115 protein-coding genes (2 of these 115 running past the window's edge) are annotated in these 109,847 nt (G+C 72.6%); 46 read left to right on the forward strand and 69 right to left on the reverse strand.

Annotated features, from left to right (window positions below; translation table 11 throughout):
• The 21 genes from K3N28_RS09045 to K3N28_RS09145 form a co-directional block, all read right to left on the reverse strand.
• Positions 1–86 carry the 5' portion of an acyl-CoA dehydrogenase family protein gene (locus K3N28_RS09045; protein ID WP_228092168.1) on the reverse strand. It extends 1,159 nt beyond the left edge of the window, so only the first 86 of its 1,245 coding nucleotides appear in the window; its start codon is at positions 84–86; the stop codon falls past the left edge of the window.
• Positions 62–1,117: a phosphotransferase family protein gene (locus K3N28_RS09050; protein WP_228092169.1), complete on the reverse strand. Its 1,056-nt coding sequence runs from the start codon at positions 1,115–1,117 to the stop codon at positions 62–64. Before K3N28_RS09050 ends, K3N28_RS09045 begins: the two co-directional genes overlap by 25 nt.
• Positions 1,118–1,174: 57 nt before the next feature.
• Positions 1,175–2,431, reverse strand: a complete 1,257-nt coding sequence (locus K3N28_RS09055) for an ABC transporter substrate-binding protein (protein ID WP_228092170.1) — start codon at positions 2,429–2,431, stop codon at positions 1,175–1,177.
• An 8-nt stretch (positions 2,432–2,439) separates the two neighbouring features.
• The gene (locus K3N28_RS09060; RefSeq protein WP_228092171.1) at positions 2,440–3,453 is read right to left on the reverse strand and encodes a branched-chain amino acid ABC transporter permease; all 1,014 of its coding nucleotides are present in this window, start codon (positions 3,451–3,453) and stop codon (positions 2,440–2,442) included.
• Positions 3,450–4,328: a branched-chain amino acid ABC transporter permease gene (locus K3N28_RS09065; protein ID WP_228092172.1), complete on the reverse strand. Its 879-nt coding sequence runs from the start codon at positions 4,326–4,328 to the stop codon at positions 3,450–3,452. The genes K3N28_RS09060 and K3N28_RS09065 overlap by 4 nt, the downstream gene beginning before the upstream one ends.
• A 130-nt stretch (positions 4,329–4,458) precedes the next feature.
• Positions 4,459–5,175, reverse strand: a complete 717-nt coding sequence (locus K3N28_RS09070; RefSeq protein WP_228092173.1) for an ABC transporter ATP-binding protein — start codon at positions 5,173–5,175, stop codon at positions 4,459–4,461.
• Complete coding sequence (locus K3N28_RS09075) at positions 5,172–5,936, reverse strand: ABC transporter ATP-binding protein (RefSeq protein WP_228092174.1); 765 nt, start codon at positions 5,934–5,936, stop codon at positions 5,172–5,174. The genes K3N28_RS09070 and K3N28_RS09075 overlap by 4 nt, the downstream gene beginning before the upstream one ends.
• Before the next feature lie 119 nt (positions 5,937–6,055).
• On the reverse strand, positions 6,056–6,790 hold the full coding sequence (locus tag K3N28_RS09080; RefSeq protein ID WP_228092175.1) for a glucose 1-dehydrogenase: 735 nt from the start codon (positions 6,788–6,790) through the stop codon (positions 6,056–6,058).
• Positions 6,787–7,767 carry an NADPH:quinone oxidoreductase family protein gene (locus K3N28_RS09085; protein ID WP_228092176.1) on the reverse strand — a complete coding sequence of 327 codons (981 nt, stop codon included), beginning with the start codon at positions 7,765–7,767 and terminating at the stop codon, positions 6,787–6,789. The genes K3N28_RS09080 and K3N28_RS09085 overlap by 4 nt, the downstream gene beginning before the upstream one ends.
• Before the next feature lie 35 nt (positions 7,768–7,802).
• The gene (locus tag K3N28_RS09090) at positions 7,803–8,387 is read right to left on the reverse strand and encodes a TetR/AcrR family transcriptional regulator (RefSeq protein ID WP_228092177.1); all 585 of its coding nucleotides are present in this window, start codon (positions 8,385–8,387) and stop codon (positions 7,803–7,805) included.
• Positions 8,388–8,399: 12 nt separating this feature from the next.
• Positions 8,400–9,140, reverse strand: a complete 741-nt coding sequence (locus K3N28_RS09095; protein WP_228092178.1) for an SDR family oxidoreductase — start codon at positions 9,138–9,140, stop codon at positions 8,400–8,402.
• Positions 9,141–9,318: 178 nt separating this feature from the next.
• Entirely contained in the window at positions 9,319–10,509 is a 1,191-nt protein-coding gene (locus tag K3N28_RS09100) for a hypothetical protein (protein WP_228092179.1), read from the reverse strand.
• Positions 10,510–10,621: 112 nt separating this feature from the next.
• A complete protein-coding gene (locus K3N28_RS09105; RefSeq protein ID WP_228092180.1) occupies positions 10,622–11,752 on the reverse strand; it encodes a type III PLP-dependent enzyme in 1,131 nt (376 codons plus the stop codon).
• Positions 11,749–13,296 carry an IucA/IucC family protein gene (locus K3N28_RS09110; protein WP_228092181.1) on the reverse strand — a complete coding sequence of 516 codons (1,548 nt, stop codon included), beginning with the start codon at positions 13,294–13,296 and terminating at the stop codon, positions 11,749–11,751. The genes K3N28_RS09105 and K3N28_RS09110 overlap by 4 nt, the downstream gene beginning before the upstream one ends.
• Positions 13,293–14,654 (reverse strand): IucA/IucC family protein, encoded by a 1,362-nt coding sequence (locus K3N28_RS09115; protein WP_228092182.1) that lies wholly within the window; start codon positions 14,652–14,654, stop codon positions 13,293–13,295. Before K3N28_RS09115 ends, K3N28_RS09110 begins: the two co-directional genes overlap by 4 nt.
• 85 nt (positions 14,655–14,739) lie before the next feature.
• Positions 14,740–16,002, reverse strand: coding sequence for a DnaJ domain-containing protein (locus K3N28_RS09120; RefSeq protein WP_228092183.1), 1,263 nt, complete (start codon positions 16,000–16,002; stop codon positions 14,740–14,742).
• A 165-nt stretch (positions 16,003–16,167) separates the two neighbouring features.
• Entirely contained in the window at positions 16,168–17,673 is a 1,506-nt protein-coding gene (locus K3N28_RS09125) for a molybdopterin-dependent oxidoreductase (protein WP_228092184.1), read from the reverse strand.
• Between the two features lie 285 nt (positions 17,674–17,958).
• On the reverse strand, positions 17,959–18,462 hold the full coding sequence (locus K3N28_RS09130) for a hypothetical protein (RefSeq protein ID WP_228092185.1): 504 nt from the start codon (positions 18,460–18,462) through the stop codon (positions 17,959–17,961).
• Positions 18,462–20,378 carry a dynamin family protein gene (locus K3N28_RS09135; RefSeq protein ID WP_228092186.1) on the reverse strand — a complete coding sequence of 639 codons (1,917 nt, stop codon included), beginning with the start codon at positions 20,376–20,378 and terminating at the stop codon, positions 18,462–18,464. Before K3N28_RS09135 ends, K3N28_RS09130 begins: the two co-directional genes overlap by 1 nt.
• Positions 20,375–20,950: a nucleotide exchange factor GrpE gene (locus K3N28_RS09140; RefSeq protein WP_228092187.1), complete on the reverse strand. Its 576-nt coding sequence runs from the start codon at positions 20,948–20,950 to the stop codon at positions 20,375–20,377. The genes K3N28_RS09135 and K3N28_RS09140 overlap by 4 nt, the downstream gene beginning before the upstream one ends.
• A 16-nt stretch (positions 20,951–20,966) precedes the next feature.
• A complete protein-coding gene (locus K3N28_RS09145; RefSeq protein ID WP_228092188.1) occupies positions 20,967–22,457 on the reverse strand; it encodes a dynamin family protein in 1,491 nt (496 codons plus the stop codon).
• 179 nt (positions 22,458–22,636) lie between these two features.
• On the opposite strand from K3N28_RS09145, the gene K3N28_RS09150 reads away from it, so the two are divergent.
• From K3N28_RS09150 to K3N28_RS09160, 3 genes are all read left to right on the forward strand, one after another.
• A complete protein-coding gene (locus K3N28_RS09150; RefSeq protein ID WP_228092189.1) occupies positions 22,637–25,078 on the forward strand; it encodes a LuxR C-terminal-related transcriptional regulator in 2,442 nt (813 codons plus the stop codon).
• Positions 25,078–25,590 (forward strand): LuxR family transcriptional regulator, encoded by a 513-nt coding sequence (locus K3N28_RS09155; protein ID WP_228092449.1) that lies wholly within the window; start codon positions 25,078–25,080, stop codon positions 25,588–25,590. Before K3N28_RS09150 ends, K3N28_RS09155 begins: the two co-directional genes overlap by 1 nt.
• A gap of 109 nt (positions 25,591–25,699) precedes the next feature.
• Positions 25,700–25,906, forward strand: coding sequence for a hypothetical protein (locus K3N28_RS09160; protein WP_228092190.1), 207 nt, complete (start codon positions 25,700–25,702; stop codon positions 25,904–25,906).
• A gap of 133 nt (positions 25,907–26,039) precedes the next feature.
• Here K3N28_RS09160 and K3N28_RS09165 read toward each other — a convergent pair whose 3' ends face one another.
• Positions 26,040–26,729, reverse strand: a complete 690-nt coding sequence (locus K3N28_RS09165) for a hypothetical protein (protein ID WP_228092191.1) — start codon at positions 26,727–26,729, stop codon at positions 26,040–26,042.
• Between the two features lie 252 nt (positions 26,730–26,981).
• On the opposite strand from K3N28_RS09165, the gene K3N28_RS09170 reads away from it, so the two are divergent.
• The gene (locus K3N28_RS09170) at positions 26,982–28,124 is read left to right on the forward strand and encodes a glycosyltransferase (protein WP_228092192.1); all 1,143 of its coding nucleotides are present in this window, start codon (positions 26,982–26,984) and stop codon (positions 28,122–28,124) included.
• Here K3N28_RS09170 and K3N28_RS09175 read toward each other — a convergent pair.
• Positions 28,051–28,569 (reverse strand): hypothetical protein, encoded by a 519-nt coding sequence (locus K3N28_RS09175; RefSeq protein WP_228092193.1) that lies wholly within the window; start codon positions 28,567–28,569, stop codon positions 28,051–28,053. The two genes, K3N28_RS09170 and K3N28_RS09175, sit on opposite strands and share 74 nt — an antisense overlap.
• 194 nt (positions 28,570–28,763) lie before the next feature.
• Between K3N28_RS09175 and K3N28_RS09180 the strand changes: the two genes are divergently transcribed.
• The 5 genes from K3N28_RS09180 to K3N28_RS09200 all read left to right on the forward strand — a co-directional run bounded on the left by K3N28_RS09180 (position 28,764) and on the right by K3N28_RS09200 (position 31,894).
• Entirely contained in the window at positions 28,764–29,606 is an 843-nt protein-coding gene (locus tag K3N28_RS09180; protein WP_228092194.1) for an arylamine N-acetyltransferase, read from the forward strand.
• 148 nt (positions 29,607–29,754) lie between these two features.
• Positions 29,755–30,411: a hemolysin III family protein gene (locus K3N28_RS09185; protein ID WP_228092195.1), complete on the forward strand. Its 657-nt coding sequence runs from the start codon at positions 29,755–29,757 to the stop codon at positions 30,409–30,411.
• Between the two features lie 120 nt (positions 30,412–30,531).
• Positions 30,532–30,918 carry a DUF1992 domain-containing protein gene (locus K3N28_RS09190; RefSeq protein ID WP_228092196.1) on the forward strand — a complete coding sequence of 129 codons (387 nt, stop codon included), beginning with the start codon at positions 30,532–30,534 and terminating at the stop codon, positions 30,916–30,918.
• Positions 30,919–30,987: 69 nt separating this feature from the next.
• Positions 30,988–31,458 (forward strand): DoxX family protein, encoded by a 471-nt coding sequence (locus tag K3N28_RS09195; RefSeq protein ID WP_228092197.1) that lies wholly within the window; start codon positions 30,988–30,990, stop codon positions 31,456–31,458.
• Positions 31,459–31,525: 67 nt separating this feature from the next.
• The gene (locus K3N28_RS09200) at positions 31,526–31,894 is read left to right on the forward strand and encodes a DUF4180 domain-containing protein (RefSeq protein WP_228092198.1); all 369 of its coding nucleotides are present in this window, start codon (positions 31,526–31,528) and stop codon (positions 31,892–31,894) included.
• 51 nt (positions 31,895–31,945) lie between these two features.
• On the opposite strand, the gene K3N28_RS09205 is transcribed toward K3N28_RS09200, so the two are convergent.
• Positions 31,946–32,698 carry a cyclopropane-fatty-acyl-phospholipid synthase family protein gene (locus K3N28_RS09205; protein WP_228092199.1) on the reverse strand — a complete coding sequence of 251 codons (753 nt, stop codon included), beginning with the start codon at positions 32,696–32,698 and terminating at the stop codon, positions 31,946–31,948.
• Between the two features lie 62 nt (positions 32,699–32,760).
• Here K3N28_RS09205 and K3N28_RS09210 point away from each other — a divergent pair, with 62 nt between their 5' ends.
• The gene (locus K3N28_RS09210) at positions 32,761–33,060 is read left to right on the forward strand and encodes a putative quinol monooxygenase (RefSeq protein WP_228092200.1); all 300 of its coding nucleotides are present in this window, start codon (positions 32,761–32,763) and stop codon (positions 33,058–33,060) included.
• Between the two features lie 29 nt (positions 33,061–33,089).
• Positions 33,090–33,674, forward strand: a complete 585-nt coding sequence (locus tag K3N28_RS09215; RefSeq protein WP_228092201.1) for a DinB family protein — start codon at positions 33,090–33,092, stop codon at positions 33,672–33,674.
• A 103-nt stretch (positions 33,675–33,777) separates the two neighbouring features.
• Here the strand turns inward: K3N28_RS09215 and K3N28_RS09220 are convergent, their stop codons facing one another.
• The gene (locus K3N28_RS09220; protein ID WP_228092202.1) at positions 33,778–34,875 is read right to left on the reverse strand and encodes a hypothetical protein; all 1,098 of its coding nucleotides are present in this window, start codon (positions 34,873–34,875) and stop codon (positions 33,778–33,780) included.
• A gap of 399 nt (positions 34,876–35,274) precedes the next feature.
• Here K3N28_RS09220 and K3N28_RS09225 point away from each other — a divergent pair, with 399 nt between their 5' ends.
• Positions 35,275–35,679, forward strand: a complete 405-nt coding sequence (locus tag K3N28_RS09225) for a VOC family protein (RefSeq protein ID WP_228092203.1) — start codon at positions 35,275–35,277, stop codon at positions 35,677–35,679.
• A 144-nt stretch (positions 35,680–35,823) separates the two neighbouring features.
• On the opposite strand, the gene K3N28_RS09230 is transcribed toward K3N28_RS09225, so the two are convergent.
• Entirely contained in the window at positions 35,824–36,027 is a 204-nt protein-coding gene (locus tag K3N28_RS09230) for a hypothetical protein (RefSeq protein WP_228092204.1), read from the reverse strand.
• Complete coding sequence (locus K3N28_RS09235; protein ID WP_228092205.1) at positions 36,024–36,620, reverse strand: rhomboid family intramembrane serine protease; 597 nt, start codon at positions 36,618–36,620, stop codon at positions 36,024–36,026. The genes K3N28_RS09230 and K3N28_RS09235 overlap by 4 nt, the downstream gene beginning before the upstream one ends.
• 103 nt (positions 36,621–36,723) lie before the next feature.
• On the opposite strand from K3N28_RS09235, the gene K3N28_RS09240 reads away from it, so the two are divergent.
• On the forward strand, positions 36,724–37,272 hold the full coding sequence (locus K3N28_RS09240) for an FKBP-type peptidyl-prolyl cis-trans isomerase (RefSeq protein ID WP_228092206.1): 549 nt from the start codon (positions 36,724–36,726) through the stop codon (positions 37,270–37,272).
• Positions 37,273–37,327: 55 nt separating this feature from the next.
• On the opposite strand, the gene K3N28_RS09245 is transcribed toward K3N28_RS09240, so the two are convergent.
• The 3 genes from K3N28_RS09245 to K3N28_RS09255 form a co-directional block, all read right to left on the reverse strand.
• Positions 37,328–37,615, reverse strand: coding sequence for a MoaD/ThiS family protein (locus tag K3N28_RS09245; protein WP_228092207.1), 288 nt, complete (start codon positions 37,613–37,615; stop codon positions 37,328–37,330).
• The gene (locus K3N28_RS09250; protein WP_228092208.1) at positions 37,615–38,760 is read right to left on the reverse strand and encodes a sialidase family protein; all 1,146 of its coding nucleotides are present in this window, start codon (positions 38,758–38,760) and stop codon (positions 37,615–37,617) included. The genes K3N28_RS09245 and K3N28_RS09250 overlap by 1 nt, the downstream gene beginning before the upstream one ends.
• A 64-nt stretch (positions 38,761–38,824) precedes the next feature.
• On the reverse strand, positions 38,825–39,361 hold the full coding sequence (locus tag K3N28_RS09255) for an AAA family ATPase (protein WP_228092209.1): 537 nt from the start codon (positions 39,359–39,361) through the stop codon (positions 38,825–38,827).
• A gap of 117 nt (positions 39,362–39,478) precedes the next feature.
• On the opposite strand from K3N28_RS09255, the gene K3N28_RS09260 reads away from it, so the two are divergent.
• Positions 39,479–40,180, forward strand: a complete 702-nt coding sequence (locus K3N28_RS09260) for an HNH endonuclease family protein (protein ID WP_228092210.1) — start codon at positions 39,479–39,481, stop codon at positions 40,178–40,180.
• A gap of 13 nt (positions 40,181–40,193) precedes the next feature.
• Here K3N28_RS09260 and K3N28_RS09265 read toward each other — a convergent pair whose 3' ends face one another.
• A complete protein-coding gene (locus tag K3N28_RS09265; protein ID WP_228092211.1) occupies positions 40,194–40,868 on the reverse strand; it encodes a maleylpyruvate isomerase N-terminal domain-containing protein in 675 nt (224 codons plus the stop codon).
• A gap of 37 nt (positions 40,869–40,905) precedes the next feature.
• On the opposite strand from K3N28_RS09265, the gene K3N28_RS09270 reads away from it, so the two are divergent.
• Together K3N28_RS09270 and K3N28_RS09275 are read left to right on the forward strand one after the other, a co-directional pair.
• Entirely contained in the window at positions 40,906–41,187 is a 282-nt protein-coding gene (locus K3N28_RS09270) for a hypothetical protein (protein WP_228092212.1), read from the forward strand.
• Positions 41,188–41,209: 22 nt separating this feature from the next.
• On the forward strand, positions 41,210–41,710 hold the full coding sequence (locus tag K3N28_RS09275; RefSeq protein WP_228092213.1) for a tetratricopeptide repeat protein: 501 nt from the start codon (positions 41,210–41,212) through the stop codon (positions 41,708–41,710).
• Positions 41,711–41,910: 200 nt separating this feature from the next.
• Here K3N28_RS09275 and K3N28_RS09280 read toward each other — a convergent pair whose 3' ends face one another.
• A complete protein-coding gene (locus tag K3N28_RS09280; protein WP_228092214.1) occupies positions 41,911–42,291 on the reverse strand; it encodes a MerR family transcriptional regulator in 381 nt (126 codons plus the stop codon).
• Positions 42,292–42,394: 103 nt separating this feature from the next.
• Between K3N28_RS09280 and K3N28_RS09285 the strand changes: the two genes are divergently transcribed.
• Complete coding sequence (locus K3N28_RS09285) at positions 42,395–43,360, forward strand: aldo/keto reductase (RefSeq protein WP_228092215.1); 966 nt, start codon at positions 42,395–42,397, stop codon at positions 43,358–43,360.
• A 27-nt stretch (positions 43,361–43,387) separates the two neighbouring features.
• Here the strand turns inward: K3N28_RS09285 and K3N28_RS09290 are convergent, their stop codons facing one another.
• Positions 43,388–43,807 carry a secondary thiamine-phosphate synthase enzyme YjbQ gene (locus tag K3N28_RS09290; RefSeq protein WP_228092216.1) on the reverse strand — a complete coding sequence of 140 codons (420 nt, stop codon included), beginning with the start codon at positions 43,805–43,807 and terminating at the stop codon, positions 43,388–43,390.
• Positions 43,808–43,911: 104 nt separating this feature from the next.
• Between K3N28_RS09290 and K3N28_RS09295 the strand changes: the two genes are divergently transcribed.
• Genes K3N28_RS09295 through K3N28_RS09305 form a run of 3 tightly spaced genes read left to right on the forward strand, consistent with a single transcriptional unit; the run spans position 43,912 to position 46,944 of the window.
• Positions 43,912–44,895 carry a tyrosine-type recombinase/integrase gene (locus tag K3N28_RS09295; RefSeq protein ID WP_228092217.1) on the forward strand — a complete coding sequence of 328 codons (984 nt, stop codon included), beginning with the start codon at positions 43,912–43,914 and terminating at the stop codon, positions 44,893–44,895.
• 49 nt (positions 44,896–44,944) lie between these two features.
• Complete coding sequence (locus K3N28_RS09300; protein WP_228092218.1) at positions 44,945–46,453, forward strand: DNA-3-methyladenine glycosylase 2 family protein; 1,509 nt, start codon at positions 44,945–44,947, stop codon at positions 46,451–46,453.
• Positions 46,453–46,944: a methylated-DNA--[protein]-cysteine S-methyltransferase gene (locus tag K3N28_RS09305; protein WP_228092219.1), complete on the forward strand. Its 492-nt coding sequence runs from the start codon at positions 46,453–46,455 to the stop codon at positions 46,942–46,944. The genes K3N28_RS09300 and K3N28_RS09305 overlap by 1 nt, the downstream gene beginning before the upstream one ends.
• Here the strand turns inward: K3N28_RS09305 and K3N28_RS09310 are convergent.
• From K3N28_RS09310 to K3N28_RS09330, 5 genes are read right to left on the reverse strand one after another with little or no spacing between them, the layout of a single operon-like run.
• Positions 46,941–47,384 (reverse strand): hypothetical protein, encoded by a 444-nt coding sequence (locus K3N28_RS09310; RefSeq protein ID WP_228092220.1) that lies wholly within the window; start codon positions 47,382–47,384, stop codon positions 46,941–46,943. The two genes, K3N28_RS09305 and K3N28_RS09310, sit on opposite strands and share 4 nt — an antisense overlap.
• A gap of 56 nt (positions 47,385–47,440) precedes the next feature.
• A complete protein-coding gene (locus K3N28_RS09315; protein ID WP_228092221.1) occupies positions 47,441–48,073 on the reverse strand; it encodes a maleylpyruvate isomerase N-terminal domain-containing protein in 633 nt (210 codons plus the stop codon).
• A gap of 12 nt (positions 48,074–48,085) precedes the next feature.
• Complete coding sequence (locus tag K3N28_RS09320) at positions 48,086–49,051, reverse strand: hypothetical protein (RefSeq protein WP_228092222.1); 966 nt, start codon at positions 49,049–49,051, stop codon at positions 48,086–48,088.
• Between the two features lie 57 nt (positions 49,052–49,108).
• Positions 49,109–49,888, reverse strand: coding sequence for an exodeoxyribonuclease III (locus K3N28_RS09325; RefSeq protein ID WP_228092223.1), 780 nt, complete (start codon positions 49,886–49,888; stop codon positions 49,109–49,111).
• Positions 49,889–49,943: 55 nt separating this feature from the next.
• Positions 49,944–52,214 (reverse strand): hypothetical protein, encoded by a 2,271-nt coding sequence (locus K3N28_RS09330; protein ID WP_228092224.1) that lies wholly within the window; start codon positions 52,212–52,214, stop codon positions 49,944–49,946.
• 113 nt (positions 52,215–52,327) lie between these two features.
• On the opposite strand from K3N28_RS09330, the gene K3N28_RS09335 reads away from it, so the two are divergent.
• From K3N28_RS09335 to arfB, 5 genes are read left to right on the forward strand one after another with little or no spacing between them, the layout of a single operon-like run.
• Complete coding sequence (locus tag K3N28_RS09335; RefSeq protein ID WP_228092225.1) at positions 52,328–53,128, forward strand: exodeoxyribonuclease III; 801 nt, start codon at positions 52,328–52,330, stop codon at positions 53,126–53,128.
• Between the two features lie 55 nt (positions 53,129–53,183).
• Positions 53,184–55,679 (forward strand): DEAD/DEAH box helicase, encoded by a 2,496-nt coding sequence (locus K3N28_RS09340; protein ID WP_374209728.1) that lies wholly within the window; start codon positions 53,184–53,186, stop codon positions 55,677–55,679.
• 43 nt (positions 55,680–55,722) lie between these two features.
• Positions 55,723–56,841: a hypothetical protein gene (locus K3N28_RS09345; protein WP_228092227.1), complete on the forward strand. Its 1,119-nt coding sequence runs from the start codon at positions 55,723–55,725 to the stop codon at positions 56,839–56,841.
• A 39-nt stretch (positions 56,842–56,880) separates the two neighbouring features.
• A complete protein-coding gene (locus K3N28_RS09350; RefSeq protein WP_228092228.1) occupies positions 56,881–57,927 on the forward strand; it encodes a hypothetical protein in 1,047 nt (348 codons plus the stop codon).
• A gap of 9 nt (positions 57,928–57,936) precedes the next feature.
• The gene (gene arfB / locus K3N28_RS09355) at positions 57,937–58,356 is read left to right on the forward strand and encodes an alternative ribosome rescue aminoacyl-tRNA hydrolase ArfB (RefSeq protein ID WP_374209729.1); all 420 of its coding nucleotides are present in this window, start codon (positions 57,937–57,939) and stop codon (positions 58,354–58,356) included.
• Here the strand turns inward: arfB and K3N28_RS09360 are convergent.
• From K3N28_RS09360 to K3N28_RS09375, 4 genes are read right to left on the reverse strand one after another with little or no spacing between them, the layout of a single operon-like run.
• Positions 58,353–59,321 carry a family 43 glycosylhydrolase gene (locus K3N28_RS09360; protein WP_228092229.1) on the reverse strand — a complete coding sequence of 323 codons (969 nt, stop codon included), beginning with the start codon at positions 59,319–59,321 and terminating at the stop codon, positions 58,353–58,355. The genes arfB and K3N28_RS09360 overlap by 4 nt on opposite strands.
• A gap of 31 nt (positions 59,322–59,352) precedes the next feature.
• Complete coding sequence (locus K3N28_RS09365; protein ID WP_228092230.1) at positions 59,353–59,964, reverse strand: YigZ family protein; 612 nt, start codon at positions 59,962–59,964, stop codon at positions 59,353–59,355.
• A 6-nt stretch (positions 59,965–59,970) separates the two neighbouring features.
• A complete protein-coding gene (locus K3N28_RS09370) occupies positions 59,971–60,618 on the reverse strand; it encodes a response regulator transcription factor (protein WP_228092231.1) in 648 nt (215 codons plus the stop codon).
• Between the two features lie 26 nt (positions 60,619–60,644).
• Complete coding sequence (locus tag K3N28_RS09375; RefSeq protein ID WP_228092452.1) at positions 60,645–61,037, reverse strand: hypothetical protein; 393 nt, start codon at positions 61,035–61,037, stop codon at positions 60,645–60,647.
• Positions 61,038–61,086: 49 nt separating this feature from the next.
• On the opposite strand from K3N28_RS09375, the gene K3N28_RS09380 reads away from it, so the two are divergent.
• The 7 genes from K3N28_RS09380 to K3N28_RS09410 all read left to right on the forward strand — a co-directional run bounded on the left by K3N28_RS09380 (position 61,087) and on the right by K3N28_RS09410 (position 67,268).
• A complete protein-coding gene (locus tag K3N28_RS09380) occupies positions 61,087–61,338 on the forward strand; it encodes a hypothetical protein (RefSeq protein ID WP_228092232.1) in 252 nt (83 codons plus the stop codon).
• A gap of 178 nt (positions 61,339–61,516) precedes the next feature.
• A complete protein-coding gene (locus tag K3N28_RS09385) occupies positions 61,517–62,461 on the forward strand; it encodes a LysR family transcriptional regulator (RefSeq protein ID WP_228092233.1) in 945 nt (314 codons plus the stop codon).
• Between the two features lie 79 nt (positions 62,462–62,540).
• A complete protein-coding gene (locus K3N28_RS09390) occupies positions 62,541–63,884 on the forward strand; it encodes a UDP-N-acetylglucosamine 1-carboxyvinyltransferase (protein WP_228092234.1) in 1,344 nt (447 codons plus the stop codon).
• A 48-nt stretch (positions 63,885–63,932) separates the two neighbouring features.
• Complete coding sequence (locus tag K3N28_RS09395) at positions 63,933–64,496, forward strand: hypothetical protein (RefSeq protein WP_228092235.1); 564 nt, start codon at positions 63,933–63,935, stop codon at positions 64,494–64,496.
• 191 nt (positions 64,497–64,687) lie between these two features.
• Positions 64,688–65,239, forward strand: a complete 552-nt coding sequence (locus K3N28_RS09400; RefSeq protein ID WP_228092236.1) for a PadR family transcriptional regulator — start codon at positions 64,688–64,690, stop codon at positions 65,237–65,239.
• Between the two features lie 97 nt (positions 65,240–65,336).
• Entirely contained in the window at positions 65,337–66,041 is a 705-nt protein-coding gene (locus K3N28_RS09405) for an RraA family protein (RefSeq protein ID WP_228092237.1), read from the forward strand.
• 105 nt (positions 66,042–66,146) lie between these two features.
• On the forward strand, positions 66,147–67,268 hold the full coding sequence (locus tag K3N28_RS09410) for a sorbosone dehydrogenase family protein (RefSeq protein ID WP_228092238.1): 1,122 nt from the start codon (positions 66,147–66,149) through the stop codon (positions 67,266–67,268).
• Between the two features lie 78 nt (positions 67,269–67,346).
• On the opposite strand, the gene K3N28_RS09415 is transcribed toward K3N28_RS09410, so the two are convergent.
• Positions 67,347–68,297, reverse strand: a complete 951-nt coding sequence (locus K3N28_RS09415) for a YafY family protein (RefSeq protein WP_228092239.1) — start codon at positions 68,295–68,297, stop codon at positions 67,347–67,349.
• 85 nt (positions 68,298–68,382) lie between these two features.
• Here K3N28_RS09415 and K3N28_RS09420 point away from each other — a divergent pair, with 85 nt between their 5' ends.
• The 4 genes from K3N28_RS09420 (at position 68,383) to K3N28_RS09435 (ending at position 71,425) form a co-directional block, all read left to right on the forward strand.
• Positions 68,383–68,790 carry a VOC family protein gene (locus K3N28_RS09420; protein WP_228092240.1) on the forward strand — a complete coding sequence of 136 codons (408 nt, stop codon included), beginning with the start codon at positions 68,383–68,385 and terminating at the stop codon, positions 68,788–68,790.
• Positions 68,787–69,161 carry a YdeI family protein gene (locus tag K3N28_RS09425; protein WP_228092241.1) on the forward strand — a complete coding sequence of 125 codons (375 nt, stop codon included), beginning with the start codon at positions 68,787–68,789 and terminating at the stop codon, positions 69,159–69,161. The genes K3N28_RS09420 and K3N28_RS09425 overlap by 4 nt, the downstream gene beginning before the upstream one ends.
• Positions 69,162–69,186: 25 nt before the next feature.
• The gene (locus K3N28_RS09430; protein ID WP_228092242.1) at positions 69,187–70,341 is read left to right on the forward strand and encodes a pyridoxal phosphate-dependent aminotransferase; all 1,155 of its coding nucleotides are present in this window, start codon (positions 69,187–69,189) and stop codon (positions 70,339–70,341) included.
• Between the two features lie 148 nt (positions 70,342–70,489).
• Complete coding sequence (locus K3N28_RS09435) at positions 70,490–71,425, forward strand: DMT family transporter (protein WP_228092243.1); 936 nt, start codon at positions 70,490–70,492, stop codon at positions 71,423–71,425.
• A gap of 126 nt (positions 71,426–71,551) precedes the next feature.
• On the opposite strand, the gene K3N28_RS09440 is transcribed toward K3N28_RS09435, so the two are convergent.
• Positions 71,552–72,220 carry a DUF998 domain-containing protein gene (locus K3N28_RS09440; protein WP_228092244.1) on the reverse strand — a complete coding sequence of 223 codons (669 nt, stop codon included), beginning with the start codon at positions 72,218–72,220 and terminating at the stop codon, positions 71,552–71,554.
• 204 nt (positions 72,221–72,424) lie between these two features.
• On the opposite strand from K3N28_RS09440, the gene K3N28_RS09445 reads away from it, so the two are divergent.
• Positions 72,425–73,297: a glycoside hydrolase family 43 protein gene (locus tag K3N28_RS09445; protein ID WP_228092245.1), complete on the forward strand. Its 873-nt coding sequence runs from the start codon at positions 72,425–72,427 to the stop codon at positions 73,295–73,297.
• A gap of 53 nt (positions 73,298–73,350) precedes the next feature.
• Here K3N28_RS09445 and K3N28_RS09450 read toward each other — a convergent pair whose 3' ends face one another.
• On the reverse strand, positions 73,351–75,009 hold the full coding sequence (locus tag K3N28_RS09450) for a hypothetical protein (RefSeq protein ID WP_228092246.1): 1,659 nt from the start codon (positions 75,007–75,009) through the stop codon (positions 73,351–73,353).
• Positions 75,010–75,064: 55 nt separating this feature from the next.
• A complete protein-coding gene (locus K3N28_RS09455) occupies positions 75,065–76,369 on the reverse strand; it encodes an ABC transporter substrate-binding protein (protein WP_228092247.1) in 1,305 nt (434 codons plus the stop codon).
• Positions 76,370–76,720: 351 nt separating this feature from the next.
• On the opposite strand from K3N28_RS09455, the gene K3N28_RS09460 reads away from it, so the two are divergent.
• Complete coding sequence (locus K3N28_RS09460) at positions 76,721–77,662, forward strand: carbohydrate ABC transporter permease (RefSeq protein ID WP_228092248.1); 942 nt, start codon at positions 76,721–76,723, stop codon at positions 77,660–77,662.
• Entirely contained in the window at positions 77,652–78,548 is an 897-nt protein-coding gene (locus tag K3N28_RS09465) for a carbohydrate ABC transporter permease (protein ID WP_228092249.1), read from the forward strand. The genes K3N28_RS09460 and K3N28_RS09465 overlap by 11 nt, the downstream gene beginning before the upstream one ends.
• A gap of 45 nt (positions 78,549–78,593) precedes the next feature.
• Here K3N28_RS09465 and K3N28_RS09470 read toward each other — a convergent pair whose 3' ends face one another.
• The 7 genes from K3N28_RS09470 to K3N28_RS09500 all read right to left on the reverse strand — a co-directional run bounded on the left by K3N28_RS09470 (position 78,594) and on the right by K3N28_RS09500 (position 87,042).
• Complete coding sequence (locus tag K3N28_RS09470; protein ID WP_228092250.1) at positions 78,594–79,451, reverse strand: ATP-grasp domain-containing protein; 858 nt, start codon at positions 79,449–79,451, stop codon at positions 78,594–78,596.
• A gap of 65 nt (positions 79,452–79,516) precedes the next feature.
• The gene (locus tag K3N28_RS09475; RefSeq protein ID WP_228092450.1) at positions 79,517–80,350 is read right to left on the reverse strand and encodes an undecaprenyl-diphosphate phosphatase; all 834 of its coding nucleotides are present in this window, start codon (positions 80,348–80,350) and stop codon (positions 79,517–79,519) included.
• A 301-nt stretch (positions 80,351–80,651) separates the two neighbouring features.
• The gene (locus K3N28_RS09480; RefSeq protein WP_228092251.1) at positions 80,652–81,938 is read right to left on the reverse strand and encodes a glycoside hydrolase family 16 protein; all 1,287 of its coding nucleotides are present in this window, start codon (positions 81,936–81,938) and stop codon (positions 80,652–80,654) included.
• 171 nt (positions 81,939–82,109) lie between these two features.
• Complete coding sequence (locus K3N28_RS09485) at positions 82,110–82,997, reverse strand: carbohydrate ABC transporter permease (RefSeq protein ID WP_228092252.1); 888 nt, start codon at positions 82,995–82,997, stop codon at positions 82,110–82,112.
• Positions 82,994–83,965, reverse strand: a complete 972-nt coding sequence (locus tag K3N28_RS09490) for a carbohydrate ABC transporter permease (protein ID WP_228092253.1) — start codon at positions 83,963–83,965, stop codon at positions 82,994–82,996. Before K3N28_RS09490 ends, K3N28_RS09485 begins: the two co-directional genes overlap by 4 nt.
• 12 nt (positions 83,966–83,977) lie before the next feature.
• Positions 83,978–85,330 (reverse strand): ABC transporter substrate-binding protein, encoded by a 1,353-nt coding sequence (locus K3N28_RS09495; protein WP_228092254.1) that lies wholly within the window; start codon positions 85,328–85,330, stop codon positions 83,978–83,980.
• Positions 85,331–85,374: 44 nt separating this feature from the next.
• Positions 85,375–87,042 (reverse strand): glycoside hydrolase family 13 protein, encoded by a 1,668-nt coding sequence (locus tag K3N28_RS09500; RefSeq protein WP_228092255.1) that lies wholly within the window; start codon positions 87,040–87,042, stop codon positions 85,375–85,377.
• 202 nt (positions 87,043–87,244) lie between these two features.
• Between K3N28_RS09500 and K3N28_RS09505 the strand changes: the two genes are divergently transcribed.
• Positions 87,245–88,270, forward strand: a complete 1,026-nt coding sequence (locus tag K3N28_RS09505; protein ID WP_228092256.1) for a LacI family DNA-binding transcriptional regulator — start codon at positions 87,245–87,247, stop codon at positions 88,268–88,270.
• Positions 88,271–88,378: 108 nt separating this feature from the next.
• Here the strand turns inward: K3N28_RS09505 and K3N28_RS09510 are convergent, their stop codons facing one another.
• The 6 genes from K3N28_RS09510 to K3N28_RS09535 form a co-directional block, all read right to left on the reverse strand.
• Complete coding sequence (locus K3N28_RS09510) at positions 88,379–88,657, reverse strand: hypothetical protein (protein WP_228092257.1); 279 nt, start codon at positions 88,655–88,657, stop codon at positions 88,379–88,381.
• A gap of 155 nt (positions 88,658–88,812) precedes the next feature.
• Positions 88,813–89,220, reverse strand: coding sequence for a VOC family protein (locus tag K3N28_RS09515; RefSeq protein WP_228092258.1), 408 nt, complete (start codon positions 89,218–89,220; stop codon positions 88,813–88,815).
• 98 nt (positions 89,221–89,318) lie between these two features.
• Positions 89,319–90,677, reverse strand: a complete 1,359-nt coding sequence (locus K3N28_RS09520) for a GH1 family beta-glucosidase (protein ID WP_228092259.1) — start codon at positions 90,675–90,677, stop codon at positions 89,319–89,321.
• A gap of 80 nt (positions 90,678–90,757) precedes the next feature.
• Positions 90,758–91,825 carry a carbohydrate ABC transporter permease gene (locus tag K3N28_RS09525; protein WP_228092260.1) on the reverse strand — a complete coding sequence of 356 codons (1,068 nt, stop codon included), beginning with the start codon at positions 91,823–91,825 and terminating at the stop codon, positions 90,758–90,760.
• Complete coding sequence (locus tag K3N28_RS09530; RefSeq protein ID WP_228092261.1) at positions 91,825–92,802, reverse strand: carbohydrate ABC transporter permease; 978 nt, start codon at positions 92,800–92,802, stop codon at positions 91,825–91,827. Before K3N28_RS09530 ends, K3N28_RS09525 begins: the two co-directional genes overlap by 1 nt.
• A 140-nt stretch (positions 92,803–92,942) precedes the next feature.
• Complete coding sequence (locus tag K3N28_RS09535; RefSeq protein WP_228092262.1) at positions 92,943–94,352, reverse strand: ABC transporter substrate-binding protein; 1,410 nt, start codon at positions 94,350–94,352, stop codon at positions 92,943–92,945.
• 269 nt (positions 94,353–94,621) lie between these two features.
• On the opposite strand from K3N28_RS09535, the gene K3N28_RS09540 reads away from it, so the two are divergent.
• Complete coding sequence (locus K3N28_RS09540) at positions 94,622–95,830, forward strand: ROK family transcriptional regulator (protein ID WP_228092263.1); 1,209 nt, start codon at positions 94,622–94,624, stop codon at positions 95,828–95,830.
• A 95-nt stretch (positions 95,831–95,925) separates the two neighbouring features.
• Entirely contained in the window at positions 95,926–96,489 is a 564-nt protein-coding gene (locus K3N28_RS09545; RefSeq protein WP_228092264.1) for a hypothetical protein, read from the forward strand.
• A gap of 69 nt (positions 96,490–96,558) precedes the next feature.
• Here the strand turns inward: K3N28_RS09545 and K3N28_RS09550 are convergent, their stop codons facing one another.
• On the reverse strand, positions 96,559–99,009 hold the full coding sequence (locus K3N28_RS09550) for a polysaccharide lyase 8 family protein (RefSeq protein WP_374209730.1): 2,451 nt from the start codon (positions 99,007–99,009) through the stop codon (positions 96,559–96,561).
• Positions 99,010–99,467: 458 nt separating this feature from the next.
• On the opposite strand from K3N28_RS09550, the gene K3N28_RS09555 reads away from it, so the two are divergent.
• Positions 99,468–99,902 (forward strand): CBS domain-containing protein, encoded by a 435-nt coding sequence (locus K3N28_RS09555; protein WP_228092266.1) that lies wholly within the window; start codon positions 99,468–99,470, stop codon positions 99,900–99,902.
• A 179-nt stretch (positions 99,903–100,081) separates the two neighbouring features.
• Positions 100,082–100,810 (forward strand): HAD family hydrolase, encoded by a 729-nt coding sequence (locus tag K3N28_RS09560; RefSeq protein WP_228092267.1) that lies wholly within the window; start codon positions 100,082–100,084, stop codon positions 100,808–100,810.
• A 12-nt stretch (positions 100,811–100,822) separates the two neighbouring features.
• Here the strand turns inward: K3N28_RS09560 and K3N28_RS09565 are convergent, their stop codons facing one another.
• A complete protein-coding gene (locus K3N28_RS09565) occupies positions 100,823–101,407 on the reverse strand; it encodes a helix-turn-helix domain-containing protein (protein ID WP_228092268.1) in 585 nt (194 codons plus the stop codon).
• Between the two features lie 79 nt (positions 101,408–101,486).
• On the opposite strand from K3N28_RS09565, the gene K3N28_RS09570 reads away from it, so the two are divergent.
• Positions 101,487–102,443: an NAD(P)/FAD-dependent oxidoreductase gene (locus K3N28_RS09570; protein ID WP_228092269.1), complete on the forward strand. Its 957-nt coding sequence runs from the start codon at positions 101,487–101,489 to the stop codon at positions 102,441–102,443.
• A gap of 109 nt (positions 102,444–102,552) precedes the next feature.
• Here K3N28_RS09570 and K3N28_RS09575 read toward each other — a convergent pair whose 3' ends face one another.
• From K3N28_RS09575 to K3N28_RS09605, 7 genes are all read right to left on the reverse strand, one after another.
• Positions 102,553–103,251: a hypothetical protein gene (locus tag K3N28_RS09575; protein ID WP_228092270.1), complete on the reverse strand. Its 699-nt coding sequence runs from the start codon at positions 103,249–103,251 to the stop codon at positions 102,553–102,555.
• Between the two features lie 178 nt (positions 103,252–103,429).
• Positions 103,430–104,074 carry a DUF4241 domain-containing protein gene (locus K3N28_RS09580; protein WP_228092271.1) on the reverse strand — a complete coding sequence of 215 codons (645 nt, stop codon included), beginning with the start codon at positions 104,072–104,074 and terminating at the stop codon, positions 103,430–103,432.
• 52 nt (positions 104,075–104,126) lie between these two features.
• Entirely contained in the window at positions 104,127–104,348 is a 222-nt protein-coding gene (locus tag K3N28_RS09585) for a hypothetical protein (protein WP_228092272.1), read from the reverse strand.
• A gap of 29 nt (positions 104,349–104,377) precedes the next feature.
• Positions 104,378–105,430 (reverse strand): phosphotransferase enzyme family protein, encoded by a 1,053-nt coding sequence (locus K3N28_RS09590; protein ID WP_228092273.1) that lies wholly within the window; start codon positions 105,428–105,430, stop codon positions 104,378–104,380.
• 87 nt (positions 105,431–105,517) lie between these two features.
• Entirely contained in the window at positions 105,518–106,228 is a 711-nt protein-coding gene (locus K3N28_RS09595) for a CE1759 family FMN reductase (RefSeq protein WP_228092274.1), read from the reverse strand.
• Positions 106,225–106,695, reverse strand: coding sequence for a MarR family winged helix-turn-helix transcriptional regulator (locus K3N28_RS09600; RefSeq protein ID WP_228092275.1), 471 nt, complete (start codon positions 106,693–106,695; stop codon positions 106,225–106,227). Before K3N28_RS09600 ends, K3N28_RS09595 begins: the two co-directional genes overlap by 4 nt.
• A gap of 12 nt (positions 106,696–106,707) precedes the next feature.
• Complete coding sequence (locus K3N28_RS09605) at positions 106,708–107,889, reverse strand: LLM class flavin-dependent oxidoreductase (RefSeq protein ID WP_228092276.1); 1,182 nt, start codon at positions 107,887–107,889, stop codon at positions 106,708–106,710.
• 249 nt (positions 107,890–108,138) lie between these two features.
• Between K3N28_RS09605 and K3N28_RS09610 the strand changes: the two genes are divergently transcribed.
• The gene (locus K3N28_RS09610; protein ID WP_228092277.1) at positions 108,139–109,308 is read left to right on the forward strand and encodes a hypothetical protein; all 1,170 of its coding nucleotides are present in this window, start codon (positions 108,139–108,141) and stop codon (positions 109,306–109,308) included.
• A gap of 214 nt (positions 109,309–109,522) precedes the next feature.
• On the opposite strand, the gene K3N28_RS09615 is transcribed toward K3N28_RS09610, so the two are convergent.
• A protein-coding gene (locus K3N28_RS09615) for a hypothetical protein (RefSeq protein ID WP_228092278.1) crosses the window boundary here: on the reverse strand, positions 109,523–109,847 show its 3' portion. 338 nt of this gene lie beyond the right edge of the window; 325 of the gene's 663 nt are visible here — the last part of the coding sequence; its start codon lies beyond the right edge, outside the window; it ends in the stop codon at positions 109,523–109,525.

Below are 109,847 nucleotides of genomic sequence, written 5' to 3' on the forward strand. Positions count from 1 at the left end.
GGTTCGGCCGGTAGCACGTACTGGTCGATGAAGGACCGGGCCTCGTCGGTGAAGGCGCAGGTCATCTCGTCGGGTCGGAAATCCACAGGCCCTCCTCGGCCAAGGGCGCGACGAGCGCGCCGATGCGGTCGAAACCTTCGCCGACGGTCTGCCCGCCGACGAAGCGGTAGTGCACGCCCTCGAGGATCACCGCGAGCTTGTAGCACGCGAAGGCGCGATACCAGCCCAGTTCGGGGACGGCGATCCCGGCGCGGGCGGCGTAGGCGTCCACGACCTCGTCGAAGTCGGGGTAGCCCGCGCCGGGGACGATCGCCCCGGCCGCGCTCTCGCCCCCGGCGAGAGTCCTGATGTGCCAGTACATGCCGAGCATCCCCAGGTCCACGAGGGGATCGCCGAGGGTGGCCATCTCCCAGTCGAGGACCGCGGCGACGCGCGGGGCGTCGGCGGGACCGGCGACGAGCATGTTGTCGAGCCGGTAGTCCCCGTGCACGATCCCCGCCCGCATCCGTCCTTCGGGGACGGTGGCGGCCAGGCGCTCCTGCAGGGCGTCCAGGGCCGGCTGCTCGCGCGAGCGCGAGGCCTCGTACTGGCGCCGCCACGTGCGCATCTGCCGCTCCAGATACCCGTCGGGGCGGCCGAAGTCGCCCAGGCCCGCCGACTCGGGGTCGACGCCGTGGAGGTCCGCGAGGATCTCCGCGACGCCGATCCCGAGCCGGTGCAGGCCCTGGGGGGTCCAGGCGGCGTTGCGCGCCGGGTCGTCGAGGACGGTGCCCTCGACCAGTTCCATGACGAAGAAGACCGTGCCCGTGACCTCCCCGGCCGCGGTGTCGTCCACGACGTCCACCGTGGGCGGCACCGGGACGAGGCCGCGCAGGGCCGAGATGACCCGGTGCTCGCGGCGCATGTCGTGCGCCGTGGGCAGCGCGTGGCCCAGCGGGGGCCGGCGCAGCACCAGCGGCGTCTTCGCGCCCTCCACCCGGTAGGTGAGGTTCGAGCGCCCGCCGTCGATCAGGGCGGCGCGCAGCGGTCCCTCGCCGGCGAGCCCGGGGTGCTCCCGGGCCAGCCAGCGGCCGAGTCCGGCCACGTCCAGGCCCGGTAGGCCGTTCGCCTCGGTCATCGGTCTCCTTGCTCCATCAGGGTCGGTGCTTCACGGCGTCGCGGTTCCCCGCGACGGTCACTGCGGGATGCCCTCGTTCTCCAGCGGGACGGGGCTCGGCTCGACGGGGGTCACGCTGCCGGAGGCCACCTCGTAGGCGGTGCCCACGTAGTCCTGGACGCCCTCGTTCACGATCGTGATGCCCACGCCCCGGTACGCGGCGTGGTCGTCGGCGCTGTAGGACAGCGGCAGGATGCCGTTGCCGAGGATCTCGCCCGACTCGAGCGCGGCCACCAGGGACTCGCGGGTCGGGTCCTCGCCCGCGGCGGCGAGGGCCTCGGCGAACAGGTAGCCGACGCTCATGCCGAAGACGGTGTTGCCGGTGAACGGCGCGCCGTCGTTGTACTCCTCGTTGATCCGCTCGAACAGCGCGACCCACTCCCCGTCGGGGCTGAACGGCAGGTAGTTGACGCTCACCATGCCCTGCAGCAGCGTCGGGGCGAGGTCCTCGCCGAGGTACCCGACGAGGGTCGGGTAGTCGGCGCCCGAGGAGGAGACGTACCACTGCGGGAACCACTCCATCTGCGCGGCCGTGCCGACCGCCATCGCGGTGAACCCGTTGATGGTGCCCAGCACGTTGATCTCGCACTCGGCGGCCATCATCGCGCCGATCTGCGCGGTGAGGTCCTCCGCGGAGGTCGTGTAGGTCTGGACCTCCGTGACGGCGTTGGAGCCGATGACGGCCTCGACGCCCTCGATGATGCCCTGCCCGTAGTCGTCGTCCTGGCCGAGCACGCAGATCTTCGCCCCCGGGGACTGCTCGACCGCGTACTGAGTCAGGGCCGCGGCCTCGGTGACGTAGTCGGCGTTGAACGCGAACGTGTTCTCGTAGACCTCCGGCTGGTTCCACGTCAGGGACCCGGAGGAGACGAACAGGTCCGGGACGCCCTGCTGGTCGAGGTAGTCCAGGACCGAGGAGTGCGTGGGCGTGCCCAGGCCGTTGACGACCGCGAAGACCCCGTCCTCGGTGACGAGCTCGCGCACGACGGTCTGGGTCGCGGCGGGGTCGTACGCGTCGTCCTTGACGATGTACTCGATCTCGCGGCCGTGGATGCCGCCGTTGTCGTTGACGTAGGCGAAGTAGGCCGCGGTGGCGGCCGAGATGGTGGAGTACCCGGCGGCGGCGGGCCCGGTGAGGGGCTGGTGGGTCCCGATGGTCACCGTGTCGTCGGTGACGCCGGGGACCGACTCGTCGTCGCCTCCCGGGGTGCTGCACGCGGTCAAGGCGAGTGCTGCCGCGGCTGCCGCCGCGCTCGTGATGGTTCTGGGTCGCATGGATCCGATCACCTCTCTGTGGTCGTCGTAGGGGTTGCGAGGCGTGAGGGCCGGGCGGCGCGGAGCCGGTCGAGCAGGCGGGCGGCGCCGCCCGGCCAGGCGAGGGTCATCGCGATGAGACCCGCGCCGAAGAGCAGCACGGCGAGGTTGCCGTCCAGGCGCTGCCCGAGGTCGGAGGGAACGGCGGCGACGAGTTCGTCGACGATCCACGGCAGGAAGACGATCAGGACCGAGCCGATCGCGGCCCCGCCGATGCTGCCCAGGCCGCCGACGACGGCCGCGACGACGAGCAGCAGGGAGAACGCCAGGCCGTAGCCGCCGGGCGTGACCTGCTGGGTCGCGATGGCCAGGATCGCCCCGCCGAGCCCGGCCGGCACCGCGCTGGCGACGAAGGCCCCGGCTTTGACGAGCCCGGGGTCCACACCGGAGAGCCGGGCGGCGGTCTCGTCGTCCAGGACCGCCCGCATCCGCAGCCCGGCCCGGCCCGAGCGGAGCATCACCAGCGGGGTGACGGCGACGGCGGCGATGACGATCGCCAGCCAGGCGTGCCACTGCTCCAGCGCGATGAGGGCCGCGAGGGCCTCGGGCACGGCGAAGAACGGGGCGCGGGCGCCCTGGTCGGCCCCCAGCGGCAGCGTGCTCGCGGCCGAGGGCAGAGCGATCACGAGCGCGAGTGTGAGCCCCGCGAGGTAGGGGCCGCGCAGTCGCGCGGCGGCCATGCCCAGCAGCAGCCCCAGGAGGCCCGCGACCGCGACGGCGGCGACGAGGCCGACCAGGAGCGCCAGCGGCCACGGTCCTTCGACGGCGGAGGCGGCGAACGCGAAGCCGTACCCGCCGGCGGCCATGAGGACCGCGTGCCCGAGCGAGAGCTGCCCGGTGAGGCCGACCAGGACGGTGAGTCCGGCGACGGCGGCGAAGCAGGCCGCCACGGTGGCGAGTTGGTAGTTGCGGAAGGGATCGAGACCGAAGGTCGCGCCGATCCCCAGGACGGTGAGCAGCAGGGCGCGCAGAGGGATCTTCATGCGGTCCGGGCCTCCTTCGCGCTGAAGACGCCGCCGGGTCGCACCAGCAGGACGAGGGTGAGCAGCGCCAGCACCGCGAGCGGCGCGGCGGACGCCGAGGCGTAGCCGGTGACGAGGCTGACGAGCAGGCCCACGCCGACCCCGGCCAGGAGCGCCCCGATGGGGGAGTCGAGGCCGCCGATGACGGCGACGGCGAACGCGTTGACGAACAAGAGGTCCACCGCGTGCGGGTTGAGCCCGAGTTCGGTGGGCACCAGCAGCATCGCGGCGAGTGCGGCGGTGGCGACCGCCAGCGCCCAGCCGAGGGTCACCATGCGCGGCACCCGCACGCCCAGGAGCCGGGAGGTCTCGGGGGCGAAGGCCGCGGCCCGCAGCTGCAGTCCGAGGGAGGTCCGTCCGAACAGGAGCGCGAGGGCGCCCATGACCGCCGCGGCGGCGATCAGCGTGAACAGGTCGTACGGGGAGAGCACCGGTACGCCGCCGATGAGGAAGGGCCGTTCGGAGAACGGCGGGTGCATGGGCCGGTGCTCGGGTCCGAAGGCGATGGCCAGGCCCGCTTGGAGCATCATGACCAGGCCGATGGCGACGATGATGCCCGGCAGCGGCGCGTGCGCGGGGAGGCGTCGCATGAGGCCGCGTTCGACGGCCGCGCCCAGGAGCGCCCCGGCGGCGAGGCCGGTGAGCAGGCCCGCCCAGTATGAGCCGGTCGCGGCGGTCACCGCGAAGGCCGCGTACACGGCGGTGACGGCCATGGCCGCCTGCGCGAAGTTCACGACTCGGGCGGCGCGCCAGACGATCACGAGCGAGAGGGCGAACAGCGCCAGGACCGCGCCGCGCGCGAGTCCGGCCGAGATCAGGAAGACGAACCGGTCCATCAGCGCTCCTCGGTTCCGTGCCGCAGCGGCGCCGGAGCGGCGAAGACCGGCGGCGCTGCCAGGCGCGGGAGGGCGGATCCGCGTCGGCCGGCGGCCGCGTCGCGGACGGGAAGGCGTTGGTGTGGTGCCATCAGAACCCCAGGTAGGCGTGACGGAGGGCGGGGTCGGCGGCGAGCTCGGCGGCCGGCCGGTCGGCGACGACCGCGCCCAGGGAGAGGACGACGCCGCGCTGGGCCACCGACAGCGCGCCGGTGACGTTCTGCTCGGCGAGGAGCACGGTGAGGCCGGTCCGCGCGGCGGTGTCGCGCAGGACGCCGAGGAGCTGCGCGGTCGCCTGCGGTGCGAGGCCGAGCGAGGGCTCGTCCAGCAGCAGGACCTCGGGGCGGGCAAGGAGCGCGCGGGCGAGGGCGAGCATCTGGCGTTCGCCGCCCGAGAGGGTGTGTCCGGCGGCGTCCCGGCGCCGCTCCAGCGGCGGGAACAGCGCGTACATCTCCTCGACGGCGGCTCTGCGGGCGCGGGGGCGGTGGCGCCAGAGCCCGCCGAGGCGGAGGTTCTCCTCCACCGTCAGCTCGACCACGACGCCGCGTCCTTCGGGGACGAGCGCGAGGCCGCGGCGGACGCGGTCCTCAGGGGACAGGGCGGTGAGGTCGCGCCCGCCCAGGAGGATGCGCCCGGAGCGGGCGGGTTCGAGTCCGGCGAGGGCCCGCAGGAGCGTGGTCTTGCCGGCGCCGTTGGCGCCCAGGAGCGCGACGACCGCGCCCGCGGCCACGTCGATCCCGAGCCCCTCGATGACGGGCGCGCCGTCGCCGTAGCCGACGGTGAGGTCCTCGACGGCGAAGGCGCTCATGCGGTCCCGCCTTCCTGCTCGGTCGCCGCGCCGACGGCCTCCAGCCCGAGGTAGGCGGCCTCGACCGCGGGGTCGCGCTGCACCGCTTCGGGGGCGCCCGAGGCGATGACCTGGCCGAAGTCGAGCACCACGATCCGGTCGGCGACGTCCATGACGAAGTCGACGTGGTGCTCGACGAGCAGGACGGCGCAGCCGGTGTCGGCGACGCGGCGGACCGTGGCGGCGAGCGCGTCGATGTCGGCGGCCCCGAGGCCTCCGGCGGGCTCGTCCAGCAGGAGCAGCGCCGGGTCGGCGACGAGGGCGCGGGCGAGGGCCACGCGCTTGCGCTCGGGGTAGGGGAGGGTCCCGGCGGGCCGGTCGGCCAGGTGCAGCAGGTCGAGTTCGTCCAGGCGGGCCCGGGCGCGGGCGGTCGGGTCGTCGACGGGGAGGCGGCACAGCGGCACGAGCACGTTCTCCAGCACGGTCATGTGCTCGAAGAGCCCGAGGCCCTGGAGGGTGCGGGCGACGCCGGCGGCGAGGAGCCCGGTGGTCCTGGCCGGGGCGGGCCGTCCGCCGATGCGCACGGCGCCCTTGCGGGGCTTCACGAGGCCGCACACGGCGTTGAACACGGTGGTCTTGCCGGCGCCGTTGGGGCCGATGAGGGCCACGGTCTCGCCGTCGTGGACGGCGAAGTCGACGCCGCTGAGGGCGGTGAGGCCGCCGAAGGCCACTTCGAGGCCGTCCACTTCGAGCCGGGGGGTCGCGGGGGGAGGGGTCGTCATCGTCGTACTCGCACCTCTTCGTGTCGGAGTAGGGTCACCATATCGCGAATACCGACCGGACGGTATGTGCTGAGGACAGTGAATCCATATCGATATCTTCACGGCTCGGGAGCCGGGTGCTAGGTGTGCGGGATGCCGGCGGTCATGCCGCCGTCGACGACGATCTCGGCGCCCGTGAGGTAGGCCGAGGCGTCGCTCGCGAGGAACACGACCGTGCCCGCCAGGTCCGCCGGCGCGCCCGGGCGCCGCAGCGGGATGACGAGCCGATCGGGGTCGATCCGAGTGGTCATGTCGGTGGCGATGAACCCCGGGTGGACCGAGTTGACGCGGATGCCGTCGGGCCCCAGCTCCACGGCGAGCGACTTGGAGAGGCCGCGCACCGCGAACTTCGAGGCGGTGTACCCGTGGAGGCGGACGCTGCCGCGCAGCCCTTCCACCGAGGACACGTTGACGATGGAGCCGCGCCCGGCGGCCTTCATCGCCGGGACCACGGCCCGGCAGCCGAGGAACGTCCCGGTGAGGTTCACACTGATGACCGCGTTCCACTTCTCGAGCGTGAAGTGCTCGATCGGCGCGGCGTTGGCGATCCCGGCGTTGTTCACCAGCACGTCCACCGCGCCGAACGCGTCGACGGTGGCCGCGACCGCGCGGTCCCAGGCGTGCTCGTCGGTCACGTCGAGCTCGATGAAGCGGGCCGCGTCGCCCACCTCGTCGGCCAGGGCCTTCCCCTGGTCGGCGAGTATGTCGGCCACGACCACGCGCGCCCCGGCGTCGGCGAGCGCGCGCACGTAGGTCGCGCCGATGCCGCGCGCGCCCCCGGTCACGATCGCCACGCGCCCGTCCAGGCCGCTCATGCGTCCACCTGCACCACGAGCCTGCCGGTGGTCGCGCCGCCCGCGAGCCGCTGCACGGCCGAGGCCGCGTCGGCGAAGTCCACGACCTCGCCGACGACGGGCCGCACGGCGCCCTCGTCCGCGAGGCGGACGAGCTCGGCGTGGGCGTCGGCGACCAGGTCGGGGCGGCGCTTCTGGTACAGGGCCCAATGCAGGCCCAGGACGCTGTAGTTCTTGACCAGGGCCAGGTCGGCGCGCACGGGCGGGATCGCGCCGGAGGCGAAGCCGACGACCACGATGCGGCCCTCGAACGCGACGCAGCGGGTCGAGCCTTCGAAGGCGTTGCCCCCCACGGGGTCGAACACGACCTGAGCGCCGCCGAGGCCCTTGACCGCGTCCACCCACGCGTCTTCGCGCAGCAGGACCTCGGTGGCCCCGGCGTCCTCGGCGACCGGGACCTTCGCGGCCGAGCCGACCACGCCGACCACGGTGGCCCCGGCCGCGGCCCCGAGCTGGCAGGCCGCGGTGCCGACGCCCCCGGCGGCGGCGTGGACCAGGAGCGTCTCGCCGCGCTGCAGGCCCGCGCGGCGGTGGAGGCCGAACCACGCGGTCTGGTAGGCGATGAGGAGCGCGGCGGCGGACGCGTCGTCGAGCGCCTCGGGCGCGGGATGCACCGACCAGGCCGGGACGGCCGCGTACTCGGCCATGACGCCGATCTTGGAGGCGACGACGCGCTCGCCGACCGCGATGCCGGTGACGCCCTCGCCGAGGGCGACGACGTCGCCGCACAGTTCGATGCCGGGGACGAACGGCAGCGCGGGGCGTTCCTGGTAGTGGCCGCGGGCGAGCAGCACGTCGGGGAAGTTCACGGCCACGGCGCGGGTGCGCAGGAGGACCTCGCCGGGGCCGGCCTGGGGCCGGTCGACCTCGTGGAGGCCCATGACCTGCTCGGGTTCGCCGTGGGCGGTGACGCGCCAGGCGCGCATGGTGTCAGCCATCGGTGCTCCTCTGGTCGGGGGTGCGGGGTGCGGGGTCAGGCATCGGTGTCCCTGATGCCGCGCAGGAACAGCTCGGTGAGTTCGGCGGCCACTTCGTGCCGGTCCTCGGGGCCTTCGGCGGAGAACCAGTGCGGCAGGTAGTGCACGTCCGAGAAGAAGTGGGCGATGAGCACGGCGGTCGACACGTCCCGGCGGAAGCGGCCTTCGGCCTTGCCGCGGTCGATGAGCTCGGCGAACTTGTCGTGGTATTGGCGGCGCCGCTGCTTGACCTCCTTCTGCCGCTCGGGGGTCAGCATGTGCTGGCTGCGGAAGAAGATCGTGCCCTCGGGCAGGAAGTCGATGGAGGTGAGGATGACGTCCTCGCAGACGGCCCGCAGGACGTCCTCGGTCTCGCCGCCGGCGGCGGTGATCTCGTCCAGCCGTCGCTTCTGGAGGGAGAGCATCCGCTCGTAGATGGCGAAGAGGAGGTCGTCCTTGGAGGTGAAGTAGTGGTACATGGCGCCTTTGGTGACGCCCGCGGCCTCCACGATCTGCTGCACGGAGGTGTTGGCGTAGCCCTGTTCGGCGAACAGGTTGAGGGCGGCGCGGAGGACTTCGTCGGCGACGTTCTTGGTCTTCATGGCTCCCATCCTTCACCCCGCCTGGCGGATGCTCGCGCCGCCGTCGACGAGGAGGGTCTGGCCGGTGACCCACGCGGCGTCCTCGGAGAGGAGGAACGCGGCGGGCCCGGCGACGTCGTCGGGCTCGCCCAGGCGCGCCATCGGGTAGGCGCGGACGACCCGGTCCTCGCGGCCCTCGTAGAGGGCTTTGGAGAGCCGGGTCTTGACGACCGCGGGGGCGAGGGCGTTGACGCGCACGGCCGGGGCGAGCTCGTCGGCGAGCTGCATGGTCAGGTTGACCAAGGCGGCCTTGGAGATCCCGTAGAAGGCGATGTTCGGGCTCGCGGAGGTGCCCGCGATCGAGGCCATGTTGACGACCGAGCGCAGGCGGCCCGCGGCGGCGGCGGCCTTCGTCCACTCCAGAGCGGCGACCACGTTGACCTCGAAGATCTTGCGGGCCGCCTCCAGGTCCATGTCGATCAGCGGTCCCCAGACGGGGTTGACGCCGGCGTTGTTGACGAGGTGGTCGATCCCGCCGAAGCGCTCCACGGCATGGCCGATCGCGGCGGCGCGGTGCTCGGCGTCGTCGGCCTTCCCGGCGACGCCGCTCGCGCGCTCCTCGCCGAGCGAGGCGACGGCGGCCCGCAGGGCGTCCTCGTCGCGGCCGGTGATGACGACGGACGCGCCCTCGGCCACGAGCCGCCGGGCGACGGCCAGGCCGATGCCCCTGCTCGCGCCGGTGATCACGGCGACGCGGTCGGCGAATCTCAGCATGCACAGCTCCAAACCGTCTGGTCGGTATGTGGTCCACACTACCATGCGCCCCCCGCTTCGGAAACCCTCCGGCGACCCAGTGCACGGCCGCATGAGGGCGGTGGCGGCGAACGGAGTCCGCGGTGGCACAGGCCGGTTTGCTCCTCGGCCGGGCCGCGAAGCCGCGGTGCGCAGGCGCTCAGCGGGGCGGGCGGTCGCGGAAGGCCTCGACGAATCTGAGGGCGGCGATGAAGCGCTGCTCGTGCCTGGCGGCGGCGTGGCGGGTCTGGAGGCGTTCGCACAGTTCGGCGAGGGCGGTGGCGAGGTCGTGCATGATCGGGCCCTGCTTCCCCGTCCCGGCCAGCGCCATGAGCATCGCGAGCCAGGCCGGGCCGTGGTCGCGGAAGTTCAAGTGCAGGTTCCGCTCGCCCTGCCGGTCGGCCGCGATGAGCAGATAGTGGACCTCGGTCGCGATGCGCCACGCGAGGTTCGGGTGCGTGGCGGCCAAGGCGTCGACGGCCGGTTCGGCGGCGTGCAACGCGACGGCGGCGAACCCGAGGTCGCAGCGGGCGCTCACCGTCGGCGGGGCGGCCCGCCCGGCCGGATCGGGGCAGAGCCGCTCGATCAGGCCCGTGTCCAGGAACGCCCCCATGCGCGCGGCCGTCTCCAACGCGCCGCGCAGCGTCAGCGGCGCGGGCGCGGTCACCGGTCCGGCCCCGGGGCAGTGCTTCGCGAGCAGGTCGCTCGCGCCGCGCGCCAGCCTGGTGCGCCCGGCGGCGGCATGGAGCGCGGCGGCCAGCCGCAGGCTGTCGCGCAGCAGCTCGACGGTGCCGTTCGGCGTCGCACCGGCGGGGACCGGCCCTGCGGCGATGAGCATCCGGGCGGCCTGGTCGGCCGCCCCGACGGCCAGATCCGGGTCCGCCGCCCGGTAGAAGACGCGCGCGGCCCGCGCGATCGCGTCGGCCAGCGTCAGGAAACCGGGACTCCCCGGATGGCCCGCGTCCACGTCGTCGAGCAGGCTCAACGCCGCGTCCGCCTCGGTCGCGGCCGTCAGATACCGCCCGGCGCGCACGGCGGCCTCGGCCAGGTCCAGGCGCACGGCGGCCCGCTCCACCGACCCGACCTCCAGGCCCGTGGCGATCGCGACCCGCTCCCGCTGCGCCGCATACGCTTCGACCAGTTCGCCCACCGCCGTGTGCGACGCGGCGAGGTCGGCCAGCAGTTCGGCGAAATCGCTCCTGGTCGCCCGGTCCTCGGGGTGCACGGCCAGGCAGCCGCGGAACTCGCCCTCGGCATGGGCGTACACCGCCAGGGCGCCTTGATGGTTGCCGGCGGCCGCGAGTTTCGCGGCGTCACGGTGGGTCCGCCGGGCATGACGCCGATTGGGCATTCGGACTCCTCAATGAGGGATCGAGGCGGTCGGGCGCGCCGTCTGCCGGGAACGGACGCGCCTGCGTCGGCCCTTCATCGTAGACGCAGGCGAACGCCCGCACCCCCGCCGACTAGCCCAACACGACCAGTTCGGGCCCGGGATGCCCCAGGAACCGGTCATGGGAGATCTCCCAGCCGTACGCGCCGGCATTCGCGAACACCAGACGATCCCCGACGGCGATCGACGGCACGCGCCCACCTCCGTTGAGCACATCCCTGGGCGTGCACAGCTCACCGCACACGCGCACGTCCACATCGGTCCACACCCGGTCCTCGCGCGGGCCGGGGACGACGCGGAACGGATGCGAATACCCCCACGCGGCCGGGAGCCGGAAGTGGTGGGTGCCGCCGCGGACGATCGCGAAGGCCCGGCCCTGCACGGTCTTGACGTCGACGACCTCGGCGACGTACCAGCCCGCGGCGGCCGCGAGGTAGCGGCCGGGCTCGAAGACCAGCTCGGCCCCGCCGGTGTCGAGCCCGCGCAGGCCCGCCGCCAGCGCGCCCACGTCGATCACGTCGCCGCGCGGGTCGGCGCCGAGGCCGCCGCCGACGTTGACGTACCGCAGCGGGAAGCGGCCCTCGGCCGCCCCGTGCGCCCAGGCGACCGAGTCGCGCACATGCGCGACGTAGGCTGCGGCGTCCAGGCAGTTCGAGACGGCGTGCAGGTGAAAGCCGACGACGTGCAGGCCCAAGGACAGGGCGAGGTCGGCCGCGTCGGCCGCCGCGGCCGCGTCGATGCCGAACGGGGTCGGCGCCCCGGTCATCTGGTGCGTGCCCGGCAGCGCCCGGCCCCGGTTGACCCGCAAGGCGACCGGACCGGCGAAACCGGCGGCGGCGAGACCGGCGAGCTCGCGCTCGCTCTCGGCGTGGACGAGGAGCGGCACATCGCTCGCCGCGGCGGCCGCGAGGTCACCGGGGGTCTTGGCGGGCCCGGAGAACGCCAGGCGCGCCGCGCCGGCGGCGGTCGCCGCGGCGAGTTCGCCGCCGGAGGCGCATTCGATCCCGTCGGCGCGGCGCGCGGCGGCGGCGAGGACCGCCGGGTTCGCGCAGGCCTTCATCGCGTACAGGATCGTGTGGCCCGCCAGCGCCTCCCGCAAGGACGCGAGGCGGTCGACGAGCGCGGACGGGTCGTAGATCCAGGCGCTCGAAGGCGACGGCAGGGCCCGCACCGCCGCCTCGATGCGTTCGTCGAAGCCGGTCATCGTCGGCCTTTCGCGAGCGGGTTGTCCACGAGGGTCGCGATCTCGCGGCCGGGGTGCAGACGCATGGTCAGCAGGGCCTTCGTCGGCACCCGCGGCGCGAGGTAGGCGTCGCGGTCGGCCGCGGGCAGCGGCAGGGCGGCGATGTGGTCGGCCAGGTCCGACCAGAACCCGGCCGCGTCGAGGCCGCAGTCGCGTTCGAGCGCCGCCGCCAGGGGCGCGAAGTGGTTCTGGAACAGCGTGTACGCCACTTTGGACCGGACCTGGTCCATGCTCGCGGCGTTCACCGGGCTGTCGGCGGGCAGCTCCAGGGGGAACGGCGCGCTCGGGGCGTGGATCCGGGCCCCGCCCAGGTCGCGGGTGACCGGGGTGATCGGCTGCGGGCCCCGGAAGCCCACGAGGCTGTTCTGCAGGTGCGTCTCCAGGCCGATGCCCAGGCGCGCCTTCTCGAGGATCGGCCCCGTCCACAGTCGCGCGTAATCGCGCATCCACCGCCCGGCGTCGCCGGACCAGTCGGCGTACTCGGCCGCCAGGCTCACCCCGGTCACCGGGGAGATCGCCGCCAGCGCGGTCGCCGGGACGCACACGAGCCCGGGGGCGAGGCTCTCGTGCAGCGGGGCGCGGGCGATCGCGGTCAGGTCGCGCGCGCCCGGCAGCCACGCTCCGGCGACGTCCGCGACCAGCGCGTGCCGGTGCTCCTCGCCGGTGGCCGGGTCCATGGAGCGGAGTTTCGCACTGAGCACCGGGGCGAGGAACGCGGTGTTGGGGGAGATGTCGCGGCGGGTGGAGGTGACGTGGATGCCCAGCGCCAGCTTGAGGAATCCGGGGGCGCCGTGCCCGGCGAGGGTGCGGATCGCGGCGGTCGGCCACGCGGGCACGGTCGCCTCCAGCACCGCCAGCCGCCCGGCGGCGAACAGGTCCGCGTACTTCGGGAGGATCCGGTGCTCGAGCTGCCAGGGGTGGACCGGCAGCACGGGGCCGGGCAGGTCGAGTCCGGCGAGCATCGGGTGCTCGCGCAGGTCCGTGCCGGAGCGTGCGAGGACGCCGCCGCGGTCGGCGACGAGACGCACCCGGATCGGCCGGGCGGTCTCCAGGTCGTAGCGTGCGAGGTCGGCCGGTTCCCAGCCCAGGCGGGTGCGCGCGCACGGGTGCAGCTGGTGGCCTTCGGTGGCGAGGGTTTCGAGCAGGCGCGTGGTGGTGTGGGGGTCGCCGGTGCAGGCGGCGACGAGTTCGGCGAGGCTGCCGGCGCCGGCGCGGGCCGCCAGCGCGGCGAAGTGCCGGTTGCGGTTCGCCGCGCGAACCCGGGCGAGGGCCAGGCCTTCGCGCGCGGACCGCAATTCCGCGCGCAGGTGCTCGGGGACGGGCGCGCCGAGGATCGCTTCGAGCGTCGCCACCGGGTCCTCGTCGGCGCCGCCGGGCAGGTCGAGCTGGTTGAACGCGCCGTCGCGGGCGCCTTCGGGCGCGGGGCGTTCGCGGCGGCCGTTGAGGTTCTCGCGCCAGGCGGCGGCGGTGATCTGCGCGGCGAGGTGGCGGTCGTGTCGGTTCACGCCGCGGCCAGCGGGTTGTCGACTGCCGCCCAGAGGTCGTCGGTCGGGCGGTCGGCCAGGCGCATCGCGGTCGTGGCCTTGATCGGCCACGGATCCCGCAGCACCGCCGCGCCGAGCTCCGGTTCGAGGGCGAGGTCGCGGACGGCGTCGGCGACGGTGCGCCACCACCGGCCCGGGTCGGTCCCGGTCCAGGCCGCGAGGGCGTCGACGATCGCGGTGAGCGTGGTCGGGAAGAGCGCGGCGAGGAGCTTCGTCGACCGGGCCCGGGGGTCGGCTTCGGGGAGGTCGCCGATGAGCCCGGGCCACTCGTCGGGCGGGACGCGGACGCCGCCGAAGTCGCGGTAGACCAGCGCGGTGGGTCGGTCGCCGCTGCAGGAGACGAGCGTGTTCTGCCCGTGGGCCTCCAGCGCGACGCCGGTGGCCGCGAGCAGCCGCAGCGGCGCGAGCGCGACGGGGACGAACGCCGCCCACCACGCGTCGAGGTCGTCCCCGGCGAGGCGGGCGGCGACGGGTCGGCCGGTGGCCGGGTCGGGTTCGGCCAGCGCCGCGAGCGGCACGGCCCGCGGGTGGCCGCGCCGGTGCGGTGCGGGGCGGATGATCGCCGCCAAGTGCGGCTGCGGTTCCCCGTCCGGGCCTTCGGCGATCGCCGCCCGCTCGGGCAGCAGCGTGATGCCGTGCGCCGCCGCGGCCGCGTCGAGCCGCCGGGACAGGATCGGGCCGTTGTGGACCGCGGCCTCGGAGACGTGGCGGACCGCCGAGGTCAACTGCAGGTCCACGGCGGTCTTGATCTGGAGGTCGCCCACCGAGACCGTGCGCAGGCTCATCAACGGCGCGGCGCCCTCGCAGACGCGCTGCGGTCCGGTGAGCCCGTACCGCGCGGCCTGCCAGGGATGGACCGGCAGGCGCCCGGAACGGCCGCAGCAGGTCGGCCACTGCGGCGGCTCCCGCAGCGACGCGACCTCGTAGCACCCCAGGTCGAGCCGGGCCCCGTGCTCGGGCGCGTACGCGCGGATCTCCTCGTCGGTGAGCTCGCCGCGGCTGCGCGCCAGCGGATGCGTCGGGTGCCCCAGCAGCACCGCCTGCTCGAACCACACGCTCGGATCCGGATGCGCCGCCGCAGCCGCCGCCCACAGATCCGCCGGGTGCGGCCGCGCCGCCTCCAACGCCAGCGCGGTCCCGCGCACCGCCGCAGCGATCTCCTCAGCGAACCGCGCGGCGTGCGGCGACCCCGCGGCCACGTTGGCGGCCACCTCGACCGCGGTGCGCCCGGTCGCCTCGCCCGGCAGCGGCTCGATCGCGGCGGCGGCGCGCAGACGTGCGGCGACGATCGCGTCGGCGCGGGCGGTGGCGGCGTTCATGGCCTGCACTGTACTGGCGGCTCACGCCGCTGTGGAGGGTGCCGTTGCTCACCGAACGCACGCTCACGCCGCGGCACGGGCGCTCTCAGGCCCGGACCACCGGGGCCCGGTCGCCGGAGGGCTGGGGCGGCACCGTCGCCAGGCGCATCCGCAGCGCCTGGAGCACCGGCAGGTCGTAGACCGCGCCGCCCGCGGCCAGCCACAGGCCGATGTCGGCGGCGGCCTGGCTCACGGCCACGTCGTGCACCGCGGCGGTCTCGCCCGCGCGGGCGGTCTCGGGCAGGGTCGGCCACAGCACCCAGCCCTGCACGGTCGCGTCCGGCAGCGCCTCGTCGAGGGCCCTGACCGCCTCGGGCAGGTTCACCGAGTCCACGTCGGCGTTGTCGCGCCCGACCGGCGCGCACAGCAGCGCGATCCGGTCGCCGCAGACGATCGCGTGCGGCACGCGCGTGTCCGGCTCGGCCGGGAGCGCCACGAACAGCCGGGCCGCGGGCAGGTTCGACAGGACCTCCCGCAGGAGCTTCCCGGTGGCCCGGTCGGCCTTCGGGCGCGTCCCGGCGGGCCCGAACGCGTTGAACTGCCGCAGCGCCCCGCCCACGGAGCGGCGCAGCGCCAGCGTGTACCGCAGCCGCTTGACCGTCCACGCCAGGGCCGCGCCGGTGAGCACGTACACCCCCAGCGCCCAGCCCCACGGCGTGCTGAGCCCGGCGAGCCACACCACGGCGGCGGCGACCAGGAACGCCAGGACCAGCCGCCCGGTGGGCGCGTTCGGGGAGGTCTCGGGGCGCCGGCGGAAGGCCCGGCTGGTCTGGACGAACACGATCATGGCGATCGCGAGCGTGACCGGGATGGCCAGGGCCAGGAACAGCCAGCTGTCGGAGGCCAGCGCCTGCCCGAGGTAGCCCAGGCCGCAGAAGACCCAGACGGCGGCCAGGATCGCGCTGGCGGCGCCGGCGATCCAGCTGGAGGGCCGGTAGACGGGCCTGGCGAGGCGCAGTCGGGCGTGCCAGGGGACGGCGACGAGGGCGCCTTCGGCGGGGAAGCCCTGGGCGGCGGGCGGCGGCGTGGGGGCGACGTTCCAGCCGCGGACTTTGCGGTGGGCGGGTTTGGCGGCGGCCTTGCCGTAGCGGCGGGCGGCGCGGCGCCCGAAGCGCAGCAGATCGTATTCGCGGCGCCGCCCGGGGTGGGAGAGGGTCTCCCAGGCGCCTTGGACGAGGTGGAACTCGGCCTCGTCGCCGCCCTTGTCGGGATGGGTCTCGCGCAGCCGGCGGCGGTAGGCGGCTTGGATCTCGGCTTTCGGGGCCTGCGGGCTCACCCCGAGGACGCGGTAGTGGTCTGGTTCGTTCACCACGCGGCTCCCGGTCGGTCGTGCGGGGACGGGCCGGCGCTCGGCGAGGGGGATCGGGCGCAGGGCCGACGGTAATGCAGCCAATCTACCGCCGCTTCGCCGGTTCGGGTGTCGCCAGGTCCGACATTTTCGCTTCGGGGTGATTCGCCCGGCCGCTGCTCGGGGTCATTCGACGGCGACGGTGACACTGTGGAGGCCGGTGGCGCCGTCGGGGGCGACACCCTGCACTTCGCTGGTCTGCACGTTCCCGTCGCCGTCGGTGGCGCGGACGGTGAGTCGGTGTTCGCCTGGCGCGGCGTCCCATTCGAAGCGCCATTGCCGCCATGTGTCGGTGGTGGCGACATCGGACAGTGCGCACAACTGCCATTCGCGATTGTCTATTTGTAGTTCGACGGCGGCGATGCCGCGGTGCTGGGCCCAGGCGACGCCGGCGACGACGACGGTTCCGGCGGTGGATCGCGAACGGGGCGTGTCGATCCGGGAGGCGGTCTTGACGGGCCGCGGGGTGGACCAGCCGCGGGTGATCCAGTAGGCGTCGTAGGCGTCGAAGGTGGTCAGTTCGAGTTCGGTGAGCCATTTGGTGGCCGAGACGTACCCGTAGAGGCCGGGGACGACCAGGCGGGCGGGCCAGCCGTGGTCGACCGGGAGGGGGCGGCCGTTCATGCCGAGGGCGATCATGGCGTCGCGGCCGTCGAAGACGAGGTCGGCGGGGGACCCGGCGGTCCAGCCGTCGTCGGATCGGGAGACGAGCTGGTCGGCGGCGGGGTCGGGGCCGGCTTCGGCGAGGAGGTCGGCGAGGGAGACGCCGAGCCAGCGGGCGTTGCCGACGAGGTCGCCGCCGACCCGGTTGGAGACGCAGCACAGGGTGATGTCGCGTTCGATGAGTTCGCGGCCCAGCAGGTCGTCGAAGGTGAAGGTCAGTTCGCGGTCGACCATGCCGTGGACGCGCAGGCGCCAGGCGTCCACGTCGATGCGGGGGACGGTGATGGCGGTGTCGATGCGGTAGAAGTCGCGGTTGGGCGTCCGGTAGGGCGCGAGGCCCTGGACGTCGAAGTCGGCGACCGGTCCCGGTTCGACGGCGGGGACGTCGGGGGCGGGCAGGTCGAGGGATTCGCGGTCGGCCTCGATCGCGGCCGGGCCCACGCGCGCGGCCCACCACGAGGCGCCGACGGCGGCGGCCGCGACGGCGGCGGCGCCCCAGAGGAAGCCGCGCCGCCCGGTGACGGTGGCGGCGCGGCCCCGGCGGTCCCACCAGACCAGCCCCAGTGCCGCGAGGGCGGCGGCGAGGATCGAGGGGACGGCGGCGGCCGCGCCGAGGCCGGGCCGGGTGACCGCGGCGGCGGTCCCGATGGCGGCGCAGGCCGCGAACACGCCGACGCCCCGACCGGGGTGCCGGCGCCAGGCGAGGCCGGCGAGCGCGCCGACCGCGGCCAGCCCGATGGCGAGGCCGGCGACCAGGAGCGGTTTGTCGGCGGTGCCGAACGTGTCGATGGCCCAGCGGGTGAACCCGGCGGGAGAGCGGGCGACGACGAGGTCGCTCAGGGCCGAGAGGGGCGCGGACCGCGGTTCGGTCGCGGCCGCGGCGAGGTGGCCCAGTGCCAGGCCGGCGAGGGCCGCGACGGTGCCGGCGGCAGCCCAGGCGCGCGGGCTCGCGGGGTGCGCAGTGTTCACCCCTCCATGATCGCGCGCACGAGGCCGCGCGCCGCGGATCGGTGCTTACGTTCTGCTGAACAAGCGGCCGCGGCGACCTCGGGAAGGGGTCTCGTCGCGCCGCCGCCTCCGGCGAACGGCCCCGTGCACTCGAAGCCCGCGGTGTTCCCGGTCGCCGGCCGCCGCCGGAGCGCCGAACGAGCCCGCGCCGCGATCACCGCGAAGCGAACGGCCCCGCGCCGATGTCGCGGGGCCGTTCGCTGTCTGGCTGCGGTCGGCGGCTGCCGGGCCCACCGACGCCGCGGTCTAGCCCTGCCAGAACCGCGACAGGGCCTGCGCGGCGGGGTCGTCGATGTCGGCGAGGGCGTACTCGGAGGCCTCGACGGAGTTCACCCACGGCTCGGCCTCGGCGTGGCCCAGCACGTCGAGGTCCACCCACGGGTAGCCGTCGACCGGCTCGGGCACGTCCAGGTCCAGTTCGGGCGGGAACCCGGGCGGGTTGTCGGCCTCGTCGAGGACGAGGTCCTCGTAGGTCGCGGCGTACGCCGTCTCGTCCCCGCCCGGCTCGGTTTCGGCCTCGTCCTCGAAACCGTCGGCGTCGTCGTATTCGGCGTCGACGGTGAAGTCCTCGTCGAGCTCGCCGCCCTCGAAGCCGTCGACCTCGCCGTCGGCGAACGCGAACGAGTCGAGGTCGTCGCCGTCCTCCTCGTCGTCGAAGTCGTCCAGGTCCGGGGCCTCGGGGTCGTCGTCGAGGTCGTCGGCGTCGAAGTCGGCGTTCGATTCGGGATCGAACGGTTCGAACTCATCCATCACGCTTCCTCCTCGCCTGGGACGAGGGTGCGCGCCTTGGCCAGCACCTCGTCGAGCTGTTTGACCTTCTGGGCCATGGAGTCGCGGCGCTGCTTGAGCGCGGCCTGCTTCTTGGCCCGGGCGGCCTGGTCGGCCTTGGCGGCGTTCTCGGCGGCCGAGATGCGCGCGTCGAACTCGGCGGCGCGCCGCTCCAGGGCGTCGTCCAGGGTCGAGTTGAAGACGAACTCCACTTCGGTGAACCGGAAGCTGATCTCCTCGTTGAGGTTCGCCCGCGCTTCGGCGATGATCCGCTGGATCCACTGTTTCGCGGCCTGCCGGTTGCCTTGGATCTTGCGGCGGTACAGCAGGAACGCGGCGGCGGCGAGGCCGACGCCGACGCCCGAGGCCGACAGGGCGACCGCGCCGATGCCGGTGAGCGCCCCGAGGCCGACCGCGCCGGCGCCCATGGTCACCACGCGCCCGGCCATCATCGCCACACCCGCGGAGGACGCCACGAGCAGCGCCCCGTCGGTGTTGGCGTCGCGGCGGGCCCGCCCGGAGGCGGCGGTGCGCAGTCCCGCGGAGATCGAGTTGGTGGCCTGGCGCAGTTCGTCGTCGTTGAACACCTGCCGCAGGACGCGTTCGGCCAGGAGCACGAACCGCTGGTGCAGCTCGCCCGACAGGCGCGCGGCGATGCCCTGCAGGGCGATGTCGACGCGCTGCGGCAGCGATTCGAGCGCGGCCTTGTTGGCCTTCTCGACCTCGTCGAGCAGGGCCTCTTCGAGTTCCTGCAGGTGCGTGCGCAGGCGGCCCTGGACTTCGATCTTGGCGCGCTGGGTCTCCACGCGCAGGGCGAGGTTCGCCTTCTTCGTCTCGGTGCGGCGCAGCGCCAGGGCCTGCTTCTTCTCCTCCTTGAGCCGGTTGGCGGCCTCGGGGTCGGGGTCGTAGGCCTTCATGTCCTCGGCCGCGGAGACGGCCAGGCGCTGGAACTCGGTGCGCACGGCCCGGACGACGTTGGCGGCGACCAGGGCCTTCCCGGCGGTGGCGACCTTGACCAGGGCCCGCTGCATCCGGCCGATCCCCGACTCCTTCGCCAGGGCCTGGCGGGTGGGGCCGGTGGAGGCGAGCGCGTGCTCGGCGAGCATCGCCGAGACCGGGTAGTGCGGTGCGTGGCGGAAGCGCGGGGCGTGCGCCTCGATCAGGGACCGGTTCTCCTCCATGATCGTGCGCCACCCGGGGTAGGTGTCGGTCTTGGTGAGGGCGAAGACGACGAAGTTGACGCGCTTGGACGCCTCGGAGAGGAAGTCCAGTTCGGTCTTGGCCATGGGGCTGGAGGCGTCGGTGACCATGATGAGGCAGGTGGCGCGGCCGACCGCCTCGAGCGCGATCTGCGCGTGGTCGGGGTCGAGGCCGCCGGTGCCGGGGGTGTCGACCACGGACATGTGCTTGAGCAGCGCCGACGGGTGCCCCACCAGCATGCGCCGCGGCGGCACCATCCCGGGCGGCATGGTGCCCAGGCGGGTCGCCCAGTTGCGCAGGTCGCCCACGCCCAGGAGCATCGGGTCGGCGGCGCCGGGCTGCCAGGCGCGCACCGAGGCCTGCTCGGCGTACGCGAACTCCAGGTAGGCGGTGGTCGCGACCTGCGCGTCCACCGGCGACAGGCCCGGCATGCCCAGCAGAGCGTTGACGAGGGAGGACTTGCCGCGCTTGGTCTCGCCGACGACGACGGCGACGGGCTTCTCGGGCTGCCAGCGGGCGACTTCGTCGACTTCGGCGGCGGCCTTGGCGTCGACGGTCCGCAGCGAGGCGTTGCCGGCCTTGGCGGCCTTGACGCACAGCTTGTGGATCTGCGCGGCCGGGTTCGGCTTCGGGGCGGCCTTCTTCGCGGGCGCCGGCTTCGCGGCGGGCGGGGACGCGGGAGCGGTGGTGTCGGTCATGCCCGCACCTGCCCGCGGTAGACGGTGACGATCGGGTGGCGCAGGAGGCGGCCGCGGTCGGTGTACCCGGGGGTCTCGGTGCGGGCGATGATGCCGTCCTCGGCGGGGGATCCGGCGGCGATGACCGACCCCGCCTCGTGCACGGACGGGTCGAACCGCTGCCCCGTGGCGTCCACTTGGGACACGCCGACGCGGGCGAACGCGCCGTCCAGGTGCTGCGCCAGCGCCGGGGAGGTGGCGCGGTCGCGCATCCAGATGCACGCGTCGACCAGGACGGTCCGGTCGGCCATGACCTGCGCGGCGCGGGCCGGCTCGGTCAGCTGCCCCACCGGGATCGGCCCCGTGCCGGGCCCGGGGGCAGGCGTGAGCGGGGGGACCGCCGGCGACCGGGGCGCCTGCGGTGCGATCGACCGTCCGGTCAGGACGGCGACGACGGCGGTTATGACGACCGACCCGGCCGCGACGGCCAGGGTCACCGGATCGAACCCGCCGGTGAGGAACACCGCGCCAAGGGCGGCGGCGGCGAGGCCCACCAAGGCCCCCACCAGCGGTCCGCCGAGTCGAATCGTCACAATGCTCTCCTCATGTCTAGCCGAGTCTCTGGGCGAGTAGATGGAAACCACGATGCACCACGTTCGCCACCCGGGCCTGGGCCGGTGTGGCCCCGCCGTTGGCGAAGGCCCGCCAGCGCGCGGCCGCCTCGATGGCGGCGCGGCGCAGCTGCGGCCGGGGGGCGTCGGGCATGCCGAGGACGACGCCGGCGTCGTCGGTCAGGGCCAGGCGGGCCACTTCGGCCTCCATGGCCTCGGGCAGGGCGACCTGCCCGGTCGTGACCTGGGCGGCGGCCTCCAGCAGCGGCAGGCGGTGGTATTCGGGGCGGGCCACGATCGACTCGACCGCGCCGCGCAGCAGGTCCCGGTCGGCGGCGGGCCCGGAGGCGGCGGCCGCGTCGAGCCGCGCCAGCGCCCACCCGGCCTTGATGACGTCCGCGCGGACCCCGAAGATCTGGTGCAGCGTCGTGCGCAGCCGCGGGAACCCCGAGGCCGCGAACAGCAACCGCACCAGCTCGCCCGTCGCCAGGTGCGGGTTGGCGCTCAGATGGGCGATGGCGAAGTGGATGCCGTACAGGTCCAGCCGCTCCAGCAGCCGCTGCCGCTGCTGCCGGTCGACCGGGCCCTCGGTGTTCAAGAACAGGCCCGCGGAGGCGAGCATGAGCGCCCGCTTGTCCTCGTCCAGGCCCGCGAGCGTGCGCAGCGCCTCGCAGTCGGCGGCGGTCAGGAGCCCGGCCTCGGCGGTCTCGGCCAGCAGCCCCACGACCGGCACGACGTCGCAGACGGTGCGGCGCAGGATCGCGCCCTGGTCGGCCGCGATCGGCCCGGCCACCGGCCACGGGTCCTGACCGGGCCCGGGCGCGAGCTTGTCGGCCTTGTTGTACAGCCCCAACGCGTTCATCGGCGACGACGACAGCTGCTGCGACGCCTTCGCGAACGCCTCCAACGCCTCCACGTCGTCGGCGCGGACCTGCTGGGTGAACACGTAGATGATCGCCTCGGCCGATTCGACCGCGGCGCGCGAGTCGTCGTCGACGTCCTCGGCGATCGGCGCGGCGAACAGCATCTCGCGGGCCGCATCGGAGATCTCGGTGTTCACCGACTGCAGACCCGGCGTGTCGACCACGATCAGATCCCGCAGCCGGTCCGAGGACAGCTGCACGTCGATCATCGCGGCCTCGTCGGCCGGGATCGGCAGCATCGTCGGGATCATCCCGGCCGCGTCGAGCGGGACGGCGTGCTTGGTCCCGTTGCGGGCGATGACGTCGATGCGGTCGGCCGGGCCGTACCGGAACTGCGTCACCACACGGGTGCACTCCCCGGCCGCGGTAGGGGCGACACGCCGGCCGATGAGGGCGTTGACCAGGGTGGACTTGCCGGCCTTGAGCCGGCCGGCGACCGCGACGCGCAGCGGCTGCCCGAGCCGGGACGCCACCTCCTCGACCACGGGACGAGACGCAGGACTGACCTTCGCGGCCAGTTCCTCGCACATGCTCGCCACGCTCGTGGTGAGTTGCCCTGCCACCATAACTGCTGCGTCCGCCCTCTCCGTCGGTTCCTTCGGCGCCGCCGCCGACGACGCCGGTCTGCGGCATCGAAGGTTCCGCAATATCATGAGAGGCGTCGGCGATCCGTCGACAACACGACGATACAAACCGCAGCCGCCTGGCCGCCTCCCCCATTCGTGCCACAGCGTTAGGAGCCCCCTTGGCCGCCCCGCCGCCCAGCCCCGGTCTGGCACCCCGTGCCGCCGCGGCGCCCACCGCCGGCGCCGTCCACGACCGCGACGACGCCCTGCGCGCCATGGCGGGATCGCTGGCGGGCCCGGGCCTGGTGGTCGTCACCGGCCCGCCCGGGAGCGGTCGCACCCGCCTCCTGGAACGCCTCGCGCGCGCCTCCAAGCGCCCCGTCCACCTCGGCGGCGGCCTCGCGACGCTCTCGAGCGCCCCGGCCCTCGCCTTGGAACGCGCCACGCGCGCCCGCATGCCCGCCGACGACCTGCCGCTGCTGGCCGAGGCCGTCTACTCCCGCACCCGCGGGGGCCTGCTCATCATCGACGACCTGCAATGGTGCGACGCCGCCACGCTCGCGGTGCTCCCGGTCCTGGCCGAGCGCCTCCCGGTCGCCGCCGCCCTGCGCACCCCCAACCGCATCGGCGACGACGCCCTGGTCCGCCTCCTCGCCGACGCCACCGTCGTCCCCGTCCCGGACCTGACCGACGCCGAAGCGGCCCGGCTCGTCGCCGACGTCGCCCCCGCGCTCCCGCCGGCCCGGGCCGCCGCGCTCGCCGTCCGCGCCGGCGGCAACCCGCTCGCGCTCACCGCCCTGGCCAAACGCGCCGCCCACACCGAACCCGGCAGCGCCGACCTCGACCTCACCACCCCCGGGGACCCGGCCGCGGCCGCGGCGGCGGCCATCAGCGACCTGCCCCGCGCCGGCCGCACCGCGCTGGCCGCGCTCGGCCTGCTCGGCCGGCCCGCCCACCCCAGCCTCCTCGGGGACGGGGCCGCCGTCCTGGCCGAAGCCGGACTCGCGATCGCCGAAGGCCCCTACCTGCGGGCCGCCAGCCCGTGGATGGCCGAGGTCGCCGCCGGCATCCTCGACCCCGAGGCGCGCCGGCAGATGCACGAACGCCTCGCCGAAGCCACAGTCGGCGTCGAATCGGCCCGCCACGCCCGCGCCGCCGGACTCGACGACCTGGCCCTGCGAGCCGCGCTCGACGCCGCAGCCGCCGCCGACGCCGCCCCCCAGGCCCGCGCCGAAGCGCTCCTGCTCGCCGCCGACCTCGACCCGGTCCACGCCGTCCCCGCCGCCCGCGCGGCGCTCGCGGCCGGCCGCACCCGCGCCGCCCTCGCCGTCCTCGACCACGCCCCCGACACCGACCCCGAGGCCGCCCTCGCGCGCGCCTGGGCGCTCCTGGCCCTCGGCGAGACCGCCCAGGCCCGCACCGCCCTCCACACCGCCCCCGCCGGGCCCGAGACCGACCAGCTGCGGCTGCTGTGCGCCCCGCCCGCCGAACGCGCCGCCCTCGCCGCGGCCCTCCTCACCGCCTACCCCGACCTCGACCACCCCGGGCTCGCCGCGGCCCTGGCCGGCGACGACCCGGACGCGCTCGCGCACGCCGAGGCCCTCGCCCGCGACGCCGGGGACACCACGACCGCCGCCTGGTGCGCGTGGTCGCGGGTCATCGCGCTCGCGGACGCGGCCCGCCTGGTCGAGGCCGAAGCGGTCGCCCACGAGGCGGCCGACCGGGCCGGGGCCGAAGGCGCCTACTCGTGGCAGACGCGGTTCCTCGCCGCCGCCGCGTGGTGCCTGGTGCTGTCGGGCACCGGGCTCGACAACGTCATCGCCGCCGCCCAGTCCCTCGCCGACCACGCGCTCCCGGCGGTCGCGGACACGCTCATCGACGCCGCGATCGCCCTCGCCGAAGCCGACACCGGCGCGCTCGGCGCCGCCCGCGCCCGCTTGGCGCGGCTGCGCGACGCCCCCGCGGCGCTCGAAGGGCTCGTCGCCTGGCTGGAGCACGAGACCGCCTGGCTCGACGGCCAGCCCGGCCCCGAGGCCCCCGAGTCCCGCCCCGGCCTGGTCGGCGGGCTCGCGCACATCACCGGCCGGTGGATCGCCTACGACACCGGCACCGAACCGGTCGCGGCCGACCCGACCCCGTGGCCGGCGCCGGTGGCCTCGACGCTCGCGGCCTGGGACAAGGCCGCGCCGGGCCCGTTCGCGCAGGCCGCGTCCGCCTGGGACGGGCTGGCCGCCCGCGAGCAGGTCCGCTGCCTGCTGGCCCTGGCCGCCCACTCCGGGGACCCGCAGGCCGCCGTCGCCGCCCTCGAGGCGGCCGAGCGGATCGCCGACGAGCACGGCCTCATCGTCCTCGCCGGGCGCGCCCGCCGCGGCCTGCGCAAGCACGACGTGCGCCGCGACCGCCGCTCGGCGCGCGGCGGCGGGGGACTGACCGACCGCGAGAGCGAAGTCCTGCGGCACGTCGCCGCCGGGCATCCCTCACGGCGGATCGCCGAGATCCTCGGGATCACCGCCGAGACCGTGGAGACCCACATCCGCTCCGGCATGCGCAAACTCGGCGCCAAGACCCGCACCGAAGCGGCCGTGCTCCTGACGGCGTCCCTCGAAGGCGGTGAGGCGTGATGGGCGAGCAGGTGCCGCTGCACGTCGTCGCCGCCGCAGGCGACGCGGACGCGATCGTGCGCCGCTGCGCCGCGGCCGGATGGGCCGCCCACCGCGGCTTCGCGCTCCTGGAGCCGGCGTGGGACCTGGCCGAGCGGCGCCTGGTGTGCCACGGGCAGGTCACCGACGACCACACCGCCTCCCAGGCGGTGCACGCGGCCGCCCGCGGGGCGGGCATCGTGGCGGTGGCGACCGGGGCGCTCGCCCTGACGCTGGCGGCGGACCTGCGCCGCGTCGGCCCCCTCGGGCTGACCCCGGGCAAGGCCGAAGCGGCCGACGGCCTCGACCTGGACGCCGAGCAGCGGGCCCTGCTGGGGCGCTTGGCGGCGGGGTCGACGATCGCGGCGGCCGCGGAGGCCGAATTCGTGTCCCTGCGCACGGCCAACCGCCGCATCGCCGCGGCCCGGCAATCCCTCGGCGTCAAGACCACCCGCGAAGCGGTCATGATCTACATCAAGCACGCCCGCGACTAGCGACGCCCGGCAAGGCGCCCGCTGCGAACACCGCGCTCCGGCTGACACGGGGCGGCCTTCGGGTGACAATGGCGCGAGAACCTGGGAACAACGAGCCCTGGAGGGCAGCATGAGCTGGGCACCGGTACTGGTCAGGGGCGACCGTCGCGTGTACGTCGGCCCCGGCGGCGACGTCGTCGAACTCCCGCAGGAGGCCGAGCGGTTCACCACCCGGGAAGACGCCCTCCAGCGCGCCATCGAAGCGCGAGACGAGGAGCAGGCCCGAGGCGGGCACGGCGAGGCGGCGGTCGACGTGGAGGCCGAGGAAGTCGAGTGACCGGGCGGCCTCCGCGAGCCCGGCCCCACCGCCGGGCCACGACGCGCCCGCTCGCGGACACAGCCGGGCCCGGCACGCCTGCGACCAGTCCCTGGCCGGGCGTCCGGGCCCGTCGGCTCCGCTCCTGCGGCGGTTACTTCAGTTCGGCGAGGCGCGCTTCGGCCTCTTCGAGCTGGCGGCGCAGCCGCGAGGCCTCCTCGGCGGCCTCGGAGCGGATCTTCTCGACCACTTCGGACACGACCTCGGCGACCTCGTCGGAACCCGACGCCTGGCACATCGCCAGCGCCGCCGAGTGCGCGACCTTGGCGCCCTTGACGACCGTGCGGGCCCCGCGCGCGGCGGCCACGGTCCACTCGCCGTCCTCATAGCTCAAGGTCACCTGGAGCTCGGGGTGCTTGGCGGCGGCGCGGGGCCGGGCGGCCTTCTTCTTCGGGGCCGGTGCGGGCTCGGCCGCGGGCGGAGTCGCCTCGGGTGCGGTCACGGGTTTCCTTTCGCTGGCAGCGGGTGCGGTCTTGGGCGCGGGTTTCGGCTCGGGGTCCTCGGGCAGCAGCCCGGGCCCGGCGGGCGCGTTCGAGCGCTGCCGGGGCGCGCGCCGCGTCCCCTCGCCGGGGGCGGGCAGGCGCAGTTCGGCGGCCGAGAACGGCAGCTCGTCGGATCCGAAGGCGACGGTCACGAAGTCGTCCACGCCGCGCGGGTCGAGGGCGACGACCTTGCCGGTGCGGCCGGCGACCTGCCCGGCGGCGTCGGTGAACACCACCTTCGGTTTCTTTCCTTGCGCCAACACCGCTTCGAGGTGCGCGACGTCGGCACTCGACAGTGACATCGGGGGCTCCTTCGCAGGTTTCGACAGTAGGGTCTCAGGGGCCGGATGGGACCGGCCGGTGCGTTGCATCCTCCAATACCTACCCCCGGGGTACGACACCACCCCGCGCCGAGACCCCCTGAGCGCACCCGCGCGCCGCTGCGCGACCGACCCGCCACCAGCGGTTCCGGCGGCCGGGAATATCGGCTGCGGTTCAGTCCCGGGCCATGTCGGGTTCCCTCACCCGCCCACCTGGGCCCCTACGCTCCGGTCATGAGAGTCGCACTGGTCACCGAGTCCTTCCCGCCTCAGGTCAACGGCGTCGCCCGCTCCGTCGCGCGCGCCGCCGCCCACCTGGCCTCGCGCGGGATCGAACCGGTCGTCATCGCCCCCGCCCCCGGGCCCGGGCCCCGCCCGACCTTCGACTGGCCCGTCGTCCACGTCCCCTCCGTCAGCCTCCCCGCCTACCGGCACTTCCGCGCCGGCCTGGCCACCCGCGCCCTCGACGAGGCCCTGGACGCCCACCGGCCCGACGTCGTCCACCTCGCCAGCCCCTTCGGCTACACCGCCCGCGCCGCCGCCTGGGCCGAACGCCGCGGCGTCCCCGCCGTCGCCGTCTGGCAGACCGACCTGCCCGCCTACACCCGCGCCTACCACCTGACCGCGTTCGAACAGCTCGTGTGGCACCGCCTGCGCTCCATCCACTCCCGCGCCCGCGTCAACCTCGCCCTGTCCCAGTGCACCGCCGCAGCCCTCGCCGCCCAAGGCATCGGCGGCGTCGCCGTCCTGCCCCACGGCGTCGACACCGACCGCTTCCACCCCCGCTACCGCGACCAGACCCTCCACGACGCGCTCGCCGCCGACGGGGAACTCCTCGTCGGCTACGTCGGCCGCCTCGCCCGCGAGAAGCAGCTGCACTGGCTCACCGACCTCGCCGCCGCCCCCGGGATCCGCCTCGTCATCGCCGGCGACGGACCCCGCCGCCGCGCCCTGGAACGCGCGCTCCCGCAGGCGGCGTTCCTCGGCGCCCTCCACGGGACCGACCTGTCCCGCCTGTACGCCTCCCTCGACCTGTTCGTCCACACCGGACCGTACGAGACGTTCGGGCAGACCATCCAGGAAGCCCACGCCTCCGGCGTCCCGGTCGTGGCCGTCGACGCCGGCGGCGCGGCCGAACTGGTCGACCCCGGCGTCGACGGCACCCACTTCCCGCCCGGCGACCCCGCCGCGCTCGCCGCCACCGTGCAGGCCCTCGCCGACCGCGGCGACCTCCTGCGCCAATGGGGCGAACGCGGCCGCCGCAAAGTGCGGACGCGCACCTGGGAAGCCGAAGGCGACGCGCTCATCGCGCACTACGAGCGGGCGCTGGCACTCGGGCCCGCCCGAGGGCGGCTCGCCGCCGTCCCCACGGCTTGACGTACGACAACACGACCGCCCCCAGATAGATCGCCGAGGACACGATCGGAGCGGCCAGGATCTGCGAGTCGAGCACCTGCAGACTCGCCGGGTCGAGCGAGGCCGCGGTCGCGGCCAGGCCCGGCCGCAGCGAGAACACCGTCAGCGCGAACGCGATCGCCGTGGCCACCAGCTTGACCGCGACCCACGTGTACGCCAGGCTCCACTTGGTGCCCAGCATGAGGACGATCCCGCTGACCAGCGCGATGGCCCCGAACGGGATCGCGAGCGTCCCGGCGAGGGTCGACATGGCGGTCCCGGCCGCGTACTGCTCGGCCGGGGCCTGCGTGGTCGTGGCCCACACGCCGAGCACCAGCAGGCACAGGCTCAACCCGAGCCAGGCGACGGACGCGGCCACATGAACGATGATGACGGCCCGGTACGCCGGGCGGCGAAGCTTGAACATGCCCTTCACGATCGCCCCCGCCACCGCCCGGGCGCCTCCCCGCCAGAACGTATTCGCGCCTACGCGCCGACGCGCACTCCCGCGATACCCAAGGGGGAGACGGCCCCGGCGGCTCCCCCTCTGCGCCCCCCGACGTGGCCGCCCTCTCACCCCGGAACCGAAATACCGGCCCGCACCCGAACGTTGCCCCGCACATGTGGCACAGCGAGCAACTCGACCTCGACGCCTATCTCGCCTTCCTCCGCTACGAGGGCGACCGCACCCCCACCATGGCGACCCTGCGCGCCCTCCAACGCGCCCACGTCCTCACCGTCCGCTGGGACACGCTCGACAGCTTCCTCCACCGCCACGTGCGGCTCGACCTGCCCGCGCTGCAGGACAAGCTGCTGCGCCGCGGCCGCGGCGGTTACTGCTACGAGCACGTCGCGCTCTTCGCCGCCGCCCTGGAACGGCTCGGGTTCCGATTCACCGCCGTCTCAGGCCGGGTCCAGCTCGGCGCCGACTCCCGCCATCCGCGCCCGGCCACGCACGCGATGCTCCTGGTCGACCTGGACGGCGCGCGCTGGCTCATCGACGTCGGCTTCGGCGCCAGCCCCCTGGAGCCCATCGAACTCGTCGACGGCGCCCGGAGCGAGGCGGGACCGTGGCCGTACCTGCTGCGATGGCAGGACATCACCCACGGATCACCGGGCTGGGCCGTCCACCAGCGCGGGAACGGACCGGAAGGCTGGGAAGTGCGGCAGGTCTTCACCGAGAACCCGCAGTACCCCGTCGACTTCGCCGTCGGCAACCACTTCGTCGCCTCCAACGACCGCTCCCCGTTCGTCATCCGCCCGTACGTCCAACGGCTGCGCACCGACCGGTACGACACCCTCGACGCCCTCACCTGGACGACCGAACGCCCGGGCCGGGCCCCCAGCAAGGCGAACGTGCGACCGCACGAGGTCCCCAAGCTCCTCGACGACGTCTTCGGCATCCGCACCGACCCCGAGGAAGCCGACCTCCTGGTCCGCCGACTCACCGACCTGACCCCGTAGCCCCCGGGCACGACCGGGCCGCCGAACCGCGTCCGGCCGGATCTCCACCTGCACCACGGACGACACACCGCCTCGGGGCCTAACCCCACCCCCGATCGGGGGACCAGCGGCACTACCGACCGGTAACCCTCGGGCGTACCGTCGAACCATGGCACTGGCGACGATCACCGACACCAAACCCCGACTCCGCGGCTGGCTCCACCTCGGCGCGTTCCCCGCCGCCCTCATCGCCGGACTCATCCTCATCGGCACCGCGCCCACCGCCCCCGGCCGCCTCTCCACCGCGATCTACATCGCCACCTCGGTCACCCTCTTCGGCGTCTCCGCCCTCTACCACCGCACCAACCTCACCCCGCGCGCCACCACCTGGCTCAAACGCCTCGACCACGCCAACATCTACCTCATCATCGCCGGCACCTACACGCCCATCGCCGTCCTCGCCCTCGACGGCACCGCCCGCACCGCGCTCCTGACGGTCGTCTGGACCGGCGCCGCCGCCGGCGTCGCCTTCCGCACCCTCTGGGTCGGCGCCCCGCGCTGGCTGTACACGCCGCTGTACATCATCCTGGGCTGGGCCGCGATCTTCGCCGTCCCCGAGCTCATCGCCGGAGCCGGCGTCGCGGCGACGGTCCTGATCTTCACCGGCGGCGTCCTGTACACCGTCGGCGGCGTGATCTACGCGCTCAAGCGCCCGAACCCGTCGGTGCACTGGTTCGGCTTCCACGAGCTCTTCCACGCCTTCACGGTCGCGGCCTACGCGGCCCAGTTCGCCGCCGTCGCCATGGTGGTCGCCGCCGCCGCCTGACCGCCCGCCGGCCCCGCTGCGGCCGCCGGCCGACCCCTCGCCGACGTCGCCCGGGCCCGCGAGCCGCGCCGGCAGCGACTGCCGACCGGTTAGCATTGGGCCCCTACCGAGGAGGTCCCGATGAGCGACAGGCAGGCCCGGGGAGTCGACCGCCAGATCCAGGAAGCCGAAGCCCGCGGCGAGTTCGCGAACCTGCCCGGGGCCGGCAAACCCCTCCCCGGCATCGGCCAACCCCTCCATGAGGACTGGTGGCTGCGCCAGAAGACCACCCGCGAGAACATCGGCCTCGACGCCCTCCCGCCCGCGCTGCGGCTGGCCCGCGAACGCGAGGAACTGCCCGCCGCGCTCGACGCCCTCGACGACGAAGCGGCCGTGCGCGACGCGGTCGAGCGGCTCAACGCGCGCATCAGGCACGCCCTCATCGGCCCGATCGACGGCCCGCCCCTGCGCTTCGGCCTCATCGACGTGGACGCCGCGGTCGCCGCCTGGCGCGAACGCCGCGCCTAGCGGCCCCCGCCACATCAATTTGACAGTGCCTAGATCTGTGCCGCATCATGAACTTGACAATGTCAAGACATGCGCCGGGGGACCGGCGAGAAAGGCCCCACCGTGGTACCCGTCATCACCCTCACCGCCGCCACCCTCCTGGCCCGCCTCATCGGATTCCTCGGCGTCGACGCCCTCGACTGGCAGACCTCCCTGCGCATCGGCCTCGCCGCCATGTTCCTCCTCACCGGCACGGTCCACTTCGCGCCCGCATTCCGCGACGACATGACCAAGATGGTCCCGCCGAACCTGCCCCGCCCGGCCGCCCTGGTCGCCCTCACCGGCGTCCTCGAGATCGCCGGCGCCGTCGGCCTGCTCATCCCGGCCACCGCGACCGCCGCCGCCCTCTGCCTCGCACTCCTGCTCATCGCCATGTTCCCGGCGAACGTCTCCGCCGCCCGCCGCGGCATCCCGCTCGCCGGCAGACCCGCCACGCCGCTGGGCATCCGCACGGCCGAGCAGATCCTCTTCATCGGCCTGGCCGTCCTCGCCGCCCTCTGACCAAACCCCTTGCCGCCCCGACCGAGTCCTGCCAGACTGTCCCGATCCCACGAGAAAGGGGACCCGCGTGAACGGCACGCTCACCGACCTCGACGGCACCACCGTCTACGTCGTCGACACCGAAGGACCCGTCCTGGACCCCGACCCCCAGACGGTCCTGGACCTCCTCGGCGCCGCCCAGCACGCCGACTGGATCGCCGTCCCCGCCGCACGCCTCGATCCGGCCATGTTCGACCTCGCCACCCGCATGCTGGGGGAGTGGGCCCAGAAGTTCGTCAACTACCGCACCGGCTTCGCCGTCATCGGCGACCTGAGCGCCCACACCGACACCAGCTCCGCCCTGACCGCGTTCGTCTACGAGTCCAACCGCGGCCGCCACCTGCGCTTCACACCCGACCTCGACGCCTTCGCCGCCTCCCTGCCGGGACGCCGCTGACACACGGCGGGCCCCGAACCCACCCGGGTCCGGGGCCCACCGCACACGCCGTCACACCGAGGCCACCGGGCGCCCCAACGTCAAGTACGCGAACCCGAGCACGCCGCGGTGCCCGCGCAGCCACCAGTCGCGGTGCTGATCGGCGGCCTCGCGGACCTCCCGCGCCTTCGGATGATCCGGATGCGCCTGCAACCAGACCTCCTTGTCCGCCAAGTACTGCGACTCGAAGTCGTCCCACTCCGACTGCTCCACCGACTCCACCCGCAGCGGACGGAACCCCGTCGCCACGGCCACGTCCACCAGATCCGGCAGCAGCAGGAAGTCCTCGGCCGTCGTCCCCGGCCACATCGACGCCAACTCCGCCTCCGCGGGCACCCGATTCCAGATCCCATCGCCCAGCAACAGCCGCCCACCGGGCTTGACGAGCCGGTACAACGCCCGGATCGCGTCCGCGCCCGTCCCGAAAGCGTGCACCGCACCGATACAGATCACCAAGTCCGCCGGCGTCTCCCAGTCCCGGCCCTGGTACTCCACGAACTCGACCCGGTCGGCGATCCCGCGTTCGGCCGCGCCGGCACGGCCGCGTTCGAGCAGCTCGAGGTCCGCATCGATCCCGTACCCCTTCGCGCCCGGCACCCGGGCGACGACGCGCTGCAGCAGTTCGCCCCATCCGCAGCCGATGTCCACGATGACGCCCGGCTCGCCGGCGGCGCATTCGCCCACCTGCCGCTCGAACCGCCACGAGGCGATGGGGGAGTTGCAGTCCAGGAAGCCGAAACGCCTCGGCGCATCATGATCAGTCATCGCCCGCGACTCTAATGCCGCCGACCAGCGGCGGCAAGCCGATTACCGCTACCCTGAGCCCCGTGATCACCGTCCACGCATACGTCTACGCCCAGCCCCGACACCGCGACGCCTACCTCCAAGGCCTGCGCGCCCTCCAAGCCGCCACCCGCGCCCACGACCCCGGCTGCCTCCGCTACGAGTTCTGGCAGAGCATCGACGACCCCGACGCGTTCGTCTGCGTCGAGCAATGGACCGACAGGGACGCCCTCCAAGCCCACCTCGACGCCCCCCACCACGCCGCCGCCGACGCCGCCCTCGACGCCTACCGCGCCCGCCCCGCCGAGATCCAAGTCTTCGAATCCACCCCCATCAGCCTCTGATGTCCCACCCCGATGGCACACTCGCCCCCATGACCGACCTCAAGACCCACCTCCACCGCTACCTCCAAGCAGGCCGCGACGCCGTCCTGTGGAAACTCGAAGGCCTGGGGGAGTACGACGTCCGCCGGCCCCTCACCCCCACCGGCACCAACCTCCTCGGCCTGGTCAAACACCTCGCCAGCAACGAAGCCGGCTACTTCGGCGACGTCTTCGCCCGGCCCTTCCCCGAACCCATGCCCTGGGTCGACGACGCCGACGACTCCAACGCCGACATGTGGGCCGCACCCGACCAGTCCCGCGACTACATCACCGGCCTCTACCGGCAGGTCTGGGAACACGCCGACGCCACCATCCGCGACCTCGACCTCGACGCGACCGGCACCGTCCCGTGGTGGCCCACCGAACGCGCCACCGTCACCCTCGGGCAGATCATCGCCCACATGATCGCCGAGACCCACCGCCACGCCGGACACGCCGACATCACCCGCGAAGGCATCGACGGCGCCGTCGGCCTGCGCCAAGGCAACGACAACATGGCCCACAGCGACCAGCCCTCGCGCACCGCCTTCCGCGACCGCGTCGAACAAGCCGCCCGCGAAGCCGCCGGCATCTAAGACCCCGGGGACACCACACACCGAGGGCCCCGGCGACACCCGCCGAGGCCCTCGATCACCGAAACGGACAACACACGCGCACCAACGCGGGGGAGCAGGAGCCCTACGGCCGCTGCAGCCCCTCCAACCGCGCCTCGGCCGCCATCGCCCGCTCGCGCCACGACTCCAGCGCCGCACGACCCTCGGCACCGGCCGCCTCGGCCGCCTCCAACCGCGACGCCGACACCCGCTGCTCGGCGACCGCACCCGCCAACTCGGCCTGCGCCTGCGCCAACGCCGCCGCCTGCGAGGCCGCCTGCGCGCCCGCCTGCTCGGCGTCGCGACGCGCCACCGCCAGCTCGGCCACCAACGACTCCACCCGGGACCGCTCGGCGTCCCGCTCGCCCATGACCGCGAGCGTCCGCGACTCGGCCCGCTCCAACGCCGCCTCGCCGGCCCGCAGCGCCTCGGCGGCCTCGGCCGCCACCTGATCGGCCCGCACCCGGGCCGCCTCGGCCTCACCGCGCGCCGCAGCCGCCGCCTGCTCGGCCTCCTCACGCGTCACCACCGCCGCGTCCCGCTCCGCCACCGCCTGCTCGGCGACCGCGCGCTGCCGCGCCGCCGCCGCCTCAGCCGCCTCCTTCGCGTCGGCCGCTTCAGCGGCCATGCGCTGCGCTGCGGCCGCGTCCTCCCGGGCCGCCTCAGCCGTACGCACCGCCTCCAGCCGGGCCGCGACCGCCTCCTTCGCCCGCGCCTCAGCCGCCTCCAACGCCTCGGCCACGCGCTCGGCCTCGGTGCGCGCGGCCGCCAGCTCCTCACGCAGCGACTCGGCCCGGGCGGCGACCTCGTCCCGCTCGGCCCTGGCCGCGGCCACCGACGCCGCCGCGTCGGACCGCACCTCCGCCAGACGCGACTCCACTTCGGCCGGGTCGGTCTCGGCCCGCAGCGCCTCGGCGAGCGGCGCCAGCGCCGAGGTCATGGACTGCTCGATCTGCTCGTACAGCTCCTCGGCCCGCGCCAGCGCGCCTTCGAGGCCCGGCGTGGCCCGGCGCAGCTCGCGCTGGCGTTTGGCCTGGGCGGCGCAGTCGCCGTCGGCGCAGTACAGGCGCGGGCGTCCGCGTCCGGGCTGCTGCGGGATCGGCGTGCCGCAGCGCTTGCACAGCGTCACGCCCTTGCCGGGGTTCTTCGTCGTCGGGCCGGTGATCGTCTCTGGTTGCGTCATACCCACAACCTACCATTATTTATTTCCGTTTTTAATATTTAAATAATGGAAAAACAAGTGTGTCCCGCCCAGCAACATAACTCACGAGAAGTGCCGTTCCCGCAAGTAATGATGTGTTGGGCCCTGAGAGGGGCAAGCGCGGATCCGGGCCGGGTTCGGCGGGTCGGTGGCCCTATTGACGCGATCGAGCCGCTGAGCGGCCGCGGACGCGGCGGGTGAGTCGCGGGCTGGGCGCTCGCGGGCGCCGGGAACGCGGCGAGCCCGAGGGCGGGCACCGCGGGTCGGCCGAGAAGCTCGGACGAGGCCGGTGCCGCCTTCCCGAGTTCGGGTACTCGGGTCGGTAGTCGCCGCCAGGACGGCGGCGGATCGCAACAGTCCGCACGATGAAGGGAGCCCGCGATGGGTTCGAAGCTCAACCCCTATATCGCGTTCGACGGCAACGCACAGGAGGCGATGGAGTTCTACCACGGTGTGCTCGGCGGCGAGTTGGTCGTCAACACCTTCGGCGAGTCCGGTATCGAGGGCGAGGGCGCCGAGAAGGTGATGCATGCGCAGCTCACGACCGATGTGGGCTACACGCTCATGGCCTCGGACACGCCGCCGGGCACCGTGCACCGGCCCGGTCAGAACATCGCGATCAGCCTCAGCGGCGACGACGCCAACCATCTGCGCGCGTACTGGGACGGTCTGAGCGACGGCGGCGAGGTGACGATGCCGCTGGAGCAGCAGGTGTGGGGCGACGAGTACGGCTCCTTCGTCGACCGGTTCGGCATCGTGTGGATGGTGAACATCAACGGCACGTGAGCGATGACCGCCGAGCTCCCGAGCCGTGACGGCGATGCCGACGGTGGGTGAGGCCTGGGCCCCGCCCACCGTCGCTTGCGGGAATATCAGCGCGATCGCACGGCGCGAGGTCTCGGGCTGCTCCCCCGCGTCCGGTCACCGGCGCTAGTCGCGGGCGGTGCGTTCGTTGCCGAACTTGTAGGCGCCGGTCCAGCGGGCGCAGGCCTGCTGCGGGTCGCCGTGGGCGGCCTCGTCGAGGAACTTGGCGGCGCGGGCGCCGCGGAGGGTGGCGGCCGCGCGGCCGCGGTGGACGGTGCGGACGGTGCCGTCGGCGCGCTCGGTGTAGGCGAAGCCCGCGGGGGCGCTCATGCGGTCGCGCTGCGGCGGGCCTTCGCGGTGGCGAAGGCGGCGGCCGCGCCGCCGATGAAGCCGAACAGGTGGGCCTGCCAGGAGATGTGGGGCTGGGTCGGGAAGATGCCCCAGATCATGGAGCCGTAGACGAGGACGAGGAGGACGCCGATGAGGATGTCGCCGATGCGGCGCATGAAGATGCCGCGGGCCAGGAGGTAGCCGAAGAGGCCGAAGGCGATGCCGGAGGCGCCGACGGTGACCGATCCGGCCGGTGAGAGCAGCCAGACGCCCAGGCCGGAGGCGATGAGCGCGGTGGTGAGGGCGGCCCACATGCCGCCCCAGTCGCGGAGCGCGGCGACGGTGCCCATGACGGCGAGCGGGACCATGTTGGAGACGAGGTGGCCGGCGCCGGCGTGGAGGAAGGGCGCGGCGATGAGGCCGGGCAGGAGGCCTTCGAGGGTGCGCGGGGTGATGCCGAAGTGGGTGAGGTGGGCGGGGAGGATCCAGTCGGTGATGAGGACGAGCCACATGAGGGCGATGACGGCGCCCCAGAGGGTGAGGGCGCGGCGGAGGGGGTGCATCGGTCGCGGGGCGGCGGCGGGGGCGGTCATGCGGCTCCTTGTGCGGGGCGGGGTCCTTGTGGTGACAGGGTAGTCGGGTTCGGCGACTCGGGCGAGCGCGGCGGGTTCGGGGTCCGGATGGTAGGTTCCCCTGGTGGCACCTAGTCTGGTGAGTCGATTTTGTTTGTCGGTGGCCGCCGCGTGTGTGAGCGCGGGGCTGCTGGCCGGTTGCGGCGCGGACGGCGCCGCCGATGAAGGGGATGCGGACGAGATGGTGCAGATCAGTGAGGGCGTCGAGGTGTCGGTGTCCGAGGACACGGGTGCGAAGCCGGTGGTGACGGTGCCGGACGTGGCGGCGCCCGCGGGGTTGTTCACGTATGACGTGGTCGAGGGTGCGGGTGCTGAGGCGAAGGCCGGGGACGCGGTCGCGGTGCAGTACGCGGGGTTCAACTGGTCGGACGGCAAGGAGTTCGACGCGTCGTGGAACCGCGGGGCGCAGCCGTTCGAGGTGTCGCCGTTGGGTGCGGCGCCGGTGATCCAGGGCTGGAACGACGGTCTGATCGGGTCGCAGGTGGGCGACCGCCGGTTGATCGTGATCCCGCCGGAGCTCGGGTACGGCGCGCGGGGTGCCGGCGGTGTGATCGGGCCGAATGAGACGCTGGTGTTCGTGGTCGACGTGGTGTCGATCAACGGCCAGTCGTAGCGGGGTTTGCGGAGGGGCGTCGCGCTTTCGGGCGCGGCGCCCCTCCGTCGTGGTGTCAGGCGCCTCCGGCGATGGAGGGCAGGATCTGGAGGTCGTGGCCGTCGACGGGGGTGGCGAGGCCTTGGAGTCGGCGGCTTTCGTCGTCGCCGATGTAGATGTTGACGTAGCGGCGCAGGTGGCCGGCTTCGTCGCGCAGTCGCCTGCCCAGGCGGGGGTGGCGGGCGTCGATCTGGTCGAGGACGTCGGCGAGGGTGGCTCCGGGCGGGAGGTCGACGGTGAGGTGGCGGGCCCCGCCGCATTCGGAGGCGAGCGCGGCGGGGAGTTTGACGTCGATGGCGCCCATCAGGGGGTCTCCATGGCTCTGACGCAGAGGACGTCGGGGAGGTGGGCGGCGATGAGGCGCCACTCCCCTGTGCTGTCGTCGGCGGTCCAGACGTCGCCGCAGCGGGTGCCGAAGTACCAGCCGGGGTCGTCGGCGGCGGCGTCGGTGCAGGCGCCGTCGCGCATGACGGTGCCGTAGTAGGGCTCTTCGGGGAGGCCGGTGCCCCAGGGGGTCCAGGTCTCGCCGTTGTCGGTGGTGCGCCAGGCGCCGATGCGGTGGTCGGGCGGGGTGCGGTCCATGGATTCGCCGACGGGCCAGGCCATGACGGTGCCCGGTCGGGTGGGGTGGGCGACGATGGCGAATCCGAAGTTGGAGGGCAGGGTCGCGGAGATGTTCGTCCAGCCGCCGTCGGGTCGGGTGGCGCGGTAGGCGGGGCCGTGGCTTTGGGTGAAGAGGGTGCCGGCGGCGTCGCGGGTGACCTTGTGGATGCATTGGCCGGATTCGGGGGCTTCGTCGGGGCCGTAGTCGACGGTGATGCCTTGGGTGATGCCGGTCCAGGTCTTGCCGTCGTCGTGGGTCTGGTAGATCCCGCCCGAGGAGATGGCGACGGTGAGGGTGTCGGGGTCGGTGGGGTCGGGGACGATGGTGTGGACGGCGGGGCCGCCGGCGCCGGAGGCCCAGGTGGTGTGCTGGGGGTGGTCCCAGAGGGCCTGGTTGAACGTGAAGGTCTGGCCGCCGTCGTCGGAGGTCCACAGGCTGGTGGGTTCGACGCCGGCCCAGACGCGGTCGCCGGGGCCGAAGGCGAGTTGCCAGATGCGTTTGACGGTGTTGGTCTTGTCGGAGTCGGGTTGGTCGATGCCGGCGGTCTCGGAGAAGTCGAGGGGCCGGTACGGGAGGTCCTGCGGGAAGGCCATGGGGGTGTTCTGGGGTTCGGACCAGGTGGCGGCGTGGTCGTCGGAGTGCCAGATGCTGGGTCCGAAGAAGGTGTCGGCGCCGATGAGGACGCGGCCGGTGGCGGGGTCGCAGGCGGCGGCGTAGATCTCGGCGACGGCGGTGAAGCCGTCGTCGTCGAGTTTGACGGGGCCGTCGACGCTCCAGTGGGCGCGGTCGTCGCTGCGGGCGGTGAAGAGGCCTTTGCGGGTGCCGATGAGGACGAGGTAGGCCATGGCGGGCTCCTTTGCCGGTCGTGGTGGCTGTCGGTTCCCATCGTCGCGCCCGGGTGTGACGTTTTCAGGTCGTTTCGTGGTTTGCGCTGTTCAGGGCGGCCGTGATGTGGGCGGCGGTCTGGTCGGGGGTGCGGTGGGTGGTGTCGATGACGGTGGTCTCGGTGCTCATCCACTCCCCCAGTGCCCGTTCGTAGGCGTCGCGGTGGTCGAGGCGCCATTGTCGGGCGGCGGGTTCGTCGGTGTCGGCTTCGACGCGGGTGTGGAAGGCGTCGCGGTCGGCGTGGAGGGTGAACGCGTGCACGGGGATGTCGTGTCGGGCGAAGCCGTCCATGAGTTCGGTCCAGTAGTGGTGTTGGAGGACCGATTGCGGGATGACGAGGGTGCCGCCGACGAAGTCGAGGAGGTGGCGGGCGGTCTCGACGGTGAGGGCGCGCCAGGGGGGCCATTCCTTGAAGTCCTGGTGGGGGATGTCGCCGATGATGGGGCGCAGCAGGAAGCCGATGTGCTCGGCGTCGAACAGCCGGGCGGGGAGGGCGTCTTCGAGGAGGCGTGCGGTCGTGGTCTTGCCGGCGCCGAAGGCGCCGTTGAGCCATACGATCATCGTGGGAATCTAGCAGGACCGGCGGTGTCGCTCGGGCTTGGTTCGTGTTACGTTGCGAACATTCGGGCGCGGTGCTGCGCCTCCTGCCAGACTCGTGTCCCGTTAGGACGATGCCTCATGCGCGCCTCCCGTCTCGCCCTCGTGCTCCCCCTCGTGCTGTTGGCCGCCTGTGAGGACATGTCCGGCCTGGTCGACGAGGCCACTTCCGGTGTCGCGCCCGGGAGCGGGCCGCAGGCCTCCGGGGAGTTCAGCGAGACCGCCCCGTTCACCGTCGCCGTCGACCCGGCCGCGTTGACGGCGGACATCGAGGCGCTCGCGGTCGCCGAGGAACGCGACGAGGGCTATGACCGGTCGCTGTTCCCGCATTGGAGGGATGACGACGGCAACGGCTGCGATGCCCGCGACGACGTCTTGATCGCCCAGGACCGGTCCGGGAACCTGACGGAGGCCGACTGCGACGGCGCCATGACCGGGGAGTGGGTCTCGATGTACGACGCCGAGACGGTGACCGACTCCGGTGACATCGACATCGACCATTTCGTGCCGCTCAAGGAAGCCTGGGGCTCCGGGGCGGTGGACTGGACGACCGAGGACCGGCAGGCGTACGCGAACTGGCAGGAGAACGCCTGGCACTTGATCGCGGTGACCGCCTCCTCGAACCGGTCGAAGTCCGACAAGGACCCGGCGGAGTGGATGCCCGAGGACGAGACGGTCTGGTGCGCTTATGTGTGGGCGTGGGTCGAGGTCAAGACCGAATGGGACCTGAGCGTCGACGAGGCCGAGCGGGCGGCGCTGCTGGACTACGCCGCGAGGTGCTGACCGGGGAGCCGGGTCAGCCGAGTGTCAGCCACCTGAGGCCGTGCGCCTCTGCTCGGGCGCGTTCGGCGGCGGTGAACGCGCCCCGGCCCGTGGCCTTCGCGAGGAACGCCACCGCGTCCATGCCGAGGTCCGCTAGGGCGGTGCGGTGTTCGGGTCCGAGGAGGAGCGCGGTGAGGCGGTCGGCGGCTTCGGGGGTGGTCCAGCGGGGCCGGTCGAGGGCGTCGGCGAGGTCGATGCCGTGGACGGCGACTTCGACCACGCGGGTGGTGAGGAAGTCGGCGAGGGTCATGGGGTCGCCGTGGCGGGTGGTCACGCGGCGGCCGGTGGGTGCGGCGGCGCAGCGGGTGGCGACGCGCCGCCAGGTGGCCGTGAAGTCGGCGGCGACGGCGGCGCCTCCGGTGCGGGCGGCCAGGGCGGCCGAGTCGAGCCGGGCGTCGTTCTCCGCGGGTGAGAAGCGCTCGTCGGGTCGGTAGTACCCGGCCGCGTCCACCGTGGCGGTCTCGGGTTCGGGGGCGTCCAGCATGGTGTCGAGGCGGCCGACGGCCATGGTGATGTGGGCGGTCAGTGCGGCGGCGTCCCACGGTTCGCACCGTGTCGGCGCGGCCCAGTCGTCGGGGCCGAGTCCGGCCAGGACGGTCGCGAGTCGTTCGGATTCGGCGTTGAACGCTTCGAGGACGGCTGCCATCATGGACCGGAGCCTATGGCACTGATGCGAGGAGACGCCGGTGGCGTTCGCCGCTGTGGTCCGCCCCGTGATCGACCGGATCCACGTGGCCGTGCGCCTCGACGGTCGGCGCCGCCACCGGGCGGACGCGCATCGGGCGGCGTGGCGCGCGGCGGGACTCACGGTCGACCGGATCAGGGCCCTCCCCGAGGGGCCCGAGCGGGCGGCGATCGAGGCCGACACGGACCGGTGCGACGAGCCGGGCGGTGCGGTCCTGGACGCCGATGAGCGCCTGGAGCTGCTGGGCGGCCTCGGGGCGCTGGCCGACGGCCTGGCCCGGTGAGCGCTCGCGTAAGTTGCCTGGCATGAGTATTGAAGATTGGGAAGCGCGCGTGGCGGCGCTGTGGGAGCGGCTCGACGCGATGGACCGGGACGCGTTCGTCGCCGCGATGCGGGACCTGGCCGCCGAGCGCGGTCCCGACGATCCGGTGGCGCTGTTCGAGGTCGGCGGCGCGCACGATTCGACCGGGTACACCGAGATCGCCGTGGGCTACTACGAGCGGGCGATCGCGGCCGGGTTGAGCGGGGTGCGGCGGCGGCGCGTGTCGATCCAGATGGCCTCGTCCCTGCGCGAGACCGGGCGTCCCGAGGAGGCGCTCAAGGTCATCGAGGAGGAGCGGACGCGCGGGTCGGACGAGTACGACGACGCGCTGGCGATGTGCGAGGCGCTGACGCTCGCGAAGCTCGGCCGCGACCGCGAGGGCCTGTCGGTGGCGCTGATCGCGCTGGCGCCGCATCTGCCCCGGTATCAGCGGTCCACGGTGAACTACGCCCGCGGCCTGGTCGGTCTCGACCCGCTCCCTTAGCGCCGCAGGCGGGTCCGGCTGCCGTGGTCGGTGCCTCCGGTTTCTCGCGGTCCCCGGTGACGGCACCCGGGTCGGCGGGTGCGCGGGGTCCGGTCCGGTGCGGGTCGCGAGGCGGGTCGTTTCGTCGCGGCCAGTCGGGCGCGTCAGGCGTCGGCGGCCCGGTCGCAGGCGGTCTGGACGAGGGCCCGGCCGGCGTCTTTTCAGCGCACGTCGCGGTAGTACGCAATCTTCCCGGAGATGTAGTCGCGTTTGGCGGCGAGGTCGGCCATGCGCTCGTCGACGGCGACCCGGTGGGCCTCCAGGAGCGCGATGCGGTCGTCGATGGTGTGGTCGCCTTCGCGGACCAGGTGCGCGAAGCGGCACATCTGCTCCACGGGCATGCCGGTGTCGCGCAGGCATTTGAGGGTGCCGAGCCATTCGAGGTGGTCGTCGGTGAAGCGGCGCTGCCCGGTGGCGGTGCGCTCGACGGCGTCGATGAGGCCGATCCGCTCGTAGTAGCGCAGGGTGTCCATGGTGAATCCGGAGCGGCGCGCGCATTCGCCGATCGTGTAGGTCGATGCGGGAGAGACGTTGACTGCCACGAGAGACGAGGATACCTCACCGTTCCTGCCAGCGGGTTTGCGTTGGAGTCCACTCCAAGTCCTAGCGTCGGTCCCATCGGATCACGACGAGAGGAGACCCGTGATGGAACGGATCGCAATGGGACCGGACGGCATCGAGGTGTCGCGGCTGTGCCTGGGGGCGATGGCCCTGGGCGGGGTGCAGGACGAGGCGACGAGCTTCGCGATCCTGGACCGGTTCGTCGAACTGGGCGGCACGTTCATCGACACCGCCAACTGCTACATGTTCTGGATCCCCGGCGGCACCGGCGACGAGTCGGAGCTGCTGCTGGGGCGCTGGCTGGCCTCGCGCGGCAACCGCGACGACCTGGTCATCGCCACGAAGGTGGGGCGGCGCCCGTCGTTCCCCGGCGGCGGCCTGGAGCATTCCGAGCCGTTGACGCCCGAACGCATCGAGGCGGGGCTGGAGGAGTCGCTGCAGCGCCTGGGCACCGACCGGGTGGACCTGTTCTGGGCGCACCGCGACGACCGGGACACGCCACTGGAGACGACGGTGGCCGGGTTCGACGCGGTGGTGCGGGCGGGGAAGGCGCGCATGGTCGGGGCGTCGAACTACACGGCGTGGCGGGTCGAGCGGGCCCGCGCGATCGCCGCCGCCACGGGCGCGGCGGCGTACACGGCGATGCAGAACCGGTACTCGTACCTGCAGCCGCGCCCCGACACGGTCCTGCCCGAGGGCGGGCACGTCCACGCCGCGGCGACGGACCTGGACTATGTCGACCAGACCCCGGGCATGGCTCTGCTGGCGTACTCCTCGCTGCTGAGCGGGGCGTACACGAACCCGGCCAAGCCCCTCGGCGCGCACTACGCGCACCCGGGCACCGACGCGCGGCTCCAGGCCCTGGACGCGGTGGCCGCCCAGACGGGGGCGACCCGCAACCAGGTGGTGCTGGCGTGGCTGGCCGGGCAAGCGGCGCCGGTCGTCCCCCTGGTCGGGGTGTCGTCGGTGGCGCAGCTCGAAGAGGTCGCCGCCGGGCTCGACCTGAAGCTCGACGCCGAGCAGTGGCAGCGCCTGACCGACGCCGCCTGAGCGGCGACGGAGCCCCGACCGGGCGGTTCAGCCCAGGAAGCTGAGGCGGACCGTCCGGTCGGGGTTGTCGCGGTTGGTGTCGACCAGGAGCACCGACTGCCACGTGCCCAGGGCGATGCGGCCGGCGACGACCGGGAGGGTGGCGTGCGGGGCGATCAGCGCCGGCAGGACGTGGTCGCGCCCGTGCCCGGTCGAACCGTGCTGGTGACGCCACCGGTCGGTGCGCGGCAGAAGGTCGCCGAGGGCGTCGAGGAGGTCCTCGTCCGAGCCCGCGCCGGTCTCGATCACGGCGATCCCGGCCGTGGCGTGCGGGACGAACACGTTGAGCAGGCCCTCGCGGGCGCCGATGGACCCCAGGAACCGCTCGCACTCGCCGGTCAGGTCCTTGACGGCCTCGCGGCGCCCGGTATGGACGGCGAAGGTGTGGGTGTGGAACGCCGAGCTCATACCCGCGATCCTGCCATGCCGCCCGCGCCCGCGTGCGCCGGTCGCCGTCGGGCGCGTCGATTATCGTGGGGCGCACGTACACGAGCGTGTTGGAGGGTGAAGCGTTGGACGGTGCACTCCCGGCGATCCCGGGCCTCGACTGGAGCGACCGCACAGTGGTCGCCTCCCCGAACGCCGACCCCTACCGGGCCTATCTGGACTCGCTGGGGTCGGCCGAGTCGCGGCGGACGATGCGCGGGTGCCTCGACCGGATCGCGCAGCTGCTCTCGGGCGACCCCGAGACCACCGGCGAGGGCCAGCCGTGGCATCTGCTGCGCTACGAGCACACCTCGCGGCTGCGGGCGGCGATGATCGACGCGGGCTGGTCGGGCGCCTACGTCAACAAGCACCTCGCGGCCCTGCGGCGGGTCCTCAAGGAAGCCTGGCGGCTCGACCTGATGGCCGCCGAGGACTACCAGCGGGCGTGCGACCTGCAGCCGGTCAAGGCCACGCGGCTGCCGGTGGGGCAGCAGGTCGACGCCGAGGCCCTCGGCGCGGCCCTGTACGCGTGCGACGCCGACCCCGGCCCCGCCGGGGCCCGCGACGCCGCGGTCCTGGCGACCCTGTACTCCACCGGCTGCCGCCGCAGCGAGATCGCCTCGATGCGCCTGGCCGACTACGACCCGGCCGAGCGGTCCATCCGCATCGTCGGCAAGGGCAACAAGGAACGCGCCGTCTACGTCACCGAGGCCGCCCAGGCCCGCCTGGAGCGGTGGACGAAGGTCCGCGGCCTCACCCCCGGGGCCCTGTTCTGCCCGATCAACAAGGCCGGGAAGCTCCGCAAGTCCGGGAACCGGCTCGCGGGCATGACCGGCCAGGCCATCGCCGACCTGCTCACCAAGCGCCTGGTCGAGGCGGGCCAGCGCCGCCACACCCCGCACGACTTCCGCCGCACCTTCATCGGCGAGCTCCTCGACGCGGGCGTGGACCTGGCCATCACCCAGTCCCTGGTCGGGCACGCGTCCCCGGCGACGACGGCCCGCTACGACCGGCGCCCGGCGCGGCGCTCGCGCGAGGCGGTCGACCGCCTGCAGCTGCCCGAATCGTGATGTCGATTTCTGGCTAGCCGTTGTCGGGGGCGGGGGCCATGCTTAGGGCATGGACTTCCACGCGATCATCGGCGACCAGGAGCGGCTCCAGGCCGCCGTCGCCGGGCGGGACGCCAGGTTCGACGGCTGGGTGTTCCTGGCCGTCACCTCGACCCGCATCTACTGCCGGCCCTCGTGCCCGGCGGTGAAACCCAAACGGGAGCACCAGCGGTTCTACCCCTCGGCGGCCGCGGCGCAGGAGGCCGGGTACCGGGCCTGCAAGCGCTGCCGCCCCGACGCCTCCCCCGGCTCCCCGGCCTGGGACTGGCGCTCGGACGTGTGCGCCCGCGCCATGCGGCTCATCGGCGAAGGCGTCGTCGACCGCGAAGGCGCCGCCGGGCTCGCCCGCCGCCTGGGGTACTCGCTGCGGCAGCTGGAGCGGCTTCTGATCGCCGAAGTCGGCGCCGGCCCCGCGGCGCTGGCCCGCGCCCAGCGCGCGCAGTGCGCCCGCACCTTGATCGAGTCGACCGACCTGCCGATGGGACAGGTCGCGTTCGCGGCCGGGTTCGCCTCGATCCGCGCGTTCAACCGCGTCGTCGCCGAGGTCTTCGCCTGCTCCCCCACCGAACTGCGCACCAAGGCCAAAGGCGTCCCGGCGGGGGGCGGGGCGATCACCCTGCGCCTGGCCTACCGGGAGCCGTTCGAGCCCTCGAACCTGTTCGGGCACCTCGCCGCCGCCGGCGCCCCCGGCGTGGAGGAGTGGCGCGAGGGCGCCTACCGGCGGACCCTGCGCCTGCCCCACGGCCCCGGCACCGCCGCGCTGCGGCCGGGCCCGGGCTATGTGGAGTGCCGCCTGCGGGTGGCGGACCTGCGGGACGTGACCGCCGCGGTCGCCCGCTGCCGCCGCGCCCTCGACCTGGACGCCGACCCGCACGCCCCCATGGAGGCCCTCGCCGCCGACCCGGTGCTGGCGCCGCTGGTGGCCAAGACCCCGGGCCGGCGGGTCCCGCGCAAGGCCGACGGCCCCGAGTACGCGATCCGGGCCGTGATCGGCCAGCAGATCGCCACCGCCTCGGCGGCGACGGTGGCCGCGCGGCTGGCCGAACGCTACGGCGAACCCGTGGAGGACCCCGACGGGGGCCTGACGCGGCTGTTCCCCTCGCCGGAGGCCCTCGCCGAGGCCGACCCGGCGCATCTGCCGATGCCCGGCAGGCGCAAGGCCACGCTGGTCGCGCTCGCCCGGGCGCTCGCCGAGGGCGCGGTCGACGTCGGGCCGGGCGCGGACTGGGGCCGGGCCCGCGAGGCCCTCGCCGCCGTGCCGGGGGTGGGGCCGTGGACGATCGAGATGATCGCGATGCGGGCCCTGGGCGACCCGGACGCGTTCCCGGTGAAGGACCTGGGGGTCCTCAAGGGCGCGGCGCGCCTGGACCTGGGGGCGGGGCGGGCGCTGGAGGCGCGCTCGCAGGCGTGGCGGCCGTGGCGGGCGTACGCGGTGCAGTACTTGTGGGCCTCCAGTGAGCATCCGACGAACAACGTCCCGCAGGACGTACCGGTGAACGACGAGAAGGTGAGTGTGTGATGCATTCGAGTGCGCGGCATCTGACGATGGAGTCCCCGCTGGGGCGGCTGGCGGTCGCGGCCGTCGACGAGGGCCTGACCTATGTCCACATGGGCGTGGAGGAGGTCGAGGAGACGTGGGGGCCCGAGGAGCCCACGCCGGTGCTGGAGGCCGCGGTCGACCAGTTGAGCGCGTACTTCGCCGGTGACCTGAAGGAGTTCGATCTGCCGTTGGCGCCGGTGGGGACGGCGTTCCAGCGGCGGGTGTGGGCCGAGCTGGCCAAGATCCCCTACGGCGAGACGTGCTCCTACCTGGAGGTGGCGGAGCGGATCGGGGACCGCAAGGCCGTGCGGGCGGTGGGGTTGGCCAACGGGCGCAATCCGATCGCGATCGTGGTCCCCTGCCATCGGGTGATCGGCGCGAACGGGAGGCTCACCGGCTACGCGGGCGGCCTGTGGCGCAAGGAGCGGCTGCTGTCGCTGGAGCGCGGCGAACCGGCGCTGTTCCTCTAGAGCAGGGTGACGGTGAGGCGGACGGTGACGGTGTCCTCGTCGATGACGATGCTGGCGGCGTAGCAGGCCTCGGCGGTGCATCCGGCCGGGATGACCCCCGAGGCGGTGCCGGCGGGGGTCGTCCCGGCCAGGAGCGGGGTGTCCATGGCGTTGGCGGTGAGGAAGTCGTCGAAGGCGTCGGCGGGGACGTCGAGGGTGATCTCGGCGCGGTCGCCGGGGTTGGGCGACTGCATCTGGGCCAGGTCGGCTTCGAGGACCGCGGTGCCCTCGGGCAGGTCCAGGCGGGTCGCTTCGCTGACGCTCGCGGCGCTGGGCTGCGGCCCGCCCTCCAGGGCCCAGGCGACGGCCCCGACCGCGCCGATGAGTCCGGCGAGGACGGTCGTGAGCCAGGCGGCGGCGACCAGGGCGCGGCGGCCTGTGGGGGTCGGCGGGGAGACCATGGCCGCGACCCTACCCGAGCCGGACGCGTGCCCGGTTCGTATACGCCGGAGCGGTGTTACAGGCCGCTGACGGTCGCGGGGGCCCGCTCGGACCGGGCCAGGGCCCGCACGAGCGCGGCCTGCCCGTGGCGGTCCGCCGCGAGACGAGCGAGAATGCCGGCGGCGACTGCGAACGAGTCCTGGTCGAACACGGGAGTGTCGACCCCGACGGACACGGCGAGGTCGTCGGCGTGGACGACCAGCTCCATGATGCGGGTGCGCAGGAAGTCGCCGAGCGTCACCGCATACGGCCAGCGCGGGTTGCCGGACACGAGGCCCGGGGAGCGTCCGGGCAGGGCGGCTTCGAGTTCGGTGAGCGCGGCGGCGGCTTCGGCGAGGACGGCGGCGTACCCGGCTGCGGCGGCGCGCTCCCCGCCGGAGCGGATGCCGGTGTTGTAGTCGTTGTCGATGTCGGCCCCGACCCAGGCGGCCCGGGCGTAGTGCTCGTACAGGCCGATCCGTTCCTTGCCGGTGTGGTCGGCGTCGAGGGCGGCGGCGACGGAGGTGACCTGCTGGGCGAGGTGGGCCGCCAGGCCGCCGACGGTGAAGCCCTCGAGGGCGGAGGGCCGGTCCCAGGAGGCGCCGACGGCCTCGTGGGCGAGCAGGTCGAGGCCGGTGCGGGCGGCGGCGATGTAACAGGTGCGGATCACGGTCGGGGGCTCCTAGCGCATGCTCACGTGGACGTGGTTGGTGTGGTCGGAGGCGGGGTCGCCGCCGGCGCCGGAGTAGGACCGCCATCCGCTGGAGGGGGACCAGAACTGGCGGTACCAGATGACGTATTCGACCCCGAGGGTGTCGGCGTGGTTGACGTACCAGGCGGCGAGGCGGTCGCCGTAGGCCTTGTCGTCGCCGGAGGCGTCGCTGTTCTCGAACCCCGAGGAGAAGGCCGCCCAGTCGCAGGCGCGGCCCTTGGGGTGCTCGCCGCCGCCGCCGGAGCGGTAGCAGGACACGTAGCGGTCGAAGCCGGCCTCGATGGTCTCGTTGTACATGTGCAGGGTGCGGGGGGTGAGGCACCCGGAGGTGGTGGGGTCGTCCTCGGTGCAGCCTTCGCCGCCGGCGCTGCCGTAGGACTCCGGGGCGATCGCGCCGCCGTCGGAGCCGGGCCCGGCCGCCACTTCGGCGCGCAGTTCCTCGAGCTGCTCTTCGAGGTCGTCGGCGGCTTCCTCGGCGGCGGCGAGCGCGGTCTCGGCGGCCTCGACTTCGGCGGCGTGGGCGGCGCGCTGCGCTTCGAGCTCTTCGAGGATGACGCCGGCGTCGGCCAGGAGCGCGGCCCGTTCGTTGCCGAGGAACCCGCTGTAGGTCATCGCGTCGATGAGGTCGTCGCCGTTCTCGGAGGAGAGGAGCGCGTTGGTGGTCTGCAGGTCGCCTTCGGTGTGGAGGTAGACCGCGTAGTCGTTGAGGGCGGTCTTGAGCTCGTCGAACCGCGCCTGGGTCTCGGCGATCTCGGTCTCCAGTTCGGCGGCGCGGCCGTTGGCGGCCTCGACCGCCTCTTCGGCGTCGGCGACGGCGTCGATGGCCGCGGCGAGGTCGGCTTCGAGGGTCTCCTCGTCGGGTTCGGCCGCCGCGGGGGCGGGCAGGAACGCGATGAGTGCGATGAGGAGTACGGCGGGGAGGATCTTGGTGCGCACGGGTGGTCGGCCTGGCTTTCCGGGCGGGTTCGGGCGGCCTGAGGGAGGCCGCGGGGTTTACAGGTCGAGGTCGATCACGACGGGGGCGTGGTCGGAGGCGCCTTTGCCTTTGCGTTCGTTGCGGTCGACGAAGGCGTCGGTGACCGCCGCCTGGAAGGCGGGGTTGGCCAGAGCCAGGTCGATGCGCATGCCGCGGTTCTTGGGGAAGTCGAGGTTGCGGTAGTCCCAGAACGTGAACGGCTGGTCGTATTTGAGGGCGCGGGGGTGGACGTCGGCGAGGCCGGCGGCTTTGACCGCGTCGAGGGCGTCGCGTTCGGCCTGGGTGACGTGGGTGGTGCCGGGCCAGGCGTCCGCGTCCCAGACGTCGTCGTCGGTGGGGCAGATGTTGTAGTCGCCCATGGCCGCGAACGGCAGGTCTCCGGCCGCGTCGGCCCGGGCGTCGGCGGCCAGCGCCTTGAGGAACGCCAGCTTGTACGCGAAGTGCGGGTCGTCGACGTCGCGGCCGTTGGGCACGTAGAGGCTCTGGACGCGCAGGGGCCCGCAGGTGGCGGTGATGGCGCGCGGTTCGGTCTCGCCGTTGAACGCGGGCTGGTCGGCGATGCCGCGGCGGACGTCGCTCAGGCCCACGCGGGAGAGGATCGCGACGCCGTTCCAGCGGCCCAGCCCCCAGGAGGCGGTCTCGTAGCCGGCGGCGGCGAGCGCGTCGAGGGGGACGTCGGCGTCGGCGCATTTGAGCTCTTGGAGGCACACCACGTCGGGCTCGTGGCTGGCGAGCCAGGCCAGGAGCCTCTCGAGGCGTGCTTTGAGCGAGTTGATGTTCCACGTGGCCACGCGCATGGGCCTCACGATACCCGCCGCTCTCGGCGGTGTCGCCGGACCGGGGGTGCGCGGGTCAGGTCCGTCCGCTGCCGCCGGCCGCGACCGGTTCGGCCGCCAGGGGCGTCTCGGCCGGCCGGGGCCCGACGGCCACGGCCAGCAGCCCGAAGCCGATGGTGACGGCGAACCCGGGCACGGCGATGCCGGAGTCGTTGACGAGCGCGCCGATGACGGCGACGGCGGTGAGGCCGATGACGGCGGCCTGCACCTCGTTCGAGCGGATCGGGGCGCGCCGGCGCCAGATGTGGACCGCGCCGATGATCGCCGCCAACGCGACCCACGTCAGCGGCCGGCCGATGGTGCCGACGGCGGCGTCGGCCTTGCGCAGCAGGATCCCGGTCGCGGACCCGTCCAGGACCGAGCCGACGAACCGGCCCAGGTGCGTCTGGTCCTCTTGGGGCCGCAGGTAGTCGAGGACCCCGCCGATGGCGAACACGGCGACCGCCGCGCCCCCGGCGAGCGCGAGCGACCCCAGCGAGAGCCGCCGCCCCCACAGTTTCAGGCAGCACAGGATCCCCGCGGCCACGAGCGTGAGCGTCCCGCCCATGTCCCGCCCCAGCGTGGGGGCGCCGACGATGACGACGGCGACCACGCCGATGGCGATGGGCCCCCACACGCGGGCGCGGCCCCGCCACGGTAGGAACGCGACCAGGAGGATCACGGCGGCGGCGAAGACGCTGAAGGCGTAGTTGCCCAGGCCCGTGAAGCGGGCCCCGGCCTGCGCCGTGTACCCCATGGGGGTGTGCAGCGGCCACGTCGCGCCCGAGACCTGGTCGACGGCGATCAGCGCCGCCGCGGCCCCGGCGACGATCAGTGTCGGCCGCACTCCGCGCCGCGTCCACGGCAGCGACGACGCGACGGTCAGGGCCGTCACGCCGGCGGCGATGATCGCCCAGAACACCAGGTCCGGGTGGTCGGATCGCCACCACGGCGGGATGCCGGCCGCGACCCCGGCCACCGGGACCGCCGCCACGGCCACGCACACCGTCCGCGCCGGGCCCCGGAACCGGTCGGGCCCGGTCACCAGCCACACGGCCGCCCCCACCGCGATGATCCCCACACCGGACAGGACCGCGTAGAACCGCCAGCCGATGTCGTCGACCGCGGCCGCCGCGGCGGTCTCGTCGATCCCTTCGGCGACGGCCTCGCCGCTGGTGCGGGCCTCGTCGGGCAGGACCGTGATCGGCGCGCCCCCGACCGCCGCCGGCAGCTCCGCGCCCACGGCGGCGAGCGCGGTCGCGGTGAGGTCGACCAACTGCACGTACCCTTCGCGGCCCGTGCCCGGCGACGTCAGGTCCCCCGGCGCCACCCCGGCGCCCGAGTACAGCACCGGGTGCAGCGACGAGGGCGCGGCGGCATCGCTGATGCCGGCGACGATGAGCCGCCAGTCCTCGGGCAGCGCCGCCGTGACCGTCCCGACCGCGACGTCGACCGCCGCGGCCGCGCGCGCCCGGACCGGGTCGGCCTCGGGCGTGATCTCCCCGACGTCCTCGCTCGCCCCCGCACTGGCCTCGACGTCGATGTCGTCCTGGCCGAGCTGGTCGTAGTCGGTGGCGGTGTCGGGGGCGTTGTCGGCGGTGTCGCCGACGATGATCCCGGGGTCGACGATGACGACGTCGCACGCGGCCATGGCCGCCCCCAGCCCGTCGAGCCCCGGCGCCCAGAACGTGATGCGCCCTTCGGTGTCGGCCGCGGCCAGCGCCCCGCCGTCGCCGATCCCGGCCACGCACGTGCCCGGGTCCGGTTCGACCACCGGGTCGCCGTTCGTCTCGGCCTCCACGGCGGCCTCCTGCTGCGCCGCCGCCGACTCCGCCAGCGCGTCCGCCAGCGACCCGAGGCGGGCGCCGTAGTTGAACGCCGCGTTCGCGTCCACGAGCGCGTCCCACGCCTCGATGCGCCAGCCCCCGTCGTCCTCCACCGGCGCCGGCAGCGCCGACTGCGCCTCGCACTGCGCCTCCCGCGGGGCCGCCCCGCCGGCCCGCTCGCCCGCGCCCAGGCTCACCCAGCCCGCCTCCGGGCACGTCCACGACCCGATGGTGCGCACGCTCATCGCCGCGGTCGCCCCCGACCCGGCCATCGCCCACAGATTCGGCGTCACCGCCGCGTCGATGTCGGTCCACGCCAGCCCCGGCACGCCGACGACGATGATCCCCGCCGCCTCCTCCTCCGCGGCGGCCGCGCCCGCAGGCGGCATCGCCAGCACCGCGCCGACCACCGCCAGCGCCGCAGCGGCCCCCCGACGCCACGAACCGCCCCAGGACCCGCGTCCCCCCGCCACCGATGTCATGCCCGTAGTCTATGGGGTCCCCGCCCCCGGGCCAGGTCCCTCCCGCCGGAGCCGCGCCACACCCCGCCGCGCCGCCCCCGCGGGCGCGCCCGCGGACGCGTTATGGTGAGGCGATGCGCACCATCGCCACCGCCAACGTCAACGGCATCCGGGCCGCCGCCAAAAAGGGCATCATCCCCTGGCTCGAACAGGTCGAAGCGGACGTGGTGCTGCTCCAAGAGGTCCGCGCCGACCGCACCCAGATCCCCGACGAGGTCCTCGCCGCCGGCGGCTGGCACTGGCACCTCGCCCCCTCCCTGACCGCGAAAGGCCGCGCCGGCGTCGCCGTCCTCACCCGCGACGAACCCCAGGACGCCCGCATCGGCTTCGGCGCCGACGAGTTCGACGGCTCCGGCCGCTACGCCGAGACCGACCTCCCCGGCCTCACCGTCGCCAGCCTCTACCTGCCCTCCGGCGAGACCGACACCCCCCGGCAGGCCGAGAAGGAACGGTTCATGGCCGCCTTCGCCGACTACCTGACCGCCGCGGCCGCCAAAGCCGCCGCCGACGGCCGCGAACTCCTCGTCTGCGGCGACTGGAACATCGCCCACGCCGAAGCCGACCTCAAGAACTGGAAATCCAACAAGAAGACCGCCGGATTCCTCCCCGCCGAACGCGCATGGCTCACCCGCCTCTACAGCACCGGCACCTTCGTCGACGTCGTCCGCGCCCTCCATCCCGACACCGAAGGCCCCTACTCGTGGTGGTCCTACCGCGGCCGCGCCTTCGACAACGACGCCGGCTGGCGCATCGACCTCCACGTCGCCACCGCCGGCCTCGCCGCCAAGGCCACCAAAGCCTGGGTCGACCGCGCCCCCGCCCACGACCAGCGCTGGTCCGACCACGCCCCCGTCCTGGTGACCTACGACGCCTGACCGGTCCAACGACACCACCCCCCGGCTGGCCGACCGGCCACCGCAGCGGGCACCATTGAACCCCGTGAGCCTCATCGACTACCTGCCCGCCTCGAACGCGCCCGAACCCGACGACGTCTACACGGCCTTCGCCCAGTGGGCCGAGGACACCGGGATCGTCCTCTACGAGCACCAGGAAGAGGCCCTCCTCGCGATCTGCACCGGCCAGAACACCGTCATCGCCACCCCCACCGGCTCCGGGAAGTCGCTGATCGCCGCCGCCGCGCACTTCAACGCCCTCGCCAACCAGCGCACCTCCTTCTACACCGCCCCCATCAAAGCCCTCGTGTCCGAGAAGTTCTTCGAACTGTGCGCACAGTTCGGCCACGACAACGTCGGCATGCTCACCGGCGACGCCGCCGTCAACCCCGACGCGCCCCTCATCTGCTGCACCGCCGAAATCCTCGCCAACCTCGCCCTCCGCGAAGGCGCCGCCCTCGACTGCGACTCCGTCGTCGCCGACGAATTCCACTTCTACGCCGAACCCGACCGCGGCTGGGCCTGGCAGGTGCCCCTCCTCGAACTGCGCCGCGCCCAGTTCACCCTCATGTCCGCCACCCTCGGCGACACCGAGTTCTTCGAACAGGACCTCACCCGCCGCACCGGCCGCGAAACCGCCCTCATCGCCTCCGCCACCCGCCCCGTCCCCCTCCACTACGAATACCGCAAAACCCCCCTCCACGAGACCGTCGAGAACCTCGTCGACCAGCACCGCGCCCCCGCCTACATCGTCCACTTCACCCAGGCCGCCGCCCTCGACACCGCCCAAGCGCTCTCCAGCCTCAACCTCGTCGACAAGAACGCCAAGACCGCCATCGCCGCCGCCCTCGGCGGCTTCCGCTTCACCACCAAGTTCGGCCAGACCCTCGCCCGCCTCGTCCGCGCCGGCATCGGCGTCCACCACGCCGGCATGCTCCCCAAATACCGCCGCCTCGTCGAACGCCTCGCCCAACAAGGCCTCCTCAAGATCATCTGCGGCACCGACACCCTCGGCGTCGGCATCAACGTCCCCATCCGCACCGTCGTCTTCACCGGCCTCGCCAAATACGACGGCCGCCGCACCCGCCGCCTCCGCGCCCGCGAATTCCACCAGATCGCCGGCCGCGCCGGCCGCGCCGGATTCGACACCGAAGGCTTCGTCGTCTGCCAAGCCCCCGACCACGTCATCGAAAACGAGAAGGCCCAGCAGAAATTCGGCCTCGACCCCAAAAAACGCAAGAAGATGGCCAAGAAGAAAGCCCCCGAAGGCTTCGTCGGCTGGTCCGAGGAGACCTTCACCGGCCTCGCCGACGCCCCGCCCGAACCCCTGCAGTCGCGCATGCGCATGACCCACGCCATGCTCATCAACCTCCTCGCCAGGCCCGGCAACACCTTCGACCACGTCCGCACCCTCATCGAGGACTCCCACGCCGACCGCCCCACCCAACTCAAGATGGCCCGCACCGCCCTCACCATCGCCCGCACCCTCCGCGACGCCGGCATCATCCTCATCGACGGCGGCAACGTCAAACTCACCGTCGACATGCCCGACCACTTCGCCCTCAACCAGCCCCTCGCCCCCTTCGCGCTGGCGGCCCTGGAGCTGCTGGACCCGGAGTCGGACGAGTACGCCATGGACGTCGTCTCCATCGTCGAGGCGACCCTCGAAGGCCCCGGCCAGATCCTGGCCGCGCAGCGCAACAAGGCCAAAGGCGCCGCGATCGAGGCCATGAAAGCCGACGGCCTCGACTACTACGACCGCATGAACCAGCTCGAAGACACCGAAGTGGACTACCCCAAGCCCCTCGCGGACCTCCTCGAAGAGGCCTTCAGCGCCTACCGCACCAGCCATCCGTGGGCCGCCGACTACCGCCTCGAACCCAAGTCGATCCTCCGCGAGATCTGGGAGGGCCGCATGACCTTCGGCGAGTACATCGGCCTCTACGGCATCCAACGCGGCGAAGGACTCCTGCTGCGCTACCTCTCCAGCGCCTACAAGGCCCTCGTCCAGACCCTCCCCGAGGACACCGGCGGCCCCGAACTCGACGACCTCACCGCCTGGCTCGGCGAGACCATCCGCCAGACCGACTCCTCGCTCATCAACGAATGGGAACAGCTCACCAACCCCGCCGAAGACGACGACGACATCGACACCGGCCGCCCCGCCCGCGCCTTCACCGACAACGAACGCGCCTTCACCATCGCCGTCCGCAACGCCGCCTTCCGCCACGTCGAATTCGCCGCCGCCGACCGCCCCGAAGCCCTCGCCGCCCTCGAAACCGGCTGGCCCGCCGCCAAATGGGACGCCGCCCTGGAGCGGTACTTCGCCGCCCACGACGACATCGGCACCACCGGCGCCGCCCGCGGCGGCGAACTCCTCCACATCGAGAAGACCGGCCGCACCTGGACCGTCCGCCAGACCATCGACGACCCCGCCGGCGACTGCGACTGGGCCATCACCTTCACCGTCGACCTCGACGCCTCCGACGAAGCCGGCGCCGTCGTCATCACCGTCGACGACTTCACCGACTAACGCACCACCCCCCACCGGACCCGAGGATCGATAGCATCACCGCATGCCCCGACTCCTCCCCGCCGACGCCCTCCACGGACCGCCGACACGGGCCCGCTGGACCGCCGTCCTCGCCGCGGCGCTGGCCCTGACGGCCTGGAACACCGACTGGACCGCGCTCGGAGACACCGCCCGGGGTCTCCTCCCGGGCACGAGCGAGCAGTACGACTGGGACACGGCCGAACTGGAGGCCGCCCCGGACGTGGACAACGCCGCCACCGCGGCCGAAGGCCTGCACGACATCACCGACATCGAGTCGGCGATGCTCGCAGTCGACGACATGATCCTGCTCCTGGTCTGGGACGCATCGGTGTCGATCCCCCACGTGCGCGTCGAGGCCTATACCGACGCCTACGGCAGCGGGCTCCGCCTCGGCATCGCCACCGATACGACCACCGCACCAGGCACCGGATGTGTCAGCGCAGTCCTCACGACCCCGGAGCACCACCCCAGCACCAGTCTCCAGACCTGCACCAGAACCGACCAGCACCGCGCCCCCGACCACAGCGCCGTCGCCGAAGACGCATGGAGACCCGACCACCTGTTCCTCACCCAGACCGCCAACGTCGATCCGCCCGACCGCGCCCGACCCACCCTCATCGACTACTACGGTCTGGGCCACGACACCGGCAACGCCTACGAGTCGGCCCTCTGGGGACCCAACATCACCGAGCCCTACCTGGGCGCCACCGAACCCGGCTGCGACAACGCCGCCGTCAACCTCATGCTCGACGACTCCCATCTCGACACCGGCTACCCTGCAGTCGGCCTGACCAGGGAAGTCCCCGAACCCGTCGCCTCACCCGCCTGGGCCGAACCCACCCCCGGCCGACTGCGGACCCTCGCCTGTACGCCGATCAGCCAACACCGCCACGGCAACGGACACCTGATCACCGCCGAACCGTTCGAACAGCACGCACCGGCCGCCCTCACCGGCTGGGCCCAGTACAACGCCGCCACCCGCGACCCGCAACCGATCCGCACCGCCGTCGCCGTCGACCTCCGCTCCTGCGACACCGACCTCGATCACTGCACCACCGACACCCACACGGACCCGCACTACCTGAAGAACAACGGCACCGCCGGCGAATGGATGAGCGAACTCCTCGACCCCGACCGGTGAAGGCCGCCCCGCCGAGACCCGGATGGCAGAATCAGGCGGATGCTCCCCGACCTCTACCACTCCCCCATCGGCACCCCGATCCACACCGCCACGGTCCTCCAGCACAACACCGGCAACCAGGCCACCGGCGGCATCTGGCGGGTCACCGGACCCGGCGGCGACGCGATCCTCAAGCACCTCACCCCCGGCAGCGGCGGCCACGCCCACTGGGCCGCCTCCGACGACCCCCGGCACTGGAACCACTGGCGCCGCGAACACCACGCCTACACCACCGGCTTCGCCCACGCCTACGGCCGCGACACCGGCATCGGCGCCCCAGCGCTGCTCGCCCACGGCGAACGCCCCGACGGCAGCCTCGAACTCTGGCTCGAAGCCGTCGACGGCACCCACGGCCGCCACTGGACCCTGCCGATGCTCGCCGACTTCGCCCACCGCCTCGGCACCACCCAAGCCCGACACGCCGCAACCCCCGACCAGCCCTGGCATTCCCGACAGTTCCTACGCCAATACGCCGGCCGCCTCGACTACACCCCCATCCCCTGGGACCACCCGATCGCCGCCGCCCACTGGCCCGACCCGATCCGCCAAGGCCTGCGCCTGATCTGGGAACGCCGCACCGACCTGTTCGACCTCGCCGAAGCCCTGCCCCACACCACCGGCCACCTCGACGTCTGGCCCATGAACCTCATCCGACGCGGCGACGAACCCGTCCTCCTCGACTGGGCTTTCACCGGCCGCGCCGCCATCGGCGAAGACCTCGCCAACCTCATCGCCGACACCTTCTTCGACGGCCTCCAACCCGTCCACCGCCTCGCCGAGACCGAAACCCTCCTCACCGACGCCTACCTCACCGGACTCCGCGAAGCCGGATACGCCGACGAGGCCGCCACCCGAACGGCCATCGCCGCCACCGGCGCCGCCAAGTACTGTTGGCTCGCCCCTGCGATGCTCACCCGCCTCGCCGCCGGGCACTCCACCGCCAGCGCCGACTACGACACCGAAACCGACGACGCCCGCATCCTCGAACGCCGCCGCCCGATCCTCGCGATGCTCGTCCGCTGGGCCCGCACCGCACTCCAGACCTGAAAGCACACCATGCCCGTCCCGATCACCGACCAGTACGCCGTCCCCGACAGCGAGATCCGCTGGCGCTTCTCCCGCTCCTCCGGGCCCGGCGGCCAAGGCGTCAATACCACCGACTCCCGCGTCGAACTGGTCTTCGACCTCGCCCGCACCAAAGCCCTCCCGCCCGCGCTCGTCGAACGCGCGCTCGCCCGCCTGGGCGACCGGGTGGTGGAGGGGACGGTGGTGGTCGCGGCCTCGGAGTTCCGCTCCCAGCTGCGCAACCGCGAAGCCGCCGCCGAGCGCCTCGGCGAGCTGCTGCGACGCGCGATCGCCGCGCCGCCGCCCCCGCGCAAAGCCCGCAAGCCCTCCAAGGGCGCGAAACGGCGGCGCCTGGAGGACAAGCGCCGCCGATCGAGCGTCAAGAAACTGCGCCGCAGCACCGACGACTAACGCTCCGGCAAGGGCTCCCCGAAGTCGGGGGTGCCGTCCGCGTTCCAGCCGAAGTACTGGAGACGGCAGTGCCGGTCGGGGTTGTCCAGCGGGTCGCCGACGATCTCCGCGTACGAGCGGGCATGGAAGACCAGCACGTCCCGGCCCTCCTCGTCGACGGTGAAGGCGTTGTGCCCCGGCCCGTAGATCCCGTTGGCCTCACTGGTGGTGAACACCGGCTTCGGGCTCTTGGACCAGGACGCCGGGTCGAGCAGGTCCGCGTCCGCGTCGGCGCTCAGGAGGCCGACGCAGTACTCGGCCCCGGTCCCGGCCGCCGAGTAGGTGATGAAGACCTTCCCGTTGCGCACCAGCGCGTACGGGCCCTCGTTGACGGCGAAGCGGACCGTCTCCCAGTCCAGCTCCGGCCGGCTGAGCTCCACCGGCTCCCCCGCGATGGTCCACGGGTTCGCGAGCTCGGCCAGGTACAGGCTCGTGTTCGTGCCCGGCAGGGCCGGGTTGTGCTGCGCCCAGCACAGGAAGCGCCGGCCGCCGTGGGCGAACGTGGTCGCGTCGAGGGAGAACGAGTCGATCGGGGTCTGGATCTGGCCCCGCTCGGTCCACGTGCCTTCGAGGGGGTTCGGGCTCCGGTTCTCCAGGACGTACATGCGGATGCGCCACACGTCGGCGGTCGCCGAGTCCGCCTCCCCGGCGGCGAAGTACACGTACCAGGCGCCGTCGACCCAGTGCAGTTCCGGCGCCCAGATGTGCGAGCCCATCGGGCCCTCGGGGTGCCGGACCCAGATCGTGGTCTCCTCGGCGTCGCGCAGCCCCGCGAGGGCGTCGGCCCCGCGCAGCACGATCCGGTCGTACGCCGGGACCGTCGCCGTGAAGTACCAGCGGCCGTCGGTGTGGCGCACGATCTGCGGATCGGCGCGTTCGAGAATGAACGGATTCGGGAAGTTATCGGTAACAATCGGTCGGGTCATCGCACTGCCTTTCATTGATCCCAGAGAAACCCTACAACTCCACCCGCAGCGACCCCGCCGGCTCGACCTCCGCCGCCCCCGCCGTCTGCGACGCCAACCAGCCCACCAGCAACTCCGCATCCGCACACGCCAGATCGAACACCACCGCCGGACCGAACGCCACCTCCACCAGCCGCACATCCTCACGCAACCGCAGCAGCCCCTCGATGCTCCCCGCCAGACCGTACGCCACCCGCACCGACAACCGCGGCCACACCGCCACCACCACCGTCCCGGCCGCCTCCACCGCCGCCGACACCGCCGACCCGTACGCGCGCACCAGACCGCCCGCCCCGAGCTTCACCCCGCCGAAATACCGCGTCACCACCGCCAGCACCTCCGTGAGATCCCGCCCGCGCAGCACCTCCAACATCGGCGCACCCGCCGTCCCGGCAGGCTCCCCGTCGTCATTGGACCGAGCGATCCGACCCTCATCGAGCACATACGCCGTGCAGTGGTGACTCGCCCCCCAATACGCCCGGCGATGCGCACCGATCCGCTCCCGCGCCTCCGCATCGGACCCCACCCGATACAGCGTGCACACGAACCGAGACCGTTCCACCACGATCTCATGCGACGACTCGGCGACAGCGACGGTATGCACGACCGGTCAGCCCACCACCCCGTGCTCCCACGCCCACGCCGCGATCCCCACCCGATTGCGGACCCCGAGCTTCGCCCGCACCGCCTCCAGATGCGTCTTCACCGTCGACACCGACACGAACAACGCCTCGGCGATCTCCGCGTTCGTCTTCCCGCGCGCCGCCAACTCCACCACGTCCAACTCGCGCTCGGTCAACACCTCGACCGCCTTCGGCCCCGACGCCACCGGCTCGGTCAACCGCTCCAACAACCGCACCGTCACCGACGGCGAGATCAACGACTCCCCGCTCGCCGCCGCACGAACCGCCTCCACCAGCAGCGTCGGACCCGAATCCTTCAACAAGAACCCCGTCGCACCCGACCGCAACGCCCCGTACACGTACTCATCGGTGTCGAACGTGGTCACCACCACGATCCGCGGACCCGTCCCGTTCGCCCCCGCCAACAGCGTCCGCGTCGCCTCCAACCCGTCCAGACGCGGCATCCGGATGTCGAACAAACACACGTCCGGCTTCAACCGACGCGCCTCCGCGACCGCCACCACCCCATCAGGAGCATCCGCCACCACCTCCATATCGGGCTGGGCGTCGACGATGGCCCGGAACCCAGCCCGGACCATCTCCTGGTCGTCTGCGATCAGCACTCGAATAGCCACGCCCCGAGCCTAACCGCCCGCCGACACTACGCCGCCGCGCCCGCCAGTTCACGCTCCCGCGCCACCACCGGCTCCGCCGGCGCCGGCGCCACATCCGACTCCGCCGCAGGCTCGACACGCACCCGCTCCACCGCCGACAGCAGCGCCTCGCGCTCCAGCACCGCCTTGCGCGCCGCAGCGCGCCGGCGGATCACGATCGTGGTCGACACCAGGACCAGCCAGGTGCCTTCCAGGAGGATGAGCCCGTAGTCGTGGCCGATGACGGCCGCGCTCAGCAGGATCGCGCACGCCGAGACCACCAGGCCCAGCGAGGCCGGCTTCGTCGCCTGGATCCGGTGGGTCTGCACGAGCAGGTAGTTGGTGATGTACAGGAAGGCCCCGCAGAGCTGGAGCATGATACGCAGGTCGAAGTCGTGCACGACAGATCCTCAATGGTCACGATGGCAGGCAGGAAGAAGCCCGCGCCCGATGGGCGCGGAGAAAAAAGAAGCAATGAAAACCGGGTGGGTTTACGCGGTAGTGGCCGGATGGCCGGCCGGTCTGCTCCGCGCGCAGACCTCGAACGCCGCCCCGCGCCGCACGCGCGTCTGCAACGAGCCGCAGATGCAGCGCGTCCAGACCGTCACGCCCGACGGACTGCGATGCCGCGAGACGGTCGTCACCGGATCGTCGTCGGGCCAACCGCAAAACGGGCAGCACTGCATGACCGCGTCCTCCTAACAAAGGCATCGGGAATCTCAGGGACGAGCACGAGCCGATGTCGCTCCGGGCGAACACCGCGCACTGTTCCGCGCTCACTATCGAGGTTAAGGTCCCATTCGCACGGGCTACAAGACCCCGGCCGCCCGAGTTTGCGAAACTCATCGTGAAGCGAACGCTTAAGGGATGGAGACCACACGTGATCGACCTCAGACGACTGCACGTGCTGCGGGCGATCGCCCACCACGGCACCGTCTCCGGCGCGGCGAAAGCCCTGCACATGTCCACCTCCGCCGCCTCGCAGCAGATCCGGCTCCTCACCAAGGACCTCGGCGTCCCGCTCCTCGAACCCGTCGGCCGCGGCGTCCGCCTGTCGTCGGCGGCACACGTCCTCATCGCCCACATCGACGCCATCGAGGCCATGTGGCGCCTCGCCGAGGCCGAACTCCAGGCGACCGAGGGCGAACCCTCGGGGCTGCTGCGCCTCTGCGGCTTTCCCACCGCCATCGCGACGCTCCTAGCGCCGCTGGTCGAGACCGCCCGCACCCGCCACCCCGCGCTGGAACTGCGGCTGCGCGAGGCCGAGGCCTCCGAGAGCTTCGACCTGCTCTTCGCCGGCGAGGCCGACCTCGCCCTCGTGGAGGCCACCCCCGACAACCCGCCCCCCGAGGACATCCGCTTCGACGCCCAGACCGTCTTCAACGACCCGTTCGACCTCGTCGTCCCCGGCGGCCACTGGTGCGGCAAGGCCGAGAAGGCCGACCTGCGCGACCTCGAACGCGAACCGTGGATCCTCGGCGTCCCCGGCTCCATGCACCGCCGCCACGTCCTCACCGCGTGCTCCAACGCCGGGTTCCGGCCGACCGTCACCGGCGAGGCCCGCGAATGGAACGTCATCGCCGTCATGGTCGCCCACGGCATGGGCGTCGCCCTCATCCCGCGCCTGGTCGACCTGCCCCACCACCTCGACCTCGTGCGCGTGCCCGTCTCCGGGCCCTTCACGCCGTTCCGCCACTTCCGGGCCGTGACGCTGCGCGGCGGCGCCCGCCGCCCGGCCGTCGCGGCCGTCATGGAACTCCTCCAGGAACTCATCCGCGCCGCCGAGGGCATCGGCCCCCTCCCTGAACCTGAAACGGATTCGTAAGCCGTCACCGGTACTGACCTGCGCCGACCGGTGCGCGCGATCGCCCTCACTGGACACTGAACTCCGTTACGCTGTCCGCATGTCCGACCACGCCAGCCACAGCGACACCGCCTCACCCGCGCCCCGCCACCTCCGCATCCACGGCGGCACCGAACTGGCCGGATCCATCGACGTCAAGACCTCCAAGAACGCCGGCGTCGCCCTGCTGTGCGCCAGCCTGCTCAACCGCGGCCCCACCGTCCTGCGCCGCATCGCGCGCATCGAGGAGATCAACCGCATCCTCCGCGTCCTGGAGAGCATCGGCGTCCACCACCAGTGGCGCGGCCAAGACCTGGAGATCCACCCGCCCGAACGCCTCGACCTCACCAGCATCGACGCCGACGCCGCCCGCCGCACCCGAACGATCATCATGTTCCTCGGCCCGCTCCTGCACGACCACCCCGAATTCGAGCTGCCCTTCGCCGGCGGCTGCCAACTCGGCGACCGCACCGTCGAACCCCACCTCACCGCCCTGCGCCGCTTCGGCCTCTCCGTCGAACGCTCCCACGGCTGCTACCGCGCCTCCGTCAAAGAACACGTCGAACCGCCCGGCACCATCGTCCTGACCGAACGCGGCGACACCGTCACCGCCAACGCCCTCACCGCCGCCGCCCGCTTCCCCGACGTCACCGTCATCCGCAACGCCTCCAGCAACTACCAGGTCCAAGACCTGTGCTGGTACCTCGAACGACTCGGCGTCCGCATCGACGGCATCGGCACCACCACCCTCACCGTCCACGGCCGCGAGATCCTCGACACCCCCGTCGACTACGCCCCCTCCGAGGACCCCATCGAAGCCTGGAGCCTCGTCACCGCCGCCATCGCCACCGAATCCGAGATCACCGTCCGCCGCACCCCCATCGAATTCGTCGAGATCGAACTCGCCCTCGCCGAAGAGATGGGCCTGGCCTACTCCAAGAGCCCCGAATACCTCGCCGCCAACGGCCGCACCCGACTCGTCGACCTCACCGTCCACCCCTCACCGCTGCACGCCGCCGCCGACAAGATCCACCCCATGCCCTTCCCCGGACTCAACATCGACAACCTGCCCTTCTTCGCCCTCATCGGCTCCTGCGCCAAGGGCTCCACCATGATCCACGACTGGGTGTACGAGAACCGCGCGATCTACCTCACCGAACTCAACCGCCTCGGCGCCAAAGTACGACTGCTCGACCCCCACCGCCTCCACGTCGAAGGACCGGTGCAGTGGTCCGGCGCCGAAGTCCTCTGCCCACCCGCACTGCGCCCCGCCGCAGTGCTCCTCCTGGCGATGCTCCGCGCCCAGGGCACCTCGGAACTGCGCCACGTCGACGTCATCCACCGCGGCTACGAACAGCTCGCCGAACGCCTCCAGCACCTCGGCGCCCGCATCGAACCCTTCTGACACACCGGACGCGGGCGGAGCCGCCGCTCGTATGTGACACTTCCACTCATGAACACGCCCTCCGACGTGCCGCCGCAGACGTACGCGCTCATCAGCCTCGTCCAGGCCCACCTCAAACACCTCGACAAGGTCGAGGGCGAGGTCCTCGCCAGCCCGCAGTGGGAGGCCGCGGTCGAGTCCACCCGGACGGTGGCGGCCGTGAAGGCCCCCGGGACGGCGATCACCGCGGCGGACATCCCGATGATCGTCGGCACCGGCTCCCCCGACCGGCAGCGCCGCCTCTACGCCACCATGCCCGTGAGCGCCGAGATCGCGGCCCTCGCCGACGAGTCCGAAGTGGCCCTGTTCGCCTACAACCGGCGCGGCCGCCTCCAGCCCGCCAACCGCACCGCCGGCCGAGCCCAGTCGCGCGCCTGGTATCCGCCCGCGAAGGCCATCGCACCCATGCGCATCATCGACGACGCCGTGTGGGCCGAGGTCCTCGCCGGCGGCGGCGACCCCGGCCGCCCGAGCGTCTTCGAAGCCGCCGCCGGCTGGCTCGTGCTCCTCATCGCCACAGCCCTCCTGGCCACCGCGGCCTACCTGATCCTCGAGTACTTCCACCTCGTCTGATCCCCCTCGACGAGGTTCTCTCCGAGCCTCCGGGTCCCGCTTGCCGAGCACCGGTACCCGAAGGCTGTTGTTCTCGATGAGCGCACGGGCGAAGCCCGTGCTCGTGTTCTGCGTTGCGATTTCGCGTGACTGATGACGAGGTTTTTTACCTCGGAGTCGATATATCTTGTAATTACTGTCATAATGGACGCATGTTGAAGATGGCCATACTCGGATTCCTGCGTGACTTCCCGCTGCACGGCTACGACCTGAAGAACCGGGTCGCCAGCCTCGCGGGCCACGTCCGGCCCATCGCGGACGGGACCCTCTACCCCACCATCAAGAAGCTCGAAGACGCCCAGTGCCTCACGCGGCGCACCGCCCCCGGGTCGGTCGCCGCCCCCCGCCACATGCTGGAGATCACCCAGACCGGCACCGACCAGCTCCGCCGATGGCTGCGCGATCCTGAACCGGGGTTCATCACCGACGACAACAAGTGGTACGTGCTCCTCGCGTTCCTGCACCACCTGGAGAACCCGCGCGAGCAGGCGCTCGTCCTCACCCGGCGGCGCGAATTCCTCGACCGGCCCGCGCAGCTGTTCTTCGACGAGCAGGGCGCGCCCATCCCGCCCGAACGGCTCGAATCCCCCTTCCGCAAGGGCCTCATGCAGATCCACCGGTCCACCAACCTGACCGAGATCGACTGGCTCGATCGCCAGATCGGCGAGCTCAACGCCCGCGCCGGATTCACCGCCGCACGGTGAGATCAGCGCGGTGAGGCCGACGCCCGGTGAGCGCGGCCGCCCCGCGGTGGGATCATCGCGTTCGGCACCTCCCGCCGTTCGCAGAAAGACACCGGTCATGGAAGCACTCGAACTGCAGTACAGGTACAACGGTCTCACCACGCCGCACGTCGCCGACGCGCTCCTCCGGCTGGGCGTCCCGGTGCGGTCGGCGCCGGCCGACGTCCGGCCGCTCTGGCACGGCACGCGCCTGATCGGCCCCGCCCGGCCCGCGCGCCACTACGGCTCCGTCGACGTCTTCCTCGAAGCCTTCGAACGGGCCCGGCCCGGCGACGTGCTCGTGGTCGACAACGCCGGCCGCGACGACGAGGCCTGCGTCGGGGACCTCGCCGCCTTGGAAGCGCGCCAAGCCGGCCTCGCGGGCATCGTGATCTGGGGCCTGCACCGCGACACCCGCGACCTCCACGCCATCCGGCTGCCGGTCTTCAGCCAGGGGGCCGTGCCCGCGGGACCGCAGCGGCTCGACCCGCAGGAACCCGAGGCGCTGACCGCCGCCCGGTTCGGACCGCACCTCGTCACCGAAGCGGACTTCGTACTCGGCGACGACGACGGCGTCCTGTTCCTGCCGCTCGACCGCGCGGCCGACATCGCCGAGGCGGCGGCATCGATCCGGGACGTCGAACACCGCCAGGCCACTCTCATGGGCCTCGGCACCAGCCTGCGCGAGCAGGTCAGGTTCGCCGAGTACCTCGCGTCGCGCGAGCGGGACGGCACGACGTTCCGCGGGCATCTGCGCGCGATCGGCGGCGCGATCGAAGAGTGAGTCCGGCGGGCGCACCGGCTCGAACGGCCGCGGCCGTTCGAGCCGCGCCGTTCTGGGCACTCAGCGCGGGAACGCGTTCATCGACGACCGGAACGGGACACCGACATGAGCTCACTTCCCCACACGACCGTTCGCCGGCGCACCTTCCTCACCGGTGTGGCCCTCACCGCCGCCGCGGGCTGCGGCGAGGAGGCCCCGGAGGAGGATCCGTCCCCGAGCGAGACCGCGTCGGCGACGCCGACCGAAGCGCCCGCCGCACCCGACTTCAGCGCCGCGGAGACCGTGGCCACCGGCCTCGCAGTGCCCTGGGGCCTCGTCTTCCCGCCCGATGAGGACGCCTTGGTCGGCGAGCGCGACTCCGGTCGGGTCCTGCGCGTGCCGCTCGGCGGCGGCGAGCCCGAGGAGGTCTACCGGATCGAGGACATCGACCCGGACGGCGAGGGCGGTCTGCTCGGGCTGGCGGTCTCGCCGTCCTATGCCGAGGACGGGTACGTCTACGCCTACTTCACGGCCGGCGACGGGAACCGGGTCGTGCGGTTCCGGCTGGACGGCGAGATCGAACCGGTCTTCGACGGCATCGCCGCCGCCGACCACCACGACGGCGGCCGGATCGCGTTCGGCCCGGACGGTCTGCTGTACGCGGCCACCGGCGACGCCGGAGAGCCCGACCGCGCGCAGGACCCCGAGAGCCCGAACGGCAAGATCCTGCGGCTCACGCCCGAGGGCGATCCGACTCCGGACAATCCGACGCCCGACTCGCCCGTCTACAGCCTGGGGCACCGCAATGTGGAGGGGTTCGCCTGGGACGGCGAGGGGCGCCTGTTCGCCTCCGAGTTCGGGTCCGATCAGGCCGACGAGGTCAACCGCATCGAGCCGGGCGGCAATTACGGGTGGCCGGAGGTGGAGGGCGAAGGCGACATCGGCGGCGGCGAGTACACCAACCCCTTGGTCACCTGGTCGCCGAGCGAGGCGTCGCCGGCGGGCGTCGCGGTCGCCGGCGACACGCTCTATGTCGCCGCGCTGCGCGGCGAGCGGCTGTGGGCGGTGCCTTTGACCGGGGACGGCGGGCTCGGTGAGCCGGAAGCGCTGCTGGAGGGCGAATACGGCAGGCTGCGGACGGTGGCGACCGCGCCGGACGGGTCGTTGTGGCTCACCACCTCCAATGAGGACGGCTACGGGGATCCGCGCGAGGGCGGCGACCGCATCATTCGGTTCCCGGCCGGATGAGGCGCAGGGACGTCGACCGGGGTCGCTGTGCGGCCGTAGTGCCGGGCGGCGGGTCCGCTGGGAACGGCGCGGCGCCGGTCAGCCCGCGGCCGCCCGGTAGCGGTCGGCGAGGCGGCGCAGGTGGTCGCGCAGCGCTTGCGGGGCTTCGACGGTGAACGGGACGTCGAGGGCGCTGATGTAGGCGGCGAGGTCGTTGAGGGAGTCGCTGCCGGTGCGCCACAGGCTCTCGCCTTCGCCCGCGGGTTCGAGCAGGCCGCTGCCGGGCGGGAGCGCTTCGGCGAGCGAGGAGGCCGGGGCGTGCAGGCGGACGACCGCCTGATGGCGCCAGGCGGTCTGGCCGAGGCCGCGGAGCACGTGCGCGGCGGCCGCCTCCGGCGGTTCCCTCGGGGTGAAGCGGGGTCCGTTGGGGGTGCGCGGCCGGATGCGGTCGGCGCGGTAGGTGCGCCAGTCGCGGCGGTCGACGTCCCATGCGAGGAGGTACCAGCGCCGTTCGGTGTAGACGAGCCGGTGCGGTTCGGCCCGGCGGCGCGTCTCCTCCCCCGTCCGGTTCCGGTAGTCGAAGCGCAGCTGCTCGTGCCGGTAGGCGGCCTCGGCGACCGCGGTCAGCACCTCGGCGTCGACGGTGGGCCCGGAGCGCGCGGCCGAGACGGTGGCCGACCGCAGCATGTCGATGCGGCGGCGCAGCCGCGAGGGCATGGTCTGCTCGAGCTTGGCGAGGGCGCGCAGCGAGGTCTCCTCGATCCCGGCCACGGACCCCGACGCGGCCGCGCGCAGGCCCACGGCGACCGCCACGGCCTCGTCGTCGTCCAGCAGCAGGGGCGGCACCGCGTTCCCCGCTTCCAGGCGGTAACCCCCGGCGCTGCCGGTCGTGGACCTGACGCGGTAGCCGAGCCGCCGCAGCCGGTCGATGTCGCTGCGCACGGTCCTGGTCGAGACGTCCAGGCGCTCGGCGAGCGCCGCGCCGGTCCAATCGGGCCGGCCCTGCAGCAGCGCGAGGACGCGCAGCAGGCGCGCGGAGGTCTCCAGCATTCGCCGATTCTCCCACCCATTGCGGAAGCAGATCTTCCGCAATGGCCCATAGCGTGGGTGCCAACGACCACGAAGGAGACCGGACATGCTGCGAGGATTCACCACCATCACCTATTTCGCCGAGGACCTCGAGGCCGCGAAGGCCTGGTACACCGAGCTGCTGGGCGTCGAACCGTACTTCGAGGTGCCCGGCGGCTACGCCGAGTTCCGCGTGGGCGACTACCTGCACGAGCTCGGCATCGTCCAGGGCGGCTGGGCGCCGCACGACATGAGCGCCGCCCCCGGCGGCGCGGTCATGTACTGGCACGTCGACGACCTCGACGCGTCGGTCGAACGGCTGCGGGCCCTGGGGGCCGAGGAGTACGAGCCGAAGACGCAGCGCGGGGAGGGCTACGTGACGGCGTCCTTCGTCGACCCGTTCGGGAACGTCCTCGGCGTCATGGAGAACCGGCACTACCGCGACGTGCTCGCCTCGGTCGGGAAGGGGGCGTGAGCGTGGAGGTGCTCGAGTTCCGCGACCGCGCGGCGTGGGAGGCGTGGCTGGCGGCATGCCGGGGCGAACGGGAGGCGTGGCTGCGGATCGGCCAGGAGTCGTCCCCGCATGGACGGCTCCGCATCGGCCCGGCCCTGGAGGCGGCGCTGTGCTTCGGGTGGATCGACGGGCACCGCAGGGGACTGGACGAGGCGTCGTTCCTGCAGCGGTACTCCCCGCGTCGCGCCCGCAGCCCCTGGTCGGCGCGCAACCGGGCCTCGGCCGAGGACCTGATCGCGTCGGGTCGGATGCGGCCGGCGGGCCTGGCCGCGATCGAGGCGGCCCGCGCCGACGGGCGCTGGGACCGGGCGGCGGTCTCCCGAGTGCGATGATGACCGGGTCCATCGAGGAGGCGGCATGAACGGACCCGGCCGGACGCGGCCCCAGACGACGATCTTCACCCGCATGTCCGCGCTCGCGCAGCGCCACGGCGCGGTGAACCTCGGCCAGGGCTTCCCCGACGAATCCGGGCCCGCGCACGTGGTCGAGGCCGCCGCGGCCGCGATGCGCGAGGGCCGCAACCAGTACCCGCCCCTGGCGGGGATTCCCGAGCTGCGGCAGGCGATCGCCGAGCACCAGCGGCACTGGTACGGTCTCGCCCCCGATCCCGACGAGGGCGTCACGGTCACCGCCGGAGCCTCCGAGGCCATCGCGGCCGCGATGCTCGCCCTGGTCGGCCCGGGCGACGAGGTGGTCGCCCTCGAACCGTTCTACGACTCGTATCAGGCGTGCGTGAGGATGGCCGGCGGCGTTCTGGTGCCGGTGCGGCTGGAGGCGCCCGGGTTCCGGCTCGACCCGGCCCGGCTCGCGGCCGCGGTCACCGACCGGACCCGGGTGCTGCTGGTCAACTCGCCGCACAACCCCACGGGCACGGTGCTCGGCCGCGCCGAACTGGAGGCGATCGCCGCGGTGGCGATCGAGCGGGACCTGCTCGTGGTCACCGACGAGGTGTACGAGCACCTCGTGTTCGACGGTCGCGAGCATGTGCCGCTCGCCTCGCTGCCGGGCATGTGGGAGCGGACCGTGAGCATCGGCTCGGCCGGGAAGACGTTCTCGCTCACCGGCTGGAAGATCGGCTGGGCGACCGGCCCGGCCGCGCTGGTCGAGCGGGTGCAGGGCGTCAAGCAGTGGCTGTCCTTCGCCTGCGGCACCCCGTTCCAGTACGGCGTCGCGGCGGCCCTGGCCGCGGGCGAGGACTACTACCGGGAGTACGTCGCCGGATACGGCGAGCGGCGCGACCTCCTCGTCGCCGGCCTGCGGGACCTGGGTTTCGACGTGCGGGAACCCGAGGGCACCTACTTCGTGACGACGGGCATCGAGCCTTTCGGCTACCAGGACGGCATGGCGTTCTGCCTGGAGCTGCCGGAGCGCTGCGGCGTCGTCGCGATTCCGAACCAGGTCTTCTACCTCGATGCCGATATACCGCGTCCTGAAGTCCGGTTCGCGTTCTGCAAGCCCGTGGAGGTCTTGGAGGAAGGCCTCGCACGCCTCCGCGCGGGCCTCGCGAGATAAGGTGGCCTCCATGCGTTCTGGCAAGCTCTCCCCGCCCGCCGCCTAAGGCGGGCAGTCGCCCTCTCCCGTGCCGGTCATGGACCGGCGCGTGTTCCAGGCATGCCCGCAGACGAGTGCCACTCATCCGCGACGCTCATCTGGAGAACGCATGTCGACCTCGACCCTCACCCCCGCTCGCCCTGCTGAGGCCGCCGCCCGGCGCGGGCTCGGCTTCCTCACCGTCACCGGTCTCGCCTGGGGCACCACCGGCGCCGCCGCCGAGATCATCTACCGCGCCGGGGACATGGGCCCCATGGCCGTGTCCTTCTGGCGCCACCTCGGCGGCCTCGCGCTGCTGCTCGCCTTCACGGCGATCCGGCCCCGGCCGCGCCGCACGACCGGCGTGCCGCTGCGACGGCGCGCGGCCCTGCTGACCGGTGTCGGCATCGGCATGGCGGTCTTCCAGACCGCCTACTTCGCGGCCGTCGACGCCACCGGGGTCGCGGCGGCCACGCTGCTCACGCTCGGGTCCGGGCCGATCCTCACCGCGATCGGAGGCCGGCTCCTCATCGGCGAGCGGCTCGGCCGCGGCGGCGTCATCGCGGTCGCCGGGGCGTTGGCCGGTCTCGGCGTCCTCGTCGGCGGCAACGCCGACGGCGTCGTCGCACCCCTCGGCGCGGTGTACGCGCTCCTGTCGGCCGCCGGGTATGCGGCCGTGACCCTCCTGGGCCGCGCCACCGGCCGCCGCCGCGACGGGGAGGACCCGTTCACGCTCACGATGTGGTCCTTCGGGATCGGCGCGGCGGTCCTGCTCGCCCCCGCCTGGGCCGAAGGGCTCCTCCCCGGGGAGGGCGCGGCCGTGTCCTTCGCCGCCGTCGGCTACCTCGCGGTGTTCACCACCGCGCTGGCGTACCCGCTGTACTTCGCGGGCGCGGCCCGCGTGCGGGCGACGACGGCCTCGGTGATGATGCTCCTCGAACCGGTCACCGCCGCGTTCCTGGCGGTGGCGTTCCTGGGCGAGCCGTTCACGATCGCGACCGCGGCCGGCTCGGTGGTCCTCCTGGGGTCGATCGCCGCGCTCGCCGCGGCCGAATCCCGGCGCTAGGCCGACAGCAGTGCGGCCTCCGGCCGGACCGTGCCGCACGGCGGCACGGTCCGGCCGGAGGCCGCTGCAATGCTCGGACACGCCCCGCGGGGACGGTGCGTCGCCGAGCGCGAAAGGCGGTCGGCGCTACCGGCCCGAGCGCAGCTGCTGGAGCGTGACGGCCGAGGCCCACAGCCAGATGAATGCCCCGCCGGCGAGCATCCACCGGTAATCGGCCGCGGCGAACGAGACCGCGGTGAGCACCAGGTACAGGGCGGGCACGACATAGCAGGCGACGCGCCACGCGGTCCGGTGCTCGAGGCGGAACCGGCGTGCGAAGACGAAGCAGGCGGCGAGCAGCGTGAGCCCGGCTCCCGGGGCGGCGAACGCGTGCAGGATGCTGTGCCAACTCTGCTCGGCGGGAGCGCCGTCCGGGGCGCCGGCGGGATAGCCGAAGGCGGGGTCGGCCACGAAGACGCCGCCCCACACCAGCGCGATCCCGTAGAGGCCCACCAGCCTCGGCCCCCACTTGGAGGCGGGACCGGCCGCGAGCGAGTGCCGCAGTCCCGCGGCTCCGGCCAGGGCCAGCAGGCCGGAGACGACGAAGTTCGCGATCTGGAGCCAGCCGAGGTCGCCGAGGCTGAGCAGGCTCAGCGGGTGGACGACGGGGTCGAACCCCTCCCGGGTCGCGGCCTGCGCGACGGTGACGCCGACGAACAGCGGTCCCGCGGCCACACCGCACGCGAGCAGGCCGCGGACGGCGGCAGTGCGGGTCGCCGGGGCGTCCGAGGGGGCGGTGGCGGTTTCGGTCGTCATCAGTGTGCTCCTTAGGGCTGGTGATGGGTTTCGCACGGATAGACGAAGCGGCGGCCGCGGATTCATCGGCGGTGGGGACCGTCGCCTTCGCAGGGGCGGCGCTCGTCCGGCGATCGAGGGACCGGGGCGGCGTCCGGTGAGGCCCGCCCCTGCCGTCGGGCTCTCCGACCCGGGAGAATGGCGGCAGCCGAGGGAAGGACGCTCATGCCCGCCTTGAACGAGATCCAGATCCGCGACCCGTTCGTGCTCCACGTGCCCGAGGAGGACCGCTACCACCTCTTCGGCAGCACCGACGCCGACATCTGGCGCGGACCGGCCACGGGCTTCGACACCTACTGGAGCACCGATCTCGCGCAGTGGCACGGCCCGATCCCGGCGTTCCGCCCCGCCTCGGACTTCTGGTCGCACACCCAGTACTGGGCCCCTGAGGTGCACCGCTACGACGGCGCCTACTACATGTTCGCGACCTTCACCGCCGAGGGGCGCCGCCGCGGCACGCAGGTGCTCCGCGCCGACCGCGCGGCCGGTCCGTACACCCCGTGGTCGGAGGGGCCGCTCACGCCCCGCGACTGGGAATGCCTCGACGGCACCCTGCACGTCGAGGACGGGACGCCGTACATGGTGTTCTGCCACGAGTGGAAGGACGTGGGCGACGGCGAGATCCGGGCCTTGGAACTGACGCCGGATCTGCGCGGCTCGGTCGACGGGTCGCAGTTGCTGTTCACCGCCTCGGAGGCGCCGTGGGCGCGTCCGCTCGATCGGCCGGGGTCGACCGCCTACGTGACGGACGGGCCGTTCCTGCATCGGACCGCCGACGGCCGGCTGCTGATGCTCTGGTCGAGCATGGGCGAGGGCGGCTATGCCCTGGGCGTCGCGACCTCGGAGTCGGGCGGCGTCCGCGGACCGTGGCGGCAGGCGCCGGAGCCCCTGTGGCCGCAGGACGGCGGGCACGGGATGGTCTTCAGGGACGGCTCGGGGCGGCTGTGGCTGACGCTGCATCAGCCGAACCGGACCCCTGAGGAGCGGGCGCGGTTCATCGAGGTCGAAGAGGCGCCGGGCGGTCTCGCGCTGCGTTGAGCGCACTGCGGCCGCGCCCGGAGACCGAGCAGCGGGGTCTCGCCGGTCCGGCCTCAGCGGCCGGTGGTCGGCGGGATGAACGACACGGCCGACCTGCCGGTGACCCGTCCTCCCGGATCGAGCTCGATCCGCTCGTTGGCGGCGACCGACAGCCTCAGGCTCCGGGGGTCGGCCGCCGGTCGGTGGAGGACGAGTTCGCCCGACACCGTCGCGGGGCTCATCCCGATGACCGTGCGCAGCTCCCCCGCTTGATCGGTCGCGAGCCGCCATCCGCGCGGGAAGGCGTACCGGAGCGCGCCGTCGCAGTGCACCTCGACGCGCTCGTCGTCGGCCGCGAGGTCGTAGGCGCGGCCGCCGACCCGCCGCGCGTAGGCGGTCGCCTCGGCGGCGGCGCCGTGGTCGAGTCGCGTCGGCGGCGTCCCGGTGAACCAGACTTCGCCGTCGGGGCGGGGCAGGACGCCGAAGCCCCGCTCCACCGTGTCCAGGAACCACAGGATCGACGGCGAGTACACCGAGGTGAACCCCGGTGCGCCGGACCACGGGTCGAGGCATTGCGGGAAGCGGTCGGCCGTCGCCATCGCCGCCAGCGCGGGCGCGGTGGCCACGGCGAGTTCGGCGACGTGGCCGTGGTGCTCGAACGCGTGCGGCGCGCGGAGCATGGAGAGGAGGTTGACCGGTCCGCCCCAGGAGTTGCGGGAGGCGTCGGCGTCGAACCGCGGGTCGTCGAGGGCGAGGGAGGTGAAGCCGTAGTGCGCGAGGAACTTCCGGGTGTTCATGAGGTAGGCGCGCAGCGCCCGCGCGAAGAACGGCTCGTCGCCGACCTCGCAGGCCAGGACCCGCAGCAGCACGTCGGACTGGACGCGGACGTGCTCGCCGGTGCGGTCGCGGTCGTAGAAGCAGCCGTCGGCGTCGTCGAGGCATTCGGTGTGCAGCGCGTGGAGTGCGGCGCGGGCCCGGTGCCGCCACGGTTCGCCGTCGCCGCCGAGCGCCTCGGCGATGCGGGCCAGGTAGGTGCGCTGGCAGGCGGCGTTGGCGGTCAGGTCCGGTGCGAGGTAGGGCAGGGTCGGCGAGTCGGGGTCGCAGCGGCGGGCGTCGCCGCGGAAGGCGCGGTCGGGTGCGAACCAGAATCGCGGTGAGAGGTCGTGGCCGGTGTCGAAGGTGCAGAACGCCTCGACCGCGCCGGTGCCGCGGGTGTCGCGGAACCGGGCGAGCCAGTCGTCGAACCGGGCCATGGCGCGGTACATCGTCTCCAGGAAGGCCCGGTCCCCGGTGCGCCGGTGGTGGTTCCAGACGGTGCGCGCCAGGGGCGTGACGATCTGGATCTGGCTGAAGCCGGGGCCCGCGTCGGTGACCTTGTACGGGATCATGCCGTCGTCGCGTTGGCGTTCGGCGAAGAGCAGGTGGGTGTCGCGGGCGATGCCGGGGGCGAAGCGGGCGAGCACTTCGGCGTTGATCGTGCCGGTGCTCTCGATCCACGCGCCGGGATAGACGCCCCCTTCGGTGAGGACGGGAGCGCTGCCGTCGAGGGGCCGGACGCATTGGGCGAGTTCGGTGAGCGCCTGGTGCCAGCGGTCCTCCAGCGGGCCGCCGACCGCGGCGAAGGCGACGCCCGCTGCGGCGAGTTCGCCGCCGAGCCCCGAGCCGTCGATGCGGGCGCGCGCGAGGGGGTCGGTCTCGCGGAGCCGGGCCAGCGCCGCTTGGATCTTCGTCATGGTCTCCCCCGGATGGCGGAGGCGGGCGGGGCGTCCCCGCCCGCCTCCGGTGCGGTCACTCGAGTGCGGCGCTGAGCTCGTCGACCCATTGGGCCGCCGCCTCGTCGGGGGACATCCGGCCGAAGAGGACTTCGGTCTCCATGCGCTGCGAGAGCTCGTTCATGACCGACCCGCCCGCCGGCTGCGGCGGTGCGACGACGCCTTCGTCGAAGATGCGACCGACGTAGTCGGCCGCGGTCTGGGCGGGTCCCTCCAGGAGGGGCGCGACGACGTCGAGGGTGTCGGGGTTGAAGGGGACGCCGCGGGTGTCGAGGATGAGTTCGGCGGCGCGGGGTTCGTGGAGGAACCAGTCGACGAGCATGGCCGCGGCCTGCGGGTGCTCGCTGGCGACGTTGATCGACCAGAACGCGGAGGGCAGGAGCGCGACGCCCGAGAGCTCGGTGTCGGTGGGCGGCAGCATCATCCGGACGTCGCCCGCGGCGCTGTAGGCGGACATGAGGTTGGTGTAGCCGAAGGTGATCGCGGCTTGTCCGATCGTGAAAGGCTGCTGGTCCGGGGGCAGGGCCCAGTTGGAGGTCACGACCGACGGGTCGGGCAGGCCGCCGTTGGCGACGAGCTGCGCCTCGAGTTCGTACCATCCGGCGATCTGGTCGGCGTCGACGCCGAGGGTCCCGTCCCAGTCGTACATGCCGACTTCGCTGACTTGGGCGGCGTAGGTGCCGAGGATGTCCTGGATGCGCAGGTCGATGCCGTAGATGGGGTTGCCGGCGGCGTTGGTGAGGCCGGCGCCGCCGATCTGGCCGGCGGCGTCGACGAGGTCGTTCCAGTTCCATCCCTCCTCGGGGAGGGGGACGCCGGCCTGTTCGAAGATGTCGGCGTTGATGAACGCGGCCGTGGCGTTCCCGCCGGTGGGCAGGCCGTAGAGCTTGTCGTCCACGATGGCGTTGGTGAGGGAGAAGTCGGGGTAGTCGGAGTAGTCGAGCACGTCCTCGACGGTCGAGAGGTCGAGCAGGGCGCCGAGGTCGGCGTACTCCTGGGGCTTGGCGCCGCCGAGCGCGAAGACGTCCGGTGCGGTGTCGCCGCCGCCGGCGAAGTCCGTGGCGAGGCGGTTGAAGAGGTCATCGGGCGCGCCGACGGGCGTCTCGACGACGGTGATGTTGGGGTGTTCCTCTTCGAACAGGTCGATGACCTCGGCGAAGAGCCTGGCGCGATCGTCGTCGCCCCACCAGGAGATCTCGAGTTCGATCGCCTCCTCGGGGTCGTATTCGCCCGCGCCGCCGCCCGAGCCGGAGCACCCGGCCAGGAGGAGTGCGGCCGCGGCGACGGATCCGATGGCTGCTCGCGAATGGTTGCTGCGCACCCTTGCGCCTCGATTCGTGGTCGTGGTGGTCGGGCCACCGTGTTGCCGGCTGATCCGGACGGGCGAGGGGCCGTCCGAGCGGTCGCGGGGAGGCTGGGCCGGGACAGCCGAAAGTTGCAACCGATTTCCGGGAAGCTATCACCGGCATTGAAGGTTGTCAACGCCCGATTTTTGCGAAGCGCTCCCATAACTCCAGGTGACCAGCTAGATCGACTTCTCGGAAGTTTCGGTGCTGCTCCGATTATTTTCGGTCTTCACCGATTGACGAACCGCACGGCGGCCGCCATAATCAACGGCATCGTGCAACCGGTTTCCCCTGATCCCCCCGGTCACGAGAGACGAGGAGGTCGCATGAGCAGTCTCGGCGAGCTGCGCAACCTGGCGGTGCGCAGACCCAAGGGCGGCCCCCGCGTCAAGGAGAGGCACCCCGACGACAAGGCGGCCTACCTCTTCCTGCTGCCGTGGCTCCTCGGCCTGGTCGGCCTCACGATCGGCCCCATGATCGCGTCGCTCTACCTGTCGTTCACGGAGTACAACCTGTTCCAGCCGCCCGTGTGGACCGGGCTGGACAACTTCGCCGCCATGTTCGGCGACGGCCGGTTCTGGAACTCCTTCCGCGTCACCGTCGTCTACGTGCTCGTCGGCGTGCCGATCCAGCTCGCCCTCGCCTTGGCACTGGCGATGCTGCTCGACAAGGGCATGCGGGGACTGTCGTTCTACCGCTCCCTGTTCTACCTGCCGAGCCTCATGGGCGGATCGGTCGCCATCGCGATTCTCTGGCGCCAGGTGTTCGGCAAGGAAGGCCTCGTCAACGGCGTGCTCGCCTGGTTCGGCGTCGACGGACCGGGGTGGATCGGCCACCCCGACTTCGCGCTCGGCACGCTCGTCATCCTGAACGTGTGGACCTTCGGCTCCCCCATGGTGATCTTCCTGGCCGGACTCCGCCAGATCCCCGAGGCGTTCTACGAGGCCGCCTCGATCGACGGCGCCGGGCGCGTCCGGAAGTTCCTCTCGATCACGCTGCCGCTGCTCACGCCGATCATCTTCTTCAACGTCGTCCTGCAGATCATCTTCTCGTTCCAGGCGTTCACGCAGGCCTACGTCGTCTCCGGCGGCACCGGCGGACCCGCCGACGCGACGATGTTCTACACGCTCCTGCTCTACAAGGAGGCCTTCACCGAGCTCGACATGGGCTACGCCTCGGCCATGGCGTGGTTCCTCGTGCTCGTGGTCGCCGCCTTCACCGCCGGCAACTTCTGGCTCTCGAAGTACTGGGTGTTCTATGACGACTGATACCGCAATCCCCGCCGAGTCGAGGGCGCCGCAGCGGCGACGCCGCGGCGGATCCGGAGGGCGGACCCTGCGATCGATCGGCAAGCACACCATGCTCGCCGCCTTCTCGGCGATCATGATCTATCCGCTGATCTGGCTGCTCGTGTCGAGCTTCAAACCCAACAGCGAGATCTTCCGCGACCTCAGCGTCTTCACGACCGACCTCACCGTCGAGAACTACGCCAACGGCTGGGACGACCTGCAGTTCCCCTTCGGCGTGTTCATCGTGAACTCCTCGCTCATCGCGTTCGGCGCGATCGTGGGCAACCTCTTCTCGTGCTCGCTGGCCGCCTATGCCTTCGCCCGTCTGCGGTTCCGCGGGCGCCGGCCGCTCTTCGCGATCATGCTCGGCTCGATCATGCTGCCGTTCCAGGTGCTCATGGTGCCGCAGTTCATCATCTTCAAGGAACTCGGCTGGCTCAACACCGTCCTGCCGCTCATCGCGCCGAAGTTCCTGGCGACCGAGGCGTTCTTCGTGTTCCTCATGGTGCAGTTCATCCGCAACCTGCCCAAGGAGCTCTTCGAGGCCGCCCGCATCGACGGGGCCGGGCACTTCCGCTCGTTCTTCCAGATCACCCTGCCGCTCATCGTGCCCGCGCTCGCGACGACCGCGATCTTCACCTTCATCTGGACGTGGGGCGACTTCTTCGGCCCGCTGGTCTACCTGCGCCTGCCCGAGACGTGGCCGGTCTCCTTGGCGCTCAAGGGCTTCCTCGACGCCCAGTCGAGCTCGGACTACGGATCGATGTTCGCCATGAGCGTCGTCTCGCTCCTGCCGATGTTCCTCGTGTTCCTCCTCGGCCAGCGCTTCCTCATCAAGGGGGTCGCGACCACGGGCATCAAGTAGGCGTCGGTCCGCTTGCAGCCCTGCAGGGGCTGGCGGGACCGGGCCTCAGCGCAGGAGCGCCTCGATGAGGGGCCGCACGTCCGCGCCTTCGGGGAAGTCGCTCACCTGACCGTCGCCCGCTTCGATGACGCGCCAGGCGCCGTCGGCGCGGCGGGCGAGATCGGTCGTGACGAAACGGGCCTCCAGCGCCGCGACCGCGTCGCCGACCCCGGTGACGTCCGGGTCGAGGAGCCGTCCCGGGGTGTCCGGGTGGGCGGTGGTCATGACCGGTACGCCGTCGAGCCACCAGACCCGGGCCTGGTCGGTGCGGCCGCCGGCGTCGGTGAAGTCCTCGAAGGCGCGCAGCACGATGCCGCCGTACAGGTCCTCGCCCTGCAGGTCGCGGAACGCCGACACGACCCGGCGCACCGCGGCCCGGTCGGCGAGGTCCGGGACGTGGCAGGCGATATCCCACTCGTGCTTGCGCGACTTCACGAAGTCCTTCACGATGGCGGCCTTCGCGTCCAGTGCGGCCGCGGCCGCGTCGAGCCAGGCGTCGAGTCCGGCGAGGTCCTCGGTCCACACGCTCGCCGGGGTGCAGTCGCGGAAGCACCCGTACCAGCCGGGGAGCTCGTGGGCGCGCCGGTAGGCGTCCGCGTCGGTCAGCAGGCGGCATCCTTTGGCCGCCAAGGAGGCCTCCAGGGCCGCATAGCGGTCGGCGGTGACCATCCAGCCGCGGTACCAGGCCGGGCCGAGGTCCGCGGGCACACGCCTGACGGCCTCGGCGAGATCGCCGCGGGCCAGGGCGTCGTGGTCGACGAGCGCCACCTCGGTCGCGGCCTCGGCCTCCCGGGCGAAGTGCGGGTCCGGTCTGCGGGAACGGGCCGGGGCGAGCGGGTCGGCGCACAGCAGCAGCGCGGTCATGGCGTCCTCTTTCAGTCGGTCGGGCTGCCGACAGGATGCACCGGGACGTCAATACGACGGACCGGTCAGGTGGCCGAGAGGAAGCCCGTCTCCAGCATGACCACGACCGCGAGGCCGAGGATGCAGCGGTACCAGACGAAGATGAACACGCTGTGCTTGGCGACCCACTTGAGCATCCAGTGCACCGCGGCCAGGCCGACGAAGAACGCGATCACCGTGGCCACGAGCATCTGCGCGCCGCTGGGCACCGAGCCCTCCGTCGCCGGGTCGAAGACGTCGCCGAGGCTCAGGATGCCCGCGCCGAACACCGCCGGGATCGCCAGGAGGAACGAGTACCGCGCCGCCACCGAGCGGTCGAGGCCGATGAACAGGCCCGCCGTGATCGTGCCGCCCGAGCGGGAGACGCCCGGGATGAGCGCGGCCGCCTGGGCGAACCCGAGGATGAGGCCGTCCTTCAACCGGAAGTCCTCCCACGTGCGGGTCTTGCGGCCGACGAGTTCGGCCAGCGCCAGGAGCAGGCCGAAGAAGACCAGGCTGAAGGCGACGAGCCAGAGGTTGCGGGCGCCGTCGCGGATGGCGTCCTTGAAGAGCAGGCCGAAGAACACGATCGGCAGGGTGCCGATGATGACGTACCAGCCGAGCCGGTAGTCGGTCTCGCCCCGCAGATCCTTGTCGAACAGGCCCTTCCACCAGGCCGTGAGGATGCGGACGATGTCCTTCCAAAAGTAGAGCAGGACCGCCGTCTCCGTCCCCAGCTGCGTGACCGCCGTGAAGGAGGCCCCGGCGTCCTCTTCGAAGAACAGCGCGGAGGTGAGGCGCAGGTGCGCCGAGGAGGAGATCGGCAGCATCTCGGTGAGGCCCTGGACGACGCCGAGCACGACGGCCTCCAGCCAGGTCATGTCGACCAACGGGAGGGGTCCTTCCGGGAGCGGCGGGAGGGCGTGTGCATGTGCGCTTCTTTCGTCACTTCGACGTGCGGGCGTCGCACGCGCCCTGCGGCGTCCGTCGCGACGGGGCCATCTTGCCAGACCCGCGGCGGTGAGCGGCCGGCCCACGCTTCGGTGGTGAGCGGCGACAAGCCCGCGTCGAGGAGGAGACGCGGGCCGGTCCTTCACGGGCGCCGGGCGTGCCCGCTCGGCCCGGGCAGGGGCGAGGGCCGGAGGGGATGCGCAGCCCTCCGGCCCTCGGTTCGCATTCAGGTCAGGTGCGGAACCACTTCTGCGCGGCGTTGCCGCTGCAGGTGACGATCTGGAGGTCGCTGCCGTCGGTCGAGTCGGCCCATGGGACGTCGAGGCACTTGTTCGCCTGCGGGTTCACGAGGTCGTTCGCCGAGGAGAAGACCCATTGCTGGGCCGCGGTGCCGTTGCAGGTCCACAGTTGCACCCGTGTCCCGTCGGCGGTGCCGCCGCCCGCGACGTCCAGGCACTTGCCGAGGGCGCGGAGCGTCCCGTCGCCGGACGCGGTCCACCGCTGGGCGGCGGTGCCGTTGCAGGTGTAGAGCTGGACGGGCGTGCCGTCGGCGGTGCCGCCGCCCGCCACGTCCAGGCACTTGCCGGCCAGGCCGGTGATCGCGCCGCCCGAGCTCGTCGCTCCGGAGTAGACGCGCACGTAGTCGATCTTCATCTGCTGCGGGAACTGGGTGGACCCGTCGGGGTAGCCGGGCCAGTTGCCGCCGACGGCGACGTTCATGATCATGAAGAACGGGTGGTCGAAGACCCACTCGTTGCCGCCGATGTCGGCGGGGGTCTTCGTCTGGTAGGTCACGCCGTCCACCGACCAGGTGACGGCGTTCGGGGTCCAGTCGACGGCGAAGGTGTGGAAGCCGTTCGCGAAGGGCTCCCCGATGGTGTGGGAGCCGCCGACGCCCGCGCCGCCGGAGTAGCCGGGGCCGTGGAGGGTGCCGTGGACGGTGTTCGGCTCGTGGCCGACGTTCTCCATGATGTCGATCTCGCCGCTCTGCGGCCAGCCGACCTGGCCGATGTCGTCGCCGAGCATCCAGAACGCGGGCCAGATGCCCTGGCCGCGCGGGATCTGGATGCGGGCCTCGAAGCGGCCGTAGGCCTGGGTGAACGTGCCCGAGGTGAGCAGCCGCGCCGAGGTGTACTCGCAAGTGCCGTACCAGCACTGGTAGTTGGACGGGTTCTCGCGGCGGGCGGTGATGACCATGTTGCCCGCGCCGTCGTGGGCGGCGTTGCGCGTGCTGTTCGTGTAGTACTGGTGCTCGTTGTTGCCCCAGCCGCCGCCGCCGATGTCGTAGCGCCACTTCGAGGAGTCGGGCGCGGTCCCGGCGGCGGCGTTGAACTCGTCGCTCCAGGTCAGGGCCATGGCCTGCAGGTCCTGGGACTCGACGTCCTGGGCCTCGGCCGGGCGGTCGAGGTTGGCGGTGACCGTGGCGGCGGCCGCGACGGCGGCGACGGCCAGGGCGAGGAGGCGGAGGGTCCGGCCGCGGCGCGGCCGGGTCGTCTCGGGGTCTCGGGGTGGTCTCACAAAAGGCGTCCTCTCATGCCGCGGGAGAGGGAGCGCTGCGGCCCGATGGAGATGGGACATCGAGAGAGCGCTCTCTCTAAATATTCCTATCTTTTTTACCATCGGCATAGATCATTGTCAATAGGTCGAATCGGGGCGAAGGGCCGCGGTCGCCGGCGGCCCTTCGCCGGCTCAACCCTTGACGGCGCCGCCGAGGCTCGCGCCGTTGAGGAACAGGCGCTGGAAGACCAGGAACAGCGCGATCGGGATCAGCGACGAGATCGCCAGCGCCGCGAGGAACACGTCCAGCTCCACGAACCGCTGGAGGACCGGCAGCCGCACCGAGAGCGGCTGGAGGTCCGGGTCGGGGAGCACCAGCATCGGCCACAGGAAGTCCTTCCAGGAGGCGATGACGGCGAAGACCGAGACCACGCCGATGATCGGCCGCGACATCGGCAGCACGATCGACCAGAACAGGCGGTAGGGCCCGGCCCCGTCCACGCGGGCCGCCTCGAAGACCTCCCTCGGCAGGTTCGCGAAGAACCGCTGCATGAGCAGCACGTTGAACGCGTTGGCGCCCGCCGGGAGCCACACCGCCCAGAACGTGTTCAGCATGGACGCGCCGACCAGCGGCGGGTCGAGGATCGTCAGGTAGAGCGGGACGAGCAGGACCACGCCGGGGACGAACAGCGTCGCCAGGACCGCGCCCGAGATGACCTTGCCGATGCGGGGGCGCAGGACGGCGAGCGCGTAGCCGCCGGTGGCGGCGACGAGGAGCTGCACGGCCCAGGAGCCGGCGGCGAGGGCGATGGTGTTGAAGAAGTACTTGTCGATCTCGACGCGGGTCCACGCCTCCGCCAGGTTGGCGAAGTCGAAGCCGTTCGGCCAGAGGGCCATGGGTCGGCGCAGCGTGTCCTGCGTGGGCGTGACGGCGGCTTTGGCGAGCCACAGCATCGGGCCGAGGCCCGCGACGGCCAGCCCGGCCAGGAGCGCGCCGTGGGCGATCCGCGCGCTCCACTTGACGCTGGGGCGCTTCCAGTCGGTGGGGGCCAGCAGTCCTCGGTCGCTTCTGGCGCTCATGCGTTGCTCCAGGATCGGGTGAGGCGGAAGTACAGCACGGAGAAGGCCGTGAGCACCACGGCGAGCATGAGGCTCAGGGCGGCCGCGGCGCCGTAGTCGCCGCCGAGCGAGTTGGTGAACGCGTACCGGTAGATGAGCAGCAGCAGCGTCAAGGTCCGGTTCGCGGGTCCGCCGTCGGTGAACAGGAACGGCTCGAGGAAGACCTGGACGGTGCCGATGATCTGGAGGATGAAGGTGACCAGCAGGATCCCGCGCAGCTGCGGGAGCGTGATGTGCCAGACCTTGCGCCACACGCCCCCGCCGTCGATCTCGGCGGCCTCGTAGAGGCTGGGGTCGACGCCGGTGAGGGCGGCGAGGTAGATGATCACGGTTCCCCCGGCGGCGGCCCAGGTCGCTTCGAGGACCAGTGCGGGCATGACGATGTCGGATTCCTGGAGCCAGGCGAACGGGCCCAGGCCGACCCAGCCGAGGATCGTGTTGAACACGCCGTCCTCCCCCGCGTCGTAGAACAGCTTCCACAGCAGGACGGCGACGACCGGGGGCACCACCACGGGCAGGTAGGCCAGGGCGCTGAAGAGGCCGCGCATCTTGCGGACCTCGCTCATGAGCACGGCGGCCACGAGCGGGATCGGGTAGCCGAAGACCAGGGCCAGGGCGGCGAAGTAGGCGGTGTTCTGGACGGCGGTCCACAGGAGCGGGTCGGCGAAGACCTGCTGGAAGTTCGCGACGCCGACGAAGACGGGGTCGGCGACGAGGTTGGTGCGCTGGAAGCTCATCACCACGGCGCGGCCGATGGGCAGCCACGAGAACACGCCGAAGACGACGAGCATGGGCGCCAGGAACACCAGTGTCGGGAGTCCGCCCCGGGCGCGGGAGAGGAGGCCGCCCGGGCGGCCGGGCCGGGCCGCGGTGCGCGGCCTGGCCCGGTCGCCGGCGACACCGGCGGGACGGGTGTCTACAGAGGTCATGTCGATCTCCCGCTATACGGCGGCGTCGATCGCGGCCTGGGCTTCGGCCTGCGCCGTGTCGAGGAGGGCGTCGATGTCGGCGTCCTCCTCGGTGAGCACGGTCTGGACGACGGTGTCGAGGATGCCGTAGACCTCCTGGGTGGCGACGGCGGGCTCGTTGAGCAGCGGCTGGTCGAAGACGTGGTCGGTGTAGTGCGACATCTGGTCGACGGGCACGTTGACGTACTCGGCGATCCAGGTCTGGGCCTCGTCGTAGGCGGCCTTGTCGAACACCGGGAGCTCCGGGGCGCCGACGGGCTGGCCGGACTCGGCCTTGACCTCGGCGTCGGCGACCGCGGCCTCTTGGACGGTGAGCTTCTCCATGTAGTAGAAGTCGATCCATTTGACGGCGGCGGCCTGCTCGTCGGGTTCGGCGTTCGGACTCACCGCGGCGAGGGTGCCGCCGCCGAGGACGCCCGCGTTCGGATCGTCGGCCAGCGGCAGGATCGTGAGGCCGTAGTCGTCCGGGTCGAGGGCGTTCTGGGTGAACAGGTTGCCGTAGTTGCCGCCACCGGAGACGTACATGCCGATGCGGCCGGAGGCGAAGTCCTGGTTGATGGTGCCCCAGTCGTAGAGGAAGTTGTCGCCCATGGACTCGTCCTCCCAGCGCATGGCGCGGAGGTCGCCCAGGGCCTGGCGCATCGCGGGCGTGTCGATGGTGGCGTTGCCGTCGCCGTCGTCGGTGCGCCCGCCGAGGGCGTTGACGACGGTGGTGAGGATCCAGCCGCCGGTGTTGTCGTTGGTCATCACCGCGTAGCCGGCCTCGCCGGTCTCCTCGGCGATGGCGTCGGCCGCGGCCCGGACCTCCTCCCAGGTGGCCGGCGGGGCGTCGGGGTCGAGCCCGGCGGCCTCGAAGAGGCTGCGGTTGTAGTGCAGCCCTTGGCCGTAGGCGGAGATCGGGATGGCCCACAGGTCGCCCTCGGCGTCCTCGCCCGCGGCGGCGACGTTCGGGTTGTAGTCGTCGCGGTAGGGCAGGTCGGCGGTGAGGTCGCCGATGTCGGCGATCTGGCCGCGCTCGATGAGGCCGCGGCCGTCGGTGAAGGGGACGACGAAGACGTCGGGGAGGGTGCCGCCCGCGAGCTGGGCGGTGAAGGTCCCGGCGGTCCAGGTGTACTCCTGGGTCTCGACGTCGATGTCGGGGTTGGCGTCTTCGAACTGCTCGACGCGCTTGTCGAACGCGTCGATGGCGGCCTGCTCGAGCCCGGCGTCGATGGTGACGGTGAGGTGCGTGCGCCCGTCGTCGGGTTCGTCGTCCGAGCAGGCCGCGAGGCCCGCGACGGCGAGGGCGGCCGCGGCGACGGAGGCCGCTGCGCGAGAGGTGGTCATGGTTGCTCCTTGGTTGCTGTGTCGGATCGGAGAGGGGTCGGCGGTCACGTCCGCAGCCACACGGCGGTGTCCTTCGGGAGTCGGGCGTCGCCGGCGGCGGTGTCGAGCGGGCCGCTGGCGAGCAGCACCGCGGTGTGCGCGGGCAGGACCGCCGGTGCGTCGGCGAAGTTGACGACGCAGGTGACGTCCTCGCCCCGCCGGAAGGCGAGGACGCCGGGAGTGGTCTCGGTCCAGGCGAAGGCGTCGCCGCGAAGCGCCGGTTCGGCGCGGCGCAGGCGGATCGCCCGGCGGTAGAGGGTGAGGAAGGAGTCCGGGTCGGCCTCCTGGGAGGCGGCGGCGCGGCCGCCCCAGTCCCGGGGCTGGGGCAGCCACGTGGCGGTGTCGGCGCCGCCGCTGAACCCGAAGGTCGGTCCGGTCGCGGTCCAGGGCAGGGGGACGCGGCAGCCGTCGCGGCCGGGGTCGACGCCGCCGGAGCGGAAGTGCATCGGGTCCTCGCGGGCCTCGGCGGGGAGGTCCTCCACTTCGGGCAGGCCGAGTTCGTCGCCCTGGTAGATGTAGAGGACGCCGGGGAGCGCGGCGGTGAGCAGGGCGGCGGCGCGGGCGCGGCGGGCGCCGAGGGCGAGGTCGGTGGGGGTGCCGAAGCGCTTGTCGGCGAAGGCGAACGAGGAGTCCTCGCGGCCGTAGCGGGTGACGGGCCGGGTGACGTCGTGGTTGGACAGGACCCAGGTCGGCGGGGCGGCCACCGTGGCGTGGGCCGCGAAGGTGGACCGGATCGACTCGGCCAGCCGCTCGGCGTCCCAGGGGCGGGACATGAAGTCGAAGTTGAAGGCCATGTGCATCTCGTCGTCGCGCAGGTAGCGGACGAAGCGGTCGGTGTCCTCCAGCCAGACCTCGCCGATGAGCAGCCGCGGCTCCTCGTAGGAGTCGGCGAGTTTGCGCCAGCGCCGGTAGATCTCGTGGACCTCGTCGCGGTCGAAGTGCGGGTGGCGGCCGGGGGCGTGCTCCTCCCCCACTTCGGGGAGGGCCGCGTCCTTGGCGAGCATGGAGGCGGAGTCGATGCGGACGCCGGCGACGCCGCGGTCGTACCAGAAGCGGAGCACCGCCTCGTGCTCGGCGGCGACGTCGGGGTGGTTCCAGTTGAGGTCGGGCTGCTCGGGGGCGAACATGTGGAGGTACCACTGGCCCGGCCGCCCGTCGGGACCGGTGGTGCGGGTCCAGGTGCCGCCGCCGAAGCTGGAGGTCCAGTTCGTGGGGGTCTCGTCGCCGCCGGGGCCCTTGCCGTCGTGGAACCAGAAGCGGTCGCGGGCGGGGTGGCCGGGCGGGGCGGCGAGGGCCTCGCGGAACCAGGCGTGCTCTGAGGACACGTGGTTGGGGACGATGTCCACGATGGTGCGGATGCCCAGGTCGAGGGCCTCGGCGATGAGCGCCTCGGCGTCCTCCAGGGTCCCGAAGGCGGGGTCGATCTCGCGGTAGTCGGCCACGTCGTAGCCGCCGTCGGCCTGGGGCGAGCGGTACCAGGGGGTGAACCAGAGGGCGTCGACGCCGAGTTCGGCGAGGTAGGGCAGGCGCTGCCGGACTCCCGCGAGGTCGCCGGTGCCGTCGCCGTCGGCGTCGGCGAAGCTGCGCGGGTAGACCTGGTAGATCACCGCGTTCCGCCACCAGCTCGTGTCGCCGTGTGCAGCGGCGCCGTCGGTTCGCTGTGCCGAGTGCAATGTCGCTCCGTTCCTCGTGATCGTCGCCTAGCGCTGCACGGATATGGGCTGGGACGGGATGAAACACCAGCACATGATAGGTTTAGCGCTATACCTAGGTCGGAAGCTTAAACCTTGGATGTCACACTTGTCAACGGCGGATTCCCGCCATCCGCCTCGACAGCGTTTGCCGTCGGGCGGACGCGCCCGGAAAGGGGTCCTGTTGGCCGTCACGTTGAAGGACATCGCCGCCGAGGCCGGCGTCAGCCTCATGACCGTGTCCAATGTCGTCAACGGCAAGAAGGCCCGGGTCTCCGAGGCCACCCGCGAGCGCATCCTGCGGATCGTCAAGGACCGCGGCTACGTGCCCAGCGCCTCCGCCCGGAGCCTCGCGGCGCGGTCCTCGCGGCTGGTCGGCCTGCTCGTGCCCGCCCGGGACGAGGCGAGCCTGACGATCGACCCGCACACCGTCGAGGTCGTCGGCATGCTCGAGCGCGAACTTCGCCGGCTCGACTACCACCTCATGCTCCGCGGCATCGCCCACCGGGCCGAGATCACCGAGGCGCTCAAGTCCTGGAACCTCGACGGCGCCGTCCTGCTGGGATTCCAGGACGCCGAGATCGACCGGCTCAAGGCCGACACCATCGGCGACGTGGCCCTGGTGGCGATGGACTCCTACTCGGCGAACCCGCTGGCGCTGGAAGTCAGGTCCGACGACTTCGGCGGGGCCGAACTGGCCGTGGCGCACCTCGTCGCGCTGGGGCACACCAGGATCGCGTTCGCGGGGCCGGGCTTCGCGGCCACCGGCGTCGTGCGGCAGCGCTTCGAGGGGTACCGGACCGTGCTGGCGGCCAACGGGATCGCGTTCGACGAGTCACTCGTGTCGACGGTGGAGACCACGCACGCGGACGGCCTGGCGTACGGACGGCGCCTGGCCCGCGAACGGCCCGACGTGACGGCGGTGTTCACCACGGCCGACATCCTCGCGATCGGGCTCATCGAGGGCCTGGCGGTGGAGGGCCGGTCGGTGCCGGGCGACGTGTCGGTGGTCGGCTACGACGACTCGGACCTGGCCGTCTACGTGACGCCGAAGCTGACCACCGTGGCCCAGGACCTGTCGGCGAAGGCCGCCGAAGCGGTGCGGCTCATGATGGACCGCCTCGCCGGCAACGACCGTCCGGAGCAGGCGACCACGCTGGAGGTGCGCCTGATCGAACGCGGAACGGCCGCTCCCCCGGCCCGCCGCTGAGCGGAGCGCCGGGGCGGCAGGCGGGCAGGGGCGGCGGCGCCCGCTTGCGAGGTCGCGAACGCGGGCGGGCGCCGAGCCCGCCCGCCGAAGTCGCCGGAGTACCTGCCGCTACTTGGGTTCGGGGGCGACTTCGATGCCGAAGTTCCACTGGTCGCCGTCGAAGCCGGTGATGGCGACGGTCGTGTCGTACTGCGTGCCCGTGTTCGGATCGGTCGGGACGCAGTCGACCTCCCTGCCCTCTTCGATGGTCGCCTCGTCGTCGCCGCAGTCGATGTCGGGGCGCTGGCCGGCCTCCTCCTCGCCGATGGCGGTGGCTTCGGAGTCGCACGCCGCGAGCGTGAGGGCGGCGAGCGTCAAGGGCAGGGCGACAAGTGGAATGGAGCGCAATTGCGTCCCTGCGGTTCGGAGCGGTCGCGGCCGGGCATGGCCTCGGCAGGGGTTGCCGGGCTCCGGTCTCGGAGGACCGTCGCACGGGTCCTGCACGGCCGACTCGTGCACCGTCGAACGGACCGCCGGACCGGCGATCGGCGGTCCGTTCGGCGTCAGGTCTGAGGCCAGACCGGCTCGTCGCCGCGCCAGGCCACGCCCTCATTGCGGCACAGGCAGAAGGGATGCCCGATCGGGTCGGTGTACACCCGCCAGCCGTAGCCCTCGGCGTCGATGAAGTCCTGCTGCAGCGTCGCGCCCAGCGCGACGATGCGGCGCTCCTCGGGCTCGATCTCGTCCACCTCGAAGTCGAGGTGGTACTGCTTGGGGTGTTCGCTGCTCGGCCAGCGCGGGGGACGGTAGTCCTCGACCCGTTGGAATGCCAGCTCGATCTCGCCGAAGCGGATGCCGGCCCAGCGATCGTGGCTGTCGGGCTTGAGCGCTCGACCCGTCACCTCGGCGTAGAACGCCGCCAGCTCCATCGGGTCCGGGCAGTCGATGATGACGTCGGTGAGTTTGAGCATCAGCCGATCTTGCCACACGGCAAGTGGTGCGCGACACCGCTTCGCGCGGCGCCCGATCGTCCGGGCGGGAGGCGGAGGCCCCCTGCCCGGACGCCTCGTCAGGACCAGTCGAGGGACGCGCCGCCCGAGGCGATGACGTCCCGGTACCAGTGGGCGCTGCGCTTGAGGGTCCGCTCCTGCGTGTCGTAGTCGACCCGCACGAGGCCGAAGCGCTTGGAGTAGCCCTCGCCCCATTCGAAGTTGTCGAGCAGGGACCACACGAAGTAGCCGCGCAGGTCCACGCCCTTCTCGATGGCGCGGCCCGCCGCCCGCATGTAGCCGTCGAGGTAGTCGACGCGGTCGGCGTCGTCGACCGAGCCGTCCGGGCCGACGGTGTCGTCGAAGGACGCGCCGCTCTCGGTGATGTACACCGGCAGGTCGGTGTAGTCGGCCGAGAGGCGCTCCAGGACGCGGCGCAGGCTGTCGGGGTTGATCTCCCAGCCGAAGCCGGTCACCGGTTGCTGCGGCGGCAGGCTCCGGTTGCCCAGGTGCGTGTCGGACGGGTCGGCCTCGACGACGAAGCGGTGGTAGTGGTTGACGCCCACGAAGTCCAGGGGCGCGGCGACGGTCTCCATGTCGCCCGGCAGGACCGCCTCGAACGCGCCGGTGGGCGCGAAGTGGCGGAGCATGTCCTCCGGGTAGGACCCGCGGAAGAGCGGGTCGAGGAAGAGGCGGTTGCCGCCGCCGTCGGACAGGCGCGCGGCCTCGCGGTCGGCGGGCTTGTCGGTAGCGGCCTCGATGTCGGTCATGATGATCGCCGAGCCGACGCGGGCGCCGGGCGCGGCCTTGCGGATCTCGCCCACGGCCAGGCCGTGGGCGAGGTTGAGGTGGTGGGCCGCGCGCAGGGCGGCGACGCGGTCCCGGCGGCCGGGGGCGTGGACGCCCGCGTGGTAGCCGAGGAAGGCCGCGCACCAGGCCTCGTTGATCGGGATCCACTCGTCCACGAGGTCGCCCAGGGCCGCGGCGGTGCGGGCCGCGTAGTCGGCGAAGCGTTCGGCGGTCGCCCGCTCGGGCCAGCCGCCCTCGTCCTCCAGGACCTGCGGGAGGTCCCAGTGGTAGAGGGTGACGGCCGAGCGGATGCCCTTGTCGCGCAGGTCGGCCAGCTGCTCGCGGTAGAACGCGACGGCCACCGGGTTGAGGTCCCCGCGCCCCTGGGGCTGGAGGCGCGCCCAGGAGACCGACATGCGGTAGGCCTTGAGGCCGAGGTCGGCGGCGATCGCGAAGTCCTCGCGCCAGCGGTGGTAGTGGTCGCAGGCGACCTCGCCGGTGTCGCCGTCCTTGACCTTCCCCGGGGTGGCCGAGAAGGTGTCCCAGATGGACGGCCCGCGGCCGCCCTCGGCGGCGGCGCCCTCGATCTGGTAGGCCGCGGTCGATGCGCCCCAGAGGAAGCCCTCCGGGAACGGGCTGGTCGTGGTCATGTCGTCTCCTTGCTGGTGTCGTGCGGGTGGTGTGCCCGGCCGTCGGTCGCTCGGCCGTGGGGGTCGCGGGTCCGTGCCGGCTACTTGTCCACGCCGGTCACGACGATGCCTCGGACGAAGACCCGCTGCGCCACGAGGAAGATCGCGACGGGCAGGGCCAGCGCCAGGAGCGCGGCGGCGAGGATGAGGTGGGGTTCGGAGTTGTAGACGCCGCTGAAGTAGCTCAGGCCCACGCCGATCGGGACGATGTCGCGGTTCCCGGCCAGGTACAGCAGCGGTTCGAAGAAGTCGTTCCAGGCGTAGAAGAAGTGGAAGAGGCTCACGGCGGTGAGGGCCGGGAAGGCCTGCGGGACGATGACGCGCACGAAGGTGCGGATCGGGCCGGCGCCGTCGATGCGGGCGGCCTCCTCGAGTTCCCTGGGGATGGTGAGGAAGTACTGGCGCAGCAGGAAGACGTTGAAGGCGTTGGCGAACAGCTGCGGGACGATGAGCGGCAGGTAGGTGCCGACCCAGCCCATCTGGAGGAACACCGCGTACTTGGGCACGAGGGTGACCGCGGGGGGCAGGAGGATCGTGGCCATGAGGAGTCCGAAGAGGAGGTTGCGGCCGGGGAACCGGAACCGCGCGAAGCCGTAGGCGACGACGGCGGAGGACACGACGGTGAACAGCATCGTGGTCAGCGCGTACATGAGCGTCCAGCCCATGAGGCGCATGAAGTCGATGGTGTTCCAGGCCTCCTCGAAGTTGCCCCATTGCGGGTCGACGCCGGTGACCGGGTCGAGGGCGCGCCAGCGGCCCTCCCACTCGACGGTGCCCGCGCCGGGGTCCTCGGGGTCGACGAAGACGCTCGCCTCGCGGCCGGGTTGGACGAGGGCGAGTTCGCGGACCTCGCCGTCGGGCATCGGCACGGCGTAGACGTCGAGCTCCTCCCCTTCGTATTCGAAGGTGAGCGAGGTGACGGGGAGGATCGCGGCGTTGGGGTCGGAGACGCCGTCCTTGTCCTTGAGGGCGGTGGCGGCCCCGTAGCCGAGGGGCATGAGGAAGATCGCGGCGAGCAGGATCGCCCCGAGGGTGGTGCAGCCGGACAGGAGGAGGTTCCGGCGCCTGCGGCGCACGGCGGCGTCGGTGGGCTTGGCTTCGGTGGTCACTATCGCTCCGTTCCGTAGTGCACCCAGTAGCGGGCGGTGCCGAACAGCAGCCCGGTCAGGACCGCGACGACGATGAAGATGAGCCAGGCCAGGGCCGCGCCGTAGCCCATGTTCCCGAAGACGAAGGCCTCTTGGTAGAAGTGCACGAGCAGGAACTTGCTGGCGCCGCCGGGGCGGCCGCTGGCGCCGAAGAGGACCCACGGCACCACGAAGTACTGGAGGACGAGCACCGAGCCGATCACCAGGTTGTAGAAGACGATCGGGGAGAGCAGGGGCAGGGTGACGGTGCGCAGGCGCCGCCACCAGCCGGCCCCGTCGATCTCGGCGGCCTCGTACAGCTCGGTCGGGATGCCCTGGAGGCCGGCGAGGTTCACGATCATGGCGTTGCCGACGCCCCACAGGCCGATGAAGCTGAACGCGAAGAGGACCAGCACGGGGTTGTCGAACCAGCGGATGCCGTCGGATCCGGTGGCGTCGACGCCGGTGAGCCCGATGAGGCGGTTGACCCAGCCGGTCTGGGGGTTGAGCACCTGCTGCCAGATGAGGACGCCCGCGACGAGCGGGATCATCGAGGGCATGAAGAACAGGAGCCGGAACAGGCCGGTGAACTTGAGGTGCTTGGAGTTCAGCAGCAGGGCCAGGCCGAGGGCGACGACCAGGCTCAGGGGCAGGAACAGCACGGTGAAGCGGAACGTCGCGGCGAGCGAGGTCCAGGTGTCGGGGTCGGACAGGGCCCGCTGCCAGTTGTCGCCGCCGGCGAAGGAGGTCGCGCCGGGGTCGGTGAGCTGGAAGTCGAGCGCCGAGAAGACGAGCGAGGCGCCGATGGGGACGGCCCAGAAGAGGACGAACCCGATGATCCAGGGGCTGATGAACGCGTAGCCCCAGCGCGCCTCGCGGCGGGCCATCGAGCTGACGGGGCGTCCGGAGCGCTTGTCGCGCCGCCTGACGGCGAGCGCCGCATCGGTGAAGTCGGACATGGGATTGCGGACCTTTCGGAAGGACGGCGGCGGGGCGGGGCCGCGGTCACCGCGAGCGCGGTCGGGGGTGCCGGGCGGGCGCGGGCGCCCGCCCGGCCGGGAGGAGCGGCCCGGGGTCGAGAGCGGGCCGCAGGGGTGGCCTAGGCGGCGTCGAAGACCGCTTGAAGGTCCGCTCGGAGCGCTTCGAGCTCGGCCGGGATGTCGAGCCCCTCTTCCTGGGCGAAGCGGGTGGCGTACTCGGACAGGACCGCCTCGGCTTCGAGGAAGTTGGGCATGCCGCCCTCGTGCGAGGGGTTGTCGACGTAGGACATGCCTTCGACGGCGGTGTCCCAGTTGATGTCCTGGCCTTCGAAGTTCGCCGCGCCGACGCGGTCGAAGTAGCCGTCCTGGAGGCTGATGCGCGCGGGCATGCCGCCGTAGGTGGTGGTCAGCTCCTCGGCGGCGTCGCCGAGGAGGTGGGTGAGGACGGTGAAGGCCTCGTCGGGGTGCTCGGTGTCCTTGGTGATCGAGAAGGTGTCGGCGTGGAGCTTCGCGGTGGTCTCGCCGTTGTACGAGGGGACGGCCGCGGTGTCCCAGCTGCCTTCGAAGCCGGCCATGCAGCAGGTCGCGTACCACAGGTGGGTGTTGCCCATGGCGAGGTTGCCCGACTCGAACCAGGAGCCGGCGTTGAGCATGTCGGAGTCGCCGTAGGGGCCGTTGGGGATGAAGTGCTCTTCCCACATGCCGTCGTAGTACCACTGCTGGGCCTCGGCCCAGTGCGGCGGGATCTGGGCGTTGCCCGCGTCGTCGACGAGGGTGCCGGCGCCGAAGAGGGTGGACTGGGCGCGGATGTCGGCGAAGACGTTGCCGAAGCCGAACTGGACGATCTCGCCCGGGTCGAAGTCGGGGCTGTTGGCGTCGTCGCCCTCGGCGTCGACGGTGAGCCGCTTGGCCAGGTCGGTCATGGTCGCGATGTCCCAGGGCCGCTCGTTGCCTTCGGCGTCGACGTAGGGCGCGCCGTACTCCTGGGGCGGGTAGGCCAGTCCGGCCTCGTCGAACAGGTCGAGGTTGACGTACATGAAGGACGGGAAGACCGCGAACGGCAGGCCGATCTGGCCTTCCTCCTCGATCCGGTAGAAGTCGACCAGGGCGGGGTCGAAGTCGGTGAGGTCGTAGTCGTTCTTCTCGATGTACGGGGTGAGGTCGAGCCAGGCGCCGGGGAAGGTGGAGCGGCCGCGAATGCCCATGGGCCCGACGATGTCGGGGGCGTCGCCGGTGGCGATCTGGGTGGAGAGGATGTTCGGGGCCTGGTCGGCGTCCACGACCTCCAGGACCAGTTCGATCTCGTCCTGGCCGGCGTTGAACTCCTCGACGACCGCTTCCTGCGCGGGGATGGTGGGGGCGTCGGAGCCCGCGCCCATCCCCACGAACCAGCGGATCTCGACGCGGTCGGAGGCGCTCGAGCCGCCGCCGTCCATGCATGCGGTGGCGAGCAGCGCGGCGGCGGCGCCCGCGGCGACGGTGCGGAGGGCGGTGAAGCCGCGTCCGCGGAGGGGAGATGTGGTCCTCATGGGGTTGCTCCTATGTCCAGCGGCCTGATCGGCTGCTCGGGAGGGATATCGGGAAGGTTCCTTTGTGGTCGTTCGAGGTCGAGGGAGGGGCGCTGACGTCGCGTCGGCGGACGGGTTCGGCGCGATCCGGCGTGCGGGCCGGAGGTAGGCTGGAACAGTCGTACACGACTTATTGATAAGACTTAGATTAAGTAAGCGGACCCGCGCCGTCAATCGTTTCGACATAACGGCATGGTCCCGGACCGATAACGACCCGGACTGGTGGACAGATGGAAGCCCCTAGGCACAGGACCACTCGCGACCTCAAACTCGGCAACCGCATGCGCCTGCTGCGGACCCTGTACTTCGACGGTCCGCTCACCCGCCGCGACCTGGCCCCCGCCACCGACCTGAGCACCGCCACCATCTCCAACGTGACCGCCGAGCTCCTGGCCGACGGGGTGCTGCGCGAGGCGGGCAAGGTCGAGTCCGACGGCGGCAGGCCGCAGATCCTCCTGGAGGTCGACCCCGGCCACGCCCGGGTCGTCGGCGTCGACGTCGGCGAGACCCAGGTGCGCGTCGAGCTGCTGGACCTGAAGCTCGCCGAGCAGGCCGGCGTCCGCTACGCCCTCGCGCCCGGTCGCCACGATCCGGCCACCGTGATCGAGCACATCGTCGCGGGCGTCAAAGAGGTCCTCGGCGAGGCCGGCGGCGTGCCCGTGCTCGGCGTCGGCGTGGGCATGCCCGGCATCGTCGAGTACGGCCCCGAGGGCGTCATCCACGCCAAGGCCTTCGGATGGGACGCCGTCCCCTTGGGCCGCATGCTCATGGAACGCCTCGACCCGCTGCCGGTCCACGTCGAGAACGGCGCGATGACCATGGGCCAGGCCGAGCTGTGGTTCGGGGCCGGACGCGGGGCCCAGAACGCCGTCATCGCGCTCATCGGCTCCGGCGTCGGCTCGTGCATCGTCGCGGGCGGCGCGCTCTACCGGGGCGCGGGATCGAGCGCGGGCGAATGGGGCCACACCACCATGGCCGTCGCCGGGCGGCCCTGCCGGTGCGGCTGCCGCGGATGCCTGGAGGCCTATGTGGGCGCGGAGGGCATCCTCGACCGGTACCTCGCCGCCACCGGCGTCGTCGAACTCACCGGCGAGGGCGAGGAGGCCGACCTGGAGCGGCTGCTCGACGACGACTCCCCCGCCGCCGTCGCGGTCCTCGACGAGACCGTCGAGTACCTGGGCGCGGGCCTGGCGGACCTGCTCAACCTGTTCAACCCCGAGCTGATCGTCATCGGCGGCTGGGCCGGGCACATGCTCGCGCGCCGCCGACTCGACGACATCCAGGCGGCCGCCCGGTCCTACTCCCTCGGCCAGCCGTTCGCGACCGCCCGGATCGTGCCGGGCCTCCTCGGTCCGGACGCGGTCGCCAAGGGCGCCGCGACCCTCGTCATCGAACGGTTCCTCAGCGGCGAGGGCGGCGCCGGCCGGGCCGCTCCCTGAGCGGGACTGCCGGCGAAGACGCCGTTGCGGCCACCGGGCGGCCCGCCGCGCCTTTAAATTGGCGGGACAGGGCGCCGACGACGAAGGAGCGACCAGTGGACACTCCCGCCACGCCGACCGACCGCGCGTTCAGGACCGCGAGCGCGGCACTGTGGACCGCGGCCGCCGCCCTCGCGGTGGCGGCGATCGGCAAGATCGCCCGCTACGGGCAGTTCCGGCAGTCCGCTTCGGACGCCTGCGACGCCGTGGTCGACCTCGAACCGCCCGGAGGCTGGTCCGACTCGTCGTTCCCGTGCGAGCAGTTCGCGCCGATGGGATGGATCCTGCCGTACTGGTTCGCCATCACGGCCTACCTGGTCTTCGCCGTGCTGTTCGCGGTCGCAGCGGTCAAGGCCGCCAAGGCGAGCCCGGGCACACGGGCGTTCGCGACGACCACCACGGTCCTCGCCACGCTGCTGTGCGTCGTCCCGGGCGTGTTCGGCCTCGGTTGGACGTTCGCGGTCGCCACCGCGAACGAGGCGGACCGCCTCGTCGCCCAGCGGATCCACGACGCCGTCCCCGGGTGGTTCACCGCCATTGAGGTCCTCGTCCTGCTGGTGGCGTTCGCCGCCGCGCTGACCGCGGTGATCCTCCTGCGCAGGCGGCCCGACCGGCCATGAGGCGGGCGAGTACGGCGAATCCCGCACTGCGGACGCGGCGGGCGACCCGGCCGCACCCGAAACGGCGCGTCAGCGCAGCCGCACGGTGTGGGTCGCGCCCGACGACCCTCCGGTGGCGACGGTGATCCGGAGGCGGTCGCCGACCTCGGCGGACACGGCGTCGTCGGCCTCGACCACTTCGCTCGCGGCGTAGGCCAGGTCGAGGGTGACCGTCTCGGCGGTGCGGCCGGGGTCGGCGACCGCGACGGCGATGCCGTCCTCGCCGCGCCGGACCAGGACGGAGGCGGGCCCGTCGCAGACGAGGCCGCCGACCTCGCCCCCCTGCCAGAAATGGGCGGCGAGCAGGCCGCTCCCGGCGTCCTCGACCGCCTGGACCACCGCGGTGTTGGCGAGGATCGTAAGGGGGGATTCGGCGGCCCAGGCCGCGGTCGCTTCCGCGCTCGCGGTCGGCAGCAGCACGTAGGCGTACTCGGCGTCCGTCGGCGAGACGCCGTGGTCGAACCAGAGCGTGGAATACCGCCGGGTGTGGACCTCGGTGTCGCCGCCGCCGGTGGTCGGGCCCTGCTCGATGTCGTTCCAGGCGCCCGAACGCATCTCCCGCTCCATGTGCAGTCCACTGCTCCCGAGGGGAAAGACATATCCGGCGACCTCCGGCAGATGTACCCAGGAGGCACCGTCCAATGACGACTTCAGCTCGCTGTCCTCGCTCGGGAAGACCCCGTCCACGGTCATTCGCCGGTCCCCGTCGGCGTGACGGTTCCGGTGCTCGACCGTCGTCCAGATCGCCCGGCCGTCCGCGGCGGAGATGCCTGCGCCGAGTGCGACGATCACCTCGTCCACCACGAACCAGGACTTCTTGGCCCGCAGGCTGGAGCCCTCCGCGATGAGGTCCATCGCCGCGACCGCGTACCGGTCATCGAGTGCCGCACCGCCGGCGACCTCGTTCTCGGGCAGGTGGACGACGAGGTCGGTGCTGTATCCGAGGACCTCGCGCTTCCGGGAGTCCACCGTGATACCGGGAAGCCGGTACGGGCTCACCGTCGGCCAGAACTCATCGCCGAACTGCAGCGGATCATCGATGGTGTACAGGTAGGACATGCCGTCCCCCAAGTACCAGCCGCGGAGGTTCTCCCCACCGACCATCTCATATCCGGCGACGCGATTCGAGGACATCGACAACGCCCACGACCAGGTCTCGCGGCGTACCAGCAGCCGGTCCATGCCAGGGTAGACGCGCGTCATCACCGGGCGGGGCGCCGGCTCCAGCGAAGTGTCCGCGAGGAGCGCTTTGGCCTGGCGGATTCCCTGGAGTTCCACGCGCTCGAAGTAGGGGACGGCGGCGGACGACCGCTCGATCCAGCCGCGCGCCAGCGCGCGCCACCGGTCCCGGTACTCGGCGGGGGCGAACTCGGCGAGGGCGGTCACCGCCGCGGTCAGGGCCGGTCCGGCGTCGGAGTCGCGCCAGGTCGGGCGGGCGATTCCTCTGCCGCGCAGGCAGTCCATGAACAGTCCGTCCTCGGTGAACGGCGCGAAGGAGCCCTCCACCGCGTCGTAGAGCCGCAACAGGCCGGGGTCGGTGACCTCCCACAACGAGTTCTTCAGCAGGGCGAGTGCGAGCGTGACGGAGGTGAGCAGGACGAGGCCGTAGCTGCCGGTGCTCGGCACATGGCCGTGCTGGATGAACGAGCCGTCGCGGTGGAAGCCGTCGCCTTCGTTCACGACCCGGAAGAGGCTGTTCGCTCCCCCGCCCGCGATGTCGGACAGACCGTCACGTGCCAGGGCGAGCTTGTCAGGGTCCTCCCCGACGAGGCCGCGCAGTGCCAGGATCGCGGCCTTGTCGGCGCGGTTCGCTCCGGTCTCGCGTACACCGGGGGAGGCGACGCGCTCGTCCGCGTTGGGGCAGAAGCGGTCAACGGTATCGAGGTAGTGAGCGAGGTCGGTGCCGGGAATCCGTTCTCCCAAGAGCGTGCAGATCTGGATGAGCGTGGAGGCCGATCCGATCTCCCACCAATACCAGTTGCCGGTCTGTTCGGCATGCTCGTTGTACCCCGCTCGGTAGAGCAGGGCCAGCGCGTTCACCATGCCGTCGGCGACCTCGTCGTCCTCGTACAGGTCGGTGCCGGGCGTGGCCCATGCGAGGGCGAGCCGACGAAGGCGGACGTAGGACGTGCTGAAACCGGACGGTTCGTCGACTGACCCGATATCGGGCCACAGCGAGCCGCCGTCCGCCGCGCGGTCCATGGCCTCCCAGGCCCTCAGCGACTCCCTGTTGAGCAGGCGCAGCGGTCGCCCGTAGTCCTCGTCGGCAGGGTCGATGGCGCCGCCGGTCAGGAGCGCCTTCGCTCGTTCACGCAGCGCGGCGAAGTCGAGCGGGCCGGACCCCGCCCAGGGCTCCGCCTCCGGGAGCCGACCGAACACGCCCCGATCCGGTTCGTCCAAGGCCCAAGCGGTGGCCGTGGCGCCGACGCCTGCCAGACCTATGGCGCCTCCGAGGAGCAGTCGACGATTCAATGGGGGCATGTGAGTCCAACTCCGGATGGCGGCAAAGTCGCGCCCATAGTAGCCACGCCCCCCAATGCCCCAAAAAGTAAGGTGTCTGGGACTCGCGTTCCGACTGCGCCGTCCGTGACCGCGTCTGCCGCATAGGCCGCACGGCGGCCGTGGCCACGGATGCGCTCGAATCGGCCGGTCCTACGATCGGCGCGGCATCATGGAGCAGCGGCGTTCTGCGCTCTCCTCGTTCGTCCCGCTGACGGGGATCGTCCTCGGCGGATGCCCCGCTTTCGAAGTCGGGTCGATCCGCGGCGCGGGAGCGGTCGAGGCCTCGGCTGCTGCGAGGAGATCCCTCCGGGACGGCTCCGACGCCCCGCCGGCGACGACTCCTCCCGAACCGTGACGGTTCGTCGATTTTGACGCTGTACGCGCGGCTTCGGCTGCGGTATCCTGAGCGATCACCCGCTGTACACAAGGGAGTGGCCATGCGCATCAGTGAGATTCTGCGATCCAAGGGCTCGGCGGTGGTCACGGTCAGACCGGAGGAACCGGTGCGCGCCCTGCTGGCCAGGCTGGCCGAGCACAACGTGGGCGCGCTGGTCGTCAGCGCGGACGGCGCCACCGTCGCCGGCATCGTCTCGGAACGGGACGTGGTCAGGGGGCTCCATGCGGACCCCGACCTGCTCGACGCGCCCGTCTCGCGCATCATGACCGCGGACGTGCACACGCGGCGCCCGGACGACTCCATCGAGGACCTCATGGTGCTGATGACCGTGGAGCGCATCCGCCACGTCCCCGTCGTCGCCGGCAGCGGGGCCCTCACCGGCATCGTGAGCATCGGCGACGTCGTGAAGGGCCGCATCAGGCAGCTCGAATTCGAGAAGGAGCAGCTCGAGGGCTACATCGCCGGCGCGAGCTGACCGGTCCGCCCGGCACGCGGTCCGGTGACCGCGCGCCCCGGTCCGACGCCCGGCAGCGGTTCACCGCGTCGTGGCTGTGAGGTGGCGCGGTATTCCTGGTCCGTTCATACGGGCTCGGTTACGGTTACGGCGGCGTCCACGGGGCGCCGTCGCCGAAGTCACTGAACGGAAGGCCCGCCGTGATCTACAGCCTCTTCGACTCCGCTCTCGCGTACCGCCCGACCGAGGCCGAGCAGGCCGCGCCGGTCCCGCCGATCGAGGCGGTCCTGTTCGACTTCAGCAACACCATCTTCAAGCTCGTCGACGCGGGCACCTGGCTGCGCCGGATCGCCGCCGCGACCGGCCGGGCGCTCGACGACGCGCAGCTGCGGAAGACGATCGAGCAGCTCGGCGAGGCCTACCTGATCCCCGAGGTCGCCGCGCTCCAGATCGGTCGCGACGAGTCCGCCGAGCAGCACCGCCGGGCCCTGCTGGGCTGGTTCCAGCACGTCGACTACCTCCAGGGCATCGAGGCCGACGCGTACGCGCTGATCGCGGCCCCGGACGCGTGGGTGCCCTACCCCGACACCGAGCCCTTGCTGCGCGAGCTGCGCCGGCGCGGGATCAAGACCGGCATCGTCTCCGACTTCCCTTGGGACGTCGGCGTGCACATGGAGCACTTCGGCCTCGACGACCTCGTCGACGTGCGGGTCGTCTCGTACCAGTTCGGCACCGAGAAGCCCGACCCGGTGCTCTTCCGCGCCGCCTGCGAGCGCCTCGGCGTCGACCCGCGCCGGACCCTCATGGTCGGCGACAACCCGGTGAAGGACGGCGGGGCCGCCGCGAGCGGCCTGCGCGCGTTCATCCTCCCCGGCGAGGTCCGCACCGGCGAGCGCGGCCTGGCGCACGTCCTCGGCTTCCTCGGCTGACCCCCCTCGGCGCTAGGACCGGCCTTTGGGCTTGGCGCGCAAGTGGGCCCGTTCGCCCTGGCTGCCGAAGAGGCTGAGGAGCTCCACCGGCTTGTCGTCGGCGCTGCCGAACCAGTGGGGGGTGCGGGTGTCGAACTCGGCGGCCTCGCCGGGTCTCATGACGAAGTCGTGCTCGCCGAGGACGACCCGCAGGTTGCCGTTGAGGACGTACATCCAGTCGTAGCCCTCGTGGACCTGCAGGTCCGGTTCCCTTCTGGCGCCTCCGGGGATGATCAGCTTGAAGGCCTGGATGCCGCCGGGACGGCGGGTCAGCGGCAGGTGCACCATGCCGTGGCGGGTCACCGGCCGCAGGTGGATGCGCGGGTCGCCGGTGGGCGGCGCGCCCACGAGGTCGTCGAGCGTCACGCCGTGGGCCTTCGCCAAGGGCAGCAGCAGTTCCAGGGTCGGCTTGCGGGCGCCGGACTCCAGGCGCGAGAGGGTGCTCACCGAGATCCCGGTCTGCGCCGAGAGTTCGGCGAGGGTCGCGTCGCGTGCCTTGCGCAGGGCCCGCAGGCGCGGCCCGACCGTGTCGAGCGTTCGGTCCATGTCCTCGTCCATGCCTCGAGTTTGCCAGATCGGCAAGAAACGTTGCCAGTCGGGCGCGATCGGGTCTACGGTCGCATCGGAGGTAGACGAGATGACCGATGAACTGAAGGAACAGTACGACGTCGTGGTGATCGGCGGCGGGGCCGCGGGCCTGAACGGGGCGCTCATGCTCGCCCGGGCGCGGCGCTCGGTGGCCGTGGTCGACGCGGGCGAGCCCCGCAACGCCCCCGCCGACGGCGTCCACGGCCTGCTCGGCCGCGAGGGCATGCCGCCCTCCGAACTGCTCGAACGCGGTCGCGGCGAGGTCCGCCGGTACGGCGGCCACGTCGTCGCCGGGAACGTCACGGGCGCGAAGCGGTCCGGGGACGGCTTCACCGTGTCGCTGGAGGACGGCCGCGGCGTGCGGGCCCGCAGGCTGCTCGTGACCACGGGCCTGGTGGACCGGCTCCCTGCGATCCCCGGGCTGGCCGAACGCTGGGGCCGGGACGTGATCCACTGCCCGTACTGCCACGGCTGGGAGGTCCGCGACCGGGCCATCGGCATCGTGGCGACCGGGCCGATCTCCGCGCACGGCGCGCTGCTCTTCCGGCAGTGGACTTCGGACCTGGTGTTCTTCACGAACGATCGGCCGGGCCCGTCCCCTGAGGACCTCGAGAAGTTCGCGGCGCGCGGCATCCGCGTCGTCGAGGGCCCGATCGCGCGAGTCGAGGCCTGCGGGGCCGGGCTCACGGGCGTCCGGATGGCGGACGGCGAGCTGGTCGAGCGCGAGGCGCTGGCGGTGGCGTCCCGGATGGAGGCGCGGGCGGGGTTCCTGAAGGACTTGGGCCTCAAGGCGGTCGATCATCCTTCGGGGGCGGGCGAGCACATCGTGGCCGACCCGACCGGCCGCACCGAGGTGCCCGGCGTCTGGGCGGCGGGCAACGTCACCGACCTGTCGGCGCAGGTGGGCGCGTCGGCGGCGGCGGGGGCGATGGCCGGGGCTCAGATCAACATGGACCTCGTGAACGAGGAGACCGACGCGGCGGTGGCCGCTCACCGGGCGGGGTGAGGTGACGTGCGCGGCGGCCCAGAGGCCGCCGCGCACTGCTCGTGCTCGCGCGGTGGCCGCCCGATATGCCGGTCGCCGCCGACGCGGAGACGCGCAGCGGGATCGGACGTCATCCCTTTCGCTCGGGGATCAGGTCCGACCTGCCTCGCCAGGCGCCGTGTTCGGACCGGGGGCGGAAACGAAGCGTGGTGAACTCGCGGTGGAAGTCGCGCCGTTCCCGCTCCCCCATCGCCGCACGGTGGCGGTGAGCGGCGTCGCCGCCGTCGCGCCCGAAGACCATGCTCGTCATGGCGCGGGAGCTGGTCCAGACGGAGAACGTCGAGACCGTTCGCGGCGGCCGCATCGCCGCGAGCGCCAGCGTCGTTTCGGGGTGGTCCCGCACTTGGCGTTCGACGGGCCGGCCCCAGTGGAGGAAACGCGGCAGTTCCGGCAGCCGCATTCGGGCGAGGGTCACCGCGACCACCGGTTCACCGGGATCGGTGCGGGTCGCTTCCGCGGGGAGGTGCGCCAGTTCTCGGATCGAGCCCCATCGGCGCAGGAATTCCAGCCGCACATGCCATCCGGTCCCGAGCGCTCGGCCGAACGGTCGCCGGGCGAGGAACGCCTCGAGTGCCTCCTCCTCGGCCCATTCGGCGAACACGGCGAGGTGTCGGAGCTGCATGCGGCGCGGGGTCGGCACCGGCGCGCCCAGTTCCATCCCGGCGAGGACTTCGATGTGGCGCAGCCCCGCTGCCTTGGGCGGTCGCACGAGGACGCCGGCGGCGCTGCGGAGCGGCATGTCCGCGAGATGGAACGAGTGCAGGCTCATGGGTGCCGTGCAACCCGGGATCGCGTCGGGGGGACGGACCGCCGCCTCCTGGACCGGCGGTCCGGGTCCGCGCGGCGTTCGCCGTTGCGAGCCTCGGCCGCCTGGTCGGCGGCGCGGCGCGGGAGTTCCGGAGCGGCCGCTGTCGCGCGGCGGTCCGCGGGCCGCCGCACGCGCCGTCTCATGCCGGCGGGACGAGGAAGTCGGTGACGAAGCGGACGACCGCGCCGTCGGCGTCGCGGCCGATGAAGGTGGGGTAGGACCCGTCGCCCCAGCCGGAGCCGACGAGGACCACGTTGGCGCCGGTCGTCGGGTCCGTCACCGCCGAGGCGAGCCCGGGAACGGGCCCCTCCCAGTCCGCCTCGTCGATGAGCACCTCTTCGGTGCGGTCGTAGTCCCATTCGCCGAGCGGCCGCAGCGCCGCTTCATCGGCGAGGGTCCCGCAGCCGGCGTCCACGGGGTAGCCGAAGTAGCCGTCCGAGTCCAACTCCTCGACGTTCAGGTCCGGATTCGCGACCGCCATCTCCCAGGCGACCGCGGGGGCGTCGCCGATGCGGAGTTCGAGCGCGGCGACTCGTCTATCGGTTTCCTTGCCGTCCTTCGAGAGAACCGCGACCCAGGCGATGAGCGGGTACGCGCCCGGTTCGACGGTGACGAGGTAGGGCAGGCTCTCGGGGTCGACGAGCGGGTCGCAGCCGACGACGCGGCCGGTGGGGAGCACGGTCTTGTCGAGCTCGACGGGCTCGATCACGCCTTCCCCGCCCCACCCGGTCGTGAAGGTGGCACCGGCTTGGAGAAGCTGCTTGAAGTCAGGGGTGTACGCCATCGGCCGATCCTAGCGGCCGGTGCCGACAGCGGACCGTTCGACGGGCGGGCGGTCAGGTCCCCGAAGCGGTGTCCGGTTCGATCCAGGCGAGGTCGATGACGTCCTCGCCGCGCTCCCGCGCCGTCGAGCCGCCGTCACCGCCACCGGCGCCGCTGAAGACGGGAACGCCGTCTCCCGGATCGCCCGCGGCTTCGAGCACGGTCTCCGAACCGAATTCCACCGGCAGGTGCGCGATCGCATCCGCGTCCATGCCGCCGTCGCCGCCGTCGCCCATCGCATGCCTCCAGGAATATCGGATCGTCCTCACGCAACAGTACTGCCCATGGGCTCGCCGCGCGGTCCCGAGTCGCGCCCGCTTCGGCCTTCGAGGGAGCGACACCGCTCAGCCGCGTTGATCACGAGTCGGCGGTGTCCGTCCGCCATCGCCGCGAGGTCCGTGCGCAGGTCGGCCTTCCACTCGGGCTCGTCCGGCTCCGGTGTCGCCAGCGCGGTCGAGATCCGGACCAGGGCGGCGATCGCGTTCAGGCCCGCGAACAGCGGGAGGTCCGCCTCGGACAGGGGCCGCACGCTGCGGTAGCCGTCGATGAACGCCGCGAAGCGTCCCCGGTGTCCGGCCGCCGGGAGGCCGGTCTCGTCGGTGAGGTCGCGCAGGGCGAAGGCGACGTCCGCGGCGTACCAGGACCGGCAGGCCTCGTCGAAGTCGAAGGCCGTCGCGACGCCGTCGTTCCAGGCCAGGTTGTCGAGTTCGAAGTCGCCGTGCACCACACCGAAGCACGAGGGGTCTCGCTCGAGGTCGCGCAGGCGCTCGTGGAGGGCCGCTGCGGCGGCGGCCAAGTCCGGGTCGGCCGCGAACAGGGCCGCCGCTTCGGGGAGTTCACGGAGGGGGCCGGGCAGGCGCCGTCCCAGGTCGGCCGCGTCGCGGTGCACTCGTGCAAGCGCGGCCCCCCATGCGCGGGCGTCGTTCTCGTCGAGTTCGTCCGCGTCGAGCGTTTCGCCCGGCGCGGCCTCGATCACCATGGCGTGCATCGGCCCCAGCGGGGTGTCGACGGTGGCGGTGAGCGGTCCGGCCTCGCTTGCGACCGGCCGGGCCACCGGCACGCCGCGGTCGGCGAGCCGGGCCGTCAGCTCGGCGATCGCCGAGAAGGACTCGGCGCTCCGGTGGGCGTCGGGGACGAAGCGCAGGTACCGCTTCCCGTTCGGATCGGGGATCACGAACACGTGGGAGGCGCTGGAGCGCCACCACTTCGCGGTGCCGGGCGCATAGCCCCACAGGGCGGCCGACCGGTCGGCGACCGGGCTCTCCCAGGTGGCGGTGACGGTCTGCTTCAGGCGATCGATCGCGTTCAGGGGCATCATCACCGCCGAGTGTGTCCGCCGGTGCCGCTGTGACGCAAGTGAATTCCCGAGCGGCCGCGATCCGCGCGGATCGCGGCCGCTGCAGCGCTACTGCTTGCGGCGGGGGCCCGCCGAGCCTCCGGTCGCCAGGCGCATCAGGTCGGTGCTCAGGTCGATCTCGAGCTCCGTGCCGCCGGCGCTGCCGTACTCGTGCTGGTAGTGCTGCCACGACTCGCTGCGGACCTTCTCGGCGAAGCCCGACTCCATGAGCAGGAGCACCTCGATCGCGGCGCGGGTGATCCGCTCCCCCAGCTCCGTCGAGTTCCAGTCCTCGGTGGCGGCGAAGACCGAGGTGGGGACGGTCATCGTGCGCAGGTACGCGAACAGCGAGCGCATCTGGTCGTCCACCACCAGCGCGTGGCGGGCCGTCCCGGCCGTCGCGGCCAGGACCACCGGCTTGGCGATGAGCAGGTCGTTGTCGAGGACGTGGAAGAACGAGCTGAACAGGCCGCTCGGAGCGGCCTTGTAGACCGGGGCGCCGGCGACGATCGCGTCGGCGCGGCCCAGCAGCTCGATCACGCGGGTCATCTTGGGGCCCGTGAGCTGCGAGACGAGCGCGGTGGTGATCTCGTTGGCGAGTTCGCGCAGGTCCACCACGTCGGTGGTCACGCGCTCACCGCGGTCGGCGGCGAGGGTGCGGACGCGGTCGGCGATGCGGTCGGCGAGCATCCTGGTCGAGGAGGGGTCGCTCGTGCCGCCGCTGACGACGACGAGGCGGAACGGTTCGGTGTGTTCGGGTTCGCGCGGCCGGTCGTTCACAGGACGGCTTCCTTTCGGGTCGGGTCGGTCGAGGACCGAGCGGCGAGCTTGCGGCCGATGGCCTCCAGTTGGCGCATCTCCTCGTCGGTGAGGGCGGCGGTGACGGCGCGGGCGACGTCGACGGCGTGGCGGCCGCCGACGCGGCGCTGGCGCTCGCGTCCGGCCTCGGTGAGCGCGAGGCGGACGCCGCGGCCGTCCTCGGGGTCGGCCGCGCGTTCGAGCAGCCCGCGGTCGACCAGGCGCTCGACGAGCCGGGACAGGGCCGGCTGGCTGAGCAGCACCCCGCGCCCCAGTTCGAAGAGCCGCATCGGCCCGTCGTGTTTGGACAAGGTGTAGAGGACGTCGTACTCGCGCATCGTCAGCTCATCCCAGATCGGCTCGGCGGCGAACCGCTTCATGAGCGCGGCGTGGGCGGTGAGCAGCGACTCCCAGGCGTCGTTGGCGAGCCGGCTCCGGCTGCGGGTCATGAGCGCGCTCCTCTAGAGGGCCGGGTATTCGGCCGCGGCGTCGCTGTCCTGGTAGGGCGAGGCGCCGGTGACGTTGTCGCCGCGGTTGGCGTTCGGGCGGGGCCGGCGGACCGGTCCGTCGCCGTACTTGGCCTTGACGCGGCTCGCGTGGGTCGGGGCCTCGGCCGACTCGGGGTCGCGCCGGGAGGCGAGCTCCTTGCGCAGCACGGGGACGACCTCCTCGCCGAGGAGGTCGAGCTGGTTCAGCACCATCTTCAGCGGCATCCCGGCGTGGTCGATGAGGAACATCTGGCGCTGGTAGTCGCCGAACGCGTCGTGGAAGGTCAGGGTCTTGTCGATGACCTCCTGCGGGCTGCCGACGCTGAGCGGGGTGCCTCGGGTGAACTCCTCCAGGGACGGCCCGTTGCCGTAGACGGGGGCCTCGTCGAAGTAGGGGCGGAACTCCTTCACCGCGTCCTGCGAGCGCTTGGCGATGTAGGCGTGGCCGCCGACGCCGACGATCGCCTGCTTGCGGGTGCCGTGGCCGTAGTGCTCGAAGCGCTGGCGGTAGAAGTCGATGAGGCGCTTGGAGTGCGAGGTGGGCCAGAAGATGTGGTTGGCGAAGTAGCCGTTGCCGTAGAACGCGGCCTGCTCGGCGATCTCGGGCGTGCGGATCGAGCCGTGCCACACGAACGGCGGCACGTCGTCCAGCGGCCGGGGCGTGGAGGTGAAGCCCTGGAGCGGGGTGCGGAACTCGCCTTCCCAGTCCACGACGTCCTCGCGCCACAGCCGGTGCAGGAGGTTGTAGTGCTCGAGCGCGAGCGGCAGGCCCTGGCGGATGTCCTGGCCGAACCACGGGTAGACGGGCGCGGTGTTGCCGCGGCCGAGCATGAGGTCCATGCGGCCCTTGGCGAGGTGCTGGAGCATCGCGTACTCCTCGGCGAGGCGCACCGGGTCGTTGGTGGTGATGAGGGTGGTGGCGGTGCTGAGGACGAGCCGCTCGGTGAGGGCGGCGATGTGGGCGAGGAGGGTCGTCGGGGACGAGGAGAAGAACGGCGGGTTGTGGTGCTCGCCGATGGCGAAGACGTCCAGGCCGACCTCCTCGGCCTTGACGGCGATCTTGACGATCGCCTCGATCCGCTCGGCCTCGCTCGGGGTCTCGCCCGAGACGGGGTCGCGCGTGATGTCACTGACTGAGAAGACCCCGAACTGCATCGGATTCCCTGCTCTCCCCGCCGCGGCGGCTCAAAGTTCATGCGTTTGCATCTACCTTAACGACCTCGGCCCGGACGCTATTCCGCTGGAAGAGCACCGTGACGCGGCGCATACGCGCGGGCTCCCCGCCCGCCTCGTCCGGATCCGGCCCTCGCATGCGCTCACCGGGGTCGGCGGCGTCCGTGCAACCTCGCCGGGTCCGGCACGGGTATGAACCGCACCGAACACCGACTTCGAGAAGGAACCAGCGTGCGATTCAGTACCAGCAGTCTCCGCGGCCCGGCCGTGCTCGCCGCGGTCGGCGGCGTCCTCGCGGCGGGCGCCTGCACCGCCGAGACCGACACCGGAACCGAGGGCGCGAGCGCCGAGGCCGTCTCGGACGCCGTCGCCGAGGCGCAGCGGCTGTACCAGATCATCAACGAGAGCCGCGCCATCGAGGACGAGCTCATCGAGATCGAGCACCGGGTCGCCAAGCGCTGCCTCGAGGACGAGGGCTTCCACGTCCACGATCCGGCGTACTTCCAGACCACGGACTACGCCGCCTACGGGGCGGCGGGCTACCTCACCGACGCGCCGGTCCGGGCGATCCCGACCCCGGAGGCCGCCGAGCAGTGGGGCTTCGGCGTCTGGGTCGAGTTCGTGCGCAACCCCGGCAACGAGCACCTCGTCGAGGAACTGCTCACCCCCGAGGCCCGAACCGCCTTCGGCATCCTCCCCGACGACGCCTACGGCGAACCCGACGCGAGCGAATGGGACGCTGAGGACGCCGAATACCAGGCCGCGTGGATCGAGGCCTATAGCGGCGCTCCCGCGATCACCGACTCGCTGAAGGGCCCCGAGCGCGACACCGAGGCGCCGCCGGGCGGATGCTGGCTGGAGATGGTGGAGACCGTCTACGGGGAGCCGCACCTCGTCGAGCACGAAGGCGAGGACGGGGAGGAGGGCGAGTCCCTCCCGGCCGCGCACGCGCCGAGCCCGATGTACGGGATCGAGGAGTTCGAGGACACCGAAGCGCTGTACGCGCAGGTGGAAGCGGAGGTCGTCGCCTTCGAGACGTGCCTCATCGACGGCGGCTACGAGGGCTGGGAGCTCGGCGAGGGGTTCTATCCGCCGCTGTGGGAGTACTTCGGGCGGATGTACGACCCGGCCTACTTCGAGGAGTACGGCGAGGAGGGGACCGAGCTGCCGGAGGCGCCCGAGGAGGTGCCGTCCGACTTCACGGGCGTGCTGGACCTGGAGCGGGCCATGGCCGTCGACTTCGCGGCCTGCGGTCAGTCCAGCGGCCTGCGCGCGGCGGTCGAGGAGGGCTGGGCGGCGATGCTCGTCGAGGCTTACGGCCCGATCGAGACCGAGATGGTCGGCTGGCGGCAGGAGATGCAGGGCCACCTGGACAACGCCCAGGACTACCTGCAGGAGTGACGGTCCGCGGGGAGACCGCGCGCCGCGGCCTTCCCGGTCGGCCGCCGAGGGGCCGAAGCGCTGTACCGTGCGAAGGGAGCGCCCCCCGCGGAAAGGCCCTGCCGATGGTGACCGAAACCGCGCGGGCCCGAGCGACAACGGGGCGGCTCCCCGTGCCCACGGTTCGGAAGACGACGACGGCCCCCGCCTCGAGACGGGGGCCGTCGCGCGAAGGTCAGGACTCCGAGTCGGCCTTCAGGGCCTCCCACACCGGTTCGGTGTCCAGGTCGGCGGCGAGGTCGGTGACCTGCTCGACCGTCACGTCCACCTCGTCGTCGTCCATGTCGCCCCACCACACGGTCGCGACCGAGCCGTCGGGGAAGAACGCGGCGGCCTCGACGTAGGTCGTGTCGGTCGTCCACGCGACCACGGTGCCGTCCTCGAGCGCGGTCTCGCCGCACTCGGTGTCCCCCTCGTGGCAGTGGAGGAGGTAGTGCATGTCGAGCTCCGCGCCGCCGGTCAGGTCCTGGACGCCGTCGGTGATCCCGCCCGGCAGGTAC

Source organism: Glycomyces sp. TRM65418 (genome assembly GCF_019710475.1).
Taxonomy (GTDB): domain Bacteria; phylum Actinomycetota; class Actinomycetes; order Mycobacteriales; family Micromonosporaceae; genus Glycomyces.

What these genes read in the sequence shown, in the direction of transcription:
- K3N28_RS09050 (WP_228092169.1), bottom strand. Translation starts at nt 1,117, where the DNA reads ATGACCGAGGCGAACGGCCTACCGGGCCTGGACGTGGCCGGACTCGGC.
- K3N28_RS09055 (WP_228092170.1), bottom strand. Translation starts at nt 2,431, where the DNA reads ATGCGACCCAGAACCATCACGAGCGCGGCGGCAGCCGCGGCAGCACTC.
- K3N28_RS09060 (WP_228092171.1), bottom strand. Translation starts at nt 3,453, where the DNA reads ATGAAGATCCCTCTGCGCGCCCTGCTGCTCACCGTCCTGGGGATCGGC.
- K3N28_RS09065 (WP_228092172.1), bottom strand. Translation starts at nt 4,328, where the DNA reads ATGGACCGGTTCGTCTTCCTGATCTCGGCCGGACTCGCGCGCGGCGCG.
- K3N28_RS09070 (WP_228092173.1), bottom strand. Translation starts at nt 5,175, where the DNA reads ATGAGCGCCTTCGCCGTCGAGGACCTCACCGTCGGCTACGGCGACGGC.
- K3N28_RS09075 (WP_228092174.1), bottom strand. Translation starts at nt 5,936, where the DNA reads ATGACGACCCCTCCCCCCGCGACCCCCCGGCTCGAAGTGGACGGCCTC.
- K3N28_RS09080 (WP_228092175.1), bottom strand. Translation starts at nt 6,790, where the DNA reads ATGAGCGGCCTGGACGGGCGCGTGGCGATCGTGACCGGGGGCGCGCGC.
- K3N28_RS09085 (WP_228092176.1), bottom strand. Translation starts at nt 7,767, where the DNA reads ATGGCTGACACCATGCGCGCCTGGCGCGTCACCGCCCACGGCGAACCC.
- K3N28_RS09090 (WP_228092177.1), bottom strand. Translation starts at nt 8,387, where the DNA reads ATGAAGACCAAGAACGTCGCCGACGAAGTCCTCCGCGCCGCCCTCAAC.
- K3N28_RS09095 (WP_228092178.1), bottom strand. Translation starts at nt 9,140, where the DNA reads ATGCTGAGATTCGCCGACCGCGTCGCCGTGATCACCGGCGCGAGCAGG.
- K3N28_RS09100 (WP_228092179.1), bottom strand. Translation starts at nt 10,509, where the DNA reads ATGCCCAATCGGCGTCATGCCCGGCGGACCCACCGTGACGCCGCGAAA.
- K3N28_RS09105 (WP_228092180.1), bottom strand. Translation starts at nt 11,752, where the DNA reads ATGACCGGCTTCGACGAACGCATCGAGGCGGCGGTGCGGGCCCTGCCG.
- K3N28_RS09115 (WP_228092182.1), bottom strand. Translation starts at nt 14,654, where the DNA reads ATGAACGCCGCCACCGCCCGCGCCGACGCGATCGTCGCCGCACGTCTG.
- K3N28_RS09130 (WP_228092185.1), bottom strand. Translation starts at nt 18,462, where the DNA reads ATGGATGAGTTCGAACCGTTCGATCCCGAATCGAACGCCGACTTCGAC.
- K3N28_RS09135 (WP_228092186.1), bottom strand. Translation starts at nt 20,378, where the DNA reads ATGACCGACACCACCGCTCCCGCGTCCCCGCCCGCCGCGAAGCCGGCG.
- K3N28_RS09145 (WP_228092188.1), bottom strand. Translation starts at nt 22,457, where the DNA reads ATGGTGGCAGGGCAACTCACCACGAGCGTGGCGAGCATGTGCGAGGAA.
- K3N28_RS09155 (WP_228092449.1), top strand. Translation starts at nt 25,078, where the DNA reads ATGGGCGAGCAGGTGCCGCTGCACGTCGTCGCCGCCGCAGGCGACGCG.
- K3N28_RS09160 (WP_228092190.1), top strand. Translation starts at nt 25,700, where the DNA reads ATGAGCTGGGCACCGGTACTGGTCAGGGGCGACCGTCGCGTGTACGTC.
- K3N28_RS09165 (WP_228092191.1), bottom strand. Translation starts at nt 26,729, where the DNA reads ATGTCACTGTCGAGTGCCGACGTCGCGCACCTCGAAGCGGTGTTGGCG.
- K3N28_RS09170 (WP_228092192.1), top strand. Translation starts at nt 26,982, where the DNA reads ATGAGAGTCGCACTGGTCACCGAGTCCTTCCCGCCTCAGGTCAACGGC.
- K3N28_RS09175 (WP_228092193.1), bottom strand. Translation starts at nt 28,569, where the DNA reads ATGTTCAAGCTTCGCCGCCCGGCGTACCGGGCCGTCATCATCGTTCAT.
- K3N28_RS09180 (WP_228092194.1), top strand. Translation starts at nt 28,764, where the DNA reads ATGTGGCACAGCGAGCAACTCGACCTCGACGCCTATCTCGCCTTCCTC.
- K3N28_RS09185 (WP_228092195.1), top strand. Translation starts at nt 29,755, where the DNA reads ATGGCACTGGCGACGATCACCGACACCAAACCCCGACTCCGCGGCTGG.
- K3N28_RS09190 (WP_228092196.1), top strand. Translation starts at nt 30,532, where the DNA reads ATGAGCGACAGGCAGGCCCGGGGAGTCGACCGCCAGATCCAGGAAGCC.
- K3N28_RS09195 (WP_228092197.1), top strand. Translation starts at nt 30,988, where the DNA reads ATGCGCCGGGGGACCGGCGAGAAAGGCCCCACCGTGGTACCCGTCATC.
- K3N28_RS09205 (WP_228092199.1), bottom strand. Translation starts at nt 32,698, where the DNA reads ATGACTGATCATGATGCGCCGAGGCGTTTCGGCTTCCTGGACTGCAAC.
- K3N28_RS09215 (WP_228092201.1), top strand. Translation starts at nt 33,090, where the DNA reads ATGACCGACCTCAAGACCCACCTCCACCGCTACCTCCAAGCAGGCCGC.
- K3N28_RS09220 (WP_228092202.1), bottom strand. Translation starts at nt 34,875, where the DNA reads ATGACGCAACCAGAGACGATCACCGGCCCGACGACGAAGAACCCCGGC.
- K3N28_RS09225 (WP_228092203.1), top strand. Translation starts at nt 35,275, where the DNA reads ATGGGTTCGAAGCTCAACCCCTATATCGCGTTCGACGGCAACGCACAG.
- K3N28_RS09230 (WP_228092204.1), bottom strand. Translation starts at nt 36,027, where the DNA reads ATGAGCGCCCCCGCGGGCTTCGCCTACACCGAGCGCGCCGACGGCACC.
- K3N28_RS09235 (WP_228092205.1), bottom strand. Translation starts at nt 36,620, where the DNA reads ATGACCGCCCCCGCCGCCGCCCCGCGACCGATGCACCCCCTCCGCCGC.
- K3N28_RS09245 (WP_228092207.1), bottom strand. Translation starts at nt 37,615, where the DNA reads ATGGGCGCCATCGACGTCAAACTCCCCGCCGCGCTCGCCTCCGAATGC.
- K3N28_RS09250 (WP_228092208.1), bottom strand. Translation starts at nt 38,760, where the DNA reads ATGGCCTACCTCGTCCTCATCGGCACCCGCAAAGGCCTCTTCACCGCC.
- K3N28_RS09255 (WP_228092209.1), bottom strand. Translation starts at nt 39,361, where the DNA reads ATGATCGTATGGCTCAACGGCGCCTTCGGCGCCGGCAAGACCACGACC.
- K3N28_RS09260 (WP_228092210.1), top strand. Translation starts at nt 39,479, where the DNA reads ATGCGCGCCTCCCGTCTCGCCCTCGTGCTCCCCCTCGTGCTGTTGGCC.
- K3N28_RS09265 (WP_228092211.1), bottom strand. Translation starts at nt 40,868, where the DNA reads ATGATGGCAGCCGTCCTCGAAGCGTTCAACGCCGAATCCGAACGACTC.
- K3N28_RS09275 (WP_228092213.1), top strand. Translation starts at nt 41,210, where the DNA reads ATGAGTATTGAAGATTGGGAAGCGCGCGTGGCGGCGCTGTGGGAGCGG.
- K3N28_RS09285 (WP_228092215.1), top strand. Translation starts at nt 42,395, where the DNA reads ATGGAACGGATCGCAATGGGACCGGACGGCATCGAGGTGTCGCGGCTG.
- K3N28_RS09290 (WP_228092216.1), bottom strand. Translation starts at nt 43,807, where the DNA reads ATGAGCTCGGCGTTCCACACCCACACCTTCGCCGTCCATACCGGGCGC.
- K3N28_RS09300 (WP_228092218.1), top strand. Translation starts at nt 44,945, where the DNA reads ATGGACTTCCACGCGATCATCGGCGACCAGGAGCGGCTCCAGGCCGCC.
- K3N28_RS09305 (WP_228092219.1), top strand. Translation starts at nt 46,453, where the DNA reads ATGCATTCGAGTGCGCGGCATCTGACGATGGAGTCCCCGCTGGGGCGG.
- K3N28_RS09310 (WP_228092220.1), bottom strand. Translation starts at nt 47,384, where the DNA reads ATGGTCTCCCCGCCGACCCCCACAGGCCGCCGCGCCCTGGTCGCCGCC.
- K3N28_RS09325 (WP_228092223.1), bottom strand. Translation starts at nt 49,888, where the DNA reads ATGCGCGTGGCCACGTGGAACATCAACTCGCTCAAAGCACGCCTCGAG.
- K3N28_RS09330 (WP_228092224.1), bottom strand. Translation starts at nt 52,214, where the DNA reads ATGACATCGGTGGCGGGGGGACGCGGGTCCTGGGGCGGTTCGTGGCGT.
- K3N28_RS09335 (WP_228092225.1), top strand. Translation starts at nt 52,328, where the DNA reads ATGCGCACCATCGCCACCGCCAACGTCAACGGCATCCGGGCCGCCGCC.
- K3N28_RS09345 (WP_228092227.1), top strand. Translation starts at nt 55,723, where the DNA reads ATGCCCCGACTCCTCCCCGCCGACGCCCTCCACGGACCGCCGACACGG.
- K3N28_RS09350 (WP_228092228.1), top strand. Translation starts at nt 56,881, where the DNA reads ATGCTCCCCGACCTCTACCACTCCCCCATCGGCACCCCGATCCACACC.
- arfB (WP_374209729.1), top strand. Translation starts at nt 57,937, where the DNA reads ATGCCCGTCCCGATCACCGACCAGTACGCCGTCCCCGACAGCGAGATC.
- K3N28_RS09360 (WP_228092229.1), bottom strand. Translation starts at nt 59,321, where the DNA reads ATGACCCGACCGATTGTTACCGATAACTTCCCGAATCCGTTCATTCTC.
- K3N28_RS09380 (WP_228092232.1), top strand. Translation starts at nt 61,087, where the DNA reads ATGGGCGCGGAGAAAAAAGAAGCAATGAAAACCGGGTGGGTTTACGCG.
- K3N28_RS09390 (WP_228092234.1), top strand. Translation starts at nt 62,541, where the DNA reads ATGTCCGACCACGCCAGCCACAGCGACACCGCCTCACCCGCGCCCCGC.
- K3N28_RS09395 (WP_228092235.1), top strand. Translation starts at nt 63,933, where the DNA reads ATGAACACGCCCTCCGACGTGCCGCCGCAGACGTACGCGCTCATCAGC.
- K3N28_RS09400 (WP_228092236.1), top strand. Translation starts at nt 64,688, where the DNA reads ATGTTGAAGATGGCCATACTCGGATTCCTGCGTGACTTCCCGCTGCAC.
- K3N28_RS09405 (WP_228092237.1), top strand. Translation starts at nt 65,337, where the DNA reads ATGGAAGCACTCGAACTGCAGTACAGGTACAACGGTCTCACCACGCCG.
- K3N28_RS09410 (WP_228092238.1), top strand. Translation starts at nt 66,147, where the DNA reads ATGAGCTCACTTCCCCACACGACCGTTCGCCGGCGCACCTTCCTCACC.
- K3N28_RS09415 (WP_228092239.1), bottom strand. Translation starts at nt 68,297, where the DNA reads ATGCTGGAGACCTCCGCGCGCCTGCTGCGCGTCCTCGCGCTGCTGCAG.
- K3N28_RS09420 (WP_228092240.1), top strand. Translation starts at nt 68,383, where the DNA reads ATGCTGCGAGGATTCACCACCATCACCTATTTCGCCGAGGACCTCGAG.
- K3N28_RS09430 (WP_228092242.1), top strand. Translation starts at nt 69,187, where the DNA reads ATGAACGGACCCGGCCGGACGCGGCCCCAGACGACGATCTTCACCCGC.
- K3N28_RS09435 (WP_228092243.1), top strand. Translation starts at nt 70,490, where the DNA reads ATGTCGACCTCGACCCTCACCCCCGCTCGCCCTGCTGAGGCCGCCGCC.
- K3N28_RS09440 (WP_228092244.1), bottom strand. Translation starts at nt 72,220, where the DNA reads ATGACGACCGAAACCGCCACCGCCCCCTCGGACGCCCCGGCGACCCGC.
- K3N28_RS09445 (WP_228092245.1), top strand. Translation starts at nt 72,425, where the DNA reads ATGCCCGCCTTGAACGAGATCCAGATCCGCGACCCGTTCGTGCTCCAC.
- K3N28_RS09450 (WP_228092246.1), bottom strand. Translation starts at nt 75,009, where the DNA reads ATGACGAAGATCCAAGCGGCGCTGGCCCGGCTCCGCGAGACCGACCCC.
- K3N28_RS09460 (WP_228092248.1), top strand. Translation starts at nt 76,721, where the DNA reads ATGAGCAGTCTCGGCGAGCTGCGCAACCTGGCGGTGCGCAGACCCAAG.
- K3N28_RS09465 (WP_228092249.1), top strand. Translation starts at nt 77,652, where the DNA reads ATGACGACTGATACCGCAATCCCCGCCGAGTCGAGGGCGCCGCAGCGG.
- K3N28_RS09470 (WP_228092250.1), bottom strand. Translation starts at nt 79,451, where the DNA reads ATGACCGCGCTGCTGCTGTGCGCCGACCCGCTCGCCCCGGCCCGTTCC.
- K3N28_RS09475 (WP_228092450.1), bottom strand. Translation starts at nt 80,350, where the DNA reads ATGACCTGGCTGGAGGCCGTCGTGCTCGGCGTCGTCCAGGGCCTCACC.
- K3N28_RS09485 (WP_228092252.1), bottom strand. Translation starts at nt 82,997, where the DNA reads ATGAGCGCCAGAAGCGACCGAGGACTGCTGGCCCCCACCGACTGGAAG.
- K3N28_RS09490 (WP_228092253.1), bottom strand. Translation starts at nt 83,965, where the DNA reads ATGACCTCTGTAGACACCCGTCCCGCCGGTGTCGCCGGCGACCGGGCC.
- K3N28_RS09495 (WP_228092254.1), bottom strand. Translation starts at nt 85,330, where the DNA reads ATGACCACCTCTCGCGCAGCGGCCTCCGTCGCCGCGGCCGCCCTCGCC.
- K3N28_RS09515 (WP_228092258.1), bottom strand. Translation starts at nt 89,220, where the DNA reads ATGCTCAAACTCACCGACGTCATCATCGACTGCCCGGACCCGATGGAG.
- K3N28_RS09520 (WP_228092259.1), bottom strand. Translation starts at nt 90,677, where the DNA reads ATGACCACGACCAGCCCGTTCCCGGAGGGCTTCCTCTGGGGCGCATCG.
- K3N28_RS09530 (WP_228092261.1), bottom strand. Translation starts at nt 92,802, where the DNA reads ATGTCCGACTTCACCGATGCGGCGCTCGCCGTCAGGCGGCGCGACAAG.
- K3N28_RS09535 (WP_228092262.1), bottom strand. Translation starts at nt 94,352, where the DNA reads ATGAGGACCACATCTCCCCTCCGCGGACGCGGCTTCACCGCCCTCCGC.
- K3N28_RS09540 (WP_228092263.1), top strand. Translation starts at nt 94,622, where the DNA reads ATGGAAGCCCCTAGGCACAGGACCACTCGCGACCTCAAACTCGGCAAC.
- K3N28_RS09550 (WP_374209730.1), bottom strand. Translation starts at nt 99,009, where the DNA reads ATGCCCCCATTGAATCGTCGACTGCTCCTCGGAGGCGCCATAGGTCTG.
- K3N28_RS09555 (WP_228092266.1), top strand. Translation starts at nt 99,468, where the DNA reads ATGCGCATCAGTGAGATTCTGCGATCCAAGGGCTCGGCGGTGGTCACG.
- K3N28_RS09565 (WP_228092268.1), bottom strand. Translation starts at nt 101,407, where the DNA reads ATGGACGAGGACATGGACCGAACGCTCGACACGGTCGGGCCGCGCCTG.
- K3N28_RS09570 (WP_228092269.1), top strand. Translation starts at nt 101,487, where the DNA reads ATGACCGATGAACTGAAGGAACAGTACGACGTCGTGGTGATCGGCGGC.
- K3N28_RS09575 (WP_228092270.1), bottom strand. Translation starts at nt 103,251, where the DNA reads ATGAGCCTGCACTCGTTCCATCTCGCGGACATGCCGCTCCGCAGCGCC.
- K3N28_RS09580 (WP_228092271.1), bottom strand. Translation starts at nt 104,074, where the DNA reads ATGGCGTACACCCCTGACTTCAAGCAGCTTCTCCAAGCCGGTGCCACC.
- K3N28_RS09585 (WP_228092272.1), bottom strand. Translation starts at nt 104,348, where the DNA reads ATGGGCGACGGCGGCGACGGCGGCATGGACGCGGATGCGATCGCGCAC.
- K3N28_RS09590 (WP_228092273.1), bottom strand. Translation starts at nt 105,430, where the DNA reads ATGATGCCCCTGAACGCGATCGATCGCCTGAAGCAGACCGTCACCGCC.
- K3N28_RS09600 (WP_228092275.1), bottom strand. Translation starts at nt 106,695, where the DNA reads ATGACCCGCAGCCGGAGCCGGCTCGCCAACGACGCCTGGGAGTCGCTG.
- K3N28_RS09605 (WP_228092276.1), bottom strand. Translation starts at nt 107,889, where the DNA reads ATGCAGTTCGGGGTCTTCTCAGTCAGTGACATCACGCGCGACCCCGTC.